Source organism: Streptomyces humicola, assembly GCF_024436035.1.
Lineage (GTDB): Bacteria > Actinomycetota > Actinomycetes > Streptomycetales > Streptomycetaceae > Streptantibioticus_B > Streptantibioticus_B humicola.
In genome coordinates this window covers 55,909-143,902 of sequence record NZ_JANFNG010000016.1, presented here as the reverse complement: position 1 = coordinate 143,902, position 87,994 = coordinate 55,909, and the positions used below count along the sequence as shown (strand labels likewise).

80 protein-coding genes, 4 tRNA genes and 2 pseudogenes (1 of these 86 cut by a window edge) are annotated in these 87,994 nt (G+C 70.6%); 35 read left to right on the top strand and 51 right to left on the bottom strand.

Translation table 11 applies throughout. From position 1 onward, the window contains the following. Positions 1-69: 69 nt before the first annotated feature. Genes metF through NGB36_RS20580 form a run of 3 tightly spaced genes read left to right on the top strand, consistent with a single transcriptional unit; the run spans position 70 to position 2,914 of the window. Positions 70-1,008, top strand: a complete 939-nt coding sequence (metF, locus tag NGB36_RS20590; RefSeq protein ID WP_255921819.1) for a methylenetetrahydrofolate reductase [NAD(P)H] — start codon at positions 70-72, stop codon at positions 1,006-1,008. Positions 1,009-1,035: 27 nt separating this feature from the next. Further along, the gene (locus NGB36_RS20585; protein WP_255921818.1) at positions 1,036-2,643 is read left to right on the top strand and encodes an acyl-CoA carboxylase subunit beta; all 1,608 of its coding nucleotides are present in this window, start codon (positions 1,036-1,038) and stop codon (positions 2,641-2,643) included. 34 nt (positions 2,644-2,677) lie between these two features. Next, positions 2,678-2,914, top strand: coding sequence for an acyl-CoA carboxylase subunit epsilon (locus NGB36_RS20580; protein WP_255921817.1), 237 nt, complete (start codon positions 2,678-2,680; stop codon positions 2,912-2,914). A 62-nt stretch (positions 2,915-2,976) separates the two neighbouring features. Here the strand turns inward: NGB36_RS20580 and NGB36_RS20575 are convergent. The 10 genes from NGB36_RS20575 to NGB36_RS20530 form a co-directional block, all read right to left on the bottom strand. Beyond that, positions 2,977-3,049, bottom strand: a tRNA-Lys gene (locus NGB36_RS20575). A gap of 130 nt (positions 3,050-3,179) precedes the next feature. Beyond that, on the bottom strand, positions 3,180-3,395 hold the full coding sequence (locus NGB36_RS20570; RefSeq protein WP_255921816.1) for a hypothetical protein: 216 nt from the start codon (positions 3,393-3,395) through the stop codon (positions 3,180-3,182). Between the two features lie 79 nt (positions 3,396-3,474). Continuing rightward, complete coding sequence (locus tag NGB36_RS20565; protein WP_255921815.1) at positions 3,475-3,681, bottom strand: cold-shock protein; 207 nt, start codon at positions 3,679-3,681, stop codon at positions 3,475-3,477. A gap of 201 nt (positions 3,682-3,882) precedes the next feature. After that, positions 3,883-3,955, bottom strand: a tRNA-Lys gene (locus tag NGB36_RS20560). 69 nt (positions 3,956-4,024) lie between these two features. Beyond that, a complete protein-coding gene (locus NGB36_RS20555; protein ID WP_255921814.1) occupies positions 4,025-4,780 on the bottom strand; it encodes an IclR family transcriptional regulator in 756 nt (251 codons plus the stop codon). A 207-nt stretch (positions 4,781-4,987) separates the two neighbouring features. Next, positions 4,988-5,761, bottom strand: a complete 774-nt coding sequence (locus NGB36_RS20550; RefSeq protein WP_372509484.1) for an amino acid ABC transporter ATP-binding protein — start codon at positions 5,759-5,761, stop codon at positions 4,988-4,990. Further along, positions 5,751-6,404 (bottom strand): ectoine/hydroxyectoine ABC transporter permease subunit EhuD, encoded by a 654-nt coding sequence (ehuD, locus tag NGB36_RS20545; protein ID WP_255921813.1) that lies wholly within the window; start codon positions 6,402-6,404, stop codon positions 5,751-5,753. The genes NGB36_RS20550 and ehuD overlap by 11 nt, the downstream gene beginning before the upstream one ends. Next, on the bottom strand, positions 6,404-7,144 hold the full coding sequence (ehuC, locus tag NGB36_RS20540) for an ectoine/hydroxyectoine ABC transporter permease subunit EhuC (protein WP_255921812.1): 741 nt from the start codon (positions 7,142-7,144) through the stop codon (positions 6,404-6,406). Before ehuC ends, ehuD begins: the two co-directional genes overlap by 1 nt. Then, complete coding sequence (gene ehuB, locus NGB36_RS20535; protein ID WP_255921811.1) at positions 7,141-8,112, bottom strand: ectoine/hydroxyectoine ABC transporter substrate-binding protein EhuB; 972 nt, start codon at positions 8,110-8,112, stop codon at positions 7,141-7,143. The genes ehuC and ehuB overlap by 4 nt, the downstream gene beginning before the upstream one ends. 197 nt (positions 8,113-8,309) lie before the next feature. After that, a complete protein-coding gene (locus tag NGB36_RS20530; RefSeq protein WP_255921810.1) occupies positions 8,310-9,596 on the bottom strand; it encodes an aspartate aminotransferase family protein in 1,287 nt (428 codons plus the stop codon). 170 nt (positions 9,597-9,766) lie between these two features. On the opposite strand from NGB36_RS20530, the gene NGB36_RS20525 reads away from it, so the two are divergent. The 3 genes from NGB36_RS20525 to NGB36_RS20515 are packed head-to-tail and all read left to right on the top strand — an operon-like array spanning position 9,767 to position 12,532. Further along, positions 9,767-11,248 (top strand): NAD-dependent succinate-semialdehyde dehydrogenase, encoded by a 1,482-nt coding sequence (locus tag NGB36_RS20525; RefSeq protein WP_255921809.1) that lies wholly within the window; start codon positions 9,767-9,769, stop codon positions 11,246-11,248. Between the two features lie 46 nt (positions 11,249-11,294). Further along, entirely contained in the window at positions 11,295-11,804 is a 510-nt protein-coding gene (locus NGB36_RS20520; protein ID WP_255921808.1) for a DUF3830 family protein, read from the top strand. 41 nt (positions 11,805-11,845) lie between these two features. Next, positions 11,846-12,532, top strand: a complete 687-nt coding sequence (locus NGB36_RS20515) for a class I SAM-dependent methyltransferase (RefSeq protein ID WP_255921807.1) — start codon at positions 11,846-11,848, stop codon at positions 12,530-12,532. On the opposite strand, the gene NGB36_RS20510 is transcribed toward NGB36_RS20515, so the two are convergent. The 6 genes from NGB36_RS20510 to NGB36_RS20485 form a co-directional block, all read right to left on the bottom strand. Beyond that, positions 12,519-13,064, bottom strand: a complete 546-nt coding sequence (locus tag NGB36_RS20510) for an Lrp/AsnC family transcriptional regulator (protein WP_255921806.1) — start codon at positions 13,062-13,064, stop codon at positions 12,519-12,521. The two genes, NGB36_RS20515 and NGB36_RS20510, sit on opposite strands and share 14 nt — an antisense overlap. Before the next feature lie 68 nt (positions 13,065-13,132). Further along, positions 13,133-13,369, bottom strand: coding sequence for a hypothetical protein (locus NGB36_RS20505; RefSeq protein ID WP_255921805.1), 237 nt, complete (start codon positions 13,367-13,369; stop codon positions 13,133-13,135). Between the two features lie 108 nt (positions 13,370-13,477). Beyond that, the gene (locus NGB36_RS20500; protein WP_255921804.1) at positions 13,478-14,095 is read right to left on the bottom strand and encodes a GTP-binding protein; all 618 of its coding nucleotides are present in this window, start codon (positions 14,093-14,095) and stop codon (positions 13,478-13,480) included. Continuing rightward, positions 14,079-14,486 (bottom strand): DUF742 domain-containing protein, encoded by a 408-nt coding sequence (locus tag NGB36_RS20495; RefSeq protein WP_255921803.1) that lies wholly within the window; start codon positions 14,484-14,486, stop codon positions 14,079-14,081. The genes NGB36_RS20500 and NGB36_RS20495 overlap by 17 nt, the downstream gene beginning before the upstream one ends. Then, the gene (locus NGB36_RS20490; protein ID WP_255921802.1) at positions 14,483-14,926 is read right to left on the bottom strand and encodes a roadblock/LC7 domain-containing protein; all 444 of its coding nucleotides are present in this window, start codon (positions 14,924-14,926) and stop codon (positions 14,483-14,485) included. The genes NGB36_RS20495 and NGB36_RS20490 overlap by 4 nt, the downstream gene beginning before the upstream one ends. Continuing rightward, entirely contained in the window at positions 14,926-16,731 is a 1,806-nt protein-coding gene (locus tag NGB36_RS20485) for a sensor histidine kinase (RefSeq protein WP_255921801.1), read from the bottom strand. Before NGB36_RS20485 ends, NGB36_RS20490 begins: the two co-directional genes overlap by 1 nt. A gap of 460 nt (positions 16,732-17,191) precedes the next feature. Here NGB36_RS20485 and NGB36_RS20480 point away from each other — a divergent pair, with 460 nt between their 5' ends. Genes NGB36_RS20480 through NGB36_RS20460 form a run of 5 tightly spaced genes read left to right on the top strand, consistent with a single transcriptional unit; the run spans position 17,192 to position 21,700 of the window. Beyond that, entirely contained in the window at positions 17,192-18,769 is a 1,578-nt protein-coding gene (locus tag NGB36_RS20480; RefSeq protein WP_255921800.1) for a sensor histidine kinase, read from the top strand. Between the two features lie 17 nt (positions 18,770-18,786). Beyond that, positions 18,787-19,191: a roadblock/LC7 domain-containing protein gene (locus NGB36_RS20475; protein WP_255921799.1), complete on the top strand. Its 405-nt coding sequence runs from the start codon at positions 18,787-18,789 to the stop codon at positions 19,189-19,191. Then, positions 19,184-19,546: a DUF742 domain-containing protein gene (locus tag NGB36_RS20470; protein WP_255921798.1), complete on the top strand. Its 363-nt coding sequence runs from the start codon at positions 19,184-19,186 to the stop codon at positions 19,544-19,546. The genes NGB36_RS20475 and NGB36_RS20470 overlap by 8 nt, the downstream gene beginning before the upstream one ends. Further along, a complete protein-coding gene (locus NGB36_RS20465; protein ID WP_255921797.1) occupies positions 19,527-20,189 on the top strand; it encodes a GTP-binding protein in 663 nt (220 codons plus the stop codon). Before NGB36_RS20470 ends, NGB36_RS20465 begins: the two co-directional genes overlap by 20 nt. Next, the gene (locus tag NGB36_RS20460; RefSeq protein ID WP_372509483.1) at positions 20,186-21,700 is read left to right on the top strand and encodes a cytochrome P450; all 1,515 of its coding nucleotides are present in this window, start codon (positions 20,186-20,188) and stop codon (positions 21,698-21,700) included. The genes NGB36_RS20465 and NGB36_RS20460 overlap by 4 nt, the downstream gene beginning before the upstream one ends. Positions 21,701-21,707: 7 nt before the next feature. Here the strand turns inward: NGB36_RS20460 and NGB36_RS20455 are convergent, their stop codons facing one another. From NGB36_RS20455 to NGB36_RS20445, 3 genes are all read right to left on the bottom strand, one after another. Then, positions 21,708-22,802, bottom strand: coding sequence for a terpene synthase family protein (locus NGB36_RS20455; protein WP_255921796.1), 1,095 nt, complete (start codon positions 22,800-22,802; stop codon positions 21,708-21,710). A 108-nt stretch (positions 22,803-22,910) separates the two neighbouring features. After that, positions 22,911-24,299 (bottom strand): amidase, encoded by a 1,389-nt coding sequence (locus NGB36_RS20450; protein ID WP_255921795.1) that lies wholly within the window; start codon positions 24,297-24,299, stop codon positions 22,911-22,913. A 24-nt stretch (positions 24,300-24,323) separates the two neighbouring features. Continuing rightward, positions 24,324-25,301 (bottom strand): D-2-hydroxyacid dehydrogenase, encoded by a 978-nt coding sequence (locus tag NGB36_RS20445; protein ID WP_255921794.1) that lies wholly within the window; start codon positions 25,299-25,301, stop codon positions 24,324-24,326. 236 nt (positions 25,302-25,537) lie between these two features. On the opposite strand from NGB36_RS20445, the gene NGB36_RS20440 reads away from it, so the two are divergent. The 4 genes from NGB36_RS20440 (at position 25,538) to NGB36_RS20425 (ending at position 29,453) form a co-directional block, all read left to right on the top strand. Next, positions 25,538-26,569: a maleate cis-trans isomerase family protein gene (locus NGB36_RS20440; protein ID WP_255921793.1), complete on the top strand. Its 1,032-nt coding sequence runs from the start codon at positions 25,538-25,540 to the stop codon at positions 26,567-26,569. A gap of 118 nt (positions 26,570-26,687) precedes the next feature. Beyond that, positions 26,688-27,461 (top strand): maleate cis-trans isomerase family protein, encoded by a 774-nt coding sequence (locus NGB36_RS20435; RefSeq protein WP_255921792.1) that lies wholly within the window; start codon positions 26,688-26,690, stop codon positions 27,459-27,461. Between the two features lie 70 nt (positions 27,462-27,531). Next, complete coding sequence (locus tag NGB36_RS20430) at positions 27,532-28,269, top strand: GntR family transcriptional regulator (protein ID WP_255921791.1); 738 nt, start codon at positions 27,532-27,534, stop codon at positions 28,267-28,269. Between the two features lie 80 nt (positions 28,270-28,349). Further along, positions 28,350-29,453 (top strand): LLM class flavin-dependent oxidoreductase, encoded by a 1,104-nt coding sequence (locus NGB36_RS20425; protein ID WP_255921790.1) that lies wholly within the window; start codon positions 28,350-28,352, stop codon positions 29,451-29,453. Between the two features lie 3 nt (positions 29,454-29,456). Here NGB36_RS20425 and NGB36_RS20420 read toward each other — a convergent pair whose 3' ends face one another. Continuing rightward, positions 29,457-31,169, bottom strand: a complete 1,713-nt coding sequence (locus NGB36_RS20420; protein ID WP_308288892.1) for a putative bifunctional diguanylate cyclase/phosphodiesterase — start codon at positions 31,167-31,169, stop codon at positions 29,457-29,459. A gap of 384 nt (positions 31,170-31,553) precedes the next feature. Between NGB36_RS20420 and NGB36_RS20415 the strand changes: the two genes are divergently transcribed. Continuing rightward, complete coding sequence (locus tag NGB36_RS20415) at positions 31,554-32,906, top strand: M6 family metalloprotease domain-containing protein (protein WP_255921788.1); 1,353 nt, start codon at positions 31,554-31,556, stop codon at positions 32,904-32,906. A gap of 93 nt (positions 32,907-32,999) precedes the next feature. Here NGB36_RS20415 and NGB36_RS20410 read toward each other — a convergent pair. From NGB36_RS20410 to NGB36_RS20385, 6 genes are all read right to left on the bottom strand, one after another. Further along, positions 33,000-33,072, bottom strand: a tRNA-Lys gene (locus NGB36_RS20410). Positions 33,073-33,131: 59 nt separating this feature from the next. Continuing rightward, the gene (locus tag NGB36_RS20405) at positions 33,132-33,761 is read right to left on the bottom strand and encodes a bifunctional DNA primase/polymerase (RefSeq protein WP_255921787.1); all 630 of its coding nucleotides are present in this window, start codon (positions 33,759-33,761) and stop codon (positions 33,132-33,134) included. Positions 33,762-33,908: 147 nt separating this feature from the next. Next, the gene (locus NGB36_RS20400) at positions 33,909-34,274 is read right to left on the bottom strand and encodes a DUF8844 domain-containing protein (RefSeq protein WP_255921786.1); all 366 of its coding nucleotides are present in this window, start codon (positions 34,272-34,274) and stop codon (positions 33,909-33,911) included. A 66-nt stretch (positions 34,275-34,340) separates the two neighbouring features. Beyond that, on the bottom strand, positions 34,341-35,687 hold the full coding sequence (locus NGB36_RS20395) for an AAA family ATPase (RefSeq protein WP_255921785.1): 1,347 nt from the start codon (positions 35,685-35,687) through the stop codon (positions 34,341-34,343). Then, positions 35,684-37,222 carry a hypothetical protein gene (locus NGB36_RS20390; protein ID WP_255921784.1) on the bottom strand — a complete coding sequence of 513 codons (1,539 nt, stop codon included), beginning with the start codon at positions 37,220-37,222 and terminating at the stop codon, positions 35,684-35,686. The genes NGB36_RS20395 and NGB36_RS20390 overlap by 4 nt, the downstream gene beginning before the upstream one ends. Then, positions 37,213-38,409, bottom strand: coding sequence for a hypothetical protein (locus NGB36_RS20385; protein WP_372509482.1), 1,197 nt, complete (start codon positions 38,407-38,409; stop codon positions 37,213-37,215). The genes NGB36_RS20390 and NGB36_RS20385 overlap by 10 nt, the downstream gene beginning before the upstream one ends. Positions 38,410-38,486: 77 nt before the next feature. Between NGB36_RS20385 and NGB36_RS20380 the strand changes: the two genes are divergently transcribed. Then, a complete protein-coding gene (locus NGB36_RS20380; protein WP_255921782.1) occupies positions 38,487-39,233 on the top strand; it encodes a TetR/AcrR family transcriptional regulator in 747 nt (248 codons plus the stop codon). A 9-nt stretch (positions 39,234-39,242) separates the two neighbouring features. On the opposite strand, the gene NGB36_RS20375 is transcribed toward NGB36_RS20380, so the two are convergent. Beyond that, entirely contained in the window at positions 39,243-40,061 is an 819-nt protein-coding gene (locus NGB36_RS20375) for an isocitrate lyase/PEP mutase family protein (RefSeq protein WP_255921781.1), read from the bottom strand. Between the two features lie 72 nt (positions 40,062-40,133). Further along, a complete protein-coding gene (locus NGB36_RS20370) occupies positions 40,134-41,483 on the bottom strand; it encodes an NsdA family TPR-like regulatory protein (RefSeq protein ID WP_255921780.1) in 1,350 nt (449 codons plus the stop codon). 251 nt (positions 41,484-41,734) lie between these two features. On the opposite strand from NGB36_RS20370, the gene NGB36_RS20365 reads away from it, so the two are divergent. Both NGB36_RS20365 and NGB36_RS20360 read left to right on the top strand, forming a co-directional pair. Continuing rightward, positions 41,735-42,163, top strand: a complete 429-nt coding sequence (locus NGB36_RS20365) for a hypothetical protein (RefSeq protein WP_372509481.1) — start codon at positions 41,735-41,737, stop codon at positions 42,161-42,163. 25 nt (positions 42,164-42,188) lie between these two features. Beyond that, entirely contained in the window at positions 42,189-43,073 is an 885-nt protein-coding gene (locus NGB36_RS20360; protein ID WP_255921779.1) for a spermidine synthase, read from the top strand. Between the two features lie 30 nt (positions 43,074-43,103). Here NGB36_RS20360 and NGB36_RS20355 read toward each other — a convergent pair whose 3' ends face one another. Further along, positions 43,104-43,652 carry a hypothetical protein gene (locus tag NGB36_RS20355; protein WP_255921778.1) on the bottom strand — a complete coding sequence of 183 codons (549 nt, stop codon included), beginning with the start codon at positions 43,650-43,652 and terminating at the stop codon, positions 43,104-43,106. A gap of 123 nt (positions 43,653-43,775) precedes the next feature. Between NGB36_RS20355 and NGB36_RS20350 the strand changes: the two genes are divergently transcribed. The 4 genes from NGB36_RS20350 to NGB36_RS20335 all read left to right on the top strand — a co-directional run bounded on the left by NGB36_RS20350 (position 43,776) and on the right by NGB36_RS20335 (position 48,719). After that, a complete protein-coding gene (locus NGB36_RS20350) occupies positions 43,776-44,471 on the top strand; it encodes a response regulator transcription factor (RefSeq protein ID WP_255921777.1) in 696 nt (231 codons plus the stop codon). After that, positions 44,468-45,862, top strand: a complete 1,395-nt coding sequence (locus NGB36_RS20345) for a sensor histidine kinase (protein WP_255921776.1) — start codon at positions 44,468-44,470, stop codon at positions 45,860-45,862. Before NGB36_RS20350 ends, NGB36_RS20345 begins: the two co-directional genes overlap by 4 nt. Positions 45,863-46,257: 395 nt before the next feature. Beyond that, complete coding sequence (locus tag NGB36_RS20340; protein ID WP_255921775.1) at positions 46,258-47,337, top strand: chitinase; 1,080 nt, start codon at positions 46,258-46,260, stop codon at positions 47,335-47,337. Between the two features lie 155 nt (positions 47,338-47,492). Continuing rightward, the gene (locus NGB36_RS20335; RefSeq protein ID WP_255921774.1) at positions 47,493-48,719 is read left to right on the top strand and encodes a cation:proton antiporter domain-containing protein; all 1,227 of its coding nucleotides are present in this window, start codon (positions 47,493-47,495) and stop codon (positions 48,717-48,719) included. Here the strand turns inward: NGB36_RS20335 and NGB36_RS20330 are convergent. Then, positions 48,670-49,020, bottom strand: a complete 351-nt coding sequence (locus NGB36_RS20330; protein WP_255921773.1) for a chorismate mutase — start codon at positions 49,018-49,020, stop codon at positions 48,670-48,672. The genes NGB36_RS20335 and NGB36_RS20330 overlap by 50 nt on opposite strands. Positions 49,021-49,208: 188 nt before the next feature. Here NGB36_RS20330 and NGB36_RS20325 point away from each other — a divergent pair, with 188 nt between their 5' ends. Then, positions 49,209-50,255 carry a serine hydrolase gene (locus NGB36_RS20325; RefSeq protein ID WP_255921772.1) on the top strand — a complete coding sequence of 349 codons (1,047 nt, stop codon included), beginning with the start codon at positions 49,209-49,211 and terminating at the stop codon, positions 50,253-50,255. 39 nt (positions 50,256-50,294) lie between these two features. Here NGB36_RS20325 and NGB36_RS20320 read toward each other — a convergent pair whose 3' ends face one another. The 4 genes from NGB36_RS20320 to NGB36_RS20305 form a co-directional block, all read right to left on the bottom strand. Then, the gene (locus NGB36_RS20320) at positions 50,295-50,954 is read right to left on the bottom strand and encodes a pyridoxamine 5'-phosphate oxidase family protein (RefSeq protein WP_255921771.1); all 660 of its coding nucleotides are present in this window, start codon (positions 50,952-50,954) and stop codon (positions 50,295-50,297) included. A gap of 73 nt (positions 50,955-51,027) precedes the next feature. Then, positions 51,028-51,100, bottom strand: a tRNA-His gene (locus tag NGB36_RS20315). A 126-nt stretch (positions 51,101-51,226) separates the two neighbouring features. Next, positions 51,227-51,847 carry an oligoribonuclease gene (gene orn, locus NGB36_RS20310; protein ID WP_255921770.1) on the bottom strand — a complete coding sequence of 207 codons (621 nt, stop codon included), beginning with the start codon at positions 51,845-51,847 and terminating at the stop codon, positions 51,227-51,229. Positions 51,848-51,852: 5 nt separating this feature from the next. Continuing rightward, on the bottom strand, positions 51,853-53,193 hold the full coding sequence (locus tag NGB36_RS20305; protein ID WP_255921825.1) for a helix-turn-helix domain-containing protein: 1,341 nt from the start codon (positions 53,191-53,193) through the stop codon (positions 51,853-51,855). A 1,084-nt stretch (positions 53,194-54,277) separates the two neighbouring features. On the opposite strand from NGB36_RS20305, the gene NGB36_RS20300 reads away from it, so the two are divergent. Continuing rightward, positions 54,278-54,799: a universal stress protein gene (locus NGB36_RS20300; RefSeq protein ID WP_255921769.1), complete on the top strand. Its 522-nt coding sequence runs from the start codon at positions 54,278-54,280 to the stop codon at positions 54,797-54,799. Positions 54,800-54,843: 44 nt separating this feature from the next. On the opposite strand, the gene glmS is transcribed toward NGB36_RS20300, so the two are convergent. The 6 genes from glmS to NGB36_RS20270 all read right to left on the bottom strand — a co-directional run bounded on the left by glmS (position 54,844) and on the right by NGB36_RS20270 (position 62,948). Beyond that, positions 54,844-56,667, bottom strand: coding sequence for a glutamine--fructose-6-phosphate transaminase (isomerizing) (glmS, locus tag NGB36_RS20295; protein WP_255921768.1), 1,824 nt, complete (start codon positions 56,665-56,667; stop codon positions 54,844-54,846). 41 nt (positions 56,668-56,708) lie between these two features. Then, positions 56,709-56,984: a hypothetical protein gene (locus tag NGB36_RS20290; protein WP_255921767.1), complete on the bottom strand. Its 276-nt coding sequence runs from the start codon at positions 56,982-56,984 to the stop codon at positions 56,709-56,711. 89 nt (positions 56,985-57,073) lie between these two features. Then, positions 57,074-58,234 (bottom strand): acyl-CoA dehydrogenase family protein, encoded by a 1,161-nt coding sequence (locus NGB36_RS20285; protein WP_308288891.1) that lies wholly within the window; start codon positions 58,232-58,234, stop codon positions 57,074-57,076. Between the two features lie 10 nt (positions 58,235-58,244). Further along, positions 58,245-59,177 (bottom strand): hydroxymethylglutaryl-CoA lyase, encoded by a 933-nt coding sequence (locus NGB36_RS20280; protein WP_255921824.1) that lies wholly within the window; start codon positions 59,175-59,177, stop codon positions 58,245-58,247. Between the two features lie 86 nt (positions 59,178-59,263). Further along, positions 59,264-61,270: an acetyl/propionyl/methylcrotonyl-CoA carboxylase subunit alpha gene (locus tag NGB36_RS20275; protein ID WP_255921765.1), complete on the bottom strand. Its 2,007-nt coding sequence runs from the start codon at positions 61,268-61,270 to the stop codon at positions 59,264-59,266. 13 nt (positions 61,271-61,283) lie between these two features. Next, positions 61,284-62,948: a carboxyl transferase domain-containing protein gene (locus tag NGB36_RS20270; protein ID WP_255921764.1), complete on the bottom strand. Its 1,665-nt coding sequence runs from the start codon at positions 62,946-62,948 to the stop codon at positions 61,284-61,286. Positions 62,949-63,055: 107 nt separating this feature from the next. Here NGB36_RS20270 and NGB36_RS20265 point away from each other — a divergent pair, with 107 nt between their 5' ends. The 3 genes from NGB36_RS20265 to tesB all read left to right on the top strand — a co-directional run bounded on the left by NGB36_RS20265 (position 63,056) and on the right by tesB (position 65,852). Beyond that, complete coding sequence (locus NGB36_RS20265; RefSeq protein ID WP_255921763.1) at positions 63,056-63,682, top strand: SACE_7040 family transcriptional regulator; 627 nt, start codon at positions 63,056-63,058, stop codon at positions 63,680-63,682. A gap of 86 nt (positions 63,683-63,768) precedes the next feature. Further along, positions 63,769-64,926 (top strand): acyl-CoA dehydrogenase family protein, encoded by a 1,158-nt coding sequence (locus tag NGB36_RS20260; protein WP_255921762.1) that lies wholly within the window; start codon positions 63,769-63,771, stop codon positions 64,924-64,926. Positions 64,927-64,967: 41 nt separating this feature from the next. Then, complete coding sequence (gene tesB, locus NGB36_RS20255; RefSeq protein WP_255921761.1) at positions 64,968-65,852, top strand: acyl-CoA thioesterase II; 885 nt, start codon at positions 64,968-64,970, stop codon at positions 65,850-65,852. Positions 65,853-65,862: 10 nt separating this feature from the next. Here tesB and NGB36_RS20250 read toward each other — a convergent pair whose 3' ends face one another. Continuing rightward, entirely contained in the window at positions 65,863-66,648 is a 786-nt protein-coding gene (locus NGB36_RS20250; RefSeq protein ID WP_255921760.1) for a phosphatase, read from the bottom strand. Between the two features lie 44 nt (positions 66,649-66,692). Further along, entirely contained in the window at positions 66,693-68,252 is a 1,560-nt protein-coding gene (locus tag NGB36_RS20245) for a PucR family transcriptional regulator (RefSeq protein WP_255921759.1), read from the bottom strand. A gap of 157 nt (positions 68,253-68,409) precedes the next feature. Here NGB36_RS20245 and NGB36_RS20240 point away from each other — a divergent pair, with 157 nt between their 5' ends. Genes NGB36_RS20240 through NGB36_RS20230 form a run of 3 tightly spaced genes read left to right on the top strand, consistent with a single transcriptional unit; the run spans position 68,410 to position 72,547 of the window. After that, positions 68,410-69,876: a sodium:solute symporter family protein gene (locus NGB36_RS20240; RefSeq protein ID WP_255921758.1), complete on the top strand. Its 1,467-nt coding sequence runs from the start codon at positions 68,410-68,412 to the stop codon at positions 69,874-69,876. Positions 69,877-69,905: 29 nt separating this feature from the next. Continuing rightward, on the top strand, positions 69,906-70,895 hold the full coding sequence (gene speB / locus NGB36_RS20235) for an agmatinase (protein WP_255921757.1): 990 nt from the start codon (positions 69,906-69,908) through the stop codon (positions 70,893-70,895). Then, entirely contained in the window at positions 70,892-72,547 is a 1,656-nt protein-coding gene (locus tag NGB36_RS20230; protein WP_255921756.1) for a thiamine pyrophosphate-binding protein, read from the top strand. The genes speB and NGB36_RS20230 overlap by 4 nt, the downstream gene beginning before the upstream one ends. A 176-nt stretch (positions 72,548-72,723) precedes the next feature. On the opposite strand, the gene NGB36_RS20225 is transcribed toward NGB36_RS20230, so the two are convergent. The 4 genes and pseudogenes from NGB36_RS20225 to NGB36_RS20210 form a co-directional block, all read right to left on the bottom strand. After that, positions 72,724-75,114, bottom strand: a complete 2,391-nt coding sequence (locus NGB36_RS20225; protein ID WP_255921755.1) for an ATP-binding cassette domain-containing protein — start codon at positions 75,112-75,114, stop codon at positions 72,724-72,726. Positions 75,115-75,354: 240 nt separating this feature from the next. Further along, a complete protein-coding gene (locus tag NGB36_RS20220) occupies positions 75,355-75,477 on the bottom strand; it encodes a hypothetical protein (protein ID WP_255921754.1) in 123 nt (40 codons plus the stop codon). Between the two features lie 272 nt (positions 75,478-75,749). Continuing rightward, a pseudogene (locus NGB36_RS20215) lies at positions 75,750-76,102 on the bottom strand (VOC family protein). 249 nt (positions 76,103-76,351) lie between these two features. Further along, positions 76,352-76,713 (bottom strand): annotated as a pseudogene (locus tag NGB36_RS20210) (helix-turn-helix transcriptional regulator). Between the two features lie 148 nt (positions 76,714-76,861). On the opposite strand from NGB36_RS20210, the gene NGB36_RS20205 reads away from it, so the two are divergent. Beyond that, positions 76,862-80,857 carry an ABC transporter ATP-binding protein gene (locus NGB36_RS20205; RefSeq protein ID WP_255921753.1) on the top strand — a complete coding sequence of 1,332 codons (3,996 nt, stop codon included), beginning with the start codon at positions 76,862-76,864 and terminating at the stop codon, positions 80,855-80,857. Positions 80,858-80,892: 35 nt separating this feature from the next. On the opposite strand, the gene NGB36_RS20200 is transcribed toward NGB36_RS20205, so the two are convergent. The 4 genes from NGB36_RS20200 to NGB36_RS20185 all read right to left on the bottom strand — a co-directional run bounded on the left by NGB36_RS20200 (position 80,893) and on the right by NGB36_RS20185 (position 83,342). Next, positions 80,893-81,492, bottom strand: coding sequence for a hypothetical protein (locus tag NGB36_RS20200; RefSeq protein WP_255921752.1), 600 nt, complete (start codon positions 81,490-81,492; stop codon positions 80,893-80,895). A 187-nt stretch (positions 81,493-81,679) separates the two neighbouring features. Continuing rightward, complete coding sequence (locus NGB36_RS20195) at positions 81,680-82,480, bottom strand: sugar phosphate isomerase/epimerase family protein (protein WP_255921751.1); 801 nt, start codon at positions 82,478-82,480, stop codon at positions 81,680-81,682. A gap of 169 nt (positions 82,481-82,649) precedes the next feature. Further along, positions 82,650-82,991: a rodlet layer protein gene (locus NGB36_RS20190; RefSeq protein WP_255921750.1), complete on the bottom strand. Its 342-nt coding sequence runs from the start codon at positions 82,989-82,991 to the stop codon at positions 82,650-82,652. A 63-nt stretch (positions 82,992-83,054) separates the two neighbouring features. Continuing rightward, on the bottom strand, positions 83,055-83,342 hold the full coding sequence (locus NGB36_RS20185) for a rodlet layer protein (protein WP_255921749.1): 288 nt from the start codon (positions 83,340-83,342) through the stop codon (positions 83,055-83,057). A 779-nt stretch (positions 83,343-84,121) separates the two neighbouring features. Here NGB36_RS20185 and NGB36_RS20180 point away from each other — a divergent pair. Next, positions 84,122-84,424, top strand: coding sequence for a hypothetical protein (locus NGB36_RS20180; RefSeq protein ID WP_255921748.1), 303 nt, complete (start codon positions 84,122-84,124; stop codon positions 84,422-84,424). Between the two features lie 77 nt (positions 84,425-84,501). Here NGB36_RS20180 and NGB36_RS20175 read toward each other — a convergent pair whose 3' ends face one another. Beyond that, entirely contained in the window at positions 84,502-85,596 is a 1,095-nt protein-coding gene (locus NGB36_RS20175) for a LacI family DNA-binding transcriptional regulator (protein ID WP_255921747.1), read from the bottom strand. Between the two features lie 266 nt (positions 85,597-85,862). Here NGB36_RS20175 and NGB36_RS20170 point away from each other — a divergent pair, with 266 nt between their 5' ends. Together NGB36_RS20170 and NGB36_RS20165 are read left to right on the top strand one after the other, a co-directional pair. After that, on the top strand, positions 85,863-87,014 hold the full coding sequence (locus tag NGB36_RS20170; protein ID WP_255921746.1) for a Gfo/Idh/MocA family protein: 1,152 nt from the start codon (positions 85,863-85,865) through the stop codon (positions 87,012-87,014). A 112-nt stretch (positions 87,015-87,126) separates the two neighbouring features. Next, a protein-coding gene (locus tag NGB36_RS20165; protein WP_269470380.1) for a dihydrodipicolinate synthase family protein crosses the window boundary here: on the top strand, positions 87,127-87,994 show its 5' portion. 326 nt of this gene lie beyond the right edge of the window; 868 of the gene's 1,194 nt are visible here — the first part of the coding sequence; it begins with the start codon at positions 87,127-87,129; its stop codon lies beyond the right edge, outside the window.

The window sequence follows — 87,994 nt, the reverse complement described above, 5'->3', positions numbered from 1 at the left end:
CGAACAATCCACCGACGCCATCGTCATCCACCACCCCGAAGCCACATACTTCAACACCGGAGGCCGGGGATGAGCACGAGCACAGGCGCCCGCTCGAACACCCTGCGCGACGTTCTCGCATCCGGGGCCAGGTCCTTCTCCTTCGAGTTCTTTCCGGCGAAGACCGAAGAAGGCGAACGGATCCTGTGGGAATCCATCCGCCGAATCGAGGCCGTGGGGCCGACGTTCATCTCCGTGACCTACGGAGCCGGCGGATCGTCACGGGATCGCACGATCGCCACCACGCACCGGATCGCCGCCGAGACGACGCTGCGTCCTGTCGCCCATCTCACCGCCGTGGGACATACGGTGGCCGAACTCCGCCACATCATCGGGCAGTACGCGGACGCCGGAATCCACGACGTCCTCGCCCTGCGTGGCGATCCGCCGGGCGACCCGCAAGGCCCCTGGACACCGCACCCCGGCGGCTTCACCTATGCGCGTGAACTCGTCGGCCTTGTCCGCGAGTCGGGGAATTTCAGCGTGGGTGTGGCGGCATTCCCCGAACGTCATCCACGCTCTCCCGACTGGCAGAGCGACATCCGCCATTTCGTCGAGAAATGCCGCGCCGGCGCGGACTACGCCCTCACCCAGATGTTCTTCTACGTCGAGGACTACCTGCGACTGTGCGACAGCGTGTCGGTCGCCGGGTGCGACACCCCCATCATCCCGGCCATCATGCCCGCCACCCACGTCCGGCAGATCCGCCGCTTCGCCGAGCTCAGCAATGCCGCCTTCCCGCCGGAGCTGGCCGAGCGCCTGGCGCGCGCCGAGGACAACCCCGCAGCCGCGTACCGCATCGGCGTCGACTACGCCACCACGATGGCACAGCGGCTCCTCGACGAAGGCGCACCCGGTCTGCACTACATCACCCTCAACCGCAGCACTGCGACGCTCCAGATCCATCGCGATCTCGGTCTCGCCGAGACGCGGGGATCGACGCAGGGATCGTTGTCCCGCGTGGCGTGACGCGGCCTGACATAAGTGGAGAGTCTCATGACGACTGTTCAGGAGCCCCCTGCTCACGACCTCGCCTCCCTCGCGGCGCCCCGTCGCGATCTGCGATCGGGCGCCGCCGAACTGCGGGACGTCAAGGAGCGAGCCCGGCAGGGTGGAGGACCGCGCGCCACCGAGCAGCAGCACTCCCGTGGAAAGCTCACCGTCCACGAGCGCCTCGAGTTGCTCTTCGACAAGGACTCGTTCACGGAGGTCGAGCCCCTGCGCCGGCACCGCGCTTCCGGCTTCGGCCTGGAGCATCGCAGGCCGCACACCGACGGCGTGGTGACCGGCTGGGGCACCGTCCACGGGCGGACCGTCTTCGTGTATGCGCACGACTTCCGGATCTTCGGCGGGTCGCTGGGCGAGGCGCACGCCGAGAAGATCCACAAGGTGATGGACCTGGCAATTGCCGCCGGTGCCCCGCTGGTCGGGCTGTGCGACGGCGCCGGCGCGCGCATCCAGGAGGGGGTGACCGCGCTCGCCGGGTACGGCGGTATCTTCCGGCGCAACGTTCAGGCGTCGGGCGTCATCCCGCAGATCAGCGTCGTCCTCGGGCCGTGCGCGGGGGGCGCGGCCTATTCGCCGGCGCTCACCGACTACGTCTTCATGGTGCGCGGCACCTCGCAGATGTTCATCACCGGACCCGATGTGGTGCAGGCGGTGACCGGCGAGCAGATCAGCCACGACGGGCTCGGCGGTGCCGATGTGCACGCAAGCACCTCGGGGGTGGCCGGTTTCGTCTACGACGACGAGGAGGAGTGCCTCGCCGACGTACGGCACCTGCTGTCGTTCCTGCCGTCCAACAATCGGGAGATGCCGCCGTTCGAGCCTGCCACCGACCCCGCGGACCGCCGCACCGAGTCGCTGCTCGACCTGGTGCCGGCCGACTCGAACCGCTGGTACGACATGCGGACCGTCATCGAGGAGACCGTCGACGACGGTGACTACTTCGAGGTGCACGCCAACTGGGGCGCCAACGTCATCTGCGCCTTCGCCCGGCTCGACGGCCATGTCGTCGGCATCGTCGCCAACCAGCCGGCCGTGCTCGCCGGGGTGCTCGACATCCATGCCTCGCAGAAGGCGGCCCGGTTCGTCCAGACCTGCGACGCCTTCAGCATCCCGTTGGTGACCCTGCTCGACGTGCCCGGGTTCCTGCCCGGCGTGGACCAGGAGCACGGGGGCATCATCCGGCACGGCGCGAAGCTGCTGTATGCGTACTGCAATGCCACCGTCCCGCGCATCCAGCTCATCGTGCGCAAGGCCTACGGCGGCGCCTACATCGTGATGGACTCGCGCTCCATCGGCGCCGACCTGTCCTTCGCCTGGCCGGGCAACGAGATCGCGGTGATGGGCGCCGAGGGCGCCGCCAACGTGATCTTCCGCAGGGAGATTGCGACGTCGGACGACCCGGAGACCACCCGTGCCCGGCGCATCAGCGAGTACCGCGAGGAGCTGATGCACCCGTACTACGCCGCCGAGCGGGGTCTCGTCGACGACGTCATCGACCCGGCGGAGACGAGGTCGACGCTGATCCGTGCCCTGGCCATGCTCCGTGCGAAGAGCGCGCCGCTGCCGGCCCGCAAGCACGGCAACCCGCCGATGTGAGCCACGAGGATGTGGGGAGAAAGGGAGGGAAGGGATGACCGTGATCCGCATCGTCAGGGGCAATCCCGACGAGGCCGAGCTGGCAGCGGTCACGCTCGTCCTGCTCGCTGCGGCCCGCTGCTCGCCGCAGCCCCGCCCGGAACGGGGTCGCCCGCGCCGACACCACCACGGCGACGATCTTCGAGGGGTCGACGAGACGCCGTGGATGCGTGACCTTCGGCATCGCTGGAGCCTCGTTCCGCGTGCCTTCGAAGGCGATGGCCATCTGTGACGCGCAGGCGAAGACCCGGCGTGGAAAGGCCAGGTGGAAAGCCCGAGAGGGAAACTCTGGAGTGCGCCGCCAGGGACTCGAACCCCGAACCCGCTGATTAAGAGTCAGCTGCTCTGCCAGTTGAGCTAGCGGCGCATGACCCGAAATCCTACCCGACGGGAAGGGGTGCCCGTTACGCCTGTCCGGCGCGCTCAGGCGCGGCAGCGCCGGGCTGGGGCCGCCGTGGACGTGGTTGAGACAGGAGTGGCACGATTTGTGATGTTTGTCACGTGCTGCGTTTCTTCGGGAAGGCGACCCAGCGTGAGGTGACCCGGCGGGCCTCGTCCGCCTGCTCCGCGGTCATCAGGCCCTCGACATCCGAGCGCCGGCCGAGGAGCGCCGTCACGAGCTCGCGCTCCTCGGCCGAGATCGTCCAGACCGCCGATGCCGATGTTCCGTCGTCGTGCCACTCAACCATGGACAGCGTGTGCCGGTCAGCCATGACTGCCTCGCCTCCCTGAGCCGGAGAGCTGCGGGTGGGCACGGACCGCGTCACAAAGGCCGCTTCTCGAGGATTTGTGTCACGCCGAACGGACGTTTTCGGCCTGCGGGCCCTTGGTGCCCTGGGTGACGTCGAATTCCACCTTCTGGTTGTCCTCGAGGGTGCGATAGCCGGTGGTGTCGGTGATCGCCGAAAAATGGACGAAGACGTCGGGGCCACCGCCGTCTTGCGAGATGAAGCCGTAACCCTTTTCCGAGTTGAACCACTTCACGGTTCCGGTGGCCATGCTTTACTCCTCTGTCGGACACGAATTCTCCCCCGTTGTCGTCAGGCTAACCGGGGGTTCCGCAGGGCGCATTCCGACAGCACGAACCCGCAGGTGGGAGGGGGTGCGGGCGGTCCGGTGCGGGCCGGCGTACGTCTCGGCGGACGGCTCGGCACGCGGCAATGGGCGCCCTCCGGAAAGGAGGGCGCCCATTGCGTGGAGTGCGCCGCCAGGGACTCGAACCCCGAACCCGCTGATTAAGAGTCAGCTGCTCTGCCAGTTGAGCTAGCGGCGCCCGCTCGCGGACAACCCTACCGGATGCCGAGGGGTGCTCCTGACCGCGCCGAACGCTGCCGGATCCCTATCACATCGCCAGCGACAACAGAACCGGCGCCGCCCGCTTGTTGAGGGTGTCCGCGGCCGGCTTCAGCCGGTGCGCCCGCTCCAGCGGCATCGACAGCGCCAGGCACCCCACCGTACTGCCGATCGTCACCGGAACCGCGGCGCAGACCGTGCCCACTGCGTACTCCTGGAGATCCAGGGTGGGCACCGTCGCCGGCTGGCTGTCCAACTTGTTGAACAGAACCTTCTCGTTGGTGATGGTCTTGGAGGTGAGCCGGGCAATCTTGTGTCGTGAGACGTGCTCCCTGCGGCCGTCCACGTCGAGCTGGGTGAGCAGGCACTTGCCGACCGCGCTGGCGTGCGCCGCATAGCGGAAGTCGACCCACTCGTTCACCTTGGGCGCGGTCGGGCCGTCGGCGTAGTCGACGATCTGGACCTCACCGTCGTCGTACCGGCTGAAGTAGACGGCGGCGCCGACCTCGTCGCGCAGCTGGGTGAGGATGACCTTGATCTTCGCGGTCAGCGCCTCCTGGCGTGAGCTGCTGCCGAGGCGGACGGCGGACTCGCCGACGATGTACGCCCCGCCCTGCATGTTGCGGAGGTACCCCTCCCGCTCGAGCATCGCGAGCAGCTGTCCCAGGTAGCCCACCGGCAGCTCCGTCTCGCGGGATAGCTGGTCGGCGGTCACGCCGCAGCCATGGCGGTCCACAGTCTCCAGTACACGCATCGCGTGCTGGACCGCATGGATCGGCGCGATCTGTCGGTGCTCCAGCGCCACGGTGTCCCCCTCGCAGGTATGACCGTTTGCGTCGTGTTACGTGTCGCAGTCCGGCAACCGGACCGGATTCCACGATAGCTCCAACCTCTCGCTCGGGAGCCCTGGTTGAACACTTCAGTGGCGCGCCTTACGCGTATACGCAGGGACGCGCCACTCTGGCATATGCCTAAGTCACGGACCAATTCCGTTGGTGGCTCAAATCACGTTTCAGAGCACCGCGCTGAGGAATTCCCGAGTCCTTTGCTGCTGGGGGTCGTTGAAGATCTGCTCTGGCGGGCCGGCCTCGATCACGCGCCCCGAGTCGAACATCAGCACCCGGTCGGAGATGTCCCTCGCGAAGTTCATCTCATGGGTGACGCACAGCATCGTGATGTCCGTCGTCCTGGCGATGTCGCGCAGCACGTCCAGCACTCCGGCCACCAGTTCGGGGTCGAGCGCCGAGGTCACCTCGTCGAGCAGCAGCACCTTCGGGCGCATCGCCAGCGCACGGGCGATCGCGACCCGTTGCTGCTGGCCGCCCGACAGCTGCGTCGGGTAGGCGTCGAGCTTGTCGCCGAGCCCCACCATCTCCAGCAGTTCCTTGGCGCGCTCGGTCGCCTCGTCCTTGCTCAGCCCGAGGACGCGCACCGGCGCCTCCGTGACGTTGCGCAGCACCCGCATGTTGGGGAAGAGGTTGAACTGCTGGAATACCATGCCGATCTTCTTGCGCACCTCCTTGTCCAGCGGCTGCCCGTCGACGAGGATCCTGCCCTCGTCCGGCTGGGTGAGCGTCATCAGCAGGCGCAGGATCGTGGTCTTGCCGGAGCCCGACGGCCCGATCAGCGTCACATGCTTGCCCGCGTCGACGGTGAAATCCAGCTGGTCCAGGACGGTGTTGCCGCCGAAACGCTTGACCACCTTCTCGAAGCGGACCAGCTCTCCGCCCGCCGTGTCCACGTTCTCGTCTCCGGTCTTCTCGTTGCCGGTCGCTTCAGTTGCCAAGACGGCGCTCCAGGGCTCGCATCAACAGGGAGGTCGGGTACGCGATCACGACGAAGAGGATGCCGACCACCGTGATCGGCTCCATGTAGCGGAAGGACGCCGCGCTGTCGAGGCGGGCCTCACCGAGCATGTCGAGCACGGTGATCGCCGCCAGCAGCGGCGTGTCCTTGAACATCGCGATGACGTAGTTGCCGAGGACGGGGACGACGCGGCGCACAGCCTGCGGAAGGATCACCGCGGTCCAGGTGTGGCGGCGCGGCAGGCTCAGCGCGGTCGCGGCCTCCCACTGGCCGACGGGCACACCGTCGATCCCCGCCCGATACACCTCGGCGGTGTACGTGGAGTAGTGCAGCCCGAGGCCGAGGACGCCGGTCGTCAGCGGAGAGAAGGAGACTCCCGTGCTCGGCAGCACGTAGAACCAGAAGAACAACTGCACCAGCAGCGGAGTGCTGCGGACGAACTCGGTGACGGCCTGTACGGGCCAGCGCACCCAGCGCGTCGACGAGCGCAGCGCCAGCGCCCACACCAGCCCCAGTACGAAGGAGATGAGCGAGCCGAGGAGCGTCGCCTCGACCGTCACCAGCAAGCCCTTGAGGATGTCGGGCATGATGTGGCCGACGTACGACCATGACCAGGTACTCATCAGGCGGCACCTCCACCGGTCTCGATGGCGTCGTTGGCGGCATCGCCAAGAGCAGTGGGCGGCACGGCGGCAGGCTTGGCGGCGGAGCGCGCCGGGCCCTGCCCCAGGGATGCCTTGGCACGCCGTTCGAGCATGCGCATCAGGCGGGTCAGGACGAAGGCGACCACGAAATACATCACGAGAATGATTCCGTAGGCCTGGGCGCTGTTCCCGGTCGCGAGCCGCACCAGCTGCGCGTTGAAGGCGAGGTCGCTGATGCCCAAAATGGACACCAGCGCGGTGCCCTTGAGCAGCTCGATCAGCAGGTTGTTGAAGGGCGGCAGCATGGTGGGGACCGCCTGCGGAAGGATCACCAGACGCATGCGCTGCCAGGGGGTGAAGCTCAGCGCGATCGCCGCCTCGCGCTGAGCCGGGGTGACGGCGTTGATCGCACCGCGCACCACCTCGGAGCCGTACGCCCCGTAGGAGATGCCGAGGGCAAGGGTGCCCGCCCACACCGGGGCGAGCTGCCAGCCGGTGAGCGGAAGCGCGAAGAACAGCCAGAACATCAGCACCAGCGCCGAGGTCCCGCGGAAGAACTCCACGTACACGCCGGAGAGGAAGCGCACGATCCACAGCGGGGACAGCCGGGCCAGCCCGACGATGAAGGCGATCACGCCGGCGAGCGCGGCGCTGTAGACCGTGAGCTGGACCGTCAGCCACAAGCCCTTGAGCAGGAGTTCGAAGAGTCCGATCGTCATCCGCTGCACAACTCCTTGGCGGTGAGCGTCGTCATCTCGGTCTTGGTGAAACCGAACGGAGAGACCAGGCGCAGCAGTTCGCCGCTGCGCTTCATCGTGAGCAGCTCGGCGTTGAACGCGTTGCGCAGATTGGTCTCGCCGGGACGGAATCCGTATCCGCCGGCTCCGTACTGCTTCTTGCCGTCGACGACCGGAATGAACGGCTGGGTCATCTCGATGCCCGGGTGACTGCCGGTCTTCAAAGCCAGCCGCACCGTCAGGCTGGTGCCGACGAAGACGTCCACCCGGCCGGCTTCGAGACCGTCAAGACCGCTGATCTGGTCCGGGAAGATCTCCATCTTGCTCGGCTTGACCCCGAGCGATGTGGCATAGCCGATCTCGGCGTAGCCCGTTCCTGTGCCCATCACCGCACCGCTCTTCGCGATGTCCTGATAGGTGTGGAGGTTCTTCGGATTGCCCTTGCGGACCAGGAAGGCGTCCTGGACCTGGTAGTCGGGGTCGGAGAACAGCACTTGCTGGCAGCGGGTCGGGTTGATGAACATTCCCGCGCACACCACGTCGAACTGGTTGGCGTGCAGGCCGGGGATGAGCGAGCCGAAGTCGATCGGCACAGGTGTGATCCGCGGTACGCTGAGCCGCTTGAAGATCGTGCCGCAGACCGTGGGGGCCTCGCCGGTCAGATGTCCGTTCTTGTCGATGTATGCGTACGGGACCTCGCCTGCGATGCCGACGCGCACGACGCCTTGCTTGCGCAGTCGCTCCAGCAGGTTGCCGCCTCCTCCGCTGGCGGCGGTAGAGACCCGGCTGCACCCCGTGGCGGCGACGGACCCTATGCCCAGGGCGCCGAGCGCCGCTCCGCCGCGCAGCAGGCCGCGCCGGCTGAGACCCGCGCCCGCCGGTGGAACCGGTGGGGATGCTTCCGCCGTATCATCCGTTGTGCCCGTAGTGTCACTTCTGCGGTAACGCATACTCCTCCAGGCGCAATTGAGTCATCGCGCCTTCCGAATCGGCCGGCGCGGGCCATGGCCGCGCGGCTACCCGCCACTGCGCCAGGTATGCGGCCGAAATCAAGCCGTGACCAGCGAGGAGATGCGTGAAACGGGAGGGAGGTCCCGTTCATCCGGTTGGTTTCCTTCGTGCTCACACATAAGAGCGGTCTACGGGCTCACCCGTGGCCGGCCGCCGCCACCGCCACCGTCACCGCCTCGGCCCAGATCCCGAGTGCCTCGTCCACCTGCTCCGCGGTGACGATCAGCGGCGGGATCATCCGCACCGTGTTCCCCAGCGGCCCGCAGGTCAGCAGCAGCAGCCCGCGCGCGGCCGCCTCCTGCTGCGCCCGGGCGGCGGTCGCCGGATCCGGCCGGCTGTCGGGCCCGGCGAACTCGCTGGCGCACATCAGGCCCAGCCCGCGCACGTCCCCGACCGATGGATGCGATCCGGCCACCTCGCGGAGCCCGCCCAGCAGCCGGGTCCCCTGTTCGGCGGCGTTCTCGACCAGTTTCTCGTCCCGTATGACGTCGAGCGTGGCGAGCGCCGCCGCGCAGGCCACCGCGTTCCCGCCGTAGGTCCCGCCCTGCGAGCCGGGCCGGGCCTTCGCCATCAGCTCGCGCGGCGCGGCGATCGCCGAGAGCGGGAACCCGGACGCCAGCCCCTTGGCGGTGATCAGCACGTCCGCGAGGCGACGCCCGTCCTCCGGCGCCCAGAAGTGCTCGTGCCCCCAGAACCGCCCGGTGCGCCCCACGCCCGTCTGCACCTCGTCGAGGATCAGCAGGATCCCGTGGCGGTCGGCCCGCTCGCGCAGCCCGCGCAGGAAGGCGGCGTCGGCCGGCACGTAGCCGCCCTCCCCGAGGACGGGTTCGACGATGAATGCGGCGGTGTCCTGTGGGGAGGAGACGGTGGTGAGGAGGTAGTCGAGCTCGTCGAGGGCGAACTCCACGGCCTGCTGCTGCGGCCATCCGTAGCGGTAGGCGGTCGGGAACGGCGCGATGACCACCCCGGGCATCATCGGACCGATCCCGGCGCGGAACTTCGTCGCCGAGGTGGTGAGCGCTCCGGCGCCCATCGTCCGGCCGTGGAACCCGCCGTGGAACGCCACGATGTTCTGCCGCCCGGTGGCGTGCCGGGCCAGGCGGACGGCCGCCTCGACGGCCTCACTGCCCGAATTCATGTAGAAGAGTGAATCGAGACCGGACGGCAGCACCTCGCCGAGGCGCTCGGTGAGCGCGAGGAGCGGCCGGTGCATGACGGTGGTGTACTGGCCGTGGATGAGGGTGCCCACCTGCTCCTGGGCGGCGCGCACCACCACCGGGTGGCAGTGACCGGTACTGGTGACGCCGATGCCGGCGGTGAAGTCGAGATAGCGGCGACCGTCGGCGCCGTGGATGTGGACGCCTTCGCCGCGTTCGGCGAGCACGCCGGTGGCCTGCTTGAGCTGCGGGGACAGAGCTGCCATGGCTGATCCTCAGGCTTGTGATCGGCTTCCGTCGGCTTCCGTCGGTTTGCGTGGGCTGATCGGGATTCCGGCGGCGGGTGATCGGCTTCGTAGGATTGTCGACAACCTTCCTCGCGTGCAAGCATGGCTGTGCTGAGCACTGTCCGCAAGAGACAGGGGAGTTGGCTGGCATGACCGGGACGAACGACGCCCTCGTGAGCGAGAAATCCGTGATCGAGCAGGTCCCCAAGGAACTGCTGATCGGCGGGCGGTGGCAGCTGGCGGCCGGCGGCGCATCGTACGAGGTGGAGGACCCCTCCGTCGCCGAGCCGCTGTGCACGGTGCCGGACGCGGGACCCGACGACGCGCAGGCCGCCCTGCGCGCGGCGGCCGACGCCCAGCCGGGCTGGGCCGCCGTGCCCCCGCGCGAGCGTGGCGAGCTGTTGCGTCGCTGCTACGAGGAGATCATGCGCCGCCAGGACGAGCTGGCGCTGCTGATGACGCTGGAGATGGGCAAACCGGTCGCGGAATCGAAGGGCGAGATCGCCTACGCGGCCGAATTCTTCCGTTGGTTCTCGGAGGAAGCGGTCCGCATCGACGGGGGCTGGCAGACCGCGCCCGACGGCAACGGACGCATCTGGACCATGCGCCAGCCGGTCGGCCCCACCTTGCTGATCACCCCGTGGAACTTCCCCATGGCGATGGGCACCCGCAAGATCGGCCCAGCGGTCGCCGCAGGCTGCACCATGATCGTCAAACCGGCCCACCAGACCCCGCTGAGCATGCTCGCCCTCGGCGCGATCATGCAGCAGGCCGGGCTCCCGGACGGGGTGCTCAACATTCTCACCACCACCCACCCCGGTCAGGTGTGCGAACCGCTGCTGCGCAGCGGATCCATCCGGAAGGTGTCGTTCACCGGCTCCACGGCGGTCGGAAGGAAGCTGCTCGAACAGTCCGCTGACCAAGTGCTGCGCACCTCGATGGAGTTGGGCGGCAACGCACCATTCATCGTCTGCGAGGACGCCGACCTGGACAAGGCGGTCGTCGGCGCCGTACTCGCCAAGATGCGGAATATCGGCGAGGCGTGCACGGCCGCGAACCGGATGTACGTCCACTCCTCGCTCGCGCGCCCCTTCACCGAGCGTCTGGCGGAGAAGCTGTCCGCAATGAAGATCGGCCGCGGCACCGAGCCGGGCGTCCAGGTCGGCCCGCTCATCGACGCCGCGGGACGCAAGAAGGTCACCAGCCTCGTCGAGGAGGCGCTGGCGGCCGGCGCGCGCACCGTCATCGGAGGCGAACCCCTCAACGACCGGCCTGGCTACTTCTACCCGCCGACCGTGCTCGCCGAGGTGCCGGCCGACTGTCGCATCCTGCGCGAGGAGATCTTCGGCCCGGTCGCACCGATAGTCACCTTCGACGCCGACGACGAGGCGATCCGGCTCGCCAACGACACCGAGTTCGGACTGGTCTCGTACGTCTTCACGGAGAGCCTGCGGCGTGGGGTGCGGTATGCGGAGTCGCTGGAGACGGGCATGCTCGGCCTCAACAAGGGCATCGTCTCCACGCCCGCGGCCCCCTTCGGCGGCGTCAAGCACTCCGGCCTCGGCCGGGAGGGCGGACGCGTCGGCATCGACGAGTTCCTCGAGACGAAGTACGTCGCAGTCGACATCTGACGCCATCTGACGCCGTCCGACGCCGTCCGAAAGGGGCTTACGTCACATGACCGACCGCCACGACCGTCACATCGAAATCGGCCTGGCCAAGCACGCGGTGTCCTGCAGGGTCCGGCTGCTCGACGACCGCGCACCGCTCACCTGCGCCGCCGTATGGCAAGCGCTCCCGCTCGCGGGGGACGTCTACCACGCGAAGTATGCGCGCAACGAGATCTACACCCTGCTGCCCGCCTTCGCCGCCACCGAACCCCCGCTGGAGAACCCGACGATCACGCCGATCCCTGGCGACCTGGTGTACTTCTCCTTCACCGACACCATGCTCGGCACTGCCAGCTACGGCTACGGCACCGAGGCATCCCACGCCGGGCACCCCGCCGTCGTCGACCTTGCCCTCTTCTACGAGCGCAACAACCTGCTGCTCAACGCCGATACCGGTTTCGTGCCGGGCACGGTGTGGGGCACGGTCGTCGACGGCCTGGACCGCATGGCCGACGCCTGCCAGGACCTGTGGCGGGCAGGAGCGCTGGGGGAGACGTTCACCTTCCGTCGGGCGTGAACTTACCGCCGCCATAACTGCCCTGTGTTTCGCTGGGGAGCATGCGGGAGGGACACAGCGCTGCGGGCCCGGGGGCGATCACGCCCGACGGGTGCGCGGTCGAGCTCTACGAACGCCTGCCGGTCGGCGAGGAGCCGGACATCATCGAGCGCGCGGTGCCGAAGGGCGCCCGCACCCTCGAACTCGGGTGCGGCGTCGGCCGCGTGACGCATCCAATCGTCGAACGCGGCTTCACGGTGACGGCTGTCGACGAGTCGCCCGAGATGCTGAAACGCATACGTGGGGCTCGTACGGTACGCAGCCCGATCGAGACGCTGGAGCTCGACGAGCGGTTCGACGTGGTGATGCTCGCGTCGTTTCTCGTCCACACCAGTGACCTGCGCGTGCGCAAGGGGTTTCTGCGCACCTGCCGTCGTCATGTCACCGACGACGGCTGTGTGTTGATTCAACGCGAGGGCGAGGGCTGGCACGACAACGTCCCGCGCGAAGGGACATACCCGGGCGGCGGCACGGTCCGCGTGGCGTCCTCCGAGCCGGTCGCCGCCGGCGTCCGTTCGGTCCACGTCGAATACATCTTCCCGGACGCGCGCTGGACGCAGACGTTCCGCTCCCGCCCCCTGACCAAGCAGGCCTTTGAGGAACTCCTCGCCGCCTCGGGCCTGACGGTCGACGCCTACCTGACGGACGACGGCACGTGGGTCCGGGCCCTGCCCGTCAACGGGCGGTGATCGCTCGCTTCGGGAGCGGGCGTGAGTAGACGACGCTGGTGGTGACGGAGCCGAGTCCCGCGATCCGGCCGGCGACCTCTTCGAGGTGACGCATGGAGCGTGCGATCACCCTGAGCACGAAACAGTCCTCGCCGGTGACGTGGTGCGCCTCGATGATTTCGGGCGTCGCGGCGACGGGATCGTGATACGGCTTGTAGTTGCTGGTGAGGTAGCGGAGCCGCACGAACGCCATGACGGTGAGCCCCAGCCGTTCGGGGTCCACGACCGCGGCGTATCCGGCGATCACCCCGCTCTCCTCCAACCGCCGCACGCGTTCGGTGACGGCGCTCGCGGACATGTTCACGGTCCGCGCCAACTCGGCGTAGGAGGCGCGTCCATCGTTCTGGAGGGCATCGAGGACGCGCAGGTCGACGTCGTCAGGGGATTCAGCGGCACGTGCACTTCTTACCGGTGAATCCACGTCGGCGGCGCACCGGAGGGACGGGTGGCCCGTCCCTACCTGGTGCGCTTCACCGACGAGAGCGGAAGGCATGCCGCCCGGAGTGGGACCGACGTGCTCGCGGTCTCAAGGGGACTCATCCCACGCGACGAAGTGAACCCTCACAGGCCGAGGCCGTCGACGCCATTGCCGGTGCCATTGCCGTTGCTGTTGCCGAGGAGCGGGAGCGGCAGCGAGCTGAGCAGCGGGAGGCGTCCGACGCCGGGGGTGTCCGGGGCGGTGCCGGGGTTGTTGCCGCCAAGGGGCCCCGTCAGGGGTTCGGCGGCGACAGCGGGGGCGGCGGTCAGCACGCCGGCTGTGGTGAGGGTGGCGAGAGCCAGAAGTCGAACACGGGTCACGGGTCTTTCCTCTCCTGGGAGGTTTGATGCAATGGGTGAGACGTTACTCACACCCGGTTGCCGTCCCGTGGGTTCGCCGCACCCCCAGACGTGTGAGCCGTGAACTTGTCACGTCGTCGCCGGAGCGATCGCTTCGAGTGCCTGGGACATCACACGTTCGAGGAGCGCGAGCAGGACGTCCTTGCTCGATTCGCGGTGGCGTACGTCGCAGAGCAGCACCGGGACCGCCGGATCGACGTCAAGTGCGGCGCGCACCTCGTCCTGCGTGCATTCCCTCTTGCCGTGGAAGCAGTTGACGCCGACGGCGAACGGGATGCCGCGCTGCTCGAAGAAGTCGATCGAGGCGAAGCTCGTCTCCAGGCGGCGGGTGTCCGCGAGGACGACCGCGCCCAGTGTGCCCACAGACAGGTCGTCCCACATGAACCAGAAACGCTGCTGCCCGGGCGTGCCGAAGAGATAGAGGACGAGCTCACCGCTGATGGTGATGCGGCCGAAGTCCATGGCGACCGTCGTCGTGGACTTCTGCTCCACCCCCTCCAGGTCGTCCACCCCCATGCTGGCCGCGGTCATGAACTCCTCGGTCTCCAGGGGCGGGATCTCGCTCACCGAGCCGACCATCGTGGTCTTGCCGACACCGAAGCCGCCCGCTATGAGGATCTTGACCGCTCCGGGGACGCCGCCGGTCAGCTCGATGCCGTCCTCAATACCGTCAGAGTCTGCGTACACCCTCGATCACCCTTTGAATGATGCGGACGTCCGGCGCATCCACCGCGACCGGGGCCCGGGTCAGGATCAGCGCGTCCTCGATGAGGTCGCCGAGCAACACCTTCACCACGCTGATCGGCAGGTCGAGACGGCCTGCGATCTCCGCGACGGCGAGCGGCTGTTCACGGCACAGCTCCAGGATCGCCGCGGGCTCGGGCCGCATCCGCACCGTCACCTGGCGTGGGTCGCGCGCCACCACCAGCGTGATGAGCGCAAGGTCGTCGCCCCGCGGACGGGTACGACCTCCGGTGATGGTGTACGGACGCACCAGTGGTCCCGCGTGCCGGTCGAACCACGCCTGTGCGGCAGCGGCCGCGGCTGCATCCGGAGGGATGCCGCGGTCTTCGGTCACGCGGCGTCACCGCGGCCGCCGGGCGTCTCGGCGTCGGCTCGCGGGGCCGCGCTCAGGAACCGGCCGACCTGCTTGACGAGCATGTTCATCTCATACGCGACGGTGCCGGCGTCCACCTCGGAGGTGGCCAGGACAGCCAGGCGCGCGCCCCGCCCGGCGGCCGTGACGAAGAGGAAGATGTTCTCCAGCTCGATCACCGTCTGGCGCACCGGTCCGCCGTCGAAGTGCTTGCCGATGCCGCGGGCGAGGCTCTGCAAGCCGGAGGCGACGGCTGCCAGGTGTTCGGAACCGGCGCGGTCGAGGTCCTTGGAACGGGCCACCGGCAGGCCGTCCTCGGAGAGCACCAGCGCGTGCTTGGTCTCGGGGACCTGGGAGACAAGGTTGTCCAGCAGCCAACTGAGGTCGCTGACCGCCTGGTTCACGGGCGCGGGAGTGGTCATCAGTGTCGGTCCTCCGGTGCAGGTGCGGGGGAGTCGGCCCCGCCGCTGTCGATGTCACGCGCGTCGCGGCCGTCGTGCGCGTCGCGCGGTTCGCTGTCACGGGCGAGGCGGGTGGCACGCTGGATGGCGGCCATCGTGGCGCGTGAGGCCTCGGCGGTGGGGGCCGGTGCGTCCGGGGTCGCGGCGCGCCGCGCTGCCCCCTGAGCCCGGGCGCCGGGCGCCTCCTCGGTGGCGGCGGTCTCGCGCAACTGGGCGGCAAGACTGGCCCGTTTGACGCGCTTGGGCAGTATCCGTCGTTCGCCGTTCTGCGCCGTGACGCCGTCTTCCGGTCCCGTGCCCGAGCCCGGCTCCGGGCGCGCCTCGACGGAGGCGGCCGACGCGGCGCTCTGGGCGGGAACGGCGGCCGGCGAGCGGTCGGCGGCCTGCTCGTGGTGGGAGCGTTCCGTTACGTGCGCCGATACCGCGGCCACCTGCACCGCGGCGGCCCCGCGTGCATCCGCGCCGGTCGCCTGATCGGCCTGAGCCCCAGCGCCCACTGCGGCCGTGGCGTGCTCGGGCGCCGTCTCCTGCGCCCCCTCCTGGCGCGCGGCCTGCGCCGTGCCCCAGGGCAGCGCAGCCCCGGGCGCCGACGGTGCTCCGCCCGTGGCCGCCCCGGCGCCGCCCGCGTCGACGAGCCCCTGCGGCAGCAGGACGATCACGCGCGTTCCGCCGTACGGAGAACGCCGCAGCTCGACGTTGACGCCGTGCCGGTGGGCGAGCCGCCCGACGACGAACATGCCCAGGCGACCGTCCTCACCCATCGGTGCGCTGTCGAAGCTCGACGCATTGGCGAGCAGGGTGTTGATCCGCCGGTACTGCTCGTCGGGCATGCCGAGCCCGCGGTCCTCGATCTCCAGCACCAGACCGTGCGCGACGTCCTCGCCGGTGATGGTGACATGGCTGTGCGGAGGGGAGAAGCTGCAGCCGTTCTCGAGGAGTTCGGCGAGCAGATGGACGATGTCGGCGACGGCACGGCCGAGGACCGTGGTGCGCGGCAGGTTCTCCACCTCGACCCGGGTGTACTCCTCGGTCTCGGAGACCGCACTGCGGACCACGTCCATCAAGGGAACGCCGTGGCGCCACTGGCGCGGCGGGAGCGCGCCGCCGAGGATCACTAGGTTCTCCGCATGCCGCCGAAGCCGCGTCGACAGGTGGTCTACGGCGAACAGCTCCTGCAGCAGGTCCGGGTCCTCGTGGCTGCGTTCCATCGTGTCGAGCAGGGCGACCTGACGGTGAATCAGGGCCTGAGTCCGCCGGGCGAGGTTGAGGAAGATCTTCCGGACGTTCTCACGCGAGTCCGACTGGCGGACGGCGAGGGCGAGCGCGGCGCGCTGGGCGGCCGCGATCTCGTGTGCCGTGCGGCCCAGCTCGTCGTCGCCGAGCTGCGGTTCCGGCACGATCTCAGCGGTGTCGACCGGCTGCCCCGCGGCCATCCGGGAGGCGGCGTGCGGCAGCCCGTGCTCTGCCAGCTCGCGCGCCGAGGCGCGCAGCGAGGCGAGCCGGGTGCTGAGCGTCCGGCGGGCCCGCAGCGCCATCACGGCGGAGAAGAGCAGGGCCGCGACGGCGAGCGCGGTGCCGGCGGCGACGCGGGCAGCCCGGCCGTCGCCGAGCAGCGGGGGAGCGACGCAGGCCCACAGCGCGGCGAGGCCGAACCAGGGCACGGCCGCAGCGAGGAACAGCAGGGTGTGCAGGCCGGCCGGCTCTGCGGGGTGCGCGGAGCGCACGGAGTGTGGGGCCGAGTCCTCATCGCGTATGCGTCGGTGCATCGTGTCCTCGTGTCACGGCGGTACGGCGGCGTCAGCTCTCGTACAGGCAACGCACCGTAGCAGCGCGGAAACACATGGCGTGTGCCATTGGCAACCCGGCACTCCCGATCGGGTTAATTGGCCTATCCTGCGCGCGCGGTGACACCATTTCGCGGTAATGCGCGTACGCCCGCGCGCGGCGCGTCCGCGCCTGCTCCCGCGCACGTTCCGTGGTTCTGACGCACTGTCAAATTTCTGTGGTTGTAGAGGGATTGGCGCCGCATCGGCGTCGCATGGCATCTCTGCTCAACCTTGCCCCTGGCAATCCGGGAGTCGCTATGCTCGCCGGTGGCGCAGCGCATTGACGGCGCTACGTTGCGTCGTTGCGTCGCGCTGCCGTGATGCCACCGCCAGGGGCGGAGGGCCTTCAAGGGGTCGTGCTCCCCATATCCCACATTTCCTTTGATCGTTGAGGATTCAGATGGTTCGTGCTGAGGGGTCACCCGGCAGCCAACGGCTCGCCTCTGTCCTCCTGCTGCTCCCACCCGTCACCGTGGCCGCGCTCACCGTCCTCGCGGAGTTCGTCGTCTCCGCGGGGGCCCGATGGCCCGTCGCCTGGTGCGGCGGGGCGGCGACGCTGGCCGTGGCGGTGGTCGCGGCGGAAGGGGCGCGCCGAGGGCGAGTGATAGCCGAGCTGCGTGAGCAGAACACGCGGCTCCAGACCGACGTCGAGCGCCGGATCGCGGACCAGCAGGTCGCGATCGACCGGCTCGCCGACGCCGAGCTGTCCGCGGCGGTGGGCGCCCTCCAGCAGGGCGCCTCCATCGACGAGGTGATGCACGGCGTCGCCGACGACTCGCGGCTCGAGTCGCGGTACGACGCGGCCCGCCGCCGCGTGCTGCGCTACACGTTGAACGCGGTCTCCACCGAGGAGGACCTGCGCGAGACGTCGAAGCGGGGATTCGAGAGCGTTTCGCGGCGCGTGCAGGCCATCGTCAACCGGCAGTCGCGCGACATCGAGGTGATGCAGGACCGCCACGGCCGCGACGCCGACGTCCTGCGTGATCTGATGCACCTCGACCACGGCACGCAGATGATCGGACGGCTGGCGGACAGCATCGCGGTACTGAGCGGTGCGCGCTCCGGCCGCCAGTGGGTGAAGCCGCAGCCGCTGTACAACGTGCTGCGGGCGGCGGTCGGACGGATCCTCCATTACACCCGGGTGGACATCGCCTCCGTGCCCAAGGTCGCCGTCGACGGTCCCGCCGTGGAGCCGCTGATCCATGCGATGGCCGAAATGCTCGACAACGCCACCCAGTACTCGCCGCCCAAGACCCGCGTCATCCTCAGCGCCACCGAGGTCCAGGCGGGCGTCGCCATGGAGATCGAGGACCGCGGTCTCGGCCTGAGCGAGGAGACACGGGCCCGCGCCGAGCACGTCCTGGAGCAGGCGCGGCGCGGCATCGACCTCAACGAGCTGGGCGAGACGCCGCAGCTCGGACTCGCCGTGGTCGGCCGGCTCGCCCAGACCCACGGCTTCCAGGTGGAGTTGCGGCCCAACGCCTACGGAGGCGTGCGCGCGGTGCTCACAGTGCCGCGTCGCTGGATCACCACCGCACCGGTGAGCGGAGTCAGGGCTCGTTCCAGGGCGCTCGCCTCGCCGCCACGGCCGGTCGACCCGCCGGCCCGCCGGATGCCCGGGCCCAGGCAGCCCTTTGCCGACGCCGAGCAGGACGACATGCCGGTGGCGTACGAGCGGACCGCGAACGGGCTGCCGCAGCGTCATCGCCGTATGGCGGTACCTCCCGCCGGATCCGACGCCGCCGCCGCGACCGTCATCAGCCAGATGCGTGCGGACACGCCCCCCGATGCGCCCCCGCCGCCCGCATCCTCGACCACGTCCGGCACCTCCGCCTCCTCCGGCACCCCCGTGACCGAGGAACCGGGCATGTGGGTGGCCGACTTCATGCGGGGTCTGAGCGGTGCTCCGGCGACAAGTGGCCCGGAGGGCCAGGCCGGCCAGGCCGGTGACGGGCACGACGGAGAGGCGGAGCAGTGATGCCACGGTGGGACGAGATGGACTGGATTTTCAAGGACCTGGCGGCCAGTGTTCCGCAGATCCGTCACGTGGTGCTGCTCTCCGCGGATGGTTTGCGCATGGCCGAATATGCCACTGACCCGGACAACAGCGACCCGCACACGGCGGAATATCTCGCTGCCACATGCGCGAGTCTGCAAAGCCTCGCGGCGGCCGTCGGTGAGATGTTCCCGCACGGCGACGGGAAGATGCGGATGGTCGTGATCGAGGTCTCCGGTGGATTCCTCTATCTGATGGCGGCCGGTGCCAGGGCCTATTTGGCCGTGATGGCGGATCACGGCGTCGACGCGGGGCTTCTCGCGCAGTGCATGCGAGATCTGGTGGCGCGCATCGGAGAGCATCTGACGAGTCCGCCGCGCATGACGGGCAGCCCGCATGCGTGAACCCGATGAGGGCGTGGAAGAGGAGGGCACACCGGACAGGCTTTACGCCGTCACCGGCGGCAGGACCCAGGCGTCGAGGGACGCCGGACTCGATCTGGTCTCACTGATCGTCTCCCGGCAGGAGCCACGGCCCGGAATGCCGCCCGAGCACGCTGACATCCTGCGCCTGTGCGGAAATCCGACATCCATCGCCGAGATCTCCTCCTATCTCGCGCTGCCGTTCAGCGCGGTCACCGTTCTCCTCGCCGACTTGGTGGAGCGGGACCAAGTGGAGGTACGCGCACCGCTTCCCGCCGCACACCGTCGCAATACGACGCTGATCAAGGAGGTGATGGATGGACTGGGAAAGCTCTGACACGTCCGCGTCCGATGGGGTCGCGTCCGACACGATCGCGGCGCCGCGCAGGGGACCGCGCAAGGAGGACGTCCTTCCGGCATCGGTCACCGCCGCCGTCAAGATCGTGATCGTCGGAGGGTTCGGGGTGGGCAAGACCACCCTGGTCGGCTCCGTCAGCGAAATCCGTCCGTTGCGGACGGAGGAGACGATGACCCAGGCGGGCGTCGGCGTGGACGACACCCTGGGAGTGGAGGAGAAGGTCACCACCACTGTCGCCATGGACTTCGGCCGCATCAGCCTCAACGACCGGCTGGTGCTCTACCTCTTCGGCACCCCTGGCCAGCAGCGCTTCTGGTTCCTGTGGCGGGGGCTGTTCGACGGGGCGCTCGGTGCCGTGGTCCTCGTCGACACCCGCAGGCTGGAGGTCAGCTTCGACGTCATCGGGCAACTGGAGGAACGCCAGGTGCCGTTCGTCGTCGCCAACAACGCGTTCCCCGGAGCCCCCCGCCATGCGGCGGAGGAACTGAGAGCGGCACTCGACCTGCCCCAGCACGTCCCCATCGTCGACTGCGACGCCCGGCAACGCGCGTCCAGCCGCGATGTGCTGATGAAGCTCATGCACTACCTGCACGATCTCGCCCTGACCCCGGAGCGGCTGTGACCAGTCCAAGCAACCCTCCTGTCCCGTCCCCCACGGACCACTCCCATGCCGACGCCCACGCCGACGCGCTGACCGCGCCGCCGCCTGGGTGCCCCGCCCACGGCTCGTCGGGCCCCGCCCTGCGGCGGCTGTTCGGCGCCGAGGCCGAATCGGACCCGATGGGCCTCTACGAGCGTCTGCGCCGCGAACACGGCACGGTGGCGCCGGTCCTCGTCCATGGTGACGTGCCGGCCTGGCTCGTCCTGGGCTACCACGAGAACCTCGAAGTCATGCGCAGTCCCTCGCGTTTCTCGCGGGACTCCCGCCGCTGGCACGCCCTGCAGGACGGGAAGGTCGGCCCGGAGCACCCGCTCGCGCCCATCGTGGCCTGGCAGCCGATCTGCGTCTTCACCGACGGCGCCGAGCACGAGCGGCTGCGCGGCGCCGTCACCGCGAGCCTCGACCGATTCAACGGCCGAGGCGTGCGCCGCCACATCACCCGCTTCGCCCATCAGCTGATCGACGACTTCACCACGGACGGGCGCGCGGAGCTGGTGAACCAGTTCGCCGAACAGCTTCCGATGCTCGTCATGACGCAGCTGCTCGGCATGCCCGAGAAGTACGGGCCACGGCTGGTCGAGGCCGCCCGCGACATGATCCAGGGGACGGAGACGGCCGTCGCCAGCAATGCCTACATCATGCAGCTGCTCGGGGAGCTCGTCGCGGAGAAGCGTGTCGCGCCCGGCCCCGACTTCGCGAGCTGGCTCATCGAACACCACTCCAACCTCACCGACGCCGAGGCCGAGCAGCACCTGCGGCTCGTGCTCATCGCGGCGTTCGAGACCACCGCCAACCTGATTGCCAACACGCTGCGCAGGCTGCTCACCGACCGCAATCTGCGCTCCTCACTGGCCGCCCGGGGAGGGCACCTCAGCCTGCCCGACGCCGTGGAGCAAGTGCTGTGGAACGAGCCGCCGTTCACCACCATCCTCGGCCGCTGGGCCACCGGCGACACGGAACTCGGCGGACAGCACATCAAGGGCGGTGACATGGTGATCCTTGGGCTCGCCGCCGGCAACGTCGACCCGGCCATCCGTACCGACCCCGACGACCCCGATGACGGCAGCGCCAACTCCTCCCATCTCGCCTTCAGCGGTGGTCCGCACGAATGCCCCGGCCGCGCCATCGGCCGGGCCATTGCGGACACCGGGATCGACGTACTGCTGACCCGGCTCCCCGACCTCCACCTCTCCGTGCCCGATAGCGAGCTGCGCGTCAACTCTTCGCTGATGTCCCGCCATCTGGTCGAACTGCCCGTGGAGTTCACACCGGGGCCGAAGCAGCCGGAGCAGTCGGCTCCCTACCTGCCCGTGACACCGCCCGCCCAGCGGCAGCCGGAGTCGGCGTCGGAGTCCGGGCAGCCGGCGGACGCTGCAGGCCCCGGGACGGAGGCTGCGGACACGGCGGCGGGCCCGCGCCGCCGTCGCTGGTGGCGGCGGCTGGCCGACTGGCTGCGGCGACCGGCGGGCTGACGGACGGCTACGCGTCCAGGGTTCCCCACCACCAGGCAATGGCCGGGATGGGAAGGGGTTCTCGGCTGACGTCCGCCGGGAGCCCCTTCCACCAGTCCGCAGGCGAGGCCGGTGCCGCCACGGGTGCCACGGACGGGGCCGTGTACCGCGCACAGTGCGAGGCCCAGTCGAGGTGGCCGCGGATGAACTGGCCCAGGCCGTGCACATAGCGCCGCAGTTCACTGCCCGCGCCGCCGGCGACGACCTGCTGTCGCAGACGGAGGAAATGCACCATGACCCGGTCGCGCAGCGTCACCGCCTCTTCGAGCGCTTCGGCGGGATCGCAACCGCGCTCATGGGCGAGGACATCGATCAGATTGAGATCGTCCCCGGCCCGGGAGATCTCCTTGTTCCGGGAATAGAAGTCGTTGTCCCAGCTCACCAATGTCCACGTCATCTCGGTGAGAGCGCGGACGGCGGGACGCTCCAGATCGCGATCGGGCACCTCATATCCGGCCATCACATCGATCAGTGCCGTGGACGGTGCCATTCCTATCGCCCGCATCCACATGGCGACGTAGTCGTTGAGCGCGGGAAGACCGCTCGCCGTGCGGTATTCGGCCTCCCATACCAAGCCATGGGCATAGGTGCGCATCGCCTCGGCCCAGCGCCGCAGTTGATTGGGTGAGGCGTGTTCCTCCATTTCCGTGCGCAGCTTGCGCATTGCGGCCGCGTGCGGCGAGTCGCCATCGGATCCGGCATCCCCGGCGCCTTCCACGGCGCGCAGGATGTTCGCGGTCGTACGGGAGAGATCAGCCGGCGTGACGGGCACTTCGTCGCATTGGCTGTCGTCGAGCGAGAAGAGCACAGAGTGGAATTTCGCCATTGCCGTCAGCGCGCGGGGCAAGCCGTACGGCATCGTCTTCGCCGTCAACCCCCCGAAATCACACAGGGTGAGACGGTGCAGTTGACGGGGGTCGGAGTCGAGTTCCTGTCGCATCATCCACCGCACGGCTGCGGCGTCGATGTCGTCGACAAGAGGGTGGACGGCCGGCGCGATGGGGCAATAGAACGGGACGGCTTTCAGCGGTGGTGCAGGTATTCGATCCGCTACCTCTGTCATGTCCGGTCTCCGCACTGTCGCAACGTGGCTGAAACCATGCTGCTGTTGACCGTATCGGCGGCGCAGTGCGGCGGAAGAAGGAAACGCGCCATTTGTTCGATCTACGAGTCAGAGCGGCAGTCCCGACTCGTACAGGGCGTGCGAGGCGCGCAGCACCAGCGCGTCCGCATGGCGCGCCCCCACCAGCTGCACACCCACCGGCAGCCCGCTCCCGTCCGTGCCGCACGGCACCGACGCGGCCGGCTGCTGGGTCATGTTGAACGGGTAGGTGAACGGCGTCCACCCCGTCCACCGCGGGCTCGGCGCGCCCTCCGGCGCCTCGCGGCCCGCCGCGAAGGCCGTGATCGGCAGCGTTGGGGTGAGCAGCAGGTCGTAGGACTCGTGGAAGCAGCCCATCGCGTGGCCCAGCCGCATGCGTACGTCCACCGCGCCCAGGTACTCCAGCGCGCTGTAGCCGGCGCCCTGCTCGCAGATCTCCCGCAGACCCGGGTCGAGCAACGCGCGCTGCTCCGGCGCGAGATGCTCCACGACCTTGGCAGCGCCGCTGAACCACAGGGTGTGAAAGGCCTCAACCGGGTCCTCGCCGATCGGCGGATCGGCCTCCTCGACGATCGCGCCGAGCCCGGCGAGGCGGTCCGCGGCCCGCCGGACGACCGCCGCGACATCCGGGGCCACGCTCGCGATGCCGCCCAACGACGGGCTGTACGCGATCCGCAGTCCTGCAACGCCGCCCGTGATGACCGAGGTGAAGTCGCCTTCCATCGCCGGGAGCCCGGACCAGTCGCGCCAATCGGGGGCGCTGATGACGTCCATCATCAAGGCGGCGTCGGCGGCGTCCCGTGTGAGCGGACCGACATGGGCCAGCGTCCCGAACGCGCTCGCCGGATACAGCGGCACCCTGCCGTACGTCGGCTTCAGTCCGAAGACCCCGCAGAAGGACGCCGGGATGCGCACCGAGCCGCCGCCGTCCGTGCCCAGACTCATCGGTCCGGCGCCGAGAGCGACGGCCGCCGCGCTGCCGCCGCTGGACCCTCCCGCGGTGCGTGACGGATCGTGCGGGTTGCGGGTGATGCCGTAGACCGGGCTGTCGGTGACGCCCTTCCAGCCGAACTCCGGCGTCGTCGTCTTGCCGGTGAAGACGGCGCCGTGCTCGCGCAGCCGCGCGACCGACGGGGCGTCCTCGTCCCACGCCTGGCCCTTCGGGTCGATGGTGAGCGAGCCGCGCAGCGTCGGGCCGCCGCGCAGCAGCAGGATGTCCTTGACCGAGACCGGTACGCCGTCGACCAGCCCGGCCGGCTCCCCGCGCCGCCACCGCTCCTCGGAGGCGCGCGCCGTGTCCATCGCCGCCTCGGAGTCGATACGGCAGAAGGCGTTGACGCGCGGCTGCACGGCCTCGATGCGCTCCAGCACTGAGCCGACGACCTCGACCGGCGAGAACGTCCGGTCCGCGTAGCCCTGAAGGAGTTGACGAGCCGTCAGTTCGTGCAGGTCGGTCATGCGGGCCCTCCGAACGGAGTTTTTTCAGGCAACGGGCACGTAGCCGAGGCGCTTGTCGACGACATTGAGCAGAGGCCGACCGTCCACCCACCGTGCGTAGTTGTCAAGGAACTGCTCGGCCAGATCGTCCCGCCACCCGATGGTGTCGGCGCTCATGTGCGGCGAGACGAGAAGGCCGGGCACATCCCACATGCGGTGGTCCTCGGGGAGCGGCTCGTCCTCGAAGACGTCGAGCGCCGCGCCGGCGATACGGTGCTCCAGCAGCGCATCCACCAGTTCGTCACCGACGACCAGCGGCCCGCGCCCGACGTTGATCAGCCGCGCTGACGACTTCATCCTGGCGAAGGCGGAGGCGCCGAACATGCCGCGCGTCTGCTCGGTGAGCGGCGCCGCGCACACCACCCAGTCGGCCTCCGGCAGCAGCCCCGAGAGGGCGTCGGAGGGGTGGATTCGGCCGAACTCCGGATCGTCGTCGCGCCCGGTGCGCCCGACGAGGTCGACGGCGATGCCGAGCGCGGCGAGGGTGCAGCCGACGGCCCGTCCGATCGGCCCCGAGCCGACGACCAGCGCCTTTGTGCCGGCCACCCGCAATGTCTCCCGGTGCCGCCAACGGCGCTGCCGCTGAAGCTCCCATGTGCCGCGGAAATCCTTGGCCATGGCGAGCACGAGCCCAGCGACGTATTCGGCGATCGGCTGCTCGAAAATGCCTCGCGCGTTGGTCAGGACCGCCTTGGATTCCACGAGCGCAGGGAAGATGAGCCGGTCGACGCCCGCGCTTGCGGTGTGCACCCAGGCGGGCACGGGCCCCTCGTCCGGCCATGCGGCGCGGATCAGGTCGGTGTCGAAATCCCAGACGAGCAGGACATCCGCCTCGGAGAGCTGGGAGGAAAGGCGCGCCGGGTCGCTGTCGGCCCGCACAATCCTGGCACCGGGTGTCAACCGGTCCAGCTGCGGCGGAAGCTCACCGCCCGTGACAAGGACAAGAAGGGTGTGAACGGTCATTGGCGTGAAACCGCCCCGAAATGTGAGCCTGCTGTCATGGTGGAGGCCCGCTGCAATGGCGTGTCCCCGGTGGGGTCCCATGGCGGATTGACCACGTTAGGAATCCGTATCTACCGTTGTCAACAATCTACCTGTCCACAGCTCCACACACCGGTCGTCCGTTTCGGACATGCCTGCGGACCTGCTCTCGTCCGCATCCAGCCCTGCGTCCCTGCGTCCGTGAAGGGGCCTCGTCCATGGACATCACTTTTCTCGGCGGACCGCTGCCACAGCGGGGTGTCGGTGTCGTAGCGCCGTTCGATTTCGCGCTCGATCGCGAACTGTGGCGCTGGGTGCCCGACGAGGTCTCCCTGCATCTGACGCGAACCCCTTTTGTGCCCGTCGAGGTCAGCCTCGACATGGCCCGCATGATCAGTGAGCACGAGACGCTGCGCGAGGCCGTCCGCGCGCTGCACATCGTCATGCCCGAATCCCTCGCATATGCCTGCACGTCGGGCAGCTTCGTCGGCGGCCGGGCCGGCGAGGAGGCGATGTGCGCGGCGATGCGCGAGAGCGCGGCCGGGCTGCCGGCCGTGACCACCTCGGGTGCGCTCCTCGAAGCGCTGCGCGACGTCGGGGCACGGCGGATCGCCGTCGTCACCCCGTACACCAAGTCGGTGACCGACTCCCTGGAGGCGTTCCTCGGTGAGGCGGGGATCGCGGTCACCGGGCGCGCGTACCTCGGTCTGACCCGGGAGATCTGGCGGGTGCCGTACCGGGACGTGGTCGACATGGCCCGCAATGCGGTGGTCGGCGCCGCCGAGGCGCTCTTCATCAGCTGCACCAACCTCCCGACGTATGACGTGATCCCGCAGCTCGAAGCGGAGTTGCGGATGCCGGTGCTCTCCGCCAACCAGGTGACGATGTGGGCGGCGCTGCGGCGGATGGGGGCGCAGGCGGTCGGCCCGTACCAGGCCCTGCTCGACCCGGAGGCGCGGGTCGGGATCGCGCCTGCGGTGTCGGCCGTGGTGCTGCCGCCGATGGAGATCGTCGAGCCCGGGCAGGGCTTCCCCGAGCAGGCGCTGGCGGAGCCGGCCCTGGCCGAGCAGGCGTTCACCGAGCCGTCGGCCGGCGTGCCCGAGCCGGCCCTCGCGGGCCAGCCGCTCGGCGAGCCGCTGGCCGAGGCGGTGGCGGAGGCGGTCGGGGAGTCGGAGGCGTTCGACGCCCTCGACCCGCCCTCTCCACCGTCCCCGCCCGACGACCTCGGCGGCCGGCTCGGCTTCACCTGAGGTTTCAGTTTCACCTGAGGCCTCAACTGAGGTTGCAGGGAAGGAAGTCTGTAGGACTTCTGTAGGACTGTCGACAATCCGCGGATCCCGCCTATGCTGACGGACGGAAGGGGGCGCCATGACCGTCACGCACAACCGGGCCGGATCCACCGGGGGCATCGCCCGCACGGTCGGCTTCCTCTATCCCGGCCACTCCGCCGAGGACGACTATCCGCTGCTCGAACGGCTCGTCGCGCGCTCCGGTCCCCGCGTCCGGCTGCCGCTGGTCCATACCGACATCGGCGAGGACGCGCACCGCGTCGACGCGCTGCTGGAGATGGGATCGGCCGCACGGCTCGCCGCCGGGGCGCGGGAGCTCGCAGTCCACGGAGCCCAGGCGGTGGTGTGGGCGTGCACCAGCGCCAGCTTCGTCTTCGGCCGGCACGGCGCGGAGCAGCAGGTGCGGGAGCTCTCCGAGGTGGCCGGAATCCCCGCCTCCTCCACCTCGTTCGCCTTCGCGCACGCCGTGCAGGCGCTTGGCGTCCGGCGGGTGGCCGTCGCCGCGACCTACCCCGAGGACGTCGCCGAGCACTTCACCACGTTCCTGAAGGAGTCCGGCGCCGAGGTCGTCTCCACCCACGGCAGCGGGATCATCACCGCGGCGGAGGTCGGCACCTGGGGCCGCTCCGAGGTGCTCGCGCTGGCCCGCGGCGGCGACCACCCCGAGGCCGAGGCGGTCCTGCTGCCGGACACCGCGCTGCACACCGCCGCGTACCTCGCCGACCTGGAGGACGCGGTCGGCAAGCCGGTGCTCACCGCCAACCAGGTCACGGTGTGGGAGGGGCTGCGGCTGTTGGGCGCCGACACCGCGCGCGAGGGGCTGGGTACGCTCTTCGACGCGGCGAGCGGCTAGCTCGAGCGCCTGTCCCGGCAGTCCAGCCCTGCCCAGCAGACCGCCAGTCCCAGTGGCACGAGGAGCGATGGTGACGTCCGGCCCAGCCAGTGAGTCCCGGGAGGGCGAGCGGCGTCTCGCTCCCGTCAAGCGGGAACCCGCCGCGATCGTCATCGCACGTCGTCTCACCGAGGCGGTAATGGACGGCACCCTCGCCCCCGGCCGCCAGCTCGGCGAGGTCGAGCTCGCCGCCCAGCTCGGGGTGAGCCGCGGGCCGCTGCGCGAGGCCATGCAACGCCTGGTCCAACAGGGCATTCTGCGCAGCGAACCGCACCGCGGGGTGTTCGTCGTCGAACTGTCCGACGACGACGTCACCGACATCTACCTCGCCCGGACCGCGATCGAGGCCGCCGCCTGCCGCATCGTGATCCGCCACCACCCGCAGCGCACCGCCGCCCGGCTCGCCACGGCGCACCGTGCGATGGCGGCGGCGGCACGGCAAGGCGACCCAGCGGCGCTCGCCGCGGCCGACATGGAGCTGCACCAGATCCTCATCGCCGAGTCCGGCAGTCCGCGGCTCGCCCGGATGGCCGACACGTTGTTCGTCGAGACGCGGATGTGCCTGTCCGCGCTCACGGTCACCTACAGCGCCCCGACCGACCTCGTCGCCGAGCATGCGGCGATCATCGAGGCGCTGCGGGAGGGCGACGAGAAGCTGCTGATCGAACTGCTCGACGAGCACATGCAGGATGCGCTGCGGCGGCTCGTCCCCGTCGACGGAATGCAAGCCTGCGGGCTGCCCGGCACGCCGCAGGACCGCCCCGCGTGAACGGGAATACGCACAGCCGCTGATCCGGTTGACCGCTGCCGAAGGCACAGGTGCATCCGGCATCCGGGAGGCGACGAAGCGTGGGCGACGAGCAGGCCGAGCAGCAGACGGCTGACGCACAGGGGATCCGCGGCGCGGCCCGGGGCACCGCACCCGTACCGCTCTCCGTTCTTGATCTCGCGACCGTCGGCAGCGGCCGCAGCTCCGCCGACGCGCTGCGCACCAGCGCCGCGCTCGCCCGCCGGGCAGAGGCGCGCGGCTTCCACCGCTACTGGGTCGCCGAACACCATTCGATGCCGGGCGTCGCCAGCTCCTCGCCCGCCGTCATCCTCGCCAACCTCGCCGCCCACACCCGTACCATCCGGCTCGGCTCCGGCGGCGTGATGCTGCCCAACCACGCGCCGCTGGTGATCGCCGAGCAGTTCGGGACGCTGGAGGCGCTTGCGCCCGGCCGCGTCGACCTGGGCCTCGGCCGCGCGCCCGGCACCGACGGTGCGACGGCGGCCGCGCTGCGCCGCACCGAGCGTGCCGAGGGCGCCGATGACTTCCCTCAGCAACTTGCGGAGTTGATCCGCTTCCTCGACGACGACTTCCCCGACGGCCACCCTTATCGCCGTATCCATGCCGTGCCCGGCCCGGTCCAGGGGACGACGGCGGGGAGGCCTCCCGTCTGGCTGCTCGGGTCGAGCGGCTTCAGCGCCCAGCTCGCCGGCGCGCTCGGGTTGCCGTTCGCCTTCGCCCATCACTTCTCCGCCGCGAACACCATCCCGGCGCTCGCGCTGTACCGGGACTCCTTCCGGCCGTCGGCGGTGCTCGACCGCCCGTACGCGCTGATCGGCGTCCAGGCCTTCGCGGCCGACGACGAGCGTGAGGCGCGGCGCCAGGTGCTGACCGGTGCCCTGGCGATGCTGCGGCTGCGCACGGGCCGCCCGGGGCTCGTCCCGTCACCGGAGGAGACGGAGGCCTACCACTTCACCTCGCTGGAGCGGGAGTTCGTGGACTCGTGGCTCGCCAATGTCGAGTACGGCACGCCGGAGGCGGTGCGCGAGGGCCTGGGTGCGCTCGCCAAGCGCACCGGCGCCGACGAGCTGATGATCACCTCCAACGCCCACGGCGGCGAGGCACGGCTCCGCTCGTTCGAGCTCATCGCCGACGCGTACGAGCTCCCCGGCGGCGAGGGCTAGCGGCTACCGGCTGGTGCCCAGTATGGCCGAGATGCCGTCGGGCGCGACCGCGCGGGAGTAGAACCAGCCCTGGCCCGTGTCGCAGCCGATGCGGCGCAGCCGTTCGGCCTGGTCGGCGCTTTCCACGCACTCGGCGGTGACGGTGAGACCGAGCCGGTGGGCGAGTTGGACCAATGCCTCGACAATCGTTTCATCGGCCGCATTCGGATGCTCATGGGAGCGGAAGCCGCGGACGAAGGACCCGTCCAGCTTGAGCGCGGCCACCGGCAGTCTGCTCAGGTAGGACAGGTTGGAATAGCCCGTGCCGAAGTCGTCGATGGCGATCCGCACGCCCATCTCGCTCAGCGCGTGCAGCGCCTGCAGGGGCCGGCCCGCCGAGCCCATCACCGCCGACTCCGTCAGTTCGAGCTGCAGCAGCTCCGGCGGCAGGCCCGTCTCGTCGAGGATGGTGGCCACATCCGTCACCAGGTCCGAGTCCCATACCTGGCGGACCGCGACATTGACGCTGACGAAGATCGGGTCGTCGGGGTGGTCCTTCTGCCAGGCGCGGGCGCGGCGGCAGGACTCGGCGAGCACCCAGCGGCCCAGCTGGACGATCGAGCCGTTTTCCTCAGCCAATCCGATGAACCGATTCGGCGCCAGCCGCCCGAACTGTGGGTGGTCCCAGCGGACCAGGGCCTCCACGCCACGCAGCCGTCCGTTGTCGAGCGCGACGAGCGGCTGGTATTCGAGGGTGAACTCACCGCGTTCGACGCCCTGCCGCAGGGTGCTGCACAGTGCCTGGCGGGTCATCCGGTGGGCGTTGCGCTCCGGGTCGAAGAGCGTCCAGCGGGCCTTGCCGTCGGCTTTCGCCCAGTACAGCGTGGTGTCGGCGGCCTGCATCAGTCCGGTGGGAGTGGTGCCGGCGGCGGGGCGTTCGACCACGCCGACGCTGGCCGAGATCGCCAGCCGGTGGCCTTCGAGGTCGAACGGGCGCTGCAGCGCGGCGAGTACGGAGCCGGCGAGGGAGACCGCCTGCTCCGTTCCCTCCGACTCCTCGACCAGCAGGGCGAATTCGTCACCGCCGAGCCGGGCGGCCAGGTGTCCGCCGTGTTCGACCACTGTGCGCAGCCGGGCCGCGACGGCGGAGAGCAGCCGGTCGCCGATCGCGTGGCCGAGGGTGTCGTTGACCGCCTTGAATCCGTCGAGATCGAGGTAGCAGATCCCGACCCGGCCGGTGGTGGGGGAGCGCAGTGCGGCGGTGAGCCGCTCGAAGAACAGGGCGCGGTTGGGGAGCCGGGTCACGGGGTCGTGCATCTGGAGGTGGCGCAGCCTGGAGGCGAGTTCCCGGCGCTCGGTGACATCCTCCACCGACACCAGCGCGCCGGGGGTGCCGCCGCGCAGCGCTGCGACGGTGACCTCGGCCCACAGCGCGCGACCGTCGGGGTGCTTGAGGCGGCGGGTGCAGCGCAGTCGGTCGCGGCGGCCGCCGAGCACCTCGCGATAGGAGTCCTTCAGCCGCCGGTCGGCGGCGATTCCCAGCAGGTCGGCGGCGCGGCAGGCGGTGAGGCGGGCCGGGTCGGCGCCGAGGAGCGAGCCGAGCGCGGAGTTGGCGGCGAGGAGCCGTCCGTCGGGGTCGACGAGCGCCATGGCGGTGCGGGCGACGTTGAAGGCCGCGTGGTAGTCGCGGACCTCCGCGAGCGGGAATGCATCCGGCGCCGATCCCGGCGCCGGAATGTCACATTCCGTGACGGGGCGAGAGGGAGATGAGGGCTCGCTGCTGGGGCCGACCTGGGGTCCGCCTTCAGCTTGCTCCCGCTTCACAGTCGTCTCGCACAGGTAGTCGGGGAGGTATTGGAATACCGTCAGAAGACGGTTTCACGCTGGAAATGTGGCGATCATAGAGGGTTCCGGTGTCGAGGAGCCACCGTTTCCCACGGTGATTCTCGGCACGCACATACGGAATGACCGTTCCTGCACCGGTGATGTGCCAGTGATGCGCCAGCCTGCACTCAACTGATCGATGGCGATCGTCCGCTACGGAAAGTAATGATGTCGGGTTGACTCGACCGGACCAGCACAACAGGGCAGAAGCCCGCAATCCGCCACATGGTGGATGAGATGAGCAGAATGCATGATTCCGGTCGTCGGCGGGCACGCGACGACGCGGGCACAGGCGTCAGGGGTCCGAGGGCCGCACGGGTCGCGGCCCTTGTCGCGTTGCTGCTCCTCGCCGCCGGCGGATCGGCCGTTTCGCCCGCCTCCGCCGGGCTCGCGGCTCCGCCCGCCGCGCCCGCCTCCCGCCCGTGCGCACTGCGCGCCACCCCCGGCGTCCCGATGTCCGAGGGCTTCCCACTCGCTCCCAGCAGCGACTACGCCCACTCCACGGGCGACGTGCGTGCCCTGGTCCTGTTCATCGACTTCCCCGACGCGCCGGCCGCCGAGAGCGCCCCCGCGCGGTACGCCGAGTTCTTCCCGGCCGTGCAGCAGTGGTACGCCCGCGCCTCGTACGGCAGGCTGCGCTATCACGCGGTGCCGGTGCTGCGGTACTTCCGGATGCCGCGGCCCTTCTCCTCGTACGGCATAGAGCGCGGCTACGGCTGGCCCGTGCACCGCGCCATGATGCGCGACCTGGTCAAGGTCGTCGGCCACGCCGTCGACTTCCGCGGCTACAACATGGTCAACGTCATTGCCACCCCCAACGCGGGGCCGCCCGCCGACGAGACCGTTCTGTCCGTCACGTGGACCGGCGGCAACGCAGCCACCACCGCCGACGGCACCCGGCTCGACAGGGTCTCCGTGATATACGGCCACGACCAGGCCGGATACCGGGTCCTCGTGCACGAGAACGGCCACCTGCTCGGCCTGCCCGACCTGTACTCGGTGAGCGACTTCCGCCGCACCGACACCCTCGCGGGGCAGTGGGACAGCATGTCGCTCGACTGGGGGCTGCAGGGCGATTTCTTCGCCTGGCACAAATGGCGGCTCGGCTGGCTCTCCGACTCCCAGGTGGACTGCGTCGTCCCGGCCAAGGCGGCGAAAGCGGCGAAGGCTGCGCAGGGACGCCGGGGGCAGCGGGGGCAGCGGGCAGCCGATCCGCCGGGGCGGCTCTACCACCTCGCCCCCCTGGAGACGCCCGGCGGGCAGAAGGCGGTCGTCGTGCCGTATGGGCGCGCCGCCGCGTACGTCGTCGAGGTTCGCCGTTCCCTCGGCAACGACGCGCAGGCGTGCTCCCAGGGTGTGCTGATCTACCGGGTCCGCACGGACGTCGACACCGGGGACGGCCCGATCTCCATCGTCAACGCGCACCCGAACACCAATGCGTGCGACTACAGCAGCGGCTCGTTCAATTCCCTCAACCGCGCGCCCTTCGGTACGGGCGGACGGTTCATCGACAGCGGCGCGGGCATCGAGATCGACGTCCTCGGCAAGGACGCGGCAGGCGGCTGGACGGTGCAGGTGAAAAGGGGCTGAGGGGAGCTTGAGGGGAGTCCGACGGGAGGGGCGTATGACGAAAGGCGTCCCACCGTGAGTGGAACGCCCAGGTCAACGGCTATGGCCGTGGAGTGCGCCGCCAGGGACTCGAACCCCGAACCCGCTGATTAAGAGTCAGCTGCTCTGCCAGTTGAGCTAGCGGCGCCCGTTTCGACGAAGGAGACAGTAGCACCCAGCTCACAGGGATGAAAAATCGGTATGTCCTCACGTCGGATCGGCCGCGACCAGCGCCTCCGTGACCGCCTCCGCCCGCGAGGCACGCAGACATGCCCACAACAGCACATCGGCGCCCGGCAGCCAGGGGTGCCGGGCGTCCGGAGCCACCAGCCAGCGGGCGCGTGCCCCGTCCGCGGCCCGCTCGGACGGCACCAGAGGCGGCACGGTCACGGCGTCGCCCAGCCCGTGGAAGAGCAGCGGCGGCACGCTTGCCCCCCACTCCTCCCAGGCGAGCAGTGCCGGCAGCCGGTCGGCGGTGCCGGGGGCGGCGAAGAGCAGCATCCGTCCGCGGTGCGAGGCGACCGGGCCGCAGCCCGGTCCCGCCGCCCATAACCGGTCGAGAACGCGGCGGCCGAAGAGCGCGGGGAGGTTGACCACGTCGAAGGCCGTGCCGCACGGCAGCACGCTCGGCGAGGTCGGCCTGGCCGACCAGAGCGCCTGCACGCTGCGGGGGAAGGAGCTCGCCGAGGCGAGCCAGTCGGCGCCCGCCACGGTGACGTACTCGGACTCCGGGGCGGCGGGCCCGGGGGAGTCGTCACGCCATTCGCCGTGCCGGTCGATGCCCCAGATGCCGCGCGCGTGCCGTCCGTACGAGCTGTCCCACGTCGATTCGCTCATGCGCGATACATCTACCCGCGCGATGGCACCCGCCCCAGCGAAACACTTGAATCCGGGACAGGATGGCAGCCGACCCAGTACGCTACGCTCGCATATGCCAACGGATCGTGTACGCGGCGTTGGCCCCCGGTCCGGGACCATCGCCACTCAGTCCCGCGGACCACCCTGCTTGAGGAGACCGGCGCCGAACTCGATCATCTTCTTGGCATAGTCCTCGCTCCACTCCGCCCGCTGCGCGATCCCTGCCACCGACATCCGGTCGAAGCGCTTGGGGTCGGCGAGCTGTGCCGCAGCCATCGCCTGGAACTCGGTGGCCCGGTCGGCGGCGGCCTGGAACGCCAGCGCCAGCTCCGTCGACCGTTCGAGCAGCTCCTGCGGGTCCTCCATCGACTCCAGGTCGAAGAAGTGCTCGGGGTCGGACGCGGCCGCTTCGGGCTCGAACAGCAGCGGTGCCGGGCGCATCCTGCGTCGTCCTTCCTGCGGCGTCTGGTGAGCCGGCTTCGGCTCGGACATCTGCGTACCTCCAGGTTTTCGGGCCGCCATCCATTGTCCCGCACGGCACAAGCCCCCCGGGGCCGCTCAGGGGGTCCAGGCGATGCGGTGCTCGCGGAGCCGGGCGAGTACCGCGTGGTTCGCCTCCCAGCCGTCCGGGAACTTCACCGTCACACCGAGCTGCACCGGTTCGGTCGACGGATGCTCGTCCAGCAGCTCGGCAACGCCTGCCCGGCACACCACGACGCATGCGTGGCGGTGCCGGGACGCCAGCACGCACAGCCTGCCGGTCTCCAGATGGAACGCCGTCGCGTCGGGGCGCCCCGACAGGGGGTGCAGCACAACGGTGACGTCGAACTCCCGGCCCTGCAGCCGGTTCGCGGTGTCGACCGTGACCCCCGCCACCCCGAGCGCGCCGAGCTCCGCCCGTACCACGGCTGCCTGATCGCGGTGGGCTGTGCCGACGGCAATGCGGTCCGCGGTGAGCGGCGCCGGCTCCGCCGCACGCTCGCCGGTCGTGGCCCCGCCCCGGTCCAGCAGCCGCCGCACGACGCGGGCCACCGCCGCGACCGCCTCCGGATCGGTACGCGGCGTGAGCCGCGCCGGCAGTTCGAGCAGCCCCCAGCCGCTCGCCGCCGCCTCGTCGATCACCCGGTCCGGACCCTCGCCGTCCGACGCGAGCGCGAACGACAGCCGCCGCTCGCCCGGTCCCGTGCCGCTGCGGAACGGGGTGTATGGGTAGAAGGCGTCGGAGATCAGCGGCGCAGCCGAGGCAGGCAGCCGCCACGAGACCGGCAGCCGGTGCTGCGGCAGGTGCGGATTGTGCGCCAGCAGCGTCACCACCGCGCTCGCCGACGGGTCGTACGAAAGCCCCGCCCACTGCTCCGCGCCCACCACGCTGAACGGGTCCAACTGGCCGGGGTCGCCCACGAACAGTGCGCGCTCGAAGAGCCCGGCCACGCGCAGCAACGCGTCGGAGCGCATCTGGTAGGCCTCGTCGACGATCGCGTGGCGCCACGGCTCGATGTCCTTGCCCTTGACGTACGCCCACTTCGCGGCGGTCGCGATCACCACCTGCTGCCCGCGCAGTTCGGCCGCCTTCGTGGACTTCAGCACCGAGGCGTGCCGGTCGAGCACCGGGTCGGGCGGGGCGTCCGAGCCGTGCAACCGGCCGATGGGCAGGCCGGGCTCCGCGGTCGCGAGCCGGTCGACGAGATCGTCCACCTGGGCGTTGGTCTGCGCGACGATCATCAACGACTCGCCGTCGGCGGCGAGTCGGCGTGCCGCGCGCACCACCAGCGTCGACTTGCCCGCGCCCGGCGGCGAATCCACGACGACGCCGCGGTGCGGGCTGTCCCGGGCATCGCGCAGGATCGCCTCGGTGGCGGCCTCGGCGGCGGCAGCGGCGTCGAAATCCTCACCTGCCTCACTCAAAGGAAGTCCTCCGCGGTCACGGGATCGGGCGCGGCGGCGGCCGGGGCGGAGCCGGGCGGGCCGCCGTGGGTCCACGGGATGTCCTGCGGGTCCGGCAGCTCGGGGCCGCCGTGGGGCGCGTGTTCGAAGAGCGTCCAGCAGACGAAGTCGCCCTGGCCCGGCACCGAGCCGGGCTCCGGCACCTTGCCGCGGCCCATGCCGCTGACCAGCCTGAGCAGCAGCGCCCCGTCGCGCTCGGCGACGAACTCGGCGGTCTGGGCGGACGGTACGGCGGCCACGGGCGGCACTCGGTACACCTTGGCGCCCGGCTCCAGGCGCGGCCGGTCCCCCGTGACGACGCTCACCAGCGGCCGCGGCATCGGGCGTCTGCCGTCCGAGTACGCCATCTCGACCTCGACGACCTCACCCGCGAACGCCTCGCCGGCCAGCCGCCGTCCCGCCATCACCAGTGGGTCGTCCAGCGCCTCCTGCGCCTCGAGACGGGCTTGCGCCGCCTCGCGCCCGGCGAGCTTCTGCGCGGCCGTGACCGCGTCGTCGCGCTTCGGCTGCGGCGGCTCGCCCGCTCGCACCCGGTCCCGGTGACCGGTGAACGACCAGCGGTCGCGCTTCCAGCGGTCGCCGGCCCGGGACGCCGGCGGCAACGTGCGCAGCAGATCGATGCCGCGCCAGACGTTGTCCCACGTCGGACGTAGCTGGCCGGCCACGAGGTCGCGTATCGCCCGCTCGGCGGGGCCCAGGTCCGCACCCGCCGTCCTCGCCGCGTCGAATCGCGCCATCGCCGGGGCGAGGGCGCGGTTGTCGAAGACTGGATCGGTGGGCGGCCCTGCGGGCGGGCTGAGCAGCAGACCGTGCTCGTCGCGCGCCACCTCCGCAAGACGCGCGGCGGCCGCGCCGTTCGTCCCCGTCGGCGGATCGATCCAGGCGAGCAGCGCCCCCAGATGCTGGTCCTCCAGGGCGCTCTGCCCGGTCGCCCAGTGGCGGCTGAGCAGGTCGGTCATGGCCATGAGCAGCGCACTGCCCGGGGTGCGCGCCCGCTCGCCGTAATGCGTCAGCCAGCGCCCGAGCAGCGGGACCCGCTCGGGCGCCGGGTAAGGTTCTTCAGGGTCGTCCTCGGCGGTGCGGCGAAAGCGCGTGGAGCGGCCCAGCAGCCGTACGTACTCGATAGCCGTGGTGTTCGGCACGATCAGCTGCGGCGCGTCCGCGCAGATCTCGGACTCCTCCCTGGCCCGCGTCGCAGGTTCGGTCTCGACCGCGTCCTCGTACGACTCGATGTACGGCAGCACGGCATCGGCCAGCTCCGCGAGGAAGGCGAAGCGCAGCTGCCGGTCGCGCGGCTGCGGCACGACGAGCAGCCGCGGCGCGTCCCGGTCCGTCCCGACCAGCGCGCCCAGCGGAGCGCCCACCTCGCCCGCGGTCGTCAACATCACCAGGACCAAGGGGCGTTGGGACAGATGGCGGTGTCCGACCGTTGCGAGCGGCTGGGCGCGCCCCTCGGCCGCGGCCTGCGCTCGCGCGAGAGTCACCATCAGCGACATGCCGCCTCCTGCAGTGCCTGGGAGCGCAGCGCCGCGGCCCTGCGCAGCGCGGCCACCGCCGGATCGTCCGAGGCGCCGCCGTCCGCGGAGGCTGCCGCGAGCACCTGCTCGACGGTGGCCAGCGCACCGAGCTCGCCGCGCAGCGAGCGCCCCAGCGATTCGACCGACCCCATGGCACGCGCCCGTTCCCTGCAGTGGAAGGCGAGTTCACAGGTCGCGAGGCATTCCGGTGCGTAGGCGGACGGCACCGAGTCGACGGCCGCGGCGAGTTCGGCGCCCGGCCGGGTGGCCCGCCGCGCCAGCGGCTCATGTTGCTGTCTGTCGTCGTCCGCGAGCCGCAGATCGAACGTGGTGCCCTCCGGCAGGCCTGCGAGGAGCTCCTCGACCCGGGTGAGCCGGGCCAACTGCCGCCGGGTGACCGACAGCTGCTTGCGTACGTCGAGCAGCTCGGCGGTGGGCAGATTGGAGAAGTCCTTCGGGCAGACCAGCAGCGCCTCCGGCCGGGCCGCGCCCGGCCGGATCCGTTCCAGCGCCAGCACGTAGACGGCGGCTTGCCGCGCCGCCGCGCCCACCTTCACCGGATCGGCGCTCCCGTCGAGGACGGGGAAGGACTTGACCTCGATCACCGTCCACGACCCGTCCGGGCGCACGGCGATCGCGTCGGGCTCCAGATATGCGGGCGACCCGGCGACGTCGAGCACGAGCATCGGGTGGTCGAGCAGCGCCCAGCCGCCCGCAGGTGACAGCTGTTCGAGCGCGAGCCGGGTACGGGCGGCGCGCGCCTGCGGGTCCGGTGCGCTCAGGTCGGGCAGCGCCGCCACTGCATCCGCTTCGCTGTTCGTCGCGCCCAGCAGCCGCAGCAGCTCCTGGCAGCCGTCGGCCTTCACCCGCGCCTCGAAGGCGTGCCCGCGCGCGAAAGCGAACTGCGACTGCCCGAATGGCGCGGGCGCCCCCAACACCCGTGCCACCGCGGCCTTGTCCACCCCGGCCGCGTCGAGCAGCGCCCGCCGTCCGCACCCGGGATTGGCGGCCAGCGCGGCGAGCGCCCGGGCATCGAGCGCTCGTGGTGGAACGGCCGGTCCGCGCAACGCGGCCAGCCGCTCCCGCAGGGTGGTGCTCTCGGTCACGTCCGAAAGTCTGGCATCCGGGACCGACAACGCGGGGTATCGGGGGGAACATGAACGCATTGCGGACGCTGAACCGTACGACATACGTTATAAAGCGCCCGCATCGTCCCCGTCCCCGTCCCGATGAGCCGCCCATCATGACGAAGCCGCCCGTACATCCCCCCACACGTCCAACTCCCCGCCGCCGCACGCCTCGCAACACCCTCAACCGTGAGCGCGTCCTCGATGCCGCCGTCTCCCTCCTCGACCACGAAGGGCCCGACGCCTTCACCATGCGCGCCCTCGCCGAACGCCTCGGCGTCGGCACCATGGCCGTCTACACCCACTTCACCGGCAAGGACGAGATCATCGACGCCGTGCGCGAACGGCTGCTCGCCGAGATCGCCCTCCCCGCCGCCGAACACGCCGAACACGCCGGACACCCCGGACACCCCGGACACCCCGAGCACCCCGGACCCGCCGAACCGCGGCGCGCCGTGCGTGCGCTGTGCCGGAGCGTCTACCGACTGCTCGCCGACCACCCCTCCGTGCTCCACCTCCTCACCCGGGGGCCCGTGCGCGGCGACGAGGGCACGGCCGTCGTCGACCGTCTGCTCGGCCTGCTGCTGCGATCGGGGATGGACCGCTCGGCGGCGGCCCGCGCCGAGACCGCGCTGATGCAGTACACGGTGGGCGCCGCGCTGTGGACCGCGAGCGGACGCCGTCGCGGGCTCGCCCACCAGAACGGCGGCGAGCGGCTGCGGACACGGTTCGCCGGGCTGCCCGCGGACCGCTTCCCTCACCTCGTCGACCTCGCGCCGGAGCTGGCGTCGGCGCAGGACGGCCTGCGCCAGTACGAGCACGGCCTCGACGCGCTGCTCGACGGCCTGCTGGGTGCGGGGTGAGCGGGCGGCTCACCCGCGGAACCGCTCCGCCAGCGCCTGCACCTCCCCGTACGAGGGCACCTCGCGGACCGGTGCATCCGGGTGCGCGACGGCCCAGGCCGTCTCGACGGCGCTGTCCAGGGCCGCGCGGAAGAGCAACGAGCCGGTGGAGATGCGCCGCACGCCCAGCTCCGCGAGCCGGTCGTAGCTGACGCGACCGGGCGCGAACAGGACGTTCAGCGGTACGCCGACCGCCTCCACCACGCTGCGGACGGAGTCGTCGTCGACCAAGCCCGGCACGAAGACGCCGTCGGCGCCCTCCTGTTGGTAGGCCTCGACGCGGCGGAGCGTCACGTCGAGCGACGGTGCCTCACGCAGCCAGTGGGTGTCCGTTCTGGCGTTGACGAACAGGTGCGGCACGCGCTCCTTGACGGCGGCAATCACCTCGCGCTGCCGTGCGACCGGGGCGAGCGAGCCGTCGGCCCGGCCGTCCTCGATGTTGACCCCGACGATCCCGGCGTCGGCCAACTCGGCCGCGAGCGCCGCGACGTCACCGGGGTCCTCGCCGAACCCGCCCTCGATGTCGACGGTGATCAGCGCATCGAGCCTGGCCAGCCCGAGTGCGAGCGCCACGGTCTGCGCCCGGGTCGCCCCGGCCCCGTCCACCATGCCGGCGGCCGCGGCGACCCCGAGGCTCGTCGTTCCGATCGCCCGGAACCCGCGTGCCGCGAGCGCCGCGGCGGACGCGTGGTCCCATGCGTTGGGCAGCAGCAACGGCTGCTCACGATGGTGCAGCTCCCGGAACTCCTGGAACCTGCGGAACCCGTCGTCAGGTGCGAAGTCGCTCATGCGCCCACGGTAGGGCGGCATCGCTTCGCTCCCCGTCGAAGCGAGCCCGCCGCGCGGTGAAGCGTTGCAGCGTTACGCCGATCGCCTGGAGTGTGCATGCCGGGCCAGGAACTCGGCCACCGCGCCGCGCCTGCGGTGCGGGCCGAGCGTCGTCGCCGCCGCGTCCAGCATCGTGCGGATGCGCGAGGACCTGACGTGCTCGCCCAGCAGGTCGAGCACTCGCCGGCCCGCCTCCGCCGCCTCGTCGGGTTCACCGCCCGCTGCGAGATCCCCCGCCAACTCCGCACTGTAGAGCGCGATATTGCGCGTGAAGTGAGGATCCTGCAGGGCTACGCCCCGCCGTGCGTGCACCGCGGCGCGACGGTACTCGCCCAGCCGCGACCAGCACTGCGCCTCGAGTCCCTCCAACTCGGCCTCGCCGTAGAAGGTCATCCACTCCGGATCGGCGTCGGACGGCCCCTTGCCGTACAACCGCGCGGCGCGCAGCAGCGCCCGCTCGCACGCCGCCCGGTCGCCGAGCCCGGCCCAGCCCCCCGCCTCACGCAGGGCGAGCAGCGACAGCAGGCGCGACGATCCGAGCGCTCTGGCCGCGCGCTGGGCGGCCTGTGCGGCTCGCACCGCCTCGCGCGGGCGACCCGCGTCGCGCGCGAGGAACGCGGTGTTGCAGAAGGCGTGCGCCTCCAGCGCCGGGTCGCCGGACATACGGGCGGTGGCCAGCGCTTCCGCATAGTACGAACGGGCATCGGCATGGCGCCCGGAGTCGTGCGCCAACCATCCCACGGAGATGGCGAGTTCACCCGATCCGGCGTGCAATCTGTCGGCGACGGCCTGGCTGTACATCCCCTGGTCGAGCAGCGCATAGGCGCTGCGCAGCGAGTGGCCGGCCCGCTGGAAGAGCCCTTCCGCGCCGTGCCTGTCGTCGAGCAGCCGGATCTGTCGCACCGCCTCCTCGACCGAGTGGGCCTCGCGGCCGCCGATCCGGCGCGGTACGGCCGGTGCCGGGCCGATCGGCGCCGGCAGCGCTGCCGCCAGTGCGGCAGCCGGGCCGCTGGTCATGAATGCGCGACGCAGCACGTCGCTCTCCTCGTTGTTGCTGTCAGTGCTGAAGGTGCCGTCATCCACCATGGGCACCACGGGCCCCGCATCCGCGTGCAGCCTGCGACCCCGTACCGCCTCGCGCGGTGCGAACCCCATGTCCGTGAGCGTGCAGCCGGGGAACATGTGCTTGAAGACTCGCTCGTACGCGTAGTTGGGGCACCGGATCTCGCCCGACTCGACGCGGCCGATGTAGCGCGCGTCGCAGCTCACCCGCTCACCGATCTCGCGGGCCGCCCTCCGTACCGCCGCGGCGAACTCGCCGGGCGACAGGTCGCCCCGCAGCCGTCGGAAGGCTGTGTTGGGCGCCGGCGGTGAGGGTGCCATGACGAGGCCTCCTCCTGAGGGTGTTCGGGGTGCTGGGATGGTGCGGGGTGTGGTACGTGTGTGATTTCGGCGGCACGACCGTACTCGCTGTGATGCGGCAAGTACGCAGTGTTTGGCTACAAACCGGATATCTCACCCGCGATCCGCCATGAAGTGCCATCCTTTGCAGCGTTTCGCGACCGTAGCTGTTGACGCCCTTCACGCGTTGATCCCGGTGTGACCGTTCAGGGCCCGACAGTGAGGAGGTTCCCTTGTTGGAGACTTCAGGGGCGCACAGATCATCCGGGTCGAAGATGAAGGCGGCGGGCGCGCCCGCCTCGGACGCGGTGTCGGCGGTGGCGGCCCCCGACTGGGATCTGGTCACCGTGCCGTCGCGGCAGGGCCTCGAAGCCGTTGACATTCTGCGGCTGCGCACGGGCGTCGGGCCGGTGCTGCACGACTCCTCGGGCGACACTCTCGGTTTCCTGGTCCCGCCCGGCACCGCCGACGGCTGGGACCTGCCGGGCAGCGCGTGCACGGAGACCGACGGCGGCGGGCGCAGGCTCGCCGGCGATCCACCGGTCGCGGGCACGGGCTGGCTCGTACCGCCGGAGAGCAGCCACCCGGTCACCGATCCCGCGCTGCTGCGCCAGGCGCTCGGCGAGGCGGCGCGCACCATCGAGGCCGCCGACGCGCTCTGATCACGCCACCGCCGATACTGGTGAGGTGGCAGGCGGAACGGGCAGGACAGGCAGGGGACGGGCGGCGGCCCGGCAGGGCCGGGAGCCGGTGCGCGCCTTCGTCGGCGGCGGCGCCGCCGAGCTCGTACCGGACCGGGAGCGGCCGCGCGCCTGGTCGCTGCTGATCGACGGCGCCCCACAGTCGCATGTCGACCTCGACGACCCCGAACGCCTCGACTTCGCCTACCAGCGCAGGCTCGGCCATATGATCGATCTGATGGCGGCGCAGGGCATGCCGCTGCACGTCGTCCACCTAGGCGGGGGTGCGCTCACCCTCCCGCGGTACGTCGCCGCCACCCGTCCGCGCTCCACCCAACAGGTGATCGAGATCGACACGGCGCTCGTCGAACTCGTCCGCCGCGAACTGCCGTTGGACCGCACATGGCGGATCCGCGTGCGTGGCGGGGACGCCCGCGAAGGGCTGGCCAAGCTCCACGAGAACTGGGCGGATCTCGTGATCGCCGACGTCTTCCACGGCGCGCGCACGCCTGCGCATCTGACGTCCGTGGAGTTCCTCGCCGATGTGCGGCGGGTGCTGCGGCCCGACGGGGTATATGCGGCCAATCTCACCGACGGCGGAGGACTTGCGTTCCTCCGGTCGCAGGTGGCGACCGTGCGCTCCTGCTTCGAGGAGAGCTGTCTGGCCGCCGATCCTGCGGTGCTGCGCGGCCGGCGCTTCGGCAACGCGATGCTGGTCGCCTCCGGCCGGGCCCTCCCGTTCGCCGAGCTGACCCGCCGGATCGCCGGCGACCCGCACCCCGGACGCCTTGAACACGGCAGGGAACTTGCCGACTTCACCGGGGGAGCGGCTCCCGTCACCGACGTGACGGCCGCCGCGTCTCCCGTGCCGCCGCCGGATGCCTTCCGCTGAGGACGCTTCCGCTGACGGAGGGCGGGCCCTTCAGCCGGTGGTGGTCGTCACCATCGGCGGGTGATCGTTCCAGGTGCAGAAGACCGAAGAGGTCTGGTTGCCGGAGGTGAAGTCCACCCGGATCCACTGGGGTTGCTTCCATACCTGCATGGACCACCCTGAGTCGGGCGTTGCGGACACCAGGGTCGCCGAGGACGTCCCGAGGTCGAGCGCCACACGGCCACCGGTGACCGTGTAGCTGTGAATGGTGCCGGTCTCCGAGGACGACGGTGACGTGGCCGAAGGGGCCGGCCGCGGACCGGCCGCGGAACCCCCCGCGGACGTCCCCCCGGTCGGTGTGGCACGCGCGGAGCCCGACGGCGAGTCGCTGTGCGACGGGCGGGGTTGCTGCGTGGAGGACGACTGCGGGGTGATGCTGACCCCCGTGGCGGCGTTGCTCGGCACGGACGAGATGGGCAGGGCGCGGGGAGGGTCGTACGCGGTGCTCGCCAGCACCGTCCGGACGCCGAACCAGGACAGCGTCACCGCTGCGCCGGTCGCCAGCGCCCATGCTCCCGCTTGCACCAAACCTCGTCGCATCGGGCTCAATACTGTCGCACGCGCCTGATGCGTCAAGCGCCCGCCCGGTTGCGTACTCCTGTGCCCGTCCGACCGGTAAGCTATGCGGCCGCGCGATCGCTCGTATGGCGTACGGTGCCGACCATGGCCAGTGTGCTCGTCGTCGAGGACGACCAATTCGTGCGCTCCGCGCTCATCAGGCACCTCACCGACGCCGCCCACACGGTGCGCAGCGTGGGTACCGCACTCGAGGCGCTGCGCGAGGTGGCTCAGGTCGGCTTCGACGTGGTGATCCTCGACCTCGGCCTGCCCGACCTCGACGGCGCCGAGGCGCTGAAGATGCTCCGCGGCCTCACCGACGTCCCCGTGATCATCGCCACGGCGCGGGACGACGAGGGCGAGATCGTCAGGCTGCTCAACGACGGAGCCGACGACTATCTCGTCAAACCGTTCTCGGTGGAACACCTGTCGGCGCGGATGGCCGCCGTGCTGCGCCGCTCGCGGGGCACCGAGGCGTCCCGGGTACTGCGCGTCGGGGGCCTGCGGATCGACGTGCTGCGCAGGGAAGCGGTGCTCGACGGCACCGCCCTCGATCTGACCCGCCGCGAGTTCGACCTGCTCTCCTTCCTCGCCGCCCGCCCCGGGGTCGTCGTGTCACGGCGTGAACTGCTCGCCGAGGTCTGGCAGCAGGCCTACGGCGACGACCAGACCATCGATGTGCACCTGTCATGGCTCCGCCGCAAACTGGGCGAAACCGCCGCCAAACCCTGCTATCTGCACACGCTGCGCGGGGTGGGCGTGAAACTGGAGCCGCCGAGAGACGTGGATGACGGGCGATGAGGTGGGCGCTGGTCAAGGTCGTGCTCGCCGTCACCGCGATGGTGGTACTGGCCTTCGCCATACCGCTCGGGCTCGTCGTCAAGGAGCTTGCCCGCGACCGGGCGATGTCCAACGCCGAACGCCAGGCCGCCGCGATCGGCCCCGCGCTCGCGATCACCACCGACCGTACCCAGCTGGAGCGCGCGGTCGCCTCCACCCAGGCGGGCGCCGACGGACAGATCGCCGTGAACGTCCCGGCGGCCGGCGGAAGCGGCGCGGTGGAGATCGGCACCCAGCGCGTCACGCAGGCCGAGCTCGACACCGCGACCAGGTTCGGCCGGGCCTCGACCGTCTCCGTGCCCGGCGGCTACGCGCTGCTCCAGCCCACCGCCGTGAGCTCTGGATCGATCGCGGTCGTCGAAGTCTTCGTCCCCGAAGGGGACATCACCCGCGGCGTAGCGACCGCGTGGCTGATGCTCGGGCTCGTCGGCGCCGGGCTCGTCGTTGGCTCCGTGGTGATCGCCGACCGGCTCGGCACCCGGGTGGTGCGACCCGCCCGGCTGCTCGCCGCCGCCGCCCACGACCTCGGTCAGGGGGACTTGGGCGTACGGGTCCGGGAGGACGGGCCGTCCGAACTGCGGGCGGCGGCCGTCGCGTTCAACTCGATGGCCGATCAGGTGACCCAACTGCTTGCCAATGAGCGTGAGCTGGCCGCCGACCTCTCCCACCGGCTGCGCACGCCGCTCACCGTCCTGCGGCTCAATGCCGCCTCGCTCGGCGACGGCCCGGCCGCCGAGCAGACGCGGGAAGCCGTCGCCCAGCTGGAGCGCGAGGTCGACCAGATCATCCGCACCGCGCGCGCCCAGCGCTCCGCCTCCGCCGGCGGATCGGCCTCGGTCGGCTGTGACGCGGCGGAGGTGATCCGCGAGCGCATGGCGTTCTGGTCCGCGCTCGCCGAGGACCAGGGACGCCGGGTGCGCACCGCGGGGGCCGACCGGCCGGTGCGCGTACCCGTCGTCCGTGCCGACCTCGCGGCGGCGCTCGACGCGATGCTCGGCAACGTCTTCCGCCACACCCCGGAAGGCACCGCCTTCGCGGTCGACGTGCACAACGGTGAGGACGCGGTGATCGTGCTCGTCTCGGACGCCGGTCCCGGGATCCAGGACCCGGACGCCGCACTGCGCCGCGGCCAGGGCGACGGAGGCCCCGGCTCGACCGGGCTCGGCCTCGACATCGTGCGGCGGGTGGCGGAATCGACCGGCGGCGACGTCACGATCGGCAACTCCGTGCTCGGTGGCACGGAAGTACGGGTGTGGCTGGCGCTGCGCCCCAGGGCGTCGGGCGGCAGGCGACGGGTGCGGCGCGGGCACCGCGTCGGCCGCGGACGCCGGGCCGGGGCGGTCCGCTCCTGAGCCCGCCTTGGAACGATTCACCGTCCCCCATCCCATCAACGGCGTGACCATCGGCGCGGTCAACATCACGGCGAAGGACTACGGCTCGTCTCACGCGCCCAGTCCTACGCCGCTGACAACTGCAGCTCCATCGTGCAGAGTGCGAACGCCTTCGCCGACGCTTTCAAGGCGTACACGGGCTGACGCCCCGCGGTTTCACAAGCGCACACGAGCGCACACAAGCGCTACGTCCCGGCCGGGTGGATCCTGGCCGGGGCATTCGCTTTAACCGTCTCCGATCGGGTCCTTAAGCGGTCCATAAAGGTCTCAACCACCGTCCCTATCAGGAACTTTGTCCGTTTCGAAGCCGCTAGCGTGCTTGCCGTCCCCAGACCCCGACTTCAGGTAGGCAACGCATGAGCAGCACGCACCGCCGTCGTACCAGCCGCAAGGTCAAGATGATCGGCGGCATCGTCGCGGCCGTCGCGGTCACCGGCACCACGGCCACCCTCGCAGGCTCGGCGATGGCGAACGGGACCTCCGCCGCCTCCTCCTCGTCGACGACGAACTCCGCCTCCGGCACTGGCAGCGACAGCGCGTCGAACGCCGGCTTCTCGCCGTACGTCGACACCTCGCTCTACCCGGCGTACGACCTGACGGCAACCCAGAAGGACACCGGCGTCAAGCAGTTCAATCTGGCCTTCATCACGGCGGGCGGCGGCTGTGCCCCGGAGTGGGGCGGCATGACCGCCCTCGGCAGCAACCCGACGGCCAACCAGATCAGTGCGCTGCGCTCCGCCGGCGGCGACGTGCGTGTCTCGTTCGGCGGCGCCAACGGCACCGAACTGGCCCAGGCCTGCTCGTCCGCCTCCGACCTGGCGGCCGCCTACGGCAAGGTGATCGACCAGTACAAGCTGACGAAGGTGGACTTCGACATCGAGGGCGGCGCCATCTCCGACGCGGCCGCCAACACCCGCCGCGCGCAGGCCATCGCGCAGCTGCAGAAGAGCCACCCGGGACTGGACGTCTCCTTCACGCTCCCCGTGATGCCGACCGGTCTCACCTCCGACGGCACCAACCTGATCGCCAATGCGAAGAGCAACGGCGTGACCATCGGCGCCGTCAACATCATGGCGATGGACTACGGCTCGTCCTACAGCGGTGACATGGGCCAGTACGCGATCCAGGCGGCCACCGCCACGGAGGGCCAGGTCAAGAGCGCACTGGGGATTTCCGACGCGGATGCGTGGAAGAGGATCGCGGTGACCCCGATGATCGGTGTCAACGACGTGAGCTCCGAGACGTTCACGGTCGCCGATGCGGCGAAGCTCGCCGACTTCGCCAAGTCCAAGGGGCTTGCGTGGCTGTCGATGTGGTCCGCCGCGCGCGACAAGCAGTGCTCGGGAGGCGCCAAGAACTACGCCGACCCCACCTGCAGCTCGATCGTGCAGAGTGCGAACGCCTTCGCCGACGCCTTCAAGGCGTACACGGGCTGACGACTGACGCTTCCTTCGGCTGCAACTGCACCGCAGCCGATGCCCCGGCCGGGAGTCCCCTCCTCGGCCGGGGCATCGGGCGTTGCCGCACAAGGCGCGTGGCACGCGGCACGCGAAGGGCAGCGACCGGCGGCGATACGTGGTAGATAGCCGATATGTCGCAATCCTGGTCGCTTGTCCTGATCGCCGGTATCGCGGTCCTGTCGTCCTTGGCCGTCTCCGCACTGAAGCGGCTGGGACGAGGCCGGGTGGCGGTGCCGGCCGCGGTCGTCGAGATCGCCCTGGGGATGGTGGTGGGCCCAGGTGTGCTGGCGTGGGTGTGGGACAGCGAGGTGCTGGACGTACTGGCCCACGCCGGTCTAGCCGCGCTGATCTTCCTCACGGGCTTCGGCGTCGGGACCGACGTCACGGCGGTCGGCGGCAACGCGCTGCGGCGTGCGGGCTGGTCGTGGCTGGTGGCGCTGGCGCTTGGCCTCGGCGCCGGTGTGCTGTTGCGCGGCGGGCGGTTCGGCGAGGGCGCGATGGTGGGCGTGGCGCTGACGACGACCGGGCTGGGGCTGGGGCTGGGGCTGGGGCTGGGGCTGGGGTCGGCGGCGCTGCCCGCGCGCTGCGGCCGCTTGCGGGAGGCGGCAGTGTCGGGCGCTGCCGCGGGCGTGACCGGGCCGGTCGTCGCACTGGCGGTGATGGTGGGCGGGGCTGTGGGCGCGTCGATCGCCGCGGTGACCGTCGCAACGGTGGTGTGGGCGATGCGGCCGCGCGGGGCGGTGCGCGCGCGTGAAGGCCGCGGGCGCGAGATCGACGGGCCTACGGCCGTGCGCTGGGTGGTGCTGCCGCTCGCCGCGATGGTCTGGGTCTCCCAAGTGGCGGGCCTCGACGTGCTGTTGGGGGCGTTCGCCATCGGGGTGGCTGCCCGCCGGGTGCTCGGCGCCGACCCGGTCCTGCCGCGCACGATCGAGGCCATCGGCTACGGCTTCCTCGTCCCCTTCCTCTACGTCGTGACCGGAGTCGACATCGACCTGGGGGCGCTGGGCGGCAGCCTCCGGTCGCTCGCGCTCGTCCCCCTCTTCGTCCTGCTCTTCCTCGTCGTACGCGGCGGACCGGTCGCGCTGTTCGCGCCGCGCGGACTGCGGGTGCGCGAGCGCGCGGTACTTGCGCTCGACGCGGCCACGGCGCTGCCGCTGGTCGTGGTGGTCACGACGCTCGCACTGAGCGACGACCGCATGACTCCGGGCGCAGCCGCCGCACTGGTGGTGGCGGGCCTGGTCTCCGTCGTCGTCTTCCCGCTGTCCGCAGGCCGCCGTGACTGCCCGGCCGACGAGGGGAGTTCCGGCACTACGGCCGAGCCTGCTGCTCCTGCGCGATCGCCTTATGGTTGCGGATGACCTCGTCGATGATGAAGTTCAAGAATTTCTCGGCGAAGGCCGGATCGAGGTGCGCGTCCTCCGCCAGCCGCCGCAGCCGCGCGATCTGGGCGATCTCGCGCGCCGGGTCCGCGGGGGGCAGCTCGTGGACCGCCTTGAGCCGCCCGACGGCCTGCGTGCACTTGAACCGCTCGGCGAGCAGGTGTACGAGTGCCGCGTCAAGGTTGTCGATGCTGGCACGCAGCCGCAGCAGCTCCTGCCGGGCCGACTCCTCCACGTCAGGGGTGTGTGCCGCCTGATCGGCACCCTGCTCGCCCGCCATGCGATGCCTCCGCCTCTCTCGCTCTTGCAGTCCCTCGGTCCATCGGTCCGCCCCGGTGTTCCGATGCGGGGGACCAACCCTAGACATCATCCGGAACGTGAAGCCATCCGGGCAAAGTTAGGGAGATCCGCCCGTGGTGTCGACCACGTCGCACAGTCGGAGCCGATCCGCTTGCTAGCGTCCGGCCCATGGGATGGTACAAACCCGGCGAATCGCCATCCGGGGAGCGGACCGCGGCGCGCACCCGTCGGCGTACCCGCCGCCTGAGCGCGTTCGTCTCGGTCGCTGTGCTGGTGTGCAGTGCCGCGGTCAATGCGCCGACGCAGCAGCGCGGCGCGCCTCCGCGCGCCATCACGATGCCGCCGGCCGGCACCCTCCCGTACAGCATCGGCATCCCAGGCCTGATGCGCAGGCCCGCGGTCCGAGGTGAGGCGACCGGCGACAGCGCGGCTCCGGGTGAGGGCGCGCCGGATGGGCCGGACGGCGGCGATGACAGCGGCAAGGACGAGCAGCCCCGCGACGTGAGCCCGGAACTCGCCCATGACCTCGCCCCCCTCGACGCCGACGGGGCGGGGCTGTCCGTCGCCGTCTACGACACCGCCACCAGAAGCAGCGGCCTGTATGGCCACGGCGCGTACGACACCGCCAGCATCGTCAAGGTCGACATCCTGACGGCGCTGCTCCTCCAGGCCCAGCGGGCCGGGCGCAACCTGACCGCGCGTGAGCGCCGCTACGCAGCGGCGATGATCGAGCGGAGCGACAACACGGCGGCGACCGCCCTGTGGCGCAGGATCGGCGGGGCGCGCGCGCTCAACGCCGTCAACCGCCGACTCGGGCTGCGTTCCACGCGAGGCGGCGCGGGCCACTGGTGGGGGCTCACACGGACCACAGCCGCGGACCAACTGGCCCTGCTCCGATCCGTCTTCGGCCCCAAATCGGTGCTGAGCGCCGGCCGCCGGAAGTACCTGATGCAGCTGATGGGTCACGTCGAGCCCGACCAGGCGTGGGGTGTCTCGGCGGCGGCCGACCGTGCCACGGTCAGCGCGCTGAAGAACGGCTGGCTGATGCGGTCCGACACGGGACTGTGGGATGTCAACAGCATCGGCCGGGTGACATACGACGGGCACGCGATGCTGGTCGTCGTGCTCTCCAACGGCAACATCAGCTGGGACGAGGGGATCGGGCGCGTCCAGCAGGCCGCGCGGATCGCCGTGCGCGCGGTGGACACCGACTGAGTTCTCATCGCCTCCAGTGCCTCCAGTGCCTCCAGTCCTCTAGTAGAGATTCGCCTCATAGGACGGCCCGTAGTAGTGCTCCAGCTCTTCCAGCGAGTTGTCCCGGCGCTCCAGCGCCTTGGAGATGCGCGCCCGCGACGGCAGTGCGTCCGGGTGCCAGGTCTCCGGCCTCCACAGGGAGGACCGCAGGAACGCCTTCGAGCAGTGGTGGAACACCTCCTCGATGTCCACCAGCAGCGCAACGGCCGGACGGTGGCCGCGCACCACCATCCGGTCGAAGAACGGGGCCTCGCGCACCAGCCGTGCCCGGCCGTTGATCCGCAGCGTGTCGCCGCGGCCGGGCACGAAGAAGATCAGGCCGACGTGCGGGTTGGACAGCACATTGCGGAAGCCGTCGGCGCGGCGGTTGCCCGGGCGCTCCGGGACCGCGATGGTCTTCTCATCCAGCACCAGTGCGAGACCGTCCGGGTCGCCCTTGGGCGACACGTCGCACGTCCCGTCCGCCGCCGACGTCGCCACCAGGCAGAACGGGGACGCCTCCAGCCACTGCACGTCCAGCGCATGCAGCGTGGGGCGCGTCTTCTCCCAGGCCCGCGGCAGCGGCTCGCTGATCAGCTCGCGCAGCTCCGCCTCGGACGTGATCTCGACGAGCTCCGCGGTCTCGCCGGAATCTCCGGTCCTTCCGGTCCCCTCGGACACGGTCCCCTCCTCGCTGGCCGGACATGAATCAAGCCCCTGACCATTACTGCAGGTCAGGGGCTTGATGGTGCAGGGTGAGTGACGGGACTCGAACCCGCGACATCCTGGACCACAACCAGGTGCTCTACCAGCTGAGCTACACCCACCACGACCGGCGCTTTCGTCGCCTTCCGCACCGGCCGAGAAGAAGCATACAGGGTTTTCCTGCGTGCTCGCTCCAGCCGTTGCCGGGGCATAACGGGCGCGCCGCGCCTCTCCGGCTGCCGAAGCGATCAGCCCCGCGGCTGGTCGGCTTCGGCGGGGAGCACGTACTTCGCCGCGATCGCCCGCACCGTCTCGGTATCGGGACCCGGCGGCGGGACGAAGACGGCCTCCCGGTAGTAGCGCAGCTCGGCGATGCTCTCCCGGATGTCGGCGAGCGCACGGTGGTTGCCGTTCTTCTGCGGCGCGTTGAAATAGGCGCGTGGATACCAGCGCCGCGACAGCTCCTTGATCGAGGACACGTCCACGATCCGGTAGTGCAGGTGCTGTTCGAGGGAGGGCATGTCGCGGGCGAGGAAGCCCCGGTCCGTGCCGACAGAGTTCCCGCACAGCGGGGCCTTGCGCGGCTCCTTCACAAACGTGCGGACGTAGTCGAGCACCTCCTTCTCGGCCTCGGCCAGGGTTGTGCCGCCGGGCAGCTCGTCGAGCAGGCCGGAGGTGGTGTGCATGTCACGCACCACCTCCGGCATGGTTTCGAGCGCCTCCGCGGGCGGTTTGATAACGATGTCCACACCATCGCCCAGGATGTTGAGCTCCGAATCGGTTACGAGGGCGGCCACCTCGATCAGTGCGTCATGCCGAAGCGAGAGCCCGGTCATTTCGCAGTCGATCCACACCATGCGGTCGTTCATATGTCTCACCCTACGGGGCGATCGCGCTGACCTGGCATAGCCGTGCTGCGAGAGGTGCCGGCGGAGGTGGCTGCCGAAGTGCCGGGACGCAGCGCGGTCCGGCCTCCCCGATCGCCGCGCAGCCGCGTCAGGCCCGGAGCGCCGAAGGGGTCGGTGCTGTCGGCGCGGCCGTGCTGCTCGGGCAGGCGCGGAGCGTAGGCGTCCGACTCCGGCTTCGCCGTTCTCCCGGGGTCGGGCGCATCGCCGCCCGGCGGCGAGGTGGCCGGCCTGCGCGGGTGCGGCAGGCGATCGGCTCTCGGCTCGCGTTCGGTCCCCTCGCCTCGGTCGCCTCGGTCGCCTCGGTCGCCTCGGTCGCCTCGGTCGCCGCGCTCCAGCCGTTCCCGTTCCCGTTCCGTGCGTTCCACCGGATCGGAGGGTCTGCGGGCCCGGAAGGCGGTGCGGTATGAGGCGGGGGATGCCCCCAGCTGCCGCCGGAAGTGCCCGCGCAGGGCGACCGGAGAGCGGAAGCCGCACCGTGCCGCGACCTCGTCCACCGAGTAGTCCGAGGTCTCCAGCAGCCGCTGTGCCTGCAGCACCCGCTGGGTGATCAGCCACTGCAGCGGAGCGCTGCCGGTCAGCGACCGGAAACGACGGTCGAAGGTCCGGCGGCTCATGTAGGCGCGCGCTGCGAGCGTCTCCACGTCGAACTGCTCGTGGAGGTGTTCCAGCGCCCAGGCGACAACCTCAGCGAGGGGGTCGCCGCCGATCTCCTCCGGTAATGAACGGTCGAGGAAGCGCTCCTGGCCGCCGCTGCGGCGCGGAGGCACGACGAGGCGGCGGGCGAGCGCAGTGGCGACCTCGGCGCCGTGGTCGGTCCGCACGACGTGCAGGCACAGGTCGATGCCCGCGGCCGTACCGGCGGAGGTGAGGATGTCGCCGTCGTCGACGAACAGCTCGCGCGGGTCGACGTGGACCGACGGATAGCGCTTGGCCAGCGTCGGGGCGTACATCCAATGCGTGGTCGCCGGCCGCCCGTCCAGCAGGCCGGCGGCGGCGAGCACGAACGCGCCTGTGCACAGGCCGATGATTCTCGCGCCCTCCTCATGGGCGCGGCGCAGCGCACCCAGGGCGGATGCGGGCGGCGGCTGGGAGATCGAGCGCCAGGCCGGCACGACGACGGTGCCTGCTCTGCTGAGCGCTTCGAGGCCGTAGGGCGCGGTGAGTTCGAGCCCGCCCGTCGTACGCAGCGGTCCGTCCTCGCCCGCGCACACCAGGAGCCGGTAACGGGGGACACCGGCGTCCTGGCGGTCGACGCCGAAGACGGAGAGTGGGATGGAGCTTTCGAAGATCGGTCCGCCGCTGAACATCAGCACGGCGACGACTTCCCTGCGGCGCCGTGCGGACAGCTTGCGACCGGCCGCACCGGCACCCGCGGCGCCTGTTCCGGTACCCGCGCCGGCTGCCGGGCCCCCGCCCGGCGTGGCCGGCACGGGCTGCGGGGCCTGCGTCATCGGGGTGCGGGGGGACGGAGTTGACGAGATCGCGGTCTCCGTCGCCGCACCGGTCCTGGAGTCCTGGGTCATGGCGGATGAGCCCCCCTCGGTCGACGTGTCCTCCTGGTACTGCACGTTCCCCCGCCGTGTTACCCAAGATCGAATCTACTGTGTCCACAGTGGCTGAGGTGACAAGTTCACCACCCGGCGCTAAGTCGACATGACAACTTGGCGTGAAGCATTCGATCACGAAGCGTTCCACTCACAGGCTCCGCTGGGAAGTACGCCTCTGGCATGTCCCCCGGTAACCCCCCGGCGCGGTTGACCGCCTGAGCCCCCTGCGCTCCTGTCTGCCCTGGTAGCGCGCGGGTTAATGGCGGGTGTTCCCAATGGGCGCACTACGGCGAGAAGTTGGCTGAAAAGAGTCGTAACTCCAGCCTGCTTCCCCTCCTGAGGAGGGGTAGTGCGCCCCTCCTTGGGAGGTGCGCCTCCATGCGCCGTCATGGCCGCAGGCCTGCGCTGGTGCAGAACCGGCCGGGCGCCGTTGTGAGGGACCGGGCCGGGGAACGCGGACCGGTGAACCCGGTGACCCCGAACGTCGTATTACTTACGGAAGGCTAATGGTTGCGAGGTGAACGTCCGGTTGCGGGGACTGTTCGGTTCGGCTGTTTGACGAGCGCCCCGTCCGGGGATGGTCGGTGCAAGTCCTGGAGGCTCCGCCCGTTGGGCAGGGGGCGTTGCACTTCCCGCCCGGCTCCGGCATTCTCCTGGAAACTCCGGGTACGAACACCACCCGGTGGAGCGCTCGGTGTGTCTGTGCAGGGACGCTCCGTCGCCGTACCCTGGTGGCAGTGGGAGGGCAACGCCCTTACCGGCCAATACGGCCGGTCCCGCTGCTCCAGCTGTCCGTGTCCGCTTCAGCGGCGCTCCCGGCGTCGCCTTCGCCGAAAACCCCACCATGGCCGGTTACGAGCTCCCAGAGCCTGCCGACGGCAAGCCGCTAGCCCATTCGGCGGCGGAACCCGAGGCGGGGGAAAAGTCGCGCCATTCGTGTGATCCCGCGTTCCAGCACGGTGTGGTGGTTGGTTTCGACGGATCCGTCTCCAGCGAACGCGCCCTCGCCTACGCCATCGGCATGGCCCGCCGCTCCGGCTCCGGGCTGATCATCGTGCACGTCGCCAACCGATTGCCCGCCACGGTGTGGGCCGGATGTGAGCCGCCGGTCTTCGTGGATGTACCCGATCACCGCACCGAAGTGCTGGGCCTGGAGCTGGCCTGTGCGGACTACCTCTCCGAGGTGTCGTGGATCCTCGTCGAGCGGGGCGGTGACATCTGCCACGAACTGGAAGAGGTCGGCCGGGAGTATGCCGCCGACGCGATCGTGGTCGGCGGCACGCACGGCATCATCGGCAAGATCTTCGGCTCGGTGGCCGGCCGTCTCGCCCGGCGTGCTCAGCGCCCGGTGATCGTCATCCCGTGAGATGACGCCGGCGGCGTATCCCGCCCGTACCCCGCACGCCTTCCCTACTCCACGGTGACCGACTTAGCGAGATTGCGCGGCTTGTCGATGTCGCGGCCGAGCGCGAGCGCGGCGTGGTACGCCAGCAGCTGCAGCGGGATCCCGAGCAGCACCGGGTCGAGCTCGGGCTCGTTGTGCGGCACCACGATCGTGTCGTCCGCCGCCTCCTGCGGCGCGTGGGCCACGGCCAGGATCCGGCCGTGGCGCGCCTTGATCTCCTCGAGCGTCGCCCGGTTCTTCTCCAGCAGCTCGTCGTCCGGCACGATCGCGACGGACGGCACATCGGGCTCGATGAGCGCCAGCGGCCCGTGCTTGAGCTCGGAGGCCGGATAGGCCTCCGCGTGGACGTAGGAGACCTCCTTGAGCTTCAGCGAGGCCTCACGGGCGACCGGGTAGCCGCGCACGCGGCCGACGAACATCATGCTGCGGGCGTCCGCGTAGGAGTGCGCGAGCTTCTTGATTTCCTCCTCGGCGCTCAGGATCTCCGCGATCTGTGCGGGTAGCCGGCGCAGCCCTGCGATGATCCGCTTGCCGTCGGCGACCGACAGATCCCGCACCCGGCCGAGGTGGAGGGCGAGCAGAGCGAAGGCGACGGCGGTGTTGGTGAAGCACTTGGTGGACACGACGCAGACCTCGGGTCCGGCGTGCACGTACATCCCGCCGTCCGCCTCCCGGGCGATCGCGCTGCCGACCACATTGACCACGCCGAGGACGCAGGCGCCCTTGCGCTTGAGCTCCTGGACGGCGGCGAGTGTGTCGTAGGTCTCACCCGACTGGCTGACGGCGATATAGAGGGTGTCGGGATCGACGACGGGATTGCGGTAGCGGAACTCGCTCGCGGGTTCGGCGTCGGCGGGGATGCGCGCGAGCTCCTCGATCAGCTGGGCGCCGATCTGGCCCGCATGGAACGCCGAGCCGCAGCCGAGGATCTTCACCCTGCGCACTCCGCGCGCCTCGCGGGCGTCGATGCCGAGGCCGCCGAGGTGGACGGTGGCGAACCGGTCGTCGATGCGCCCGCGCAGCACCCGGTCCACCGCGTCCGGCTGCTCGCAGATCTCCTTGTGCATGTAGTGCTCGTGGCCTCCGATGTCCCAGGCCCCGGGGTCGGCCGCCTCGCCCTCGATGGTGGTCGGCGAGCCGGAGGTGCGGCTGCCCTCGGTCGTGTACGTGCGGTACTCGCCGGCCTTGAGCGTGGCCATCTCGCCGTCGTCGAGGGTGACCACCTGGCGGGTGTGGCGGACCAGGGCGGCCACGTCGGAGGCGACGAACATCTCGTTCTCGCCGATGCCGAGGACGACGGGCGAGCCGTTGCGGGCGACGACGATGCGGTCGGGGAAGGAGGCGTGCAGCACCGCGATGCCGTAGGTGCCCTCGACGCGCGCCAGGGCCTCCCGGACGCGCGCTTCGAGGGAGTCGGCCTCGGAGCGGGCGATCAGGTGGGTGAGCACCTCGGTGTCGGTCTCCGAGGCGAACTCGACGCCGTCGGCGGTCAGCTTCGCCCGCAGTTCCGGGGCGTTGTCGATGATGCCGTTGTGCACCACGGCGACGACGCCGTCGGGGTCCATGTGCGGGTGCGCGTTGTCGTCACTGGGGGCTCCGTGGGTGGCCCAGCGGGTGTGGGCGATGCCGGTGGTGCCGGCGAAACGCTTCGGAAGGCGGGATTCGAGGTCACGCACCCGGCCCTTGGCCTTGACCGTCTTCAGCGCCCCCGATTTGCCGCTCACGGCGACCCCGGCGGAGTCGTAACCGCGGTACTCCAGCCGCTGCAGCCCCTCCAGCAGAAGCGGGGCAGCGTCACGTTTCCCGATGTATCCGACAATTCCGCACATGAACGCGGTTCCTCCCTGTGGGATCGGCAGGCTGAGCCGGCTCAGCCGTAGACGATGCGGCGCAGTTGGCGCAGCGAGAGCTCCGGCGGCGCCACCGCGCGATGCGGCAGCTCCTCGGTGATCCGCTCGAAGATCTCCGGGTTCGCAAGTCCGCCGGACTGCAGCTCGCGGTGGCGACGGCGTACGTACTCCTCGGTCGACTCGTCGAAGTACGCGAGGACGTCGAGCACCACCCGTGCGGCCTCGCCGCGGTGCAGCGGCGTGGTGCGCATCAGGTGGTCGATGAGGTCCTCGTGCGGACTCCGGCGTTCGAGCACCGCTTGATCCTGCGGGAGGCAGGAGGTGGTTCGCAAGAATCCTGCCCGATTTCGGGCAGGACTCCTGGGTTTCCGAGCCTGTCTCCGGCCTACGCGGTGAGACCCAGCTCACGCGCGATCAGCATGCGCTGCACCTCGCTCGTGCCCTCGCCAATCTCCAATATCTTCGAATCCCGCCAGAAACGGGCCACGGGGTACTCGTTCATGAAGCCGTAGCCGCCGTGGATCTGCGTCGCCTCGCGCGCGTTGGTGACCGCGATCTCGGAGGAGTACAGCTTGGCAAGCGCCGCCTCCTTCTTGAACGGATCGCCGTGCAGCAGCCGGGATGCGGCATCGCGCCAGGCGAGCCGAGCGGTGTGGGCACGCATCTCCATGTCGGCCAGCTTGAACTGGATCGCCTGGTTGTCACCGATGGGCTTGCCGAACGCCTGACGCGTCTTGGCATACGTCACCGACTCGTCCACGCAGCCCTGCGCCAGACCGGTGGCGAGCGCGGATATCGCTATCCGCCCCTCGTCCAGGATCCGCAGGAACTGGGCATAGCCGCGTCCTGGTTCGCCCAGCAGATTGGCAGCCGGGACGCGGCAGTCGGCGAAGGAGAGTTCACGGGTGTCGGACGCGTTCCAGCCGACCTTCGAGTACGGCGGTGCCACCGTGAAGCCAGGGGTGCCGGACGGCACGATGATCGAGGAGATCTCCGGCCGCCCGTCCGGCTTCCGGCCGGTCACCGCCGTCACCGTCACCAGACCGGTGATCTCCGTACCCGAGTTGGTGATGAAGCACTTGGTGCCGTTGATCACCCACTCGCCGGTCTCCTCGTCGAGCCGTGCCGTGGTGCGCGTGCCGCCGGCGTCGGAACCGCACTCCGGCTCGGTGAGGCCGAACGCGCCGAGCAGCTCGCCCGAGCACAGCTTCGGCAGCCACTGGTTCTTCTGGGCCTCGGTACCGAAGCGGAAGATGGGCATCGCGCCCAGCGACACGCCTGCCTCCAGGGTTATCGCCACCGACGAATCGACCCTCGCCAACTCCTCCAGCGCGAGACACAGCGCGAAATAGTCGCCGGCCATCCCGCCGTACTCCTCGGGGAACGGAAGCCCGAACAGGCCCATGCGGCCCATCTCCCGCACGATCTCGTACGGGAACTCGTGGTGCTCGTAGAACTCGCCGATCTTCGGGGCGACGACCTCGTGGGCGAACTCCTCGACGGTGCGGCGCAGTTCCTCGTATTCGGCAGGCAGCCGGTGGTCGATGGTCATGGTGTCACTGCTCCTCGTGGGAGTCCTCGTGGGAGAGGGCGCGAACGGTGCGGGACGGGCTCGGCCGGCCCAGGTGGTCCGCCATCCACACGCTGGTGGCGGTGAGGCGGTCGAGGTCGACCCCGGTGTCGATGCCGAGACCGTTCAGCATCCACACGAGGTCTTCGGTGGCGAGATTGCCCGTGGCGCTCTTGGCGTAGGGGCAGCCGCCGATCCCGCCGGCCGAGGCGTCCACGGTGGTGACGCCCGACTGGAGGGCGGACAGGGTGTTGGCGAGTGCCTGGCCGTAGGTGTCGTGGAAGTGCACGGCGAGGTGGTCTGCCGAGATTCCCACCTGGTGGAGCGAGACCAGCAGCTCCGTGACATGGCCGGGGGTGGCGACGCCGATCGTGTCGCCCAGGCTGAGCTCGGTGCACCCGAGGTCGAACAGGCGGCGGGCGACGCCGACGACCTGCGCGACGGGCACCGGACCCTCCCAGGGGTCGCCGAAGCACATCGACAGGTAGCCGCGCACACTCGCGCCCGCGTCCCGGGCCCGGGCCACCACCGGCTCGAACATGGCGAGCGACTCGTCCACGCTGCGGTTGAGGTTGGCCTTGGCGAACGACTCCGTGGCGCTGCCGAAGACGGCGATCTCCCGGACGCCCAGCGCCAGGGCGCGCTCCAGGCCCCGCTCGTTGGGGACGAGCACCGGCAGCCTGGCCTCGACGCCGTCAAGCATCGCCATCAACCGCTCGGCGTCGGCGAGTTGAGGCACCCATTTGGGGTGCACGAAGCTCGTCGCCTCGATGGTGCGCAGCCCCGCGTCCGCGAGCCGGCGGATGAACTCCGCCTTCACGGGCGTCGGCACGACCGTCTTCTCGTTCTGCAGGCCGTCGCGCGGGCCGACCTCGTGAATACGGATCCGGTCCGGCATGTCGTCGGCCGGGAACGCCATGGGCAGGCCATCGGGGATTGGCAGCCCGGAGGCCTGTTGAGGGTGGCGGTGGGCGACGGGTGGGAGGCCGGGCGAGGGGTGGGCGGTCATGACTCCTCCTCCGCGGGGGCGGCCGGGGTGACGACGGCGAGCACTTGGTCCATGGCGACCGTCGAGCCCGGGGTGATGTCGATCTCCGTGACCGTGCCGTCGTGTGGAGCGGCGATGACGTGCTCCATCTTCATGGCCTCGACGACGAGCAGGCTCTGCCCGGTGGTCACGGTGTCGCCCGGGGCGACCTTGACGACGGTGACCGTGCCGGGCATCGGCGCCGTGAGCGTCCCGGCGTGGGCGGCGGCCGCGCCCCCGCTGAGCGCCGCCTCGACCGGGTCGTGGTCCTTGAGGAGCCAGGAGTCGCCGTCGCGTGCCAGCCAGCCGTCGGCGTGCCGGAACATATGGGTCACACCGTCCCAGCGCAGCTGGGCTCTTGGCCCGTCGACGTCCAGCGCCGCAGGCACCGGCTCCGCCGCGCCCACACGCACCTCGCCGTCGCGGACGCGTACCGCCACCGGTTCGTGCCCCGGCACCCGCAGGTGGTGCACGGTCCACGCCGGCTCGCCGCCCAGCCGCCAACCGCTCGGCACCGAGAACGGATCCGTCCACTTGCTGGCCGCCGGGCGGGGACGCAGCGCTGAGTGCCGCAGCAGCGCCGCCGCCGCATACACCTCGTCGGGTATGCCGGAGTCCACCAGCCTGACCGCCTCATGATCGATCAGCCCGGTGTCGAGATCTCCGGAGACGACCGCGGGATGGGCGAGCAGCCGCCTCAGAAAAGCGGTGTTGGTGTCGACACCCAGCACCACGGTGCCGGCGAGGGCGGCGCGCAGCCTACGGAGTGCGGTCGCCCGGTCCGGCCCATGGGCGATGATCTTGGAGAGCATCGGGTCGTAGGCCGTGCCCACCTCGCTGCCGGTGCGCAGCCCGGAGTCGACGCGCACGCCTTCGCCTCGCGGCTCGTCGAGTTCGAGCACCGTCCCGCTCGAGGGCAGGAAGTCCAGCCGCTCTCCGGTCAGCCGCGCCGACTCCGCGCAGATGCGGGCCTCAATCGCATGGCCGGTGAGCGTGATGTCCTGCTGGCCGAAGGCGAGCTCCTCACCAGCTGCGACGCGCAGCTGCCACTCCACCAGATCGAGCCCGGTGACCAGCTCCGTCACGGGGTGCTCGACCTGCAGGCGAGTGTTCATCTCCATGAAGCAGTACGCGGCGGGATCCGCGCCGGGGACGATGAACTCCACGGTGCCCGCACCCACATAGCCGCAGGAGCGGGCGGCCTGCACCGCGGCCTCGCCCATCGCCACACGCGTGGCCTGGTCGAGCAGGACGCTCGGTGCCTCCTCGATCACCTTCTGGTGGCGGCGCTGCAACGAGCACTCGCGCTCGCCGAGGTGGACGACATGGCCGTGGGCGTCGGCCAGCACCTGGATCTCGATGTGCCGTGGCCGGTCGATCCATCGCTCGACGAGCAGTGTGTCGTCGCCGAACGAGCCGCGCGCCTCACGCCGCGCCGCGGCGATCTCGTCGGCGAGCAGCGCCTCGTCCCGTACTAGCCGCATGCCTTTGCCGCCGCCGCCCGCGGACGGCTTGAGCAGCACCGGGGTGCCGATCTGCCGTGCCGCGTCGATGAGTTGGGCATCGGTCAGGCCGCTTCCGCTGCTGCCGGGCACGACGGGCACACCGGCCGCCCGGACGGTCTCCTTGGCGCGGATCTTGTCGCCCATGAGCTCGATGGCGCTCGCGGGCGGCCCGATGAAGACGAGCCCGGCCTCCTGGCAGGCGCGTGCGAAGGCGGGGTTCTCGGCGAGGAACCCGTAGCCGGGGTGAACGGCCTGTGCGCCGGTGCGGGCAGCGGCGTCGAGAAGCCGCTGTATCGACAAGTAGCTTTCCACTGCCGGTGCGGGGCCGATGCGCACCGCCGTGTCCGCCTCTGCGACGTGCAGGGCCCCGGCGTCCGCGTCGCTGTACACGGCCACCGAGCGCACCCCGATCCGCCGCAGTGTGCGGATCACCCGGACGGCGATCTCGCCCCGGTTGGCCACAAGGACTGTCTCGAACACTGGTGATCCCCCCTTACATCCGGAAGACGCCGTAGCCGGGAGCGGACGGGTCCTTCGCCGGTACCGGTGCGTTGGCGCACGCGGTGAGCGCGAGGCCGAGCACCGTGCGGGTCTCCAGCGGGTCGATCACGCCGTCGTCCCACAGCCGGGCCGTCGCGTAGTAGGCGTTGCCCTGGGTCTCGTACTGGCGGCGGATCGGATCCTTGAACCGCTCCTCCTCCTCGACCGGCCACTCCTGCCCGGCCGCCTCCATCTGGTCGCGCTTGACGGTGGCGAGCACGGACGCGGCCTGTTCTCCGCCCATCACGGAGATCTTCGCGTTGGGCCACATCCACAGGAACCGGGGCGAGTACGCACGGCCGCACATCGAGTAGTTGCCCGCGCCGTAGCTGCCGCCGATGACGACGGTGAGCTTCGGCACCCGCGTGCAGGCGACGGCCGTGACCATCTTCGCGCCGTGCTTGGCGATGCCGCCCGCCTCGTACTGGCGGCCGACCATGAAGCCCGAGATGTTCTGCAGGAAGAGCAGAGGTATGCCGCGCTGATCGCACAACTCGATGAAGTGCGCGCCCTTGAGCGCCGATTCGGCGAAGAGAATGCCGTTGTTGGCGACGATGCCCACCGGGTGCCCGTGCAGTCGCGCGAAGCCGGTGACCAGCGTCGTGCCGTACTCGACCTTGAACTCCGCGAACCGGCTGCCGTCCACCAGACGCGCGATCACCTCGCGCACGTCGTAGGGGGTGCGCGAGTCCACCGGCACTGCCCCGTACAGCCCGGCGGGATCGACGGCCGGCTCCTCGGCCGGCGCGACCGGCCACGGCAGCGCCCCGCGCTCCGGCAGGGTGGAGACGATGGTGCGCACGATTCGCAGCGCGTGCGCGTCGTCCTCCGCGAGGTGGTCGGTGACGCCTGAGACCCTGGAGTGCACCTCGCCGCCGCCGAGCTCCTCGGCGGTGACCACCTCGCCTGTCGCCGCCTTCACCAGGGGAGGGCCGCCGAGGAAGATCGTGCCCTGCTCGCGCACGATCACCGCCTCGTCGCTCATCGCCGGCACATAGGCGCCGCCGGCGGTGCACGAGCCCATGACCGAGGCGATCTGCGGTATGCCGCGCGCCGACATCGTCGCCTGGTTGTAGAAGATCCGCCCGAAGTGCTCCCGGTCCGGGAACACCTCGTCCTGCCTCGGCAGGAAGGCTCCGCCGGAGTCCACGAGGTAGACGCACGGCAGCCGGTTGTCGAGCGCCACCTCCTGAGCCCGCAGGTGCTTCTTGACGGTGACGGGGTAATACGTGCCGCCCTTGACCGTGGCGTCGTTGGCCACCACGACCACCTCGCGCCCGGCGACCCGCCCGATCCCGGTGATCAGCCCGGCAGCTGGGGCCTGGCCCTCGTACATCCCGTCGGCGGCCAGCGGCGAGAGCTCCAGGAAGGGCGAGCCGGGGTCGAGCAGCCCGTCGACACGGTCGCGCGGCAGCAGCTTGCCGCGCGAGGTGTGCCGGGCGCGCGCCTTCTCGCCCCCGCCGAGCCGCGCGGCGGCCAGCTTCTCGCGCAACTGCGCGCACAGCTCGGCGTGGGCCGCGGCATTGGCCGCGTATGCCTCCGATGCCGGATCGACGGCGCTGTGCAGCACGGGCGCGCCCGTCTTCGCCGCCGCAGGTGGTCGTGCGGTGTCCTGCATGTGTCCTCGAGCTCCTTTGCCCTCAGACCCTCACGTGGTGTTAATGCTCGTTAACTTCCGCCTCCACGTTAACGCTCGCTAACGCCCCTTGTCTAGAATGTATTTCCATGCAGCCCACGCAGCCGACGCAGCCGACCAGGACCGGGCCCACCCGGCGCGAGCAGATCCTCAACGAGGCCGCTCAGCTCTTCGCCGAGCGCGGCTTCCACGGCGTCGGCGTCGACGAGATCGGAGCCGCCGTCGGCATCAGCGGGCCCGGCCTCTACCGGCACTTCCCGGGCAAGGACGCGATGCTCGCCGAGCTGCTCGTCGGCATCAGCGGCCGGCTGCTCGCCGAGGGCAAGCGCCGCGTCGCGCAAGCCGCCGACTCCGCCGCCGCGCTCGACGCGCTGGTCCGCGGCCACGCCGACTTCGCCCTCGACGACCGCCCATTGATCATCCTGCACGACCGGGAGCTCGACCGCCTGCGGGACTCCGACCGCAAACTCGTCCGCCAGCTCCAGCGCCAGTACGTGGAGCTGTGGGTCGAGGTCGTCGCCAAGGAGCACCCCGACGCCCCGGAGGACGAGGTCAGGGCGGCGGTCCATGCCGTCTTCGGGCTGCTCAACTCCACCCCGCACCTGGGGCCGCACATCGGGGCGCAGGGTGGCCTGCCCGGTCGCGAGGCCGCGGGGGCGTTGCTGCACCGCCTCGCACTCGGCGCCTTCGCAGCCCTGGACAGATCCGCCAACTGAGAAGTAACTTTCTGAGCGCTTGCTTAGGTAGGCTGGCTGACGGCTGCCTGATTCATGCTGATGTCCTGCTTCCAGGGAGGCGCACCATGCGGCGCACGGTATTCAACGAGGATCACGAGGCGTTCCGGTCCACGATCCGCGACTTCATCGCCACCGAGGTCGCGCCCGTGTACCACGAGTGGGAAGAGGCCGGCCGCGTGCCGCGCGACTTCTACCTCAAGCTCGGCGAACTCGGCGTCTTCGGTATCGAGGTTCCCGAGGAGTACGGCGGCGCCGGCGAGACCAGCTTCAAGTTCAACGCGGTGATCACCGAGGAGTGCGCCCGTGCCGGCGTCAGCTTCGGCGGCAGCAGCGTCCACACGGCGCTGTGCCTGCCGTACATCCTCAAGTACGGCAACGAGGAGCAGAAGAAGCGCTGGCTGCCCGCGTTCGTCTCGGGCGAGATGATGACCGCGATCGCGATGACCGAGCCCGGCACCGGCTCCGACCTTGCGGGGATGAAGACCACCGCCAAGCTCTCCGAGGACGGCACCCACTACATCCTCAACGGCGCCAAGACCTTCATCACCGGCGGCGTCCAGGCCGACCGGGTGCTGGTCTGCTGCCGCACCTCGCCGCCCACGCCCGAGGACCGCCGTGGCGGGATATCGATCCTCGTCGTGGACACCGGGAGCGAGGGCTACGCGGTCGGCCGCAAGCTCGACAAGCTCGGGCTTCGCGCCTCCGACACCGCGGAGCTGTCCTTCACCGACGTGCGCGTCCCCGTCGAGGACCTGCTCGGCGAGGAGGGCAGGGCCTTCTCCTACCTGACGCACAACCTCCCGCAGGAACGTCTCGGCATCGCCCTCGGCGCGTACGCACAGGCCGCGGCGGCCGTCCGCTTCGCCACCGAGTACGTCAAGGAGCGCACCGTCTTCGGCAAGGCCGTCGCGGAGTTCCAGAACACCAAGTTCGTCCTCGCCGACTGCAAGGCCGAGGTCGACGCCGCGCAGGCGGTCTGCGACCGAGCCCTGGAGGCGCACGACGCGGGCGAGCTGACCGCGGCCGACGCCGCCTCCGCCAAGCTGTTCTGCACCGAGGTCGCGGCCCGCGTCATCGACAAGTGCCTTCAGCTGCACGGCGGTTACGGCTACATGATGGAGTACCCGATCGCCCGCCTGTACGCCGACACCCGCGTCACCCGGATCTACGGCGGCACGAGCGAGGTCATGCGCTCGATCATCGCCAAGTCCATGGGCCTGTGACCGGCCCAGACCTGTGACGGACCTGGACCTGTGACGGACCGATGAACGCAAGCCTCCAGTCGCTCCTCGATCTGCTCGACCTCGAACGGATCGAGGAGAACATCTTCCGCGGCATCAGCCGCTTCGCCCTCATCCCGCGCGTCTTCGGCGGCCAGGTCGCGGCCCAGGCGCTCGTCGCCGCCGGCCGCACCGTGCCGGCTGAACGGGGCGCCCACTCCCTGCACGCCTACTTCCTGCGTCCCGGCGACCCCGGCGCGCCGATCGTCTACGAGGTCGACCGGATCCGCGACGGCCGCTCCTTCACCACCCGCCGGGTCGTCGCCGTCCAGCACGGCAAGCCGATCTTCCACCTGTCGGCCTCCTTCCAGAGCTCCGAGGAAGGCCTGGAGCACCAGGAGCCCATGCCGCAGGCACCGGACCCCGAGACGTTGCCGACGGCCGAGGAACTGCTCCCCGCACATGCCGACGTCTTCCCCCAGCCGGGCACGGTCGAACGGATTCTGGAGGCGCGCGCCGCCGTCGACCTGCGCTACTGCCAGGATCCCCCGTTCGTCACGGTGGGCCAGGGGCCGCGCGAGCCGCGCTCACAGGTGTGGTTCCGCACCCGCGGCAAACTCGACGACGATCCGCTGCTGCACGTATGCCTCGCCACGTACGTCTCCGACATGACGCTGCTCGACTCGGTGCTGCTCGCACACGGGCGCGGCGGCTGGGCGGTGGGCGACGTGGTCGGCGCCAGCCTCGACCATGCGATGTGGTTCCACCGGCCGTTCCGCGCCGACGAGTGGCTGCTGTACGACCAGCAGAGCCCCTCCGCCTCCGGCGGGCGCGGGCTCGGCACGGCGAGGATCTACACGCAGGACGGGCGGCTCGTGGTCTCCGTGATCCAGGAGGGCCTCGTCCGCGTCCCGCGGTCGGTCGGCTAGCGGGCGGAGCTCACAGCAGGCCCGCCGCGTCCAGCAGGTAGGCCGTCATCGGGTCGTAGTAGTGCGGCGCCACGTGGTCGTCGAGAGGAACGGTGACGGCCAGCGTGCCCTCGGCCTCCCCGACGAACAGCGCCGGGTCGTTGCAGTCCGCGTAGCCCACGGCGTCGATGCCCCGCTGCCCCGCGCATCCCGCCCAGCCGTGGTCGGCGACCACCAGGTCGGGCAGCGGGCGGCCGGCCTCGTCCATGGCGTCGAGGATCGCGGCCATCGGCTCGGGGGAGTGGGTGTGCACCAGGGCGGCACCGCGCAGCACCATGGCGACCCCGCCCATCTGCAGCAGCCGGCCCTCGTCCGCGTGCAGGCCCTCGGGGATGGTGACGATCTCGCAGCCGGCCTGCCGCAGCGCTGCCGCGGTCGCCTGGTGCACGCCGAGGAGCCCGCCGGGGTGGCCGGTGGCGAGCAGCACGCGCTGCCTGCCGTCCGCCGCCTTGCGCAGCCGGATGGCGAGGCGCTCCAGCGCGTCGACGGTCAGCTCCGGGTCGATGGTGTCCTGGCCCGCGCGGTGCCCGGGGTCGGGGACGACACCGCAGCGGTGCGCCATCACCTGCAGCACCGCGTCCTCCTCCGTCCACCGGTCGCCGAGTTCGAGCCCCAGCCAGTAGTAGCGGTTGCCGGACGCCAGCTCGCGGTAGTGGTCGAGATTGTTCTCGCGGGTGGTGGCGACGTCTCCGGCGATACGGGTGCGAAGGAGGTGTTCGATCAGGGCCTGGCGGGACGGGGCTCGGTCTATGGGCATGCAGCCATTGTCGCGTGTCCGAGGACGTATCCACGACGCGTCGCTCATCGAGACGAATGCGTGACCCGGTCGCCGGGTTCGCCCGGAGATTTGTGACGCAATGCGATCCACAGGTCGGCGCGCACATCGGGATCGTCGAGATCCGCATCGAGCACGGCGGCGGCGCGGCCGATGCGCTGCCGGACCGTGTTGCGGTGCACGCCGAGCGCGACGGCGGTACGGTCCCAACTGCCGTGCAGCGAAAGCCAGGTGCGCAACGTCTCGACGAGCGCGGGGGCGCCGTCGAGCGGCGCGAGGCGCGCACGGGCGCACGCCGCCGCAGTGCCCGGATCGACCAGCGCATCGATACCGGCTCCGTGCGCCGGGTGGCGCACGAGTGCGCTGCGGCCGGCGACGGCACGGCGCAGCGCGCCCGCAGCCTGGGCGTCGGCAGCCGCGAGGTCACGCACCGGGGCGGGTGCGCTTGCGCCCAGCGTCCAGCCGGGACGGGCACCCGGCTCACGGTCGCCGGGGAGCAGCGCACGCACGGTACCGGCGGACGGGTCGAAGATGTCGACCAGCGCGGTGCCGAGCGCCGCACCGAGAGCCGACGCGGCGAGCGGATCGGGGGCGTGCCCGCCGCGTCTGCCGCCGCCCACCCGCCGGGCGTGCACCACCGTCCAGTGCGCCTCCGCGCTGCCTGCGTGGGTGAGCAGGGGCGCCACCTCCTCCGCGGACGCCCCGAGCAGCATCCGGACCAGTGCGCCGATGCGCTCGGCGTCGCCCGCGCCCCGGTATGCGCCGGTGAGCAGCGACAGCAGCACCGAGCCGACACCGGCGATCGCATGGTCCGCGGGGTCCTGGTGGTCGGAGGCCAGGGCCAGCACCAGGCCTGCGCCGGATGCGTTCCCGGCCAGCGCGTATGCGGCCAGACGCGTCTCCCCCACGGTGTCGGCGGCGGACACCGGGGCCGCGGCGCCGCCCGAGGGCCGTACCACCGCAGCGAGCTGCCGCATCGCATCGGCCACCTCGCCCGATGGGCGCCGCCCCGCCGCATGCACCTCGTGCCCGTCCGCGTCGAGCAGCACCGCCCGCGCGCCGAGGTGACGGGCGAGCTGCCGCAGCACGGCAGGGACAGGCTCGGACCGTGCCGCAGCCGAGGCCAGTGCCTGCTGGGCATCGGCAACCCGGCGCAGCTCTCGGTGGCGCGCCTCCGCCATCGCCTGCCACACGGCGCGCGCGACGGCCGTGAACGGGGTGCGCGGCGGGACTTCGAGCAGCGGCAGCCCGTACCGCTCGCACGCCACGGCGAGCGCACGCGGCGTGGTGTCGTGCACCGGCGCGAGCCCGAAACCGAGCGCCGCCGCGCCCGCCTCGACCGTCCGCTGCACATAGTGGTCGAGGTAGGCGCCCGATCCAGCGGCGGAAGGAACATGCACGCCCGCGGTCAGCAGCAGCTCACCGCCGAGCAGATAGGGCACCGGGTCGGCCATCTCGCTGGTGTGCACCCAGTGCAGGGCGACCGCCTCCGCCGCCGGCCCCGCCACCTGCCGCAGGCCCAGGTCCTCCCTCTCCAGCAATGACGACAAAGGGATCGCGGGCGTCGGCGGAGCCAGATCGGACATGGGCAATCCATCCATTCGCATACGAGGGGATGGATAAAACGTACACTTCACCGCCGTCGACCGGATACCTAGGGTTCAACGGACGGAGGCCCCCGGAAGTGATCGCTCCTTGACTCCCTGACCTAGCTCCTTGAGCTCCTGAACTGGAGGCACGCGCATGACCCTGGACTACGTGGTGATCGTCGTCTATCTCGCGGGCATGCTCGGCATGGGCTGGTGGGGCATGCGCCGCGCCAGGTCCAAGAGCGACTTCCTGGTCGCCGGACGGCGCCTCGGACCCGTGATGTACTCCGGCACCATGGCGGCGATCGTCCTCGGCGGCGCCTCCACCATCGGCGGTGTCGGCCTCGGCTACCAGTACGGCCTGTCCGGGGCGTGGATGGTCTTCACCATCGGCCTCGGGCTGCTCGCCCTCAGCGTCTTGTTCTCCGCACGCATCGCGCGGCTGAAGGTCTACACCGTCGCCCAGATGCTCGACCTGCGGTACGGCGGCACGGCCGGAGTGATCTCGGGCGTCGTGATGTGGGCGTACACGCTGATGCTCGCCGTGACCTCGACCATCGCCTACGCGACCATCTTCGACGTGCTCTTCGGCATGGACCGGACCACGGCGATCGTGCTCGGCGGTGCCATCGTCGTCGCGTACTCGACGCTCGGCGGCATGTGGTCGATCACCCTCACCGACATGGTGCAGTTCGTCGTCAAGACGATCGGGGTGCTGTTGCTGCTGCTGCCGATCGCCGTGGTCAAGGCGGGCGGATTCACGCGGATGGAGGCGCGGCTGCCGCACGAGTACTTCGCGCCGCTCGGCATCGGCGGGCAGACCATCTTCACCTATGTCCTGATCTACACCTTCGGGATGCTGATCGGACAGGACATCTGGCAGCGGGTGTTCACCGCCCGCGGCGACAAGGTGGCGCGGGCCGGCGGCACGGTGGCCGGAACGTACTGCCTGCTGTACGCGCTCGCGGGCGCTGTGATCGGCACCGCCGCCAAGACCCTCTACCCCCATCTGGCCGGCGCGGACGACGCGTTCGCCACCGTCGTCAAGGGCACGCTGCCGGCCGGGGTGCGCGGCCTGGTGCTCGCCGCCGCGCTGTCGGCGGTGATGTCGACATCCTCCGGCGCACTGATCGCCTGTGCCACCGTCGCCAACAACGACATCTGGGCGCGGCTGCGCAGGAAGCACACCACAGCGGCGGACGGCCACGACGAGGTGCGCGGCAACCGCCTGTTCATCCTGGTCATGGGCATTGCGGTGATCGCCCTCGCCATCGGCATCGACAACGTCGTCGAGGCGCTGACGGTGGCGTACAACCTGCTCGTCGGCGGACTGCTGGTGCCCATCCTCGGCGGCCTGCTGTGGAAGCGCGGCACGGGCGCGGGAGCGCTCGCCTCGGTCGTGGTCGGCGGCGTCACCGTGATCGGCGCGATGGCCTGGAAGGGCATCCTCGCCAACGAGCCCGTGTACTACGGGCTGCTGGCCTCGCTCGCCGCGTACGTCATCGTCAGCCTCGCCACCAAGCCGACCGACGAGGCCGTCCTCGCCGCCTGGCGCGACCGGCTCGCGGGGCGTGTTCCCGCGGACGCGACACCCTCACCGTCACCGGCGCACGCCGGCTGAGCCCCACTCCGGAAAGGAACGAACCACCCATGAACGCCACCGAGCCCCGCGGTCCCGTCGACTCCTCCCGCACACCGCGGTACGCGGGCCCCGCCACGTTCGCGCGGCTGCCCCGGCTGGACGAGGTCGGCACCGCCGATGTGGCCGTCGTCGGCGTCCCGTTCGACAGCGGTGTCTCCTACCGCCCCGGTGCGCGCTTCGGCGGCAACGCGATCCGTGAGGCGTCGCGGCTGCTGCGCCCGTACAACCCGGCGCAGGACGCCTCGCCGTTCGCGCTCGCGCAGGTCGCCGACGCGGGTGACATCGCAGCCAACCCCTTCAACATCCACGAGGCCGTCGAGACCATCCAGGCCGCGGCCGACGACCTCCTCGACACCGGCGCACGCCTGATGACGCTGGGCGGCGACCACACCATCGCGCTGCCGCTGCTGCGTTCGGTCGCGCGCAAGCACGGACCGGTCGCGCTGCTGCACTTCGACGCCCATCTCGACACCTGGGACACGTACTTCGGCGCCGAGTACACCCACGGCACGCCGTTCCGCCGCGCCGTCGAGGAGGGCATTCTCGACACCGAGGCGCTCTCGCACGTCGGCACGCGCGGGCCCCTCTACGGCAAGAAGGACCTGGACGACGACGAGAAGATGGGCTTCGGCATCGTCACCTCCGCCGACGTCATGCGGCGCGGCGTGGACGAGGTCGCGCAGCAGCTGCGCGAACGCATCGGCGACCGGCCGCTGTACATCTCCATCGACATCGACGTCCTCGACCCCGCGCACGCCCCGGGCACCGGCACCCCGGAGGCCGGCGGCCTCACCTCCCGCGAACTACTGGAGATCCTGCGCGGTCTGGCCTCCTGCCACCTGGTCTCGGCGGACGTCGTCGAGGTCGCTCCCGCGTACGACCACGCCGAGATCACCTCGGTCGCGGCCTCGCACACCGCGTACGAGCTGACGACCATCATGTCGCGTCACGTCGCTGCCGCCGGGCAGCGCCAACAGCACGGCGCCGAGGCCCGATGACGATGCGTACCGGAGGCGACCTGGTCGTAGAGTCCCTCACCGCCCTCGGCGCGCGGACCGTCTTCGGGCTGCCGGGCCAGCATGCGCTCGGCGCCTTCGACGCACTGAGGCGGTCCTCGGTGGAGTACGTGGGGCTCCGGGTGGAGAACAACGCGGGCTTCGCGGCGGACGGTTTCGCGCGGGTGACCGGTTCGGTCGCCCCGCTGCTGGTCTCCACCGGGCCCGGCGCACTGATGACGCTGGCCGCGCTCCAGGAGGCGGCCGCGGCCTCCGCGCCCGTCCTCGCCATCGGCAGCCAGGTGCCGGTGGCCGGGCTCGGCGGCGGCCGCCATGGCTACCTGCATGAACTTGCCGACCAGAAGGCGTCGTTCCGCGACATCGTCAAGTCCGTGCACCCGGTGCGTACGGCGTCCCAGATCCCCTCGGCGATCGCCGACGCCTGGCAATCGGCGCTCACCGCGCCCCACGGCCCGGTGTGGGTGGAGATCCCGCAGGACGCGCTGCTCGCGGTGCCCGACGTGCCTCCGGTAACGGAGCTGGTGGCGGCTCCGCGTCCGCTGCGTCCGCGCCCCGAGCTGATCGCCGAGGCGGCGCGCCGGCTCTCCGCCGCCGAGCGCCCGGTGATCCTCGCGGGCGGCGGCGTCGTCCGCTCCGGTGCGCACGCCGAACTCCTCGCCCTCGCCGAGAAGGTGGCGGCCCCGGTCGCCACCACCTTCGGGGGCAAGGGCGCCTTCGACTGGGAACACCCGCTGTCTGTGCAGTCCTGGCTGGAGGACCGTCACACCACGGACTTCCTCGAGGACGCCGACGTGCTGCTGGTCGTCGGCTCGGGCCTCGGTGAACTCTCCTCCAACTACCACACGTTGCGCCCCCGCGGCCGGGTCATCCAGATCGAGGCGGACCTCGGCAAGCTGGAGTCCAACCATCCCGCCCTCGGCATCCACGCCGACGCCCGTCTCGCGCTGGCGGAGCTGCTCGCAGCGGTCGACTCCCGCCCGGACGACGGCACGGCTGCCAAGTCCGCGGCGCGTCTGCTGGCGCGCGTCCGCACCCGTATCGCCGCGCAGCACCTCGACACGGAACAGGACATCCTTGCGTCGGTGCGCGCCGCGCTTCCCCCGGACGCACCGAGCTTCTGGGACATGACGATCCTCGCCTACTGGGCGTGGTCCGCCTGGCCGGGGCCGATGCACTCCGCGCAGGGCGCAGGCGGTCTCGGCTACGGCTTCCCCGCGGCCCTCGGCGCCGCCGCGGCGGACCGCACCCGCCCGGTGCTCGCCGTCTCCGGCGACGGCGGCGCCATGTACTCGATTGCGGATCTGGCCACCGCCCGCCAGTACGACCTGCCGGTCACCTGGCTCATCGTCGACGACGGCGGCTACGGCATCCTGCGTGAATACATGACGGAGGCCTTCGGCGCCGCGACGGCCACGGAGCTGACCCGCCCCGATTTCGTCGCGCTCGCCGAATCCTTCGGCGTCCCGGCGCACCGCACCAGCCCCGAGTCGCTCCAGGACGACCTGGCCAAGGCCCTTGCCACCCCCGGCCCGTCCGTCCTCGTCCTCCCGGCCGTCCTGCGGATGTTCGCCCCGACGCACCTGCCGGAGGCGGCCCCGGACACGAGTGCGGACGTGCGTCCGGACGCGACCTAGCGTGATGCGTCAGGCAACGTCTGCGCACGCGCTCGGCCATACCCCACTAAGCGCCTGGCACGACTGGCAGTTCGAGCCGTCCCCACCCAGCAAGCGAACACGCCCCGTTCCCGGTTCACTGGGACGAGCCGAAACAGGTGGGAGAACTCGTCTCACGGTGTCCGCGAGGGCCTCGGTCAGGTGCCGACGTAGGCCGCGAGGTGCTCGCCGGTGAGGGTGGAGCGGGCGGCGACGAGGTCGGCGGGTGTGCCCTCGAAGACGATCCGGCCGCCGTCGTGGCCGGCGCCGGGGCCGAGGTCGATGATCCAGTCGGCGTGCGCCATGACCGCCTGGTGGTGCTCGATGACGATGACGGATTTGCCGGAGTCCACCAGCCGGTCGAGCAGGCCGAGCAGGTGCTCGACGTCGGCGAGGTGGAGGCCGGTGGTCGGCTCGTCGAGGACGTAGACGCCGCCCTTCTCGGCCATGTGGGTGGCCAGCTTGAGCCGCTGCCGCTCGCCGCCGGACAGCGTAGTGAGCGGCTGGCCGAGGCTGAGATAGCCGAGCCCGACGTCGGTGAGCCGGTTGAGGATGGCGTGCGCGGCCGGCGTGCGCGCCTCGCCGGCGCCGAAGAACTCCTCTGCCTCGGTCACCGACATCGCGAGCACCTCGCTGATGTCGCGGCCGCCGAGGTGGTGGTCCAGCACCGATGCATGGAACCGCTTCCCCTCGCACTCCTCGCACGTGGTGGCGACGCCGGCCATCATCGCCAGGTCGGTGTAGATGACGCCGGCGCCGTTGCAGTTGGGGCAGGCGCCCTCGGAGTTGGCGCTGAACAGCGCCGGCTTCACGCCGTTGGCCTTCGCGAACGCCTTACGGATCGGGTCGAGCAGTCCGGTGTACGTCGCCGGGTTGCTCCGCCGGGAACCCTTGATGGGGGACTGGTCGACCGACACCACACCCGCGCCGCGGGGAATCGACCCGTGGACGAGCGAGCTCTTGCCGGAGCCGGCGACACCGGTGACGACGGCAAGCACCCCGAGCGGAATGTCGACGTCGACCTTGCACAGGTTGTGCGCCGTCGCGCCGCGGATCTCCAGCGCGCCGGTGGGCTTCCGCACCGTCTCCTTGAGGGCGGCCCGGTCGCCGAAATGGCGGCCGGTGATGGTGCCGCTGGCCCGCAGCCCCTCGACGGTGCCCTCGAAACAGACGGTGCCACCCGCCGTACCGGCGCCGGGGCCGAGGTCCACGACGTGGTCGGCGATCGCGATCGTCTCCGGTTCGTGCTCCACGACGAGCACGGTGTTGCCCTTGTCCCGCAGCCGCAGCAGCAGGTCGTTCATCCGCTGGATGTCATGGGGGTGCAGGCCCGTGGTGGGCTCGTCGAAGACGTAGGTGGTGTCGGTGAGCGAGGAGCTGAGGTGGCGGATCATCTTGACGCGCTGCGCCTCGCCGCCCGACAGCGTGCCCGACGGCCGGTCGAGCGAGAGGTAGCCCAGCCCGATCTCCACGAACGAATCGAGGGTCTGCTGCAGCGCCGCCAGCAGCGGCGCCACCGACGGCTCGTCGAGGCCGCGGACCCATCCGGCCAGGTCGCTGATCTGCATCGCGCACGCATCGGCGATGTTGACCCCCTTGATCTTGGAGGACCGGGCGGCCTCGCTGAGCCGGGTGCCGCCGCACTCCGGGCACGCGGTGAAAGTGACCGCCCGGTCCACGAACGCCCGGACATGCGGCTGCATCGCTTCCCGGTCCTTGGCGAGGATCGACTTCTGGATCCGCGGGATCAGCCCCTCGTAGGTCATGTTGATGCCCGCGATCTTCATCCTGGTCGGCTCGCGGTGGAGGAAGTCGTGAAGCTCCTTCTTGGTGTACTTGCGGATCGGCTTGTTCGGGTCATAGAAGCCCGACTCGCTGTAGAGCCGATAGTTCCAGCCGCCCGCCTTATAGCCGGGGATGGTGATCGCGCCCTCGGCGAGCGACTTGGAGTCGTCGAAGAGCTCGGTGAGGTCGATATCGGAGACCGTGCCCCGGCCTTCGCAGCGCGGACACATGCCGCCGGTGATGGTGAAGCTGCGCCGCTCCTTCACGGTCTTCCCGCCGCGCTCGAGCGTGACCGCGCCCGCCCCGCTGATCGAGGCGACGTTGAAGGAGTAAGCCTGGGGCGAGCCGATGTGCGGCTGCCCGAGCCGGCTGAAGAGGATGCGCAGCATCGCGTTGGCGTCGGTGGCGGTGCCTACCGTGGAGCGGGTGTCGGCACCCATCCGCTGCTGGTCGACGATGATCGCGGTCGTCAGCCCGTCGAGTACGTCGACCTCGGGCCGCGCCAGCGTCGGCATGAAGCCCTGCACGAAGGCGCTGTACGTCTCGTTGATCAGCCGCTGCGACTCCGCGGCGATCGTGTCGAACACCAGCGAGCTCTTGCCCGAGCCGGAGACGCCAGTGAACACCGTCAGCCGGCGCTTCGGTATCTCGATGCTGACGTCCTTGAGGTTGTTCTCGCGTGCGCCGTGCACGCGGATCAAATCGTGGCTGTCGGCAACGTGCAGCGCAGGCGACTGCGTGTCCGTCCTCGCGGTCATGCTCATCGTGTCTCCATCTGTTAGGCGGGGCCGCCTCCGCGGTCTCCGTCGGCGTCGCCTGGCTCGATCCAACCAGCTTCGAGCAATACGTCTGGTTCTCCTTCGCTTCGGCCCGTGGAGCCTCTGGCCCCGGCCACGCAGCGCACCCGGCCGAGGCGTGAGACCAACCAGCGGCCGCCGCGCATCAGCTCGCGGTCGAGCACCTCGTTCACCTCGCGCCAAGCCTGGATGCGGGAAGATGCGGAATCAGCGGTACGGCGTGGCCGGCGCACGCGGGTCGAAGCCGGTGTGCGCGACGAACCGGGCACCCCGCTCCTGCGGCAGCGCGTCGATCTCGAGGACCGCGACTTTGCCCTCGATCATGGACACGTAGCGATGTGGCCGAGCCCCAGCCGAACGGACCGTGTCGCCCAGGTTCCTGCCGGTCGGGCCGTCGGGCCGTCGGGCTGTCGGGCTGTCGGGCTGTCGGACTGGCCGTCGGCGTGCCCATCAGCAGCGCCTCGCCCTCCCGGTCGAAGGACAGCGGCACCAGGTACGGCGCCAGTCCGCCGAGGCACTGGTCACTCGGACGACGTTGTCACGGGTGAGCCGGTGCTCGGTGCGCGACGACGCTGAGCGCGGGAGCGGGGCTCGGAAACTCATCAGTCCTGAAGCAGCCCGAGGACGTTGCCATCGGGGTCGGTGACGGTGGCCACCAGGCGGCCGCCACCGACGTCGTGCGCGGGCTCCTTCACGGTGGCACCCCAGCGGTCACCTCGGCCAGCTTCGCCTCGAGGTCTGGCACGTGCCAGTAGGCCACTGGTGAGGTCATGCCCTGCGGTCCACCGCCCGGCACCAGCCCGATGTGCTGGCCCGCGGCCTCGAAGCCGACGTAGTAGGGCTCACCGGCCTGCGGCGGTACGCCGAGCAGGGCGGCGTACACCTCCTTGGCCGTCGCCAGGTCGGAAACGGGATGCAGCACGGTCTTGATTCCCTGGGTGGAAGAGCCGGTCATGGTCGCTCCTGAAGTCGTCGGTCTGGAAGGGATTGTCTGGCTTGAAGACGAACGGGAAGTCCGGAAACGACAGCCCGATCGCCCCGGATGGCGATTTCGCCGTCGGCCCTTCGTCTTAACCGGGCCCAGCCCGCAAGAGAAGGAGGATAACCAACCGGGATCACCTCCGGGCAGTCACGATAAAAGTCCAGGGATGCGTCCGGGTCGTCGTGCGGAGGAAACTCGGATGAATGGCGATGTCCATGGCGGTCACGCTAGCTGCGGCTCGGAGGTCCCCGCTTCTCGAATCCTGATCGGTCTGGTCACCTTTTCGCGACACACCACGGAACCCCCGTCGTCGCGCGCGTCGCGTGGCGCCGACAGACGCTGGGCGGCACGCCTACCAGCTGGGTGAAGCGAGTGCTGAAGGTGTCCAGCGACGAGCAGCCGACCGCGAAGCGGACCTCGGTGACGCTGAGGTCACCGCGATGCGGTAGCGCCATCGCGCTCTCGATGCGCCGTGTTCATCAGGTAGCCCTACGGCGGTGCGCGCCGTGGGCGAGCGCCCAGACGTCCAGCTGCTGTACGTACTCCCGGTCGATCCGGTCGATCCGGTCGCGGACTCGGCGCAGCCGCGCACGGTCTAGGTCCGCAGACGTACCTCACTGCGACCTTCGGCGTCCATTTGTTGCGGACGGATGAAATCCGGATGCCTGCGCGTTGGAGCCTGCGGCAGCAGCCGACGGGGACGGCGCGGACCACGGGCGACGGAGGTTTCGGGTGGCGGCGAGAGGCGGATCGCAGGGGCAGCAGGGGTGGCTGCGGCGCATCACCGCGCACAGCTGGCGGTACCGGCGCAATGTGCTGTTGGCGCTCGGCGCCTCGCTCGCCGGGATGGCCGTTACCGCACTCGTCCCGCTCCTGCCGCGGGTGATCATCGACGACGTGATCGTCAAGCACACCCAGCCGATCGCGCCCTGGGCGGTCCTGATGGTCGTCGCCGCGCTCGCGGTGTACGCGTGCACCTACGTGCGGCGCTTCTACGGCGGGCGCCTCGCCCTCGACGTCCAGTACGACCTGCGCAACGAGATGTTCGCGTCCCTCGCGCGGCTCGACGGCGCGCGGCAGGACGAGCTCAACACCGGACAGGTCGTCGGCCGGGCCACCAGCGACCTCCAACTCATCCAGGGCATGCTCTTCATGTTGCCGATGATGATCGGCAACCTGCTGCTCTTCGTCATGTCTTTGATCATCATGGCGGTGCTGTCCCCGCTGCTCACGGTGATCGCCCTCGCCGTCGCGCCCGCCCTGTGGTTCATCGCCGACCGCAGCCGCAAACGCCTCTTCCCCGCCACCTGGTACGCGCAGGGGCAGGCTGCGGCCGTCGCCGGCGTCGTCGACGGTGCCGTCACCGGCGTACGGGTCGTCAAGGGCTTCGGCCAGGAGGAGCAGGAGGAGGAGAAGCTGCGCCGGGTGAGCCTGCGCCTGTTCGCCGCACGACTGCGCACCATCCGCCTCAATGCGCGGTACAACCCGTCGCTTCAGGCCGTGCCCGCGCTCGGGCAAGTCGCCATGCTCGCGCTCGGCGGCTGGATGGCCGTCAAGGGCGAGATCAGCCTCGGGACTTTCGTCGCCTTCTCCACCTACCTCGCCCAGCTCACCGGCCCGGTCCGGATGCTGACCATGATGCTCACCATCGGTCAGCAGGCACGAGCGGGCGTCGAGCGCGTCTACGAGCTCATCGACACCGAGCCGCTGGTCAAGGAGGCGCCGGACGCCCGCGACCTGCCCGCGGACGCAGTCGCCACCGTCGAGTTCGACGCCGTCACCTTCGCGTACGGATCGGATGGATCGGGCGGAACGGGTGGATCAGGCAGAACGGGTGGACCGGGTGGATCAGACGGACCGTGGAGGCGCGCGCGTCCGGTGCTCGACGACTTCTCGCTGCGCGTCGAACCCGGAGAGACGATGGCCGTCGTTGGAGCCTCCGGCTCCGGGAAGTCCACCCTCTCACTCCTGCTGCCCCGCTTCTACGACGTGACGGGCGGCGCCGTACGCGTCGGCGGCCAGGATGTGCGCGAGCTGACGCTCGACTCGCTACGCGCGGCCATCGGCCTCGTGCCCGAGGACAGCTTCCTGTTCTCCGACACCATCCGGGCCAACATCGGCTACGGACGGCCAGGTGCGACCGAGGAGGAGATCCTCGCGGCGGCCCGCACTGCACAGGCACACGACTTCATCTGCGAGCTGCCGGAGGGATACGACACCGTCGTCGGGGAACAGGGGCTCACGCTCTCCGGCGGCCAGCGGCAACGCGTCGCGCTCGCTCGTGCAGTGCTCACGGACCCGCGGCTGCTGCTCCTCGACGACGCGACCTCGGCCGTCGACGCGCGCATCGAGGCCGAGATCCACGAGGCGCTACGAGAGGTCATGGCGGGTCGTACGACGCTGCTGATCGCCCACCGCCGCTCCACGCTCGCCCTCGCCGACCGGATCGCGGTCCTCGACGAGGGGCGGCTCGTCGACATCGGCACCCATGAGCAGCTGGAACAGCGCTGCGCCCGCTACCGCACCCTGCTCACCGACCCCGACGAGCTGGCGAGTGACGACACCCCGGCCGATTCGGCGGGATTCGTGGAGTGGGACGGCGAGTCGTCGGCAGGCGCGGGCGGTGGGACGGCGATCGCGCGGGGCCCCGCGGCCGGCTCCGCACGCACGTGGGTGCCCTGGGAGCAGCTGCACTCCACGCCCGACGGTGGGCCCGGCCACGCGCCTGCCGAGGGGCCGGCCCCGCGCCACCCGGTCGACGGCGTGACCTTGGCTCTGTGGCCCCGGGAACGGGCCGCCGCCGCGGCCGCCGACGACGCGCAGCACACCCCGGGACCCGCGGCCGCCAGGCCCGGCATAGCCGGGGCGATCGCCGGGATGCCCGCCACCCCCGAGCTGCTGGCGCGGGTCGCCGCGCTCCCGGCCGCCACCGACACGCCCGACGTCGACGGACGCAAGGCCCGCGCCGCCGATCCCGACTTCGGACTGCGCAGCATGCTGCGCGGCTTCCGGGGTCCGCTGCTGCTCAGCCTGGTCTTCGTCGCCGCGGACGCGATCGGCGGGCTGCTGCTTCCCGTGCTGATCAGGAGCGGCATCGACCAGGGCGTGGACAGGATGGTGTTGCACGGAGTATGGGTCGCCTCGATCGCCGCCCTCGTCGTCGTTCTGCTGCAGTGGGCTGCGCAGGTCGGCGAGACGCAGCTGACAGGCCGCACCGGCGAACGCGTGCTGTACTCGCTCCGCCTGAAGATCTTCGCTCATCTGCAGCGGCTCGGACTCGACTTCTACGAACGCGAGTTGGCCGGCCGCATCATGACCCGGATGACCACGGATGTCGACGCGCTCTCCAGTTTCCTGCAGACCGGGCTCGTCACCGCCGTGGTCAGCCTGCTCACCTTCTTCGGCATCCTCGTCGCACTCCTCGCCCTCGACGCCGGGCTCGCTCTCACCGTCTTCGCAACGCTGCCGCCGCTCGTCATCGCCACCGTCGTCTTCCGGCGCAAGTCGGTGCGCGCGTACGGGCTCGCCCGGGACAAGATCGCCGTGGTCAACGCCGATCTGCAGGAGCACGTCGCCGGGATGCGCGTGGTGCAGGCCTTCCGCGGCGAGCAGGCGGGTGGGCGGCGGTTCGCGGAGCGCGGCGACGAATATCGCACGGCGCGAGTGCGTGGCCAGTGGTACATCTCCGTCTACTTCCCCTTTGTCCAGTTCCTCTCCAGCGTTGCCGCGGCACTCGTGCTCATCGTCGGCGCCGGGCGTGTCGGCCACGGCACGCTGACCGCGGGCGCGCTGGTGGCCTATCTGCTCTACATCGACCTGTTCTTCTCGCCCGTCCAGCAGCTGTCGCAGGTCTTCGACGGCTACCAGCAGGCGTCGATCTCGCTCGGGCGGATCCGCGAGCTGTTGCGGGTGCCGACGAAGACACCCACGGCGGAGCACCCCGAGGCCGTCGCGGCGCAGGGACTGCGCGGCGAGATCGTCTTCGACGACGTGAGCTTCGCCTACGGCGACGGCGAGGCGGAGGAGTCGCCGGAGGCGCTGTCGGCGATCCGGTTGCAGATCCCCGCGGGCCAGACCGTCGCCTTCGTCGGGGAGACGGGCGCCGGGAAGTCCTCGCTGGTCAAACTGGTCGCCCGGTTCTACGACCCGACATCGGGCGCGATACGGGTGGACGGCACCGACATCCGCCAGTACGACCCCGTCGGATACCGGCGCCGACTCGGCGTCGTACCGCAGGAGCCCTACCTCTTCGAGGGCACGGTGCGCGACGCCATCGCCTACGGACGGCCGGACGCGACCGACGCGGAGGTGGAGGCCGCCGCGCGAGCCGTCGGCGCGCACGCGATGATCGCCACCTTCCCCGACGGCTATCTGCACCGAGTGGGGGAGCGCGGCAGGAACCTCTCGGCGGGACAGCGCCAACTGCTCGCGCTCGCCCGCGCCGAACTCGTCGATCCCGATGTGCTGTTGCTCGACGAGGCGACCGCAGCCCTCGACTTGGCAACGGAACGTCTGGTCAACGAGGCGGCCGACCGGCTTGCCGTGCGCAGGACGACGCTGGTGGTCGCCCACCGGCTCACCACCGCCGCGCGGGCGGACCGCGTGGTGGTGATGGACCGCGGGCGCATCGTCGAGGACGGCACGCACCGCGAGCTGCTCACGCGGGACGGCAGGTACGCGGAGCTGTGGCGGACGTACCTCGGTGACGAGGAGCCTGCCGTGGCGTGACCGCGGGGTGCGGCCCCCTGGCCCTGTCCTGGGGGTCACAGCCGGCGGGCGCAGCCGACCTCGCCCTTGCGCACGCCTATATAGAGCGCGGTGGTCTGCGGGCAGCCGGCGCGGTCGGTGACGATCGCAACGACCTTGTACTGCAGGGCGTGGCCGTTGCTGCCGCCGCCGTCGCAGGCGGTCTCCTTCACCTCGTTGTGCCCGGCGTCGTAGACGCAGTCCCCGACGATGGTGTTCGGCCCTCCGCCGCCGCCCGGGTCGCCCGGGTGCGGTGGCCGGAGATTGCGCATGCATGCATACCCGTCGCTCGCACCCGTGCCCGTGCCCGTGCCCGTGCCCGTGGGGGACGGTGTCTCCTTCGCCCTTCCGCCCTGGACGGCGAGCACGAAGTCGGTGACGTCGGGACAGTCGGGCTCGCCCGGATCGCCTCGCGTCCGGCGTACCGTCACCTTCGCGACGGCCGACCGGTCGTTGCACGCCACCTCTCGGAAGGAGACACCGCCGCTCGTCTGTATTCGGGCCGCACACGCGCCCGCCGCCAGGAACACGCCTGACGGAGCACTCGCCTCGGAGCCCGCTGAGCTGCCGGCGCTCGGCGTGTACGCGCCGCTGCCGGTCGGCCCTGTGTCCGTCATACAGCCTGCGAGGACGGCCGCGAGCGCACACATGAACCCCGTGAGTGCGCCCGCCGTGGCCAGTAGCCGATGCCGACGCGGCCGATACCGATTCGTTCGTGATGCGTGCACGATGCCCCCCTTGCACTCCCCCCGCGTGCCCTGTTCATCAGGATAGGCAGACGACGCCCATCAGACGATCACTCGATCAGGCGGATTCGCCGAGCAGCCGCGACAGATGGTCGTACGCAGGGCGCAGCAGCCCGGGCAGCTCCGGGACCTGCGGATACCACCGCTTCTCGTACTCCCAGCACAGCCAGCCGTCCCACTCCTCGCGGCTGAGCACCTCGACACACTCGGACAGCGGCAGCACACCCTCGCCGAGCGGCAGCGGTGTGGTGTCCTCGCGCGAGGCGATGTCCTTGACCTGGACGTATCCGAGGTACGGCGCGAGCGCGGGATACGAGGCGCTCGGCTGCTCACCACCGAGCCAGGTGTGCATCACGTCCCACAGCGCGCCCACCGAGTGGTGCCCGACGAGCCCGAGCACGCGGGCCGCGTCGGCGGCACAACGGTGCGAGTCATGGGTTTCGAGCAGCACCCTTACGCCCTTGTCGGCGGCGTAGGGGGCAACGGCGGCCAACCGGCGGGCAGCGATCGTGTCGGCCTCGCCGACGGGCAGCTCGCCGCCGCCGGGAAACACGCGCACGAAGGATGCGCCGAGGTCGGCGGTGAGCGTGACGTGCGCACGGATGTCATCGAGGACGGGATCGTCCGCGCCGGCCGCGGCGGCCTTGGCGTAGGAGGCCACCGCGAGGATCTCCACGCCGCCGTCGGCGAAGCGTGTGGCCACGTCGGAGCGCTCGGCGCGGGTGAGACCGGCATGCACCGGCTCTTCGGTGCCGTGGGCGCGCAACTCCACCCCGTGGAAGCCGCTCTCGGCGGCGAGGCGGATCACCTGGGCGACGGGGAGTCCTGGGACGCCGAGTGTCGAGAACGCGAGCTTCACACCCCGGACGCTACACAGACGTCACGATCCTTGACCACTGCACCACGGCCCTGCTCGCCCGGACAGAGGTCGGATGGTGTTCGACGGATTCCCGGCCGGAGACAGGTCTGGCCCGGGTCCGGGGGTTCCGGGCCGGGCCAGACATGACAATCGTCAGTTTGACGCCTGGTCAGCCGATGAGGTGCGACAGGGGCGCGTCACCGGTGGCCTGGGTGGTGTGGCCCTGGTTGCAGATCTGCTTGGTGGTCTGGTTCAGGATGCCGACCGGAACCTGGACCGCCACCGCCTGGACTGCCTGGATGTCCTTGATCTCGGGCAGGCAGATGTTCGGGTTGTCCAGCGTGTGGAAGTTCGGGCTCTGGTTGCCGTGCGTTCCGGTCGCGTTGTTGCCACCGTTGCCCTGCGCCGATGCCGCGAAGCCGTCGGAGTCACCGATCGCCATGGCGGGAGCGGCGGTCATGCCAATGGCGGCAGCAGTAATACCGACCGTGGCAAGGGCCTTGTTCATCATGTTTCTTTTCTCTCTTCTGCAGGAGGGAGGTGAGATGCCGAGTTGTGAGGTGAACGGTCGGCGTCAGCCGATGAGGTGCGAGAGCTGACCATCGCCGGTGCCATGTGTGGTCTGCCCCTGGTTGCAGATCTGCTTGGTGGCCTGGTTGCCCACGCCGGCCGGAACCTGAACTGCCACGAGGTTGGCGACCTGGACGTCCTTGATCTGCGGCAGGCAGATGTTCGGGTTGTCCAGGAAATGGAAATTCGGGCTGCGATCGCCCCAGGTGCCCGTGATGTTGGTGCCCCCGTCGCCTTGGAGCGAGCCGGCCGCGGCAGTGACGCCGGCCGTGGCAAGAGCCTTCTTGATCATCCTGCTTGGATCCTTGTCTTCCAGCGCGCAGAGGGGGCGGGGAATGCTTCGATGGGTGATTGCATTCGGAACACCTCAATCAACTGCATCCGGAACGCCCTGCGTTCGGAACACTTTCAATCAACGAAGTGCGCGCGGGTTGGTTGATCGCTCGAAGTGGCGAATCGTCAAGGCGGGTAATCCCTCGTAAGTGGAACTGCTGTCGGTAAATATGCCGAGTCGGTGGCCGGTTGGGCCGATCGGGTGGACTGGCGCTATCTCGGGCGTGGTCGGCTTGTTCGTTCAAGGTGTGTTCACCGGCCTCGCGGCAGGGCGAACGCCAATCGATTCGCGGCCGATTCGTCGCGGCGGCACGTCAGTAATCCATCGACAGCAGGACGGGCAGAATGATGAAGTTTTCCACTCGTGCGGGTATATTACTTTTCGCGTTCGGCGCCACCGCAGCCGCCGGGCAATCGGTGGCCTCGGCCGTGGAACTCAGGTCTGCTCAGGTGGCCTCCACCGAGGACGCGTTGTCGCACGCGACGGTGCCGGTCAACGCGCCGCTCGGGGACGTACTGCGGCAGACGTCCGCCCCACTGCCGGGCCCGTCCCTCAGCGGCTCCATCCCGGCTGTTCCGCTCGCGCCCCCGCCGCCCGCGCGGTATCGGCCCGGTTCCGCGCTCCCCGAGCCTCTCGTCGGGCCCGCTCGCCGTCGCCCGCCATACCCCCGGGCTGGGGTTGAGCGCACCACTTCCCGGTTACGGCAAGGTGGCAGAGCCGGGCCGGGCCGGGTCGACGTGGACGCCCCGGCTTCGCCGCTGCGCACCGCCGGACCGGCGCTCGGCCTCGGCGACCCGCTGAAGTTCCGTTCGAAGGAGACGGGCGATGCCCAGCTCGGATGGCTGGAATCCGGCAAGAGCGACCCGCGGCTGGTCACCGCCCCCGTCTCCGCCGTCCCCGGTGCCACCGCCAAGCTCTCGCCGGAGAACCACCCCGTCTCGCTCCCGCGCACGCTGACCAACGGGCTCGCCACCACCAAGGCCATGTCGGAGGCCCTGCCCGGCGCCCTGTCGTCCGCGTCGGGCGCGTCATCGGCTTGATCCGCCGTGGGGCGGTGTGCGGATCGGCACGACGCGCGCTTCCTGCGGCCGCAGGCTCTACGCTGCCGCCGCAGTCTCTACGCGAAGGCCGGGGGCGCGGTGGAGGCACGCGCCATCAATTCGGCCCGCACGGTGGCGACTCCGCCTGGCGGCGGCGATTCGAGCCCCATCACCAGCCGCCCGGCCCGGGCCCCTGCCTCATGGAGCGGCAGGCGGACGGTGGTGAGCGCCGGGGTCGCGTCGATGCTGAACGGCAGATCGTCGAAGCCGGCGACGGAGACGTCCTGCGGGATCCGCATGCCCCGTTCGCGCAGGGCTGCGCATGCGCCCAGGGCGATGGTGTCGTTGGCGGCGACGACGGCCGTCAAATCGGGGTCGCGACGCAGGAGTTCCAGCGTTGCGTCGTAGCCGGAGGCGCGGCTGTAGTCGCCGTGGACGGTGAGGCGGTCGGCGGTCACGGCCAGGCCGCCATCGGCGAGCGCCGACCGGTGGCCGTCGAGGCGGTCCCGGGTCGTGGTCCGGTTCGCGGGGCCCGTCACGTACCCGATCCGGCGGTGGCCGAGGGTGAGCAGGTGCTCGGTGAGCCGCCGGGCACCGCCGCGGTTGTCGAACGCCAGCGTCGTCACGGCGGCGGCGTCATCGTTCTCGAGCGCGCTCTCCTCTCCGGAGAACTCGTCCGGGGGCAGCGGCGGCCGGCCGCACAGCACCACCTTGGTGCCGTCGGCCGCGAGCCGGGCGAGCTTGTCGGCGACGGCGTGGGTGTGCTCGGTGCCCTCGACCGCGCCGCCGGTGAGGATCACCCCAGCCGCGCGCTGACGTTGCAGCAGCGTGAGGTAGTTGAGCTCGGCCTCCGGCGAGCCGCCGGTGTTGCAGACCACCGCGAGCTTGCCGCCGCCGTGCTCGGAACCGCGGCCGATCTCGGTCTGCGCGGCGCTCGCGAGGATGCCGAAGAACGGGTCGGCAACGTCGTTGACCAGCACGCCCACCAGATCGGACGTGGCAGCGGCGAGGGCACGGGCGTGGCCGTTGACCACGTACTCCAGGTCGTTGACGGCGCGCATCACGCGTTCGCGCGTGGTGCCCGCGACCGGGTAGTTGCCGTTGAGGACGCGCGAGACTGTTGCCGCGGACACCCCGGCGCGAGCCGCCACGTCGGCGAGGGTCACTGTCATCGCTGCACTGCCTCCTCAGACCTCCCGGGCTCCTCAGACGTCCCGGGCTCCTCAGACGTCCCGGGCCGCGTCCTGCCGTCCTGTCCGTCCCGCCCGTCGCGCTTTGTCACATGCTGTCCCGGGCACATCGTCTCACCGGGGGCGACCGCTGCCGCCCGGCAGGCGGTCACATCTTGAAGTCGGGTGCCGAGGCAGATAGCCTAACCTCATAGAAAGCGCTTGCTATGCGTTTGGGGGCGGGCGAGCAGTCGAATGGGAGGGCGCGTGTGACCGTCAAGACAGTGCGGATAGCCATGAACGGTGTCACCGGCCGGATGGGGTACCGCCAGCACCTCGTCCGCTCCATCCTCGCCATCCGCGAACAGGGCGGCCTCGATCTCGGCGACGGGACCACCCTGTGGCCGGAACCGGTGCTCGTGGGACGACGTGACCACGCGGTGCGCGCGCTCGCCGAACGGCACGGCCTGGACCACTGGTCGACCGACCTGGACGCCGTTCTCGCCGACCCGTCCGTCGAGATCTACTTCGACGCCCAGGTGACGTCGGCGCGGGTCACGGCCGTACGGACGGCCATCGCGGCGGGCAAGCACGTGTACTGCGAGAAGCCCACCGCCACGACCCTCGACGACTCGCTGGCGCTGGCCCGGCTGGCCCGCGACGGCGGGATCAAGAGCGGCGTCGTCCAGGACAAGGTCTTCCTGCCCGGGCTGCTGAAGCTGAGGCGCCTGGTCGACGGGGGCTTCTTCGGCCGGATCCTTTCGGTGCGCGGAGAGTTCGGATACTGGGTCTTCGAGGGCGACTGGCAGAGTGCCCAGCGTCCCTCGTGGAACTACCGGGCCGAGGACGGTGGCGGCATCACCGTCGACATGTTCCCGCACTGGGAGTACGTCCTGCACGACATCTTCGGCCGCGTCACCTCCGTCCAGGCGCTCACCACCACGCACATCCCGCAGCGCTGGGACGAGAACGGCAAGCTGTACGAAGCGACGGCAGACGACGCCACCTACGGGATCTTCCAGCTGGAGGGCGGAGTCGTCGCGCAGATCAACTCCTCGTGGGCGGTGCGCGTCAACCGGGACGAACTCGTCGAGTTCCAGGTCGACGGAACGGAGGGTTCCGCCGTCGCGGGACTGCGCAACTGCCGTGCACAGCACCGCTCGGCGACCCCCAAGCCGGTATGGAACCCGGACCTGCCGGTGAGCGAGTCGTTCCGCTCGCAGTGGCAGGAGGTCCCGGACAACGGCGAGTTCGACAACGGCTTCAAGGCGCAGTGGGAGCTGTTCCTCCGCCACGTCATGCTCAACGAGCCGTGGCGCTGGGATCTGCTCGCCGGCGCTCGCGGAGTGCAACTCGCCGAACTGGGCATGAAGTCCTCGGCGGAAGGTGTCCGTCTCGACGTCCCGGAGCTTGCGCTGTGAGCGGCGCAGGTGAGGCCGCCGGGGTGCACGGGGTGGCGGGCATGTGGTTTCGCCGAGCGGGCGGAGAAGCTCACCGGAGGGTGCCGTGAGCGGCGCAGGTGAGGCCGCCGGACTGCACGGGGGTGACGGCGGACGGGGACAGCTCTGGTTGCCCGGCGACGACGGCGCGTTGCGCTCCTACCGGCCACGGCAGATGCCACGGTCGTTCGACGACGACGACGCCGCCGCCGGCGGCGGCGCCTTCCGCAGCCGCACCGTGTTCTCCGCCGCGCACGTCGTCGCCGACCCGTTCCGCACCGCCGCCGGCGCGCCCGCCGCCGTGGACTGGGACGCCACCCTCGCCTTCCGGCACCACCTGTGGGCGCACGGGCTCGGCGTCGCCGAGGCGATGGACACCGCGCAGCGCGGGATGGGTCTCGACTGGGCCGGCGCGTCCGAACTGATACGCCGTTCCGCCGCGGAGGCGCGGTCGGCCGGCGGCCGGATCGCCTGCGGCGTCGGCACCGACCAGCTCACCGGGGCCGTGTCGCTCTCCGAGGTGACGGCTGCGTACGAGGAGCAGCTCGCCGTCGTCGAGGAGTGCGGCGCGCAGCCGGTTCTCATGGCCTCCCGGGCGCTGGCGGCGCTCGCCAAGACGCCCGACGAGTACATCGATACATACGTACGCCTCCTCCGACAGTCGAGCCAACCGGTGATCCTGCACTGGCTCGGCCCGATGTTCGACCCGCAACTCACCGGCTATTGGGGCAGCGAGGACCTCGATGTCGCCACCGGCACCTTCCTCGAGGTCATCTCCACCCATCCCGACAAGGTCGACGGCATCAAGGTCTCCCTCCTCGACGCGCACCGCGAGATCCAACTGCGCCGCCGACTCCCCAAGGGCGTGCGGTGCTACACCGGCGACGACTTCAACTACCCCGATCTGATCGCCGGGGACGAACTGGGCTTCAGCCACGCCCTCCTCGGCATCTTCGACCCGC

Bases quoted from the DNA above. Each gene is read 5' to 3' on its own strand.
- NGB36_RS20440 (WP_255921793.1), top strand. From the start codon at position 25,538: ATGGACATCACTTTTCTCGGCGGACCGCTGCCACAGCGGGGTGTCGGT.
- NGB36_RS20515 (WP_255921807.1), top strand. From the start codon at position 11,846: ATGCGGGAGGGACACAGCGCTGCGGGCCCGGGGGCGATCACGCCCGAC.
- NGB36_RS20385 (WP_372509482.1), bottom strand. From the start codon at position 38,409: ATGCGTTCATGTTCCCCCCGATACCCCGCGTTGTCGGTCCCGGATGCC.
- orn (WP_255921770.1), bottom strand. From the start codon at position 51,847: ATGAACGACCGCATGGTGTGGATCGACTGCGAAATGACCGGGCTCTCG.
- NGB36_RS20240 (WP_255921758.1), top strand. From the start codon at position 68,410: ATGACCCTGGACTACGTGGTGATCGTCGTCTATCTCGCGGGCATGCTC.
- NGB36_RS20265 (WP_255921763.1), top strand. From the start codon at position 63,056: ATGCAGCCCACGCAGCCGACGCAGCCGACCAGGACCGGGCCCACCCGG.
- speB (WP_255921757.1), top strand. From the start codon at position 69,906: ATGAACGCCACCGAGCCCCGCGGTCCCGTCGACTCCTCCCGCACACCG.
- NGB36_RS20415 (WP_255921788.1), top strand. From the start codon at position 31,554: ATGAGCAGAATGCATGATTCCGGTCGTCGGCGGGCACGCGACGACGCG.
- NGB36_RS20450 (WP_255921795.1), bottom strand. From the start codon at position 24,299: ATGACCGACCTGCACGAACTGACGGCTCGTCAACTCCTTCAGGGCTAC.
- NGB36_RS20455 (WP_255921796.1), bottom strand. From the start codon at position 22,802: ATGACAGAGGTAGCGGATCGAATACCTGCACCACCGCTGAAAGCCGTC.
- NGB36_RS20280 (WP_255921824.1), bottom strand. From the start codon at position 59,177: ATGGCGTTCCCGGCCGACGACATGCCGGACCGGATCCGTATTCACGAG.
- NGB36_RS20270 (WP_255921764.1), bottom strand. From the start codon at position 62,948: ATGCAGGACACCGCACGACCACCTGCGGCGGCGAAGACGGGCGCGCCC.
- NGB36_RS20485 (WP_255921801.1), bottom strand. From the start codon at position 16,731: ATGCACCGACGCATACGCGATGAGGACTCGGCCCCACACTCCGTGCGC.
- NGB36_RS20300 (WP_255921769.1), top strand. From the start codon at position 54,278: ATGGCCGGTTACGAGCTCCCAGAGCCTGCCGACGGCAAGCCGCTAGCC.
- NGB36_RS20325 (WP_255921772.1), top strand. From the start codon at position 49,209: ATGGGATGGTACAAACCCGGCGAATCGCCATCCGGGGAGCGGACCGCG.
- ehuC (WP_255921812.1), bottom strand. From the start codon at position 7,144: ATGACGATCGGACTCTTCGAACTCCTGCTCAAGGGCTTGTGGCTGACG.
- NGB36_RS20185 (WP_255921749.1), bottom strand. From the start codon at position 83,342: ATGATCAAGAAGGCTCTTGCCACGGCCGGCGTCACTGCCGCGGCCGGC.
- NGB36_RS20435 (WP_255921792.1), top strand. From the start codon at position 26,688: ATGACCGTCACGCACAACCGGGCCGGATCCACCGGGGGCATCGCCCGC.
- NGB36_RS20335 (WP_255921774.1), top strand. From the start codon at position 47,493: ATGTCGCAATCCTGGTCGCTTGTCCTGATCGCCGGTATCGCGGTCCTG.
- NGB36_RS20190 (WP_255921750.1), bottom strand. From the start codon at position 82,991: ATGATGAACAAGGCCCTTGCCACGGTCGGTATTACTGCTGCCGCCATT.
- NGB36_RS20445 (WP_255921794.1), bottom strand. From the start codon at position 25,301: ATGACCGTTCACACCCTTCTTGTCCTTGTCACGGGCGGTGAGCTTCCG.
- NGB36_RS20200 (WP_255921752.1), bottom strand. From the start codon at position 81,492: ATGACGGACACAGGGCCGACCGGCAGCGGCGCGTACACGCCGAGCGCC.
- NGB36_RS20375 (WP_255921781.1), bottom strand. From the start codon at position 40,061: ATGAGCGACTTCGCACCTGACGACGGGTTCCGCAGGTTCCAGGAGTTC.
- NGB36_RS20400 (WP_255921786.1), bottom strand. From the start codon at position 34,274: ATGTCCGAGCCGAAGCCGGCTCACCAGACGCCGCAGGAAGGACGACGC.
- NGB36_RS20480 (WP_255921800.1), top strand. From the start codon at position 17,192: ATGGTTCGTGCTGAGGGGTCACCCGGCAGCCAACGGCTCGCCTCTGTC.
- NGB36_RS20380 (WP_255921782.1), top strand. From the start codon at position 38,487: ATGACGAAGCCGCCCGTACATCCCCCCACACGTCCAACTCCCCGCCGC.
- NGB36_RS20570 (WP_255921816.1), bottom strand. From the start codon at position 3,395: ATGGCTGACCGGCACACGCTGTCCATGGTTGAGTGGCACGACGACGGA.
- glmS (WP_255921768.1), bottom strand. From the start codon at position 56,667: ATGTGCGGAATTGTCGGATACATCGGGAAACGTGACGCTGCCCCGCTT.
- NGB36_RS20250 (WP_255921760.1), bottom strand. From the start codon at position 66,648: ATGCCCATAGACCGAGCCCCGTCCCGCCAGGCCCTGATCGAACACCTC.
- NGB36_RS20345 (WP_255921776.1), top strand. From the start codon at position 44,468: ATGAGGTGGGCGCTGGTCAAGGTCGTGCTCGCCGTCACCGCGATGGTG.
- ehuB (WP_255921811.1), bottom strand. From the start codon at position 8,112: ATGCGTTACCGCAGAAGTGACACTACGGGCACAACGGATGATACGGCG.
- NGB36_RS20520 (WP_255921808.1), top strand. From the start codon at position 11,295: ATGACCGACCGCCACGACCGTCACATCGAAATCGGCCTGGCCAAGCAC.
- NGB36_RS20230 (WP_255921756.1), top strand. From the start codon at position 70,892: ATGACGATGCGTACCGGAGGCGACCTGGTCGTAGAGTCCCTCACCGCC.
- NGB36_RS20475 (WP_255921799.1), top strand. From the start codon at position 18,787: ATGGACTGGATTTTCAAGGACCTGGCGGCCAGTGTTCCGCAGATCCGT.
- NGB36_RS20305 (WP_255921825.1), bottom strand. From the start codon at position 53,193: ATGTTCAGCGGCGGACCGATCTTCGAAAGCTCCATCCCACTCTCCGTC.
- NGB36_RS20370 (WP_255921780.1), bottom strand. From the start codon at position 41,483: ATGGCACCCTCACCGCCGGCGCCCAACACAGCCTTCCGACGGCTGCGG.
- NGB36_RS20580 (WP_255921817.1), top strand. From the start codon at position 2,678: ATGACCGTGATCCGCATCGTCAGGGGCAATCCCGACGAGGCCGAGCTG.
- NGB36_RS20405 (WP_255921787.1), bottom strand. From the start codon at position 33,761: ATGAGCGAATCGACGTGGGACAGCTCGTACGGACGGCACGCGCGCGGC.
- NGB36_RS20510 (WP_255921806.1), bottom strand. From the start codon at position 13,064: ATGCCTTCCGCTCTCGTCGGTGAAGCGCACCAGGTAGGGACGGGCCAC.
- NGB36_RS20490 (WP_255921802.1), bottom strand. From the start codon at position 14,926: ATGACCACTCCCGCGCCCGTGAACCAGGCGGTCAGCGACCTCAGTTGG.
- NGB36_RS20585 (WP_255921818.1), top strand. From the start codon at position 1,036: ATGACGACTGTTCAGGAGCCCCCTGCTCACGACCTCGCCTCCCTCGCG.
- NGB36_RS20340 (WP_255921775.1), top strand. From the start codon at position 46,258: ATGAGCAGCACGCACCGCCGTCGTACCAGCCGCAAGGTCAAGATGATC.
- NGB36_RS20355 (WP_255921778.1), bottom strand. From the start codon at position 43,652: ATGCGACGAGGTTTGGTGCAAGCGGGAGCATGGGCGCTGGCGACCGGC.
- NGB36_RS20260 (WP_255921762.1), top strand. From the start codon at position 63,769: ATGCGGCGCACGGTATTCAACGAGGATCACGAGGCGTTCCGGTCCACG.
- NGB36_RS20245 (WP_255921759.1), bottom strand. From the start codon at position 68,252: ATGTCCGATCTGGCTCCGCCGACGCCCGCGATCCCTTTGTCGTCATTG.
- NGB36_RS20350 (WP_255921777.1), top strand. From the start codon at position 43,776: ATGGCCAGTGTGCTCGTCGTCGAGGACGACCAATTCGTGCGCTCCGCG.
- metF (WP_255921819.1), top strand. From the start codon at position 70: ATGAGCACGAGCACAGGCGCCCGCTCGAACACCCTGCGCGACGTTCTC.
- NGB36_RS20465 (WP_255921797.1), top strand. From the start codon at position 19,527: ATGGACTGGGAAAGCTCTGACACGTCCGCGTCCGATGGGGTCGCGTCC.
- NGB36_RS20530 (WP_255921810.1), bottom strand. From the start codon at position 9,596: ATGGCAGCTCTGTCCCCGCAGCTCAAGCAGGCCACCGGCGTGCTCGCC.
- NGB36_RS20525 (WP_255921809.1), top strand. From the start codon at position 9,767: ATGACCGGGACGAACGACGCCCTCGTGAGCGAGAAATCCGTGATCGAG.
- NGB36_RS20470 (WP_255921798.1), top strand. From the start codon at position 19,184: ATGCGTGAACCCGATGAGGGCGTGGAAGAGGAGGGCACACCGGACAGG.
- NGB36_RS20330 (WP_255921773.1), bottom strand. From the start codon at position 49,020: ATGGCGGGCGAGCAGGGTGCCGATCAGGCGGCACACACCCCTGACGTG.
- NGB36_RS20390 (WP_255921784.1), bottom strand. From the start codon at position 37,222: ATGTCGCTGATGGTGACTCTCGCGCGAGCGCAGGCCGCGGCCGAGGGG.
- NGB36_RS20225 (WP_255921755.1), bottom strand. From the start codon at position 75,114: ATGAGCATGACCGCGAGGACGGACACGCAGTCGCCTGCGCTGCACGTT.
- tesB (WP_255921761.1), top strand. From the start codon at position 64,968: ATGAACGCAAGCCTCCAGTCGCTCCTCGATCTGCTCGACCTCGAACGG.
- NGB36_RS20175 (WP_255921747.1), bottom strand. From the start codon at position 85,596: ATGACAGTGACCCTCGCCGACGTGGCGGCTCGCGCCGGGGTGTCCGCG.
- NGB36_RS20565 (WP_255921815.1), bottom strand. From the start codon at position 3,681: ATGGCCACCGGAACCGTGAAGTGGTTCAACTCGGAAAAGGGTTACGGC.
- ehuD (WP_255921813.1), bottom strand. From the start codon at position 6,404: ATGAGTACCTGGTCATGGTCGTACGTCGGCCACATCATGCCCGACATC.